Below are 115343 nucleotides of genomic sequence, written 5' to 3'. Positions count from 1 at the left end.
GGCGGTTAATCGGTGGAATCGGCGGTTCATCGGTCATCTCCGCGCGGCCGCTCGGCGGCGGTCGCTTCGGCTTCGGGTGGGGTGGGGCGGGCGCTGGAAGACGCGCGGGTCGCGATAGGCGCCGGCTCGCGCCTGGGCTCGGCCTCGACGGTGGGCGATGAGGCTGCTGCGCCCGTGGCTTCCGCCTCGGCCTGCGCGCGTTCGAGCAGGCCGAGTTCGGGCACTTCGCCCCCGGCATCGGCGAATTCGGCCAGGAACAGCAGCAGCTCGGCATCGACCTCGGCGGCGGGACGGTCTTCCGCCAGCGCCGACAGCGGTGCGGCGAGCGCGAGCAGCAGCGGCAGCGCCGAGCCGCGCATCAGCCTTCCCAGGCCTCGTCGTCCTGCTGGCTGTCGAGCCAGGCGTAGAACTCGAGCTCCTCCAGCAGGGCCGGTTCGACGTCTTCGCTGAGCAGGGCGAAATCGCTGCTGGCCGCCGGCAGCGGCGGCGCGGGCGGGCTCAGCAGTCCGGGCACCAGCACCAGGGCCAGCGCCGCGCTGGCGGCCAGCGCCAGGCCGCCGACACGCAGCGACCAGCGCCAGCCGCGGCGGCGCGCGGCGGCGGCGTCAAGCGCGGCCTGGCGGGCGCGGTTGAGCCGCGACAGGGTGGCGGCATCGAGCCCTTCGACCGAGCTGTCCAGCGCGCGACGCAGGCGCTCGCGGCCTTCGGGGAGATCGTCCTGCGGGGTGGGCGTGTGCATGGCGGCGCCTCAGCGGTGTTCGGCCAGATGTTCGCGCAGACGCGCCAGCGCCCGCGAGAGATGGGTTTTGACGCTGCCCTCGCCGCACTGCATGGCGGCGGCGGTCTGGGCCACGTCGAGGCCCTCCCAGATGCGCAGCAGGAAGCACTGACGCTGGCGCAGGGGCAGGGCGCGCAGGGCGGTCTCCAGATCGCCCATCAGGCGCTCATCGGACAGCCGCAGCCAGGGTTCGGGCTGCTGCGGGTCGGCGACCTGCTGCAGCGGATCCGCGTCGTCGTCGTCGTCGCGCGGTTTGAGCCACAGCCGCCAGCGCGAGCGCACCTGGCTGCGCCGGTGGTGGTCGAGGATGCGGCTGTCGAGCACGCGGTAGAACAGCGGCGGCCAGTCCGCGGGCTCATGGCCGGCGTAGCGGCGCGCGAAGCCGAGCATCGCGTCCTGGACGATGTCGAGCGCATCCTCGCGCTGGCCGCAGCTCAGCTCGGCCATGCGCAGTGCGCGCCGCTCGACGCCGCGCAGGAAGGCATCGAGCGCGGCCCGGCGTTGATGGTCGGCGTCGGCAGCGGCGCGGTCCAGGTCCTGGGCTCCATCGAGACGGAACAGCAGCGTGCCAGAAGCGGCCGTCGCAGCGGCAGGGGTGGCCATGATCGGGTCGGTGGGCGGGGAACTGGGCTTCCACAACGCAGGCGGGCCGGCGCGGTTGACGACGCGGGCGCTCGGCGGGCCGCGCGCATGGCGCCAGCGCGGCACGGCATGGATGATGCACGCGCCGGCGGAGCACGGGTCGCAGGCGCGGTGAGTTCGCCGCCCTGGGCGCGACCCGACCGCCGCACGCGGAGCAGCGATGGCAGACACGTCCGTATTTCCCGGCAGGCTTCGATGGCCGCAGCCCTGGCTGCTGCTGATCCTGGCTGCCGGCGTGGGCGGGCTCAGCCTGCTGTCCCTGGCCTTCGTCACCATCGAGGGCATTCCCCTGCTGTGGCTGTCGAGCGGTTTCGCGGTCGGCCTGCTGGTGGCTTCAGCGGCGCCGCTGCGCGCTGCGACGCTCGGCGTGCTGCTGCTGGCCCTGGCCCTGCCCGCGTGGCAACTCGGAGAACCACCGCTGTCGGCGCTCGGCTATGCGCTGATCCACAGCCTGGAGACGGTGCTGGTGGTCTGGGGCGTGCGTCGCTACGGCGGGCGCCTGATGGTGGTCGAAGAAGTGCTGCGCTCCTCGCTCGTGGCCGGCATGGCGACCTTGGCTGCCTGCACCCTGGCCACCCTGCTGGCTATGCTGCTGCGTGCCGCAACGCGCGGCGCGGACGCAGTCGATCTGGCGGCCATCCTCAGCTGGTTCGCCTCGCACCTGATCGGCCTCGTCGTGGTCGCCGGCCTGATCACCGTTGGGCTCGCGCAGACCGCGCGCTGGCGGCGTCGGCGTCTGCGCGATCCCGGCTTCCTGCTGGCGTGGTGTCTGCTGCTGCTGGCGCTGCTGAGCGTGCTCGGCTCCGGTCTCTACGCGCTGCTGTTCCTGCCGTTCCTGCCGATGCTGTGGCTGGCGTTCCGCTACGGCCTGCCCGGCGCCCTGCTGGCCGCCGTCACCGTCGTGCTGGTAAGCGCCGCGGCGGCGGTGCTGGGCCGCTTCGCGCCCACGTTGCCGGGGCTGGAGGGTGCGCTCAGTGCGGCCCTGTTCCCGCAGCTCTACGCCCTGACCGCCTGCCTGATGATGCTGCCGATGGCGGTGATGATGACCGAGCGCGCCCACCTCGCCAGCCGGCTGAAACACAGCGAGGCGCGCTACCGCCTGATGGCCGACCATGCCCGCGATCTGGTCGTGCGCCTGCGCGCCGATGGCGGCCGCAGTTATGTCTCCCAGGCCGCGCGCAGCCTGCTCGGCTACAGCCCGGAGGAGCTGGCCGAGCCGCGGCGCGAGCTGTTCCACGCCGAGGACGATCCAGTGATCCGCGCCACGCTCGCACCGCTGTTCGCCAGCGCCGGCAGCGCTTCCATCCAGTTCCGCATGCGCCATCGCGAAGGCCACTGGGTGTGGCTGGAGGCGCTGGCCGTCAGCGTGCCGGCCGAGCGTGGCGAGGGCTTCGACATCGTCTACTCGGCCCGCGACATCAGCGCGCGGGTGGCGGCCGAGCAGGCCCTGCAGGCGCAGGCGCGCACCGATGCGCTGACCGGCCTGCCCAACCGCCGCGAGTTCAACGAGCGCCTGCAGCGCGCCCTGCAGCGTGCGCGTCGATCGGGGCTGGCGGTTGCCGTGTTCGCGCTCGATCTCGATCACTTCAAGGCGATCAACGACGAGCTGGGCCACGCCGCCGGCGACGAGGCCCTGCGCGACTTCGCCGCGCGCATGCGCCCGACCCTGCGCGAGGCCGATGTGCTGGCCCGGCTCGGCGGTGACGAGTTCGCCCTGCTGATGGAGAACCTGGCCGGCAGCGCGGAGTGCGAGGCCGCGGCGCGCCGCTTTCTGGCCGGCATGCGGCCGCCGTACCGGGTGGCCGGCGAGGCGCGAATGCTCGGCGTCAGCATCGGCATCGCGCTGGGGCGCGGCGCCCTCGATGCGGATGCGATGTTGGCCGCTGCGGATGCGGCCCTGTACCGGGTCAAGCAGAGTGGCCGTGGTCGCTACCAGCTCGTCGAGTTGGTCGCGTCGTCGGCGTCGTAAGCGCGGCCCCGCGGCGCAGGCTCAATGCGCGATGCCGGTTTCGGCCTTGCGATGTTGGGACGCGCCTTCGGCGTGTCCCAACCTACAGCCGCGCGATGCCCCGTAGGTTGGGCCAAGCGCGGCGCGGCGTGAGCGTGGAGTGGGTTGGGCCAAGCGCAGCGCGGCCCAACGGGCCCTCGCCTCAGGCAAGCGCTCGCCTCAGGCAAGCCGCGATCGCTCCGGTGCGACCAGGGTGATGCAGCCCAGCAGCCGCTGCGCGAAGTCGAGCAGGCGGGCGATGTCTTCGCTGCCGGGCTCGGTGTCGAGCGCGCCGACCAAGAGGCGCGCGTAGCCGGGGCCGTAGTCCGCTTCGCCTGCATGCTGATCGCCGCCGCTCCATGCGCTGCTGACGCTGCTGGCAAGGCGCTCGGGATACGGCGCGGAATCGGCGCGCTTGCCCTCGACCGGCTCGCACAGCGCCGCCCAGCTGGAGCGCGGCAGGTAGGGCAGGCGCCCGCCCTGGCCCTCGCGCCAGAACTCAAGCAGCTGCGTCAGCCGCTGAACGAGATGGTGCAGCATGCGATCCCGCGTCGACGCATCGCCCGCACACAGTGCGGCATCCCAGGCGTTCAGCCCATCGATCCACGGGCTGGGCGCGTCGCGGTCGAGCAGCGCCAGCACCTGCAGGGGTTCGATCTCCGACGCGCCCTGCGCCGTCGCCAGGCGCAGCAGGGCCCAGTCGAGGAACAGCGGCAGCCGGCGGCGGAAGTCGAGCTCGTCCTCGCCCAGCAGATGGCTCTCGTCGCTTTTCAAGCGCGTACGCGAAAAGCCGCGCAGCAGCCAGTGGCCGCCGCCTGCGCGCGCATGCAGGCCAGCGACCTCGCCGACCAGCCGACAGCCGGCGACGCTGACGTCGACCGGCGCACTGATCGCCTCGCCGTCCTCGAAGCGTTCAACGTCGCGCAGCGCCGACAGCAGGGCCTCGAGCTTGGCGCGCTCCTGCGCCCAGGCCGCCTGCCCGAGTCGACCGGGTGGCAGCAGGCCCGACAGGCGCAGCCAGGCCGGCGCCTCGATCGGCACCTCGCACTGCGGCCAGCGTTTGAGCAGGCTGCTGAACAAACGATCCGACAGGCGCTCGCGCGCATCGATTTCCGCTTCCAGCGGCTCGCTGTCGGGCAGGCGCTGCGCGTCGAGCGCATCGAGATGCAGCTGCAGGCCCTGCGTCAGCACCTGTCGCGCCGGGTCGCGCCAGAAGGCCTGCAGCTCGCGCAGGCCGAGCTGGGCGGGCAGCGCGGCAGGCGCGCAGGCGCTGCTGTCGACGAAGGGCGGCAGCTCGGCCAGGGCCGCGCGCGTGGGCAGCGTGGCGTAGGCCTGCGCATGCGAGAACAGGCGCGCATCGCTGCCGTCGAAGTAGCGCGCATCGAAGGGCTGCAGCGGATGCTCGACGCACCACGGGCGGTCGCGCTGCGCATCGTCGATGTCGACACCGCAGTGCAGGTCGAGCAGGGCCAGCAGCTCAGCCAGCGGCGCCGACGGGTTGCGCGGCGCGCCGTCCTTCACCGCCCGGCCGAGGTAGCTGAAGTGCAGGCGCTGCCGCGCCGACATCACCGTCTCCAGAAACAGATAGCGGTCGTCGCTGCGCTGCTCGCGGTCGTACAGGCGCGGCGCTGCGCGCATCAGGTCGAGCCCGCCGTCGGCGCCCCGGCGCGGGAACTCGCCTTCGTTCAGGCCCAGCACGGCGACCAGGCCAAAAGGAATCGCACGCTGCGGCACCATGCCGCAGAAAGTGATGCCGCCGAGCAGAAAGGCCTGGCGCTCGGGCACCGCGTCCAGCGCTTCCTCCAGCAGGCTGCGCGCCAGCGCAAAGGGCAGGGGCGTGGCCTGCTGCGCGGCCGGCGGTTGCGCAGCCAGACCCTGCAGCATCTGCCGCAGCAGCTGCTCGGCTTCGCGTCCCGGGGCGTCCTCGGGGTCGGTGCGGAACAGCGCGTCGAGCAGGGCCTCGAAGCGCTCGCACCAGCGCGCCAGCGGCAGGGTCTCAGAGGCCAGATCGAACAGGCCCTGCAGGGCCTGCAGCAGTGCATCGAGCGCGCCGATCGGCTCGGCCTCGGGACCGTGCAGGCCGGACACCGGGGCGAGTTCGCTGCCGTCGCCCAGGGTGAGTGCGCGCGGTGTGTCCTCGCCGGCGGCGTCTTCGATCAGATAGCCCGCAATCAGCCGGTCCATGCCGAAGGCCAGGCTGTGCGCGTACAGCGCCGGCAGATCGAAGCGTTCGCGAAAGCCGGCATCGAGGCCCCAGCGCGCGCCCGCCGCCTGCAGCCAGTCGGCCAGCGATTCCACCGCTGCGGCATCAAGCCCGAAGCGGCGCGCCAGCTCCGGCTGCTGCAGCAGGTCGATCAGTTCGGGCGCGGACAAGCGCGTGGCGGGCAGCGCAAGCAGGCGGCGGAAGGCCGCGAACAGGCGGTGGCTGCGGGCGGTGCTGATGTCGGCGAGGTGGTAAGGCAGGCGCGCGCGCGCGTCGCCGGGTGGTCCGAACACGGCGGCAATCAGCGGCAGGTAGGCGCCGATGTCGGGCGCCATCACCACGATCTCGCCGGGTGCCAGCGCCGCATCGCCAGCGCTGCCGACGCCGGTGGCATCGAGCAGCACCTCGCGCAGCACTTCGAGCTCGCGCAGCCGCGTGTGGCAGGCGTGCACGCGCAGGCTGTCGTCGGCGCGTGCGCGGGTTTCATCGATGGCGTCGTCCAGCGGCTCGCGCAGCAGGCCGGGATCGAGTCGACGCAGGCTTTCCTGCAGGCGCTGCAGGCGATTCACGGGCTCGGGATCGCGGCGGTCCTGCCAGTGGCGCAGGTCTTCGGCGACCTCGTCGATCTCCGACAGCGCCATGAAGAACTGCTGGCCCAGCCGGCCCCAGCGCGCCAGCAGCGGGTGGCCCTGCTCGATGAACCAGTCGCCCTCGCCGGCGGCGTCGATGGCCGCGGCCTCCTGCGCGCGGCGCGCGGCCAGCGCATCAAGGTCGCGGCTCAGGCCACCCCAGAACTCGCGGCAGGGGTCGGGCGCGTACAGCGCGACCAGTCGTGAGTCGGCCAGCGCGCGCAGTACCGCCAGCTGCTGCGGCGGCGCGTGGTTCAGGCCGAACACGTGCAGCGGCGTGCTCGCCGGCAGCGCGCGCAGGCGCGGCAGCAGACGCTGCAGAATGTCCGCGCGGTGCTCGCCCAAGCGGAACTTCAGCGCCCGCCACAGCGGCGCGACCAGCTCGCCCTCAAGTCGCGCCCGCGGCGAATCGAGATGCGCCAGCGCGCGCTCGCCGCGCTCCCAGCGGCGCAGCCAGTCAGGGCGGTAGACCAGGTACTGCGCGTACAGCCGCGCCAGCCGGTCGGCCAGCTCGAAGCGCCGGCGCAGGCGATCCTCCGGCGCACCGTGGTCGAGGTAGGAGGCCAAGCGCGCGGCGTCGAGATCGGCACGCGCGCTGTCCAGCAGATCGAAGACCTGCCAGCGCAGCTGCGCGCTGCGCCACTGCGGCAGCGACACCGCCTGCCGGCCCAGCGTGTCCTGCGCCAGCCGGTCGATGAAGCTGCTCGGCAGCAGCACCTCCAGATTGGCGACGATGCCGCGCGGCCCGCGCGCTTTCGCCAGCGCCCGCGTCAGCCAATGGCGCATGCCCGGGTGCGCGGCCAGCACGGTCTGCGGGGTCAGCACGTCCTCGGGCGGTGCGGCATCGAGCAGCTCCAGCAGCGGTTCGAGCAGGGCTTCCAGCCGGCTGGCGCGATACACCACCAGCCCCGCGCCGACGCTGCGCCCATCGATGTGCTGCACGTTCGCCACGCCGTCTCCCGTTTGCCCGCGTCGCGGGGTGCGGTGGCATTGTGCCGCGAGTGGTGATGCCTGACGGGTGTGCAGGTTGGGACAAGCCGCAGGCGCGTCCGAACGTCGCAGGATCGCGGCCTGCATCGAGGATTGGGCGTGCATCCCTGCGCTGCATCGCGCGTCGAGGTATGCGCGTGTGATGTTGGGCCGCGCTGCGCTTGGCCCAACCTACGAGGGGCTGGCGGAGCGCTTGGCCCCACCTGCGAGGCTTTGGCCGGTGTGCAGGTTGGGCAGAGCCGAGGCCGTGGCCCAAGGACAGGCCTCCATCGTGAAGGTCGCTTTCGCGTCCGTCTGCGTATGCTCCGCTCCCTCTTCTTCACTTCTGTGAGAACCCCATGCCGCGACTGCGTCTGCCGCGATGGCCCTGGCTGCTGGCGATCGGTGTCGTCGTGCTGGTGGCGATGCGACTGCCCGGCTGGGTGCAGGGGCCGGAGGTGACGGTGTACGCGGTCGAGCGCGGTCCGCTGCTGGCGAACGTGGTGGCGACCGGGCGCGTGCAGACGCCCTCGCGCGTCACCCTGGGCAGCGAGATCGCCGGCGTGCTGGTCGAGCGCAGCGTCACCGAGGGCGATCGCGTGGCGCCGGGGCAGGTGATTGCGCGGCTGCGCGATGACGAACTGCGTGCGCGCTTGCACGAAGCGGAGGCCGCGCTGGCCCAGCTGGAGCTGAGGCAGCGCCCCGAAAGCCAGGCCGCGCTGCGCGAGGCCCGCGCCCGCGCGCAGCAGGCGCGGCGCGAGGCCGAGCGTCTGGCGACCCTGGTCGCGCGCGGTCTGGTCGCCAAGGAGCAGGCCGAGCAGGCGCAGGAAACCCGTGAGATCGCCGAGGCCCAGGCCGCGCGCGCAGCGACCGTGGCCGACGCGCTGGCCCCCGGCGGCGTCGAGGAACAACTGCTGCGCGAGCGCATCGCCACGGCGACTGCGCTGCTCGCGCGTGCCGATGTCCGCAGCCTGGTCGCAGGCACGGTGCTGCGTCGTCTGGCCGAGCCGGGCGATGTGCTGAGTGCCGGCCGCGGCATCGTCGAAGTGGCTGTCGATGGGCCGACCGAGATCGTCGCCCAGGTCGACGAGCGCAACCTCGATCGCCTGGCCTTGGGTCAGCCGGCGCTGGTGTCGGCCGATGCCTTCCCCGAGCGCCGCGAGCCCGGCGAGGTCAGCTTCATTTCGCCGGCGGTCGATCCGCAGACCGGTACGGTCGAGGTGCGCGTGCGGGTGCCGGAGCCGCCGGCCTACCTGCGCCAGGACATGACGGTATCGATCGACGTCGAGGTCGGCCGGCGCGAGGACGCGCTCAGCCTGCCGCTGGACGCGCTGCGCAATCCGCGCGCCGGTGCGGCGGAAGTGCTGGCGGTGCGCGAGGGCCGCGTCGAGCGCCTCAGCCTGCGCATCGGCCTACGCGGGCTGGGGCGCGTCGAGGTGCTCGAAGGGCTTGCCGCCGGCGAGTTCGTGCTGCCGGCGCGGGCGGCAATCGAACCCGGCGCGCGCGTGCGCCCGCGACCGGCCGGCTGACGCCCCGTGTTCAAGCGCGCGCTCGATTCGCTGTGGTTCGAATGGCTGCTGGCCTACCGCCTGCTGCTGGAGGGTCGGGCGCAGAGCCTGTTGATCATCAGCGGCATCGGCGTCGGCGTGTGCGTGATCGTGTTCCTGACCGCGCTGATCGGCGGCCTGCAGAAGCAGATCATCGACCGCACGCTCGGCACCCAGGCGCACATCCGCGTACGTCCGCCGGAAGAGCTCGCGCGGCCGCTTCGCACGGAAGCCGAAGCCGAGGCCGGGCTGATCTCGCAGGTCGACCAGCGCGCCCAGCGCCTGCGCGCGCTGGACCAGTGGCAGCGCATCGAGCAGAGCCTGCTCGCTGCCGACGACATCACCGCAGTCTCGCCGCTGGCCTCGGGCCCGGCGCTGGCGCGGCGCGGTGCGGCCAGCCGCTCGGTAGTGATCCTCGGCATCGAGCCCGAGCGCTACACCCGCATCGTGCCGGTGCAGGACTCGCTGCAGGAAGGCCGCTTCGCCATCGTCGGCAACGACATCGCCATCGGCCGTCAGCTGGCGACCGAGCTCGGCGCGCGGCTCGGCGATCGGCTGCGGCTCGATGCCGGTGACGGCCGCGCCGACGTGTTCACCATCGTCGGCATCTTCGAGCTTGGCGTGCGCGACATCGACCAGCGCTTCGTCTACACCGCGCTGAAACCCGCGCAGTCGCTGCTGGACCTGCCTGGGGGCGTGAGCAGCCTCGATCTGCGCGTCACCGAGATCTTCCAGGCCGAGCCGATCGCACAAAGGATCAGCGCGCGGCTCGGCGTGAATGCCGAGAGCTGGATGACCCTCAACCGCAACGTGCTCGACGCGCTGTCGGCGCAGAGCATGTCAACCAACCTGATCAAGTTCTTCGTCGGCCTGTCGGCGGCCTTCGGCATCGCCAGCGTGCTGGCGGTGAGCGTGGTCCAGCGCGGCCGCGAGATCGGCATCCTGCGTGCGATGGGTACGGGGCGGAGCCAAGTGCTGCGGGTGTTCCTGATCCAGGGCGGCGTGGTCGGCCTGCTCGGCTCGGCGCTGGGTGCGCTCGGCGGCGCGGGCTTGATCGGTGCGTGGAGCGCGGCCGGGCTGTCGCGCTCGGGGCGCGGCTCCTTCGAACTGGCGGTCAGCCCCGAGCTGTTCATCGGCGCGACCCTGCTGGCCACGGTGGTCGGCATGCTGGCCGCAGTGGCGCCCGCGCGGCGCGCGGCGAAACTCGACCCGGTGGAGGCGATGCGCGGTGGCTGAGTCCTCACCCGTTCTGGAACTGCACGGCCTGACCAAGCGCTATGCGATCGGCACACCGGCCGAAATCGAAGTGCTGCACGGGCTGGATCTGAAGCTCGAACGCGGCGAGTTCGCGGCGCTGATCGGGCCCTCGGGTTCGGGCAAAAGCACGCTGCTGAATCTGCTCGGCCTGCTCGATTCGCCGACCGCGGGCGAACTCAGTCTGGTGGGACAGCCAACCCGTGCGCTGGACGACGACGCGCGCACGCGCCTGCGCGCCGAGTCGATCGGCTTTGTCTTCCAGTTCCACCACCTGCTGCCGGCGTTCACGGCGTTGGAGAACGTGCTGATGCCGCTGATGGCGCGGCATGGCAAGCCCTCGGCCGCGCAGCGGCAGCGCGCGCAGCGCCTGCTCGATGCGGTGGGGCTCGGCGAGCTCGCGCATCGCAAGCCCAATGAACTGTCGGGCGGCCAGCAGCAGCGCGTGGCGATCGTCCGCGCCCTGGTCAGTGAGCCCGCCCTGCTGCTGGCCGATGAGCCCACCGGCAACCTCGACACCCAGACCGCGGATGAGGTCTTCGCCCTGCTGCGCCAGCTGCACGCCGAGCGCAGCTTCGCGGTGCTGGTGGTGACCCATGACCCGCGGTTGGCCGAGCGCTGCGACCGGATCATCCGCCTCGTCGACGGGCGGATCGTCGAGGATCAGCGCAAGCCGCCCCGCTGATTAAGGCGTCAGCTTTCGGGTCGCTTCCGTAGGTTGGGCCACGCCGGAGGCGCGGCCCAACATCGCGCTAGCGAATCGTGCGTCGAGGTGTACGACTGCGGTGCGGTGGCTTGCGTCCAGGCTTGCGCCAGCGTCGTTGGGCCGCGCTGCGCTTGGCCCAACCTACAGGGCTGATCAGTGCGCCAGCGTTCGGTTCGCTCTTGTAGGTTGGGCCAAGCCGAAGGCGCGGCCCAACGACGCTGGCTTCAGGCTTGCGCCGAGGATCGCGCGGGCGAGCCCAAATCTGTCATCGCTGCGTCAATGAACAGTCATGCCAGGTCGGCAGGATGCGCGCTCCCTCCGTTGTGGAGCTGCATCCATGCGTCTCGTACTGCTGTTGAGCCTGCTGCTGCCCGTCGCCTGCGCTGCGCAGCCGGCTGCTGAGCCCGCCGACGCCAAGCTGCTGGGCGGCCTGCCTGTGCAGCTGGGCCCACGTCCGTTCTTCCTGGTGGATGACATGCAGGACGGTGCGCTGAAGCGCGACCTGCAGCGCTGCGCGGCGACCCGGCCGCTGTATCGGCCCAGCCAGTTCTCGATCGGCCACCGCGGTGCGCCGATGCAGTTCCCCGAGCACACGCGCGAGTCGTATGTCGCTGCCGCGCGCATGGGGGCGGGCGTGCTGGAGTGCGATGTGGCCTTCACCCGCGACAAGGCGCTGGTCTGCCGCCACGCCCAGGACGATCTGCACACCACCACCAACATCCTCGCTACGCCGCTGGCGGCCAAGTGCACGCGCCCCTTTGCGCCGGCCGAGTTCGACGCCGCCGGCACCCTGGTGCGCGCGGCCAGCGCCGAGTGCCGCACCAGCGACATCACGCTCGCCGAGTTCAAGACCCTGCGCGGCAAGATGGATGCCTTCAATCCGCGTGCCCGCACGGTGGCCGAGTACCTGGCCAGCACCGCCAACTGGCGCACCGATCTGTATTCGGGCCCGAGCAGCGGCACCTTGCTGAGCCACGCCGAAAGCATCGAGCTGTTCAAGCAGCTCGGCGTGGACATGACGCCCGAGCTGAAGACGCCGGTGGTGGCCATGCCCTTCGAGGGCTTCAGCCAGCAGGACTACGCGCAGAAGCTGCTCGACGAGTACCGCGCCGCACGCGTGCCTGCCCGTCGGGTGTGGCCGCAGAGTTTCAACCAGGCCGACGTGCTGTACTGGGTGCAGCGCGGCGGCGACTACGGTCGCCAGGCGGTGTTTCTGGATGACGCCGCCACGGTGGCCGATCTGCCCAGCGCCACCGAGCTGCGCAACTACCGCAGCCAGGGCATCCGCATCGTCGCGCCGCCGACCTTCGCGCTGCTGGCGGTCGATGCGCAGAACCGCATCATGCCCTCGCAGTACGCCCGCGACGCGCGCGCCGCTGGCCTGCAGATCATCACCTGGACGCTGGAGCGCAGCGGCATCCTGGCCGACGGCAACAACGGCTTCTACTTCCAGACGTTTGACAGCGCGATCCGCCGCGACGGCGATGTGTTCGAAGTGATCGACGTGCTGGCGCAGGACGTCGGCGTGCTCGGCATCTTCACCGACTGGCCGGCGACCGTGAGCTTCTACGCCAACTGCAAGGGCTTGCGCTGAAGTGACTGATCGTCGCCGCGGCAAGGGTCGCGGCGACGATCGCGTGGGGCGTTTGCCGGCGGGTTTGGAGTTCGCATCGGGTTTCGGGTGAACGGCCTCGGGCCGCGCCGCGCGTGGAACACGCTGCGAAGGCTGTGCGTTGCATTCGCTGGAAGGGGACGAAGCCCGCGTGCGGCTTTCTTGGAGTTCAGGGAGGGCTCCGCGGCCCTGGCGCGACACAGCGTTGCAGCACCCCCGGTTGTTGCAGTGGATGGGCGCGACCATCCTTCAGCGCATGTCGGAAGCAGGATCGCTGCCCATGCCGCTCGCCCCCAGCCTGTTCGTGTCCCATGGCGCGCCGACCTTCGCGCTGGCGCAGTCGGCGCCGGCGCGCGCGCTGCGGGCTTTCGGCGCCGCGCAGCCGCGGCCGCGCGCGGTGGTGGTGGTCTCGGCGCATTGGCAGACCGCCGGTCTGCGCGTGCAAGCGGCTGAGTGGCCGTCGACGGTGCACGACTTCGGCGGCTTCCCCGAGGCGCTCTATCGCCTGCGCTATCCCGCGCCGGGTGCGCCGGCGCTGGCGGCCGAGGTGCGTGCGCTGTGCATCGCCGCGGGTCTGCCGGCGCAGCTCGACGCCACGCGCGGCTTCGACCACGGCGCCTGGGTGCCGCTGCTGCATCTGCTGCCCGCCGCTGAGGTGCCGGTGCTGCAGGTGTCGCTGCCGCAGATGGCGTCGCCGGCCTTGGCGCTGAAGCTGGGCGAAGTGCTGCAGCCGCTGCGCGCGCAGGGCATCTGGGTGCTGGGCTCGGGCAGCCTGACCCACAACCTGTACGAGCTGCAGGCGCCGCAGAGCGCAGCGGTCGGCTACGCCCAGGCCTTCGTCGATGGCGTCGAGCGCGCGCTGGCAGACGGCGATGTCGATGCCCTGATCCACTACCGCCAGCGCATTGAAGGTGGCGCGCGCGCGCATCCCAGCGAAGAGCACTACCTGCCCCTGCTGGTCGCGGTGGGTGCCGCAACGCCCGGCGAGCGGCCGCAGCGTATCGCCGCGGGCATGGAGTACGGCGTGCTGTCGATGGCGTCGTACGCCTACGGCGCGGCTGCGACGGTCGCCTGACGCGCTGCGGCCTGCGCGCATCACGGTCGCGGGCTGCACGCCGGGACGCGTCCTGACTTGGCTGTGGCACGCAATCTGCTACACAGCCGGCATGACGTTCCGCTTCCCCTTACCCCGAGCGCGCTCGCGCAGGCCCGCCGTGCTGCGCTCCGCGCTGCCGGCTGTCGCGCTTTTGCTGGCGCTGCTGCCGCTGCAGCCCAGCCTGGCGCAGCTTTCGCAGCGCCCCGAGGCGCTGCTGGTGTTCGATGCGCAGGATCCTCTGTCGAGCCTGGATGCCCGCGGCATCCGCGAAGCGCTGGCCGAGCAGAGAACGCCCCTGATCGAGCTGCCGCTGGCCGCGGGCGTCGAACTTCCGCCGCAAGCGCTGGAGCAGCACCCCGTGCTGCTGCTCGCGCAGCGCCGTCTGGCGGCTGCGGACGTCGCCCGCGTGCAGGCCTTCGTGCAGGCGGGCGGCGGGCTCGTGGTCAGCGGCGCGGCGGGCCTCGATCTGCAGCCGCTGCTGGGGCTGAAGAACCTGCGCGATCTCGGCCGCTTCCCGCCGGATCGACCGCCGCTGGACGAGCTCCGCTTCGGGCTCTCGCATCCGGTGTCGACCGGCAGCTTCTGGACCGGGCCGATCAGCCAGGTGCCGCCGATGCCGGCCTCCGAGCTGCCGGTGGTGCCGCAGCTGCTGTACCGGCTGCAGTGGCCGGCCTACACCGCCACGGTGGACGGTGCGCTGGTGCTGGCGCGCTGGCGCAGCTCCGGCAGCGCGTGGACGGTGGCCGATGTCGAGCCCGCCGTGTTCGCGGCGGCCCACGGCGCGGGCCGGGCCGTGTACTTCGGCGCGCTGCCGGGCGCCTACGCCGACTGGAACTACCCGCTGGGCTGGCGCATGCCGGTGCAGGAGGCCGTGTCCTGGGTCAACACGCGCGCGCCGCAGGTGCAGCTCGGCCACTGGCCGCAGGCCAAGCGTGCCGCCTATGCCTTCACCGCCGATACCGAGCGCGCGCCGATGCGCAGCGTGGTGCCGGCCCTGCTCGCGCTGTTCGAGCAGCTCGGTCTGCAGGAGTTCGGCACCTTCTTCATCGTCGGCCAGGCCGGCGGCGATGCCGGCAGCCAAGGGGCGGTCGAGAACCCCGCGGTCGTGCAGGCGATTCTCGATGCGGGCGCGGAGCTGGCCGGCCATGGCGATGTGCACAGCGTGTTCCGCGGGCAGGACCTGACAGCGCAGTCGACGCGTCTTTCCAGCATGCGCACGCTGATCGAAAGCAGCCGTCCGCAGGTGCCGCCGGTGCGCGGATTCCGCGCGCCGGCCCTGCTGGTGGACAACACCACCTGGCGCGCCGCCGCGGCCGCCGGCCTCGCCTACGACAGCAGCGATCAGGACGTCTGGTGCGAGTGCGGCCTGCCCTGGTTCACCGGCGAGGTTTGGAGCCTGCCGCCGTCGGCGCCGATGGACTATGTGCTGGTCGACACCTTCGGCTTGAGTGGCAACGAGATCGCGGTGCTGATGCGCGACAAGGCGGCCTACGTGGCGAGTCGGCGCGGCCTGTTCAACTGGGTCACCCACCCGTGGATTCTTGGCGGCTACGCGATCAACGATCCGGCGGGCGCGCCCAGCCGCGAGAACCTGCTGCCCACCGTCGCCAGTGTGCTTGCGGCCGCCCGCGATGACGGCGGTTTCTGGATGCAGCGGCTCGATCGCATCCTCGACTGGTGGCGGCAGCGCGAGTTGCTGTCGATCGACGTCATCGCCAGCGATCCCTTCCGCGTGCAGCTGCGCGTACGCAACCCGGGCAGCCAGGCGGTGCAAGACGCTTCGCTGTGGCTGCGGCTGCCGCTCTCGGAGTTCCCGTGGACGGTCGAACTGGACGGCGTGGAGCGCTCCACCCTGACGCGCCCGCACGGCCTTGGCGCCGCCACGCCCTTCGAAGTGCTGGTGGTGCCGCGAATCGAAGCGCAGTCGGAGGTGCAGGTCGAGCTGCGGCTGCTGCGCCCGGACGCCGTGTTCGCCAGCGGCTTCGAGCGCTAGCAGGCGGTTGAAAAGCAGCCTGCTGGCCCGTCCAGGGATGGCCGGGACGACGGAGCAAGCGCGTAAGCAATTGACTGGTCGTGAGACGGTACGGACCTGCGCCGGACCGCCGACTTGAAAAACTCCCCGGAAGGGAGTTCTCCAACACGCTGCTAGTCGGCGCGCCTGTAGCCCAAACGCAGACCGGGCCACGCGGGCCCGGTCTGCCTTACGTTCTTGCGTGAACTACGCGCTTACTGGGCGGCGCCGGCCGGTGCCGCTTCGGCATCGGCCTTGCGGCCTGCTTCCAGCGAGGCCTCGCGGGTGGCCTTGAAGGCACTGCTCGGGTACCAGTTCGGCCAGACCTCGGTGGTGACGATCTGCTGGCCGACCGCGAAGAGGGCGTCGAGGTCTTCCTTCACGCCGGCCAGGTCCCACTTCGGGTCGAACTCATCGCCTTGCTTGTGGTAACGGTTGGCGGTGTAGTCGGCGGCGAGCTGCTTGCCGAACTCTTCGCCCCTCTCAAAGTGGTCCACGCCGCCCTTCGCGTACAGCGAGGGCACGCCGGCCTTGGCGAAGTTGAAGTGATCCGAGCGGAAGTAGAAGCCGTTCTGCGGCGCCGACTCCGGCTGCAGCACGCGGCCCTGGCCTTCGGCGATCGGCCGCAGGATGTCCTCCAGCTCCGAGCTGCCGATGCCGATGACGGTGAAATCGCGCACGCGTCCGATCACGCTCATGGCATCGAGGTTGATGGTGGCGACGGTCTTGTGCAGCGGGATCACCGGGTTGGCGACGTAGTACTTCGAGCCGAGCAGGCCGGACTCCTCCAGGGTGACGGCGGCGAACAGGATCGAGCGCGAGGGCCGCGGGCCGCCGGCGAACTGGCCGGCGATTTCGAGAATGCCGGCCACGCCGGTGGCGTTGTCGATGGCGCCGTTGTAGATCTGGTCGCCGCCGGGCTGGAAGCTGCGGCCCAGGTGGTCCCAGTGGGCCATATAGACGACCACTTCATCGGCGCGGTCGGTGCCGGGCAGCAGGGCCAGCACGTTGTCCGACTGGCCTTCGCGCACGCTGCTCTTGACCGCGGCGCTGGCGGTGGCGTTCAGCGGCACCGGTTTGAAGCCGCGCTGGTTGGCAGCCGTGCGCAGGGCGTCGAGGTCCTGGCCGGCGGCCTGCATCAGCGCGGTCGCGGTGGGCGTGTCGATCCAGCCCTGCAGGGGCAGGCGCGGCTCGGGGTCGACGCTGGTCGGCAGGTCGAACTGCGGGCCGGTCCAGCCGTTCTCGACCACCGCCCACGGATAGGCCGCGCCGGCATCGTCGTGGATGATCAGGGCCAGCGCCGCACCCTGGCGCGCGGCTTCCTCGAACTTGTAGGTCCAGCGCCCGTAGTAGGTCATGCGCTTGCCTTCGAACAGGGTCTCGTCGCCGCTGTGGAAGCCCGGGTCATTGATCAGCATGACCACGGTCTTGCCGCGCACGTCGAGGCCTTCGTAGTCGTTCCAGCCGAGCTCGGGCGCGTTGACGCCGTAGCCGACGAACACCACTTCGCTGGCGTCGAGGGTGGACTCCGGCGCGCCGGTGCGGGTGCCGACCACCATCTGCGGGCCATAGGTCGGCGCCAGTTCGGTGTCGCCCGCCTTGAATGTGAGCGTCGCGCCCTTGTCGGTGGTGGTCGCCACCATTGGCACGGTCTGCACCCAGCTGCCGCGGTTGCCGGGCTCAAGGCCCATCTGCTGGAAGGCCTGGGTGAGGTACTCGACCGTCTTCTTCTCGCCGGCGCTGCCGGGCGCACGGCCTTCGAATTCGTCCGAAGCCAGCACCTTCACGTGCTCAGCCCAGTCGGCGGTGCTGATCGCCGGCGCGAAGCTGTGGCCCGCGGCGGGTGCGGCGGTTTTGGGCTGCGCGGTGGCCGCGGCGGGCGCTTCGGGTGCGGGCGCTTCGGAGGAGCAGGCTGCAAGGCCAAGGCCCAAGGAGAGTGCGACGGCCAGCGGGATCACGCGCATGCGCTCGATTCCTGATTAGGTGAGAGAGGCGCGGATGGTAGCAAGCCGCCGCGAGCTGCCTCCTGCGCCATCGGTCCTGCGCTCGGCATAGGATGGGCGAAGCCTTGCAGGGGACGGGAATGGTCGGCGACTACGGCGACTGGGGCATCAACGCGCTGGTGGTGGCGGCGACCGTGGTCATCGTTTCGCTGTGCGTGCTGCTGCACTACGAGGCCTTGCAGTGGCTGTCGGAGCGACTGCGCAGGCTCTCCACCCAGCGTCGCCGCAAGGTGCTGTACGGCGTCTACGCCCTGCTGGTGATCCATGTGGCCGAGATCTGGCTGTTCGGCGTTGGCCTGTGGCTGCTGATGGGGGTGCCGGGGGCGGGCCACATCGCTGGACTGCCGCAGGCGGGGCTGCTGGATTCGATCTACCTGTCGGCGGCCACCTTCACCACGGTCGGTTTCGGTGATCTCGCGCCGGTCGGGCCCATCCGCTTTCTGGTGGGCACCGAGGCCTTGACCGGCTTTGTGCTGATCACCTGGTCGGCGAGCTTCACCTTCATCGAGATGGAAACCTTCTGGCGATCGCGCTGAGACACCGGGCTGCGCTGGCGTCGGCACTCGCGGATCCAGACCGCGCCAGTCGCCGGGCGCCGGGCTATGCGGCCCTAAAGGCCGCATCAGGATCCGTGGCTCGCAACAGCATTTATCGAAGCCGTGCGCCATGGAGGGAGCGCCCGCGGCTGGGCCGCAGGCCGAGCCGGCCGAATGAGGAAATTCAAACGCCCGCGATCTCCCGCAAACAGCCGGGCATCTGCTGGACAGTATCGGGCTTCACGCGCACACTACGCGCCCCGCGCAGGATGCGCGGCGTTTCGAACCGGGGGGCGTGTGTCGGCACTGCTGCTGCTCAATGGGCCAAACCTCAACCTGCTTGGTGTCCGCGAGCCGGAGGTCTATGGCCGCACCACCCTGGCCGATATCGAGGCCGATCTGGCGCAGCACGCCGAGGCCGCAGGCTACGCCCTGCGCTGCTTCCAGTCGAATGCCGAACACGCGCTGATCGATCGCATCCACGCCGCGCGCACCGACGGCACCGCCTTCATCCTGATCAACCCGGGCGCCTTCACCCACACCAGCATCGCCCTGCGCGATGCCCTGGCCGGGGTGGCGATTCCCTTCATCGAGCTGCACCTGTCGAACGTGCACGCCCGCGAGCCCTTCCGCCAGCATTCCTACCTGTCGGACATCGCGGTGGGCGTGATCTGCGGCTTCGGCGCCGACAGCTACCGCCTCGCGCTTAGCGCCGCCCTGTCGCGGTTGGGCGCGGGCTGACCTTTCTCGCCCGCAGCAGCGGGCAATACGCCACGAGGACTGCATGGATCTGCGCAAGATCAAGAAGCTGATCGATCTGCTGGAAGAGTCGAACCTGACCGAGATCGAGATCCGCGAAGGCGAGGAGTCGGTGCGCCTGTCGCGCGCCAGCACCGGCGTTGCGGTGGCTGCGCCCGCGCCTATCGCCTATGCACCCGCGCCGCAGGCGGCAGCGGCGCCGGCTGCGGCCCCGCTGGCCGCCCCGAGCGAAGCCGCGATCGGCAGCGTCAAGAGCAGTGGCGCCGCCGCCCTGCCCGAGGGCCACGTGGTGCGCTCGCCGATGGTCGGCACCTTCTACGCCTCGCCGAACCCCGATTCCCCGCCCTTCGTAAAGCTCGGCCAGACCATCAAGGTGGGCGACACGCTGGGCATCATCGAGGCCATGAAGATGTTCAACCCGATCGAAGCCGACGTCGCCGGCACCGTGCTGTCGGTGCTGGTATCGAACGGCAAGCCGCTGGAGTTCGATGAGCCGATGTTTGTGATCGGCTGAAGAGCGGGGATTGGGGATTGGGGATTCGGGATTGAGCGATTCCTTGCACGGCGAGACTTCATCGACTCGACCGCACCAGCGCTTGGATGTGTGGCGCGACGCGATGGATCTGGTCGTGCTGGTGTACGCGCTCTGCGCGTCCCTGCCGGATTCGGAGCGCTTCGCTCTATCGCAGCAGCTGCGAAAGGCCGCAGTGAGCGTGCCCTCCAATATTGCGGAGGGTGCGGCGCGTCGCTCGACCTTGGAGTACCTCCGATTCCTGGCCGTGGCGCGGGGCTCGTTGGCTGAACTGGACACCCAGCTTGAGCTGGCTCGACGTCTATTCCAGCTGAATCCATCGCCCGAACTGAAGCAGACGCTCAACCGCACCTACATCCGCCTCAACGCCCAGATCCGCGCTCTCGAAGCCCGCATTGCCGAAGACCCCGAGGACTACAGCCTCGCCGGCTGCGAATCCCGAATCCCCAATCCCTAATCCCGGCTCCCCATGCTCGATAAAGTCGTCATCGCCAACCGAGGTGAAATCGCGCTGCGCATCCTGCGCGCCTGCCATGCGCTCGGCATCAAGACCGTGGCCGTGCACTCCACGGTCGACCGCAATCTGAAGCACGTGGCCATGGCCGACGAGTCGGTCTGCATCGGCCCGGCGCCGGCGTCGGAGAGCTATCTCAACGTGCCGGCTCTGATTGCCGCGGCGGAAGTCACCGACGCCCAGGCCATCCACCCGGGCTATGGCTTCCTGTCCGAGAACGCGGACTTCGCCGAACGGGTCGAGCAGTCGGGCTTCATCTTCATCGGCCCCAAGGCCGACACCATCCGCCTGATGGGCGACAAGGTCGAAGCCATCAAGGCGATGAAGGCCGCCGGCGTGCCCTGCGTGCCGGGCTCGGGTGGGCCGCTGGGCGATGAGGGCGTCGAGAACATCCGTATCGCGCGCGAGATTGGTTTTCCGGTGATCATCAAGGCGGCCGGCGGCGGCGGTGGTCGCGGCATGCGGGTGGTGCATTCCGAGGCTGCGCTCAACAACGCCATCCAGACCACCCGCGCCGAAGCCAAAGCGGCCTTCGGCAACGACATGGTCTACATGGAGAAATTCCTGGAGAACCCGCGCCACGTCGAGATCCAGGTGCTGGCCGACGGCCAGGGCAGCGCGATCCATCTCGGCGAGCGCGACTGCTCGATGCAGCGCCGCCACCAGAAGGTGGTCGAAGAAGCCCCTGCGCCCGGCCTCACGCCGGAGCAGCGCGCCGAGATCGGTGCGGTGTGCGTCGAGGCCTGTATCCGTATCGGCTACCGCGGCGCCGGCACCTTCGAGTTCCTGTACGAGAACGGGCGCTTCTACTTCATCGAAATGAACACCCGCATCCAGGTCGAGCATCCGGTCACCGAGCTCGTCACCGGCATCGATCTGGTGCGCGAGCAGCTGCTGATCGCCGCCGGGCATCGGCTCTCGATCAAGCAGGAAGACGTGGTGCTGCGTGGCCACGCCATCGAGTGCCGCATCAATGCCGAAGACCCCGAGACCTTCATGCCCTCGCCGGGCCTGATCAAGCACTTCCACGCCCCGGGCGGCCCCGGCGTGCGCGTCGACACCCACATCTACGAGGGCTATCGCGTGCCGCCGAACTACGACTCGATGATCGGCAAGCTGATCGTGCACGGCGCCGACCGCGCCCAGGCCATCGCCCGCATGCGCGTGGCGCTCAGCGAGATGGTCGTCGACGGCATCAAGACCAACGTGCCCCTGCAGCAGCGGATCATGGCCGACTCAGGCTTCCAGGCCGGCGGCGCCAACATCCACTACCTCGAGAAGAAGCTGGCTGAAGCGCGCGAGAAGGGGATTGGGCTGGGCTGAGATCGCCAGTACGTCGAGCAGGCTTTGCATAGGGTGGGTCTTGACCCACCGGGGCTGTACGCTCGCCTCGGTCCACACACGGGTGGTTCGCAGCTTCGCGGCGGCGGCAGGGTTGGCGGGTTCGCGAGCTTTCGTCAGGTCGAAACCCACGCTGGGATCGCGCCCTTTGGCCGCCACCAAGCCTTTGACACGATCGAGGCGCTCGGACGAAGCGTGAGCCGAAGCGAGTTAGAGGCGCTTCGCCAAGGCGGGGGCGAGGCTTTCCGTCGGGGCGATCGTTGAGGCGGGGGCGAGGCTATGGTGGGTCAAGACCCACCCTATGGCCTGCTTCGCGCGTTTCATGCAACGGCGGCTCAAGTGTCTCCCCATGTCACCGGAATCGATATGCCCCACCTCAAACTCCGCCTCACCTGCACCCTGCCGCAGCAGCCCGCCGTCGAAGAAGCGCTGGAGGAACTCGGCGCGCTGGCGGTGACACTGGCCGATGCGCATGCCGATGCGCCGGACGAGCAGGCGATCTTCGAGCCCGGCGTCGGCGAGATGCCGCTGTGGGGCGAGATCGTGCTGGAGGCCCTGTTCGAGCACGACGTCGACACCGAGGCGCTGCAGTCCGAGCTGGCTGCGCGCCTGCCGGCTGAAGTCGCCGCCAGTGCCAGCACGGAAGAGGTGCCCGACCAGGACTGGGAGCGCGCCTGGATGGACCAGTTCAAGCCGATGGCCTTTGGTCGGCGTACCTGGGTCCATCCCTGGAACATCGAGCCGCCGGCGGATCCGGAGCTTGCGGTCATCCGTCTTGATCCGGGGCTGGCCTTTGGCTCGGGCACGCACCCGACCACGGCGCTGTGTCTGGAATGGCTGGACGGCCTCGACCTGAAGGGCAAGACCGTGCTCGATTTCGGCTGCGGCTCGGGCGTGTTGGCGCTGGCGGCGCTGGTGCTGGGCGCCGAGTCCGCGGTGGGCGTCGACAACGATCCGCAGGCGCTCATCGCCACCGCCGACAACGCCGAGCGCAACGGCGTGGGGGATCGTCTGCAGGTCTATGCCCCGGAGAATGAGCCGGCGGTGCAGTACCCGATCGTTGTGGCCAACATCCTCGCCACTGCCCTCGATGAGCTTGAGCCCCTGCTGGCGGCACGCACCGCGCCCGGCGGTCTGATCGCGATGTCCGGCATCCTCGACGGTCAGGAAGACGAGCTGCTGCTGCGCTATGCGCCGCACTTCACCGAGCTGCGCGTCGATCGCCGCGAAGACTGGGTGCGCATCTCCGGACGCCGCCGGGCCTAGCAAATCATAGGGTGGGTCTCGCCCACCGCGCCTAGGCGCTCGCAGCGAGCCGGCCTGCAGGCGCCCATAGGGTGGGTCTTGACCCACCAAGCCTCGACGCTCGCAACGAGCCGGCCTGCAAGCGCCCATAGGGTGGGCCTTGACCCACCGAACCCCAGCGCTCGCCGACTCTCGGCTGCGTGCGGCGTTGATGCTCAGGCTCTGCGGGCCGGGATGTCCGGGTGCGCTGGCGTGGGGCCCGTCCATCGGGCCTCGCGGGGGCTTTGGGAGGCTTCGCTTCTTCGCTTCGTGGCATGCGTTGCGGCGCGGTGGGTCAAGACCCACCCTATGCGGCCGCTTCGCGAACCCCGAACACCCGAACCCCGAACCCCGAACACCCGAACCCCGAACCCCGAACCCCGAACCCCCGAACCCCCGAATCCCGAATCCGAATCCCGAATCCCGAATCCCGAATCCCGAAGCCCGAAGCCCGAAGCCCGAAGCCCCGAAGCCCGAAGCCCGAAGCCGAAACCCGAAGCCCGAAGCCCGAAGCCCGAAGCCCGAAGCCCGAAGCCCGAACCCCGAACCCCGAATCACCCATCCTCGCGCAGCCGCTAGACTCCGGCTCCAGGCGGACCGGGCTGAGGGCGTGCGCAATCGTCATGGCACCAGGCATCACACCGTAGCGATGCAGAGCCCCGACCTCGCCACCTGGAAGCGCCTCGAAGCCCTGCTCGATGCCGCGCTCGACCTGTCGCCCGCGGAGCGTGAAGCCTGGCTGCCTTCCGTCTGTCCCGAGCCTGAGCTGCAGGCGCGTCTGCGAGAACTCATCGCCCATGCCGAGGATGCGTCCGGCCCGCTGGAGGCGCTGGCCGCGCGCCTCGTTGCCGATGTCGACGAGACCCGCGTGGTGGACCGCGAGGTTGGCGGCTACCGCCTGGAGTCCTTGCTCGGCGAGGGCGGCATGGCCGTGGTCTGGCGCGCAAGCCGCGAGATCGCCGGCCAGCGCCGCGAGGTCGCGCTGAAGTGCCTGCGCCGCGGCCTGCTCTCGCCCGAGCTGCGCCAGCGCTTCCTGCAAGAGCAGTCGATCCTGGCGCGGCTGGAGCATCCGCACATCGCCACCCTGCTGGATGTCGGCGTAGAGCCCGACGGCACGCCCTGGCTGGCGATGCGCCTGGTCGAAGGCGAGCGCATTGATGACTGGTGCAATGCGCGTCATCTCGACGCGCGGGGGCGCGTGCGGGTGCTGCTCGATGTCGCCGCGGCGGTGGCTTTTGCCCATCGCAACCTCGTGGTCCACCGCGACATCAAGCCTTCCAACGTGCTGGTCGACCGAGAGGGCCACGTGCGCCTGCTCGACTTCGGCATCGCCCGCCTCACCGATGGCAGCCGCGGCGACGCGACTCGCACCCTGCAGCGCGCGCTCTCGCCGCAGTACGCCTCGCCGCAGCAGTTCGAGGGCCTGCCGGCCTCGACCGCGGACGACGTGTTCGGGCTGGGCGCCCTGCTGTATGTGCTGCTGTGCGGCCAGCCGCCGCGCGGTGAGCGCGATGCCCGCGTCACCGACACGCCGCCCTCGCGCGCTTCGCGGCCCGCCGCGCTGGCCGACGTACTGCCCGAAGCGCGCACGCTGCGCGGCGATCTCGATGCGATCGTGCTGCGCGCGCTGGCGCCGCGGCCGGAGGATCGCTATCCCTCGGTCGAGGCCCTGATCGACGAGCTGGAGCGCTGGATGGCTGGGCGACCCGTGCGTGCGCGCGGCGTCGGCTGGCTGTACCGCAGCCGGCGTTTCCTGCTGCGTCACTGGCTGGCTGCCAGCCTCGGGGCGGCGGCGCTGCTGTCGATGGGCGTGGGCACCTGGATCGCGCTGGATCGCGCGCGGGTTGCCGAGGCCGAGCGCGCGCGGGCCGAGGCGGTGCAGGAGTTCCTGCTCGGCATTTTCGCCGCCAACCAGTCCGACGCCAGCGGCAACTTCGTTCTGAGCCGTCGCGAGATCGCCGCCGAAGCCGCGCATCGTCTGACCGCTTCCGCCGCCCTGGGCAGTGAGCTCGACCCCGCACTCTCGCTGGGCCTCGCCCGCGTGCTGCATCTGCTCGATCTGCGCGAGGAGGCGAGGGAGCGCGCGCAGGCGGTGCGCGATCGGCTGGGCCCGGCCAGCGCTCGCGAGCCGCTGTCGATCCAGGCCGCCGTGCGCTTGGCGGCGCTGGCTGCCGACGCCCGCGACTACGCCGGGGCCGAGGCCCTGCTGCGCGAGTCGCTTGCGGCGAGCAGCGCCGCCAGCGCAAGCGAGCGCTTCGACATCGCCCAGCAGCTGGTGATGCCGATCTACTACCAGCAGCGCATCGACGAAGCGCTGGCGCACTCGGACGAACTCGTGCGTCTGCTCGACAGCGAGGCCGCGCTGAGCGCTGACCAGCGCGTCGGCGCCCTGCTGGACCGCAGCGTGCTGCTGCGCGGCGCCGGCCGGCTCGACGAGGCCCGCGAATTGATGGCGCGCACGCTCGCCGAGTCGCGCACGGCCTTCGGACCGCGCAGCCCGAAGCTGGTGCGGGTGCTCGACCTCAAGGGCACCATCGACAGCCGCGCCGGTTTCCTGCTCGACGCCATTCGCGCGCAGGAGGAGGCCATCGAGTTGGCCCGCACCACCAGCGGCTCGATCAATGCCGGCCGCCTTGGCAACCTCGCGCGCTCCTGGCTGCGGCTGGGGCACTTCGAGAAGGCCCGCGATGTGGCCCGCTACGGCGTTGAGCTGCGCGGCGAGGAATATCCGCCCGGCCATCCGCTGGATTTCCTCGCGCGCGAGCCGCTGCATCGGGCCGAGGCCGAGCTGGGCGACATCGAAGGCGCGATCGATTTCTATCGCCGCTGGAACCACGCCGAGCCGGTCGATGCGAGTTCGGTGCGACAGGCGCGCGTCCGCATCGAGCTCGCGGGCCTGCTGCGCCAGACCGACGCGGTCGAAGAGGCCGAGGCCCTGCTGCAGGGGGCGTTGGCCGTGCCGGGCGACATCTTCCCTGCGCGCAGCGTGCGCGCTGCCGCAGCAACCCAGCTCGGCTGCCTCCGACTCGGCGCGGGCCAGCAGGCCGCTGCGCGAGAGGCCTTCGCGAGGGCGCGCAGCGAGCTGGATCCGATGCATCTGGAGGTGGATGAGCGTTTGCTGCTGGCCGAGTGCGAGGCCCAGCTGTTGGCGCAATCGGGGGCAGCGCAGGATGCCGTGGCGCAACTGCAGGCGCTGGATGCCGAACTGGCGCCGCGCCTGGGCGAGGACAGCCCGCGCCGGGCGCGCCTGCAGCTCATGTGGGCGGCGTTGCTGCAGCGGCTCGCAGGCGTGGACGCCGCGGTGCGCGACGACGCCCTCGGGGTGCTCGCGCGTCACGGTCTTGCCAGCCCCGACTTCGCCGATCCCGCGCGCCTGCCGGGCGCGGCCTTCAGGCCCGCTGCGCCCGATCCCTGAGCCGGGTGGGCGCTTCCGCCCGCGCGGTGCGCTGGAACCCAGCCGAGGCCACCACGCTAGACTCGGCCGGGGCCAGCCGGGCCTGAAGACTTCAGATTTCTCGTGTCACAGCACATCACCCGACTGCTGCAGCAGGCCAGCGAAGGCGATCGCAGTGCGTTCGACGCCCTGATGCCGCTGGTCTACGAGCCGCTGCGGCGCATCGCCCGCGGCCAGATCGCCAGCGATGCGCGCGGACATACGCTTTCGACCACGGCGCTGGTCCACGAAGTCTGGATGCGGCTGTCGAGCGCGGGCGACGTCGGCTGGCAGGACCAGCAGCATTTCTACCGCTACGCCGCGCGCGCGATGCGCAACATCCTGATCGACGCCGCCCGCGCGCGGCAGGCGCAGAAGCGCGGCAGCGGTGCCGAGCACCTCGACATCGACGAAGTGGCCCTGCCGATCAGCGAGGCCACCAGCGGCGATCTGCTGGCGTTGGACGAAGCCTTGCTGAAGCTGGCCGAAGTCAATCCGCGACTCGCACAGGTGGTCGAGCTGCGCTTCTTTGCCGGGCTGGAGGTCGAACAGGTCGGCGAGGTGCTGGGCATCCATGCGCGCAGCGTGGTCCGCGACTGGCGGCGGGCCCGCGCACTGCTGGCGCAGATGCTGGAGGCCGAGGCCCTGCCGGGCTGACAGCAGCGCAGTGGGCCTGTCCTGCTGAGAGTGCAGAGGCTGTCACGTCGCATCGAGGCCCCCATGTTCGCGCGCTGGCACCTGTAGGAGCGCGCTTGCTGCCGAGCCGTGGATGCGCAAGACCCGTCGAGTCGGCGCGCCTGCAAACAGGTTTCCGCAGAAGCCTGCTTCGCTTTCGCGAGCCCCATGCAGCGTGCTGCCGGGCTGGGAGGCTGAAGCCGAGTCTGCCGCGCCGTACGCTTCCGCACTCGCGGCAGCGCCCCTAGACTAGGCGGCGGCCCTGCTGAGCCGGTCCGGCGCGGCGGCCGCTCGCCCCTGCAAGGTTGCCCGCGTGAACACCCCCATCCTGACCCCGGAACTCCCGGCCGCCAGCGCACCGCTGCGCGCCGCTCTCACTGCTGCCTGGCTGCGTGACGAAGACGAGGCCGTGCGCGCCCTCCTGGGCGAGCTGCAGCTCGATGCCGATGCGCGCGCGCGCATCCAGGCCACCGCCGTTGATCTGGTCGAACGCGTGCGCAAACGCGCGCAGGACCAGGGCGCCATCGAAGCCTTCATGCGCGAGTACGACCTCTCCAGCGAAGAGGGCGTGCTGCTGATGTGCGTGGCCGAGGCCCTGCTGCGCATTCCCGACAGCGAGACCGCCGATCGCCTGATCCGCGACAAGCTCGGTGATGCCGACTGGGGCAAGCATGTCGGCCAAAGCGACTCGCTGTTCGTCAACGCCAGCACCTGGGGCCTGATGCTGACCGGCCGCATGGTCAACCTGGCCGAAGAAACCCGCGGCAACTTCGTCGGTGCGCTGAAGCGTCTGGTCGGTCGCGCCGGCGAGCCGGTGGTGCGCCTGGCCGTGCGCCAGGCCATGAAGATCATGGGCCACCAGTTCGTCATGGGCCGCACCATCGAAGAGGCGCTGAAGCGCAGCAAGAAGGGCGAGAACGCCCGCTACCGCTACAGCTACGACATGCTCGGCGAGGGCGCGCTGACCCAGCCCGACGGCGACCGCTACTTCGAGGCCTATCGAAAGGCCATCCTCGCGATCGGCAGCACCGGACCCTTCGCCGACGTGTTCGATGCGCCCAGCATCTCGGTCAAACTCTCCGCCCTGCATCCGCGCTACGAACATGGCAAGCGCGCGCGTGTGCTGGCCGAGCTGGCGCCGCGCGTGCTGGAGCTGGCCAAGCTCGCGCGTGCCCAGGGCATTGGCTTCACGATCGACGCCGAGGAAACCGACCGGCTCGAACTCAGCCTCGACCTGATCCTCAAGGTCTTCGCCGACCCCTCTTTGGACGGCTGGCAGGGCTATGGCCTGGCCGTGCAGGCCTACCAGAAGCGCGCGCCGCAGGTGATCGACCTGGTCGCCGATGCCGCACGCAAAGCGGGGCGCCGCATCCCGATGCGTCTGGTCAAGGGCGCCTACTGGGATGCGGAAGTGAAGCGCGCCCAGATCGAAGGCCAGGCCGGCTATCCCGTGTTCACCCGCAAGCCGAATACGGATCTCAGCTACCTCGCCTGCGCGCGGCGCATGCTAGGCCACATCGACGCGCTGTACCCGATGTTCGCCTCGCACAACGCGCACACCATCGCCGCCATCCACCACATGGCGCAGGGCATGCTCGGCCCGGTCGAACCCACCGCGCCGCCGCGCTTCGAGTTCCAGAAGCTGCACGGCATGGGCGATGACCTCTACGCCGAGGTGATCGGCCCCGATCGCCTCAACACGCCCTGCCGCGTGTATGCGCCGGTCGGCAGCCACGAGGACCTGCTGCCCTACCTCGTGCGTCGCCTGCTGGAGAACGGCGCCAACTCCAGCTTCGTCAACCGCATCACCGATCCCGCGATCAGCCCGGTCGAACTGGTGGCCGACCCCACCGAAACCGTGCGCGGCTATGCCAACGCCGCGCATCCGCGCATTCCCCTGCCTGTCCACCTCTACGGAACCGAACGAGCCAACTCCATGGGCATCAACCTCGCCGACGACAACGCGCTGCGCGCCCTGGCCGAACGCATGAATGCGCTCAAGTTCCCGATCGAGGTCAAGCCGCTGGTGCCGGGTGCGAGTTCCGCCGGCGCCTGGGTGGACGTGCGCTCGCCCAGCGATCGCGGCCAGGTGCTGGGCCGCTGGCAGGCCGCGGATGCTGCGACCGTCGAGCGCGCCATTGCCAATGCCGAGAAAGCCCAGCACGGCTGGGACGCGCTGCCGGCGGCCTCTAGAGCCAAGATCATCGAGCACGCGGCCAGCCTGATGGAGCAGCGCATGCCCGAGTTCATGGCCCTGGCCACGCGCGAAGCCGGCAAGACGCTGGCCGACGGCATCGCCGAGGTGCGTGAAGCGGTCGACTTCTGCCGCTACTACGCAGTCCAAGGCCGTCGCCTGTTCAACCAGCCGGAAGTGCTGCCCGGGCCCACCGGCGAGAGCAACACCCTGCACCTGCACGGCCGCGGCGTGTTCGTCTGCATCAGCCCGTGGAACTTCCCGCTGGCCATCTTCATCGGTCAGGTGGTCGCCGGTCTGGTCGCCGGCAACGCCGTGATCGCGAAGCCCGCGGAGCAGACCACCCTGATCGCGCATGCCGCCGTGAAGCTGCTGCACGAGGCCGGCGTGCCCGAGGACGTGCTGCAGCTGGTGCCGGGCGACGGCCCCACGGTCGGCGCGCCGCTGACCCGCGATCCGCGCATCGCCGGCGTGGCCTTTACCGGCTCCACCGAAGTCGCGCGCCTGATCAACCGCACCCTGGCCGAACGCGACGGCCCGATCGGCGTGCTGATCGCCGAAACCGGCGGCCAGAACGCGCTGATCGCCGACTCCTCCTCGCTGCCCGAGCAGCTGGTCAAGGACGCCATCAGCGGAGCCTTTGGTTCAGCCGGGCAACGGTGTTCGGCGGCGCGCGTGCTGTTCGTGCAGGCCGACATCGCCGACAAGGTCGTGCACATGCTGGCCGGCGCCATGGCTGAGCTGAAGATCGGCGACCCCGGCCTGCTCAGCACCGACATCGGCCCGGTGATCGATGAGGAGGCCAAGGGCATCCTCGACGCGCACGCCGCGCGCATGGACGCCGAGGCCAAACTGATCGCCGTGGCCCCGCTGCCCGCCGAGTGCAGCAAGGGCACCTACTTCGCGCCGCGCGCCTACGAGATCCCGAACCTCGCGACGCTCAAGCGCGAAGTCTTCGGCCCGGTGCTGCACGTGATCCGCTGGCAGGCCAGCGAGCTGGACCAGGTCATCGACGCCATCAACGCCACCGGCTACGGCCTCACGCTCGGCATCCACTCGCGCATCGACGAAACGGTGGAGAAGATCAGCAAGCGTGTGCGCGTCGGCAACTGCTACGTCAACCGCAACCAGATCGGCGCCGTGGTCGGCGTGCAGCCCTTCGGTGGCGAAGGCCTGTCCGGCACCGGCCCCAAGGCCGGCGGCCCCCACTACCTGCTGCGCTTCACCACCGAGCGCACCTTGACCATCAACACCACGGCAGCGGGCGGCAATGCTTCGTTGTTGACCTTGGATGAGTGAGGTCAGGGGCTGCAGCGCCTGATGCGAACAGGGCCGCTTTTGGGCGGCCTTGTGCTGTTCGAGGGTGCGTCAAGCTGTCAGAACTTGCAGCTTGTTGGTCGGATCGGAGGGGGGTTAACTTCGCGTCGTCCTCCTGGATGCGTGCGACCGCCTCGGCCTGGACGGTTTGCTCCCTGTCCGGCATCTCGATCAGGCAGGGCTGTCTGGTGCGGAGGGTCTCCGCTCGGGGGGCATCAATGGATCTCTTTTTGGAAGGATTAATGACGTGAAACTTCTCGAAGTTTGTGGGTTGCTCGCTTTGGCAACGACTCTGACGATCGCCCCCGTTTCTTGCGTATTCGCCACGGGTTCTTCACAGGACTCGGGGATACAGACCAACGCAGAGCTTGATCCAAGTTCAAGGAGCATTGTTCAAGTTCAGATTGAGCCGGGTTCTCCGGCGTTCGAGTGGGTCAGGAGCCAGCTGGCTGGGCAGGCTGCTAGGGCCGAGCGGCTGACCTTGAGGATCGAGTACGCCGAAGGATACTCGCCCGACCACCTGGAGCTGGCCCAGTTTGGCCTGTCTCAGCCGACCTCGACGGTAGCCAAGACCAACTTCGACGTTTCCAATCCTCCGCGACCCACGGGCTCCGGCCGAACGATCGATCAACGAACGACCGTGACGGAGTTCTGTCAGTCCTACGTCGCGGTGAATGGCGTGACTCACACGGCGGACATCGAGTACCACTACGCGTGGCGGAAACCGCGCGACAGTCAGGGGCGGGTCATCGAGGACGCTGAGCCCGAGTGGACCCTGGTTGGCATCACAGTCAAAGAGGCCATGCCGCTGATGGCCAGTACCTGTTGAGCTTCACTCGACGCAAGACTCGCAGATGGGAACAGGGGCGCCCTTCGGCGCCCCTGTTCGTTTGCTTGAAGCGAAAGTGAGCCGCGTTATGGACGCTCGCGATCTTGCCTGGTCCACGTCGGGACACCTGCCTTGGTCGCGAACTGGGGCTTGGGGCGGCCACCCAATCACACTGGTTGCGGCCCACGAGCGGAGGGGCTTCTCTGTCTTGCGACAGCCAGCGCCACCCATGCCCTCACACCGACCTCCGCTCCGACACTGTCACCCGTCCCACAGCCGCGATGCGCGCGGCGATGCTAGCCGCCGAGGTGGGCGATGACGTGTAGGGCGACGACCCGACCGTCAACGCGCTGCAGGAGAAGCTCGCGGCGGTGCTCGGCTTCGAGGCGGGGCTGTTCGTCCCGTCGGGCACGCGGTCAGGCCTTGCGGAATGCTCCGTCCAGCTGTGTTTCTCCCATAGGCTAAATCATGACGATGCGGATCTTGATGATGCTGTTGACGTGCTCAGTCCTTGTAGCAGCTGGGCTGCTGGTCAGACTTGGGTCAGGATCCAGTTCAGAAGCGAATGCGATAGCTGAACACGCCGCGCCGCAACTGTCTGGCGATGTCGCCAAATCCTCGATGGCTTCGAGCCTTACGTCCGGCGATGTGGAATCCGACGAAGCTCCGGTGCTTTCGAGCGAAGCCGGCTCTGCCGCTTCGCTCGAGTCCGAGTTCACCGAGATCGAGGCGTTGGCAGCCGGCGGGGACGAAGAGGCCATCACCCAGCTTGGCGCACTCATGAGGTCCTGCGGAGGTGTGCTGGGCAATCAGTACACCGGGGAGCGTTCAGAGCGCTTCGAGCATCCGGCTTGGCGTCCATGGCGTGAGGCGTGCAGCTTCGAGCGCTCGTTGCGCTGGACGAAGTTGCTCAGGGCGGCGCCCCCTCCAAGCTCGCCCGACATCGATGCGTTTTCGGCACTGCCCGTCAACACCGACGATCCGGACGAACTGGCGGCGCGTGATCGCGTGTTGGAGGAGTTGTTGGCCCGGACTGACGACGTCGAGCTCGCTGCCTCGGCCGCTTGGCTCTACGCAGACCGTAGCCGTCAACTGGCGTTCGCTAACGGTGAGCTTCCAAACAGTCTCTTTCTGGCGGAGGGCTCCGAAGCCTTGAGAACTGACGTCGCAATCGCATTCGCCTGCCGCGTTGGCAGAGACTGTAGCCCCTTCTCGCAGTTGACGATCGCCGAGTGCGCGATGACCGCAGGTTGCACTCCAGGTGCATCGATGCAGCAGATCATGACGATGCGTCGCTCACCGCAGGAGCTGCAGCTGATCGACACCATGCTTGGACGTCTGCTTGAGCTCCGCAGAGGCCGTGGCTGAGGATGAAGCGGGCGCTCCCGCTGGGCGCGGGATAGTGAACGGGGCCGCCTTTGGGCGGCACCGTTTTGCATGTGATTGGCTACCGCGATCGACGCAGGCTCTCGGGTACAAAGCCTTCCTCGGTCAGCGAGCCAATGACGCCTCGGATCAGCGCGTTGTTGGCGAAGCCCACGGTGTACTGCCGAGCGCCTTCGCGGAGCGGGACCAGCATCCTTGCAGCGACCAGCTTGCCGACTTGATAGGTGCGCTGTTTCGTGTTCAATCCCGGCATGGCGTCCGTTAGATCGCCCGCCTTGGCGATGCCGAGTTTCGCTACGGTGAGCAGCACGCGCTCTTCGGTGTCAGTCAGCAGCTCCCGCTGACGCGCATGGCGCACTGCTGGGCTCAGGATGCGACCAAAGAGGTAGTCCGAGTCGATCAGGCGGTCCACCTTGCGCAGCTCTTCCAGGATGCCCGAGAGGACGTAGGCGCATCACGTCTCGCGGCCTTGCGCAGTGCCCGTGTCGGCCTCGGCGAGCATCGAGTAGTAACGGTCGCGATCATTCCAGAACACCGCCGTGGGATTCAGCAGGCGCCCCTGCGCCTTGACCTTGAAGCCGTACTTGATCAGCAGGGTGTAGGTCAGCAGCCTCACGACGCGACCGTTGCCGTTGCTGAAGGGGTGCACCCAAGCAAAGCGGTGATGCGCGAGCGTGGTCCTGATGAGGTCGTACTTCGATGCGTCTGATCGATTGATGAACTCCACAAGCTCCGTCATGTACTGGGGCACTAGCACGGGCTCAGGCGGCGAGTGCTCAGACAGTCCAATGCTTACCGTCGTCCGCCGATACGCACCCGGCGTTGCGTCTCCCTCGCGCTTTAGCCCACGCACTGCGAGAGCGTGCAGCTCGCGGATGAAGTGCTCGCTGAGCGACCGCCCCGGTTCGAAGTGCGCCTCGATGTAGCGCATTGCCTCGTCGATGTTGGCCATTTCCCGCAGGTGGTCGCTCGGCGAGGCAGGCGATTCGTCGAGTCGTGCCTCGACATAGTCCGCAAGCGTCGTATGGTTGCCTTCGATGCGCGCCGAACCCAGGCTCTCCAGCATGTGGAAGATGGTCTTGAGTTGCTGAAGCACGGGCTCGGGCGTCGACCCCTCCAGTCTCAGCCTGCGCAGATGCTCGAGTTGGGTGATCACATCGACCAGCGGAGAGTCGAACGCCGGGTTCAGCAGGCAAAGCGTAAGCTCCCCGGTACTGCGGACACAGGTTTCTAGAACTTTCTGGCAAGGTTTCCCCAGCCAGGAGGTTCAGATGAGCAAGTCAAAGTTCACCGAGACGCAGATCGTCTCAATCCTCAAGCAGGCCGATGCGGGTATGCCGGTCAAGGACGTCTGTCGGCAGGCCGGGATCAGCGTGGCGACGTACTACCAGTGGAAGTCGAAGTTCGGTGGCATGGAAGCCTCGGAGCTCAAGCGCGTGCGCGAGCTCGAGGAGGAAAACAGCCGCCTCAAGCGCCTGTACGCCGACCTCGCGCTGGAGAACTCGGCGATGAAGGACCTGATCGCAAAAAAGTTGTAGCGCCGGCGCAGAAGCGCGAGGCGGTGCGTTTCCTCTCGGAAGCCCATCGCCTGCCGCCGTCGGTCATGCAACCAGAACCCGCGCGCCCTCTTGATCGGCACTGCGGTACATGGCCTCGATCAGGCGGATGTCGCGCAAGCCCGTTTCTCCCGGGGTCCGGTGAGGCCTGCCGCTGCGCGCGGCTTCAGAGAAGGCATCGACCTGCGCTGCGAACTGCTGGATCGGGTTGCCAGGCCTCAACAGGGCCGGGGGCTGTCCGTCGCGACGCAGCGCGAGTGCGTTGTCGTAGTAGGTCGACGCCGGCTGCAGCTCCAGGCTGCCGCGGCTGCCGAGCATGCGTTGACCGGTGGTGTAGCTGAAGGTGTAGGACGAAGCGCCCTGCACCGAGACGCCGTTTGCGAATCGCAGGCGCCAGTCGATGCCGCCTTCGACCTCGGCGAATCGCGGGTCGCCTTGCGGGGTCGAGTAGACGGCCGAGACTTCCCTGGGGGCCTCGTCGAAGTACATCAACGCTCCATTCAAGCCGTAGATTCCGATGTCGAACATTGAGCCGCCGCCGCCGAGCGCCCGGGTCAGTCGCCAAGCGTGTGGGGGGTATTCGGGATTGATGACAAAGCCCGCTTCGGTGGACAGATGGCGCAGCTCGCCGATCTCACCGGCACGGAACCGACGCAGCGCCTCCAGGTTGGTGGCTTCGAAGTGGACCCGGTAAGCGACGCCCAGCTGCCGTCCGGCTTCGCGAGCGGCTGCGATCATCGCCTCGCATTCCTGCGACGTCGAAGCCATCGGCTTTTCGCAAAGCACGTGCTTGCCGGCCTTCAAGGCGCGGATGGTGTACTCGGCGTGCAGACCCACCGGCAGCGCGATGTACACGCACTCGACGCCGTCGTCGTCGATCAATCGGTCGAAGTCTTCGTAGCTGTAGCTGCGCGGAACGCCATAGCGTTCTGCCACCTGCTTCCGCTTTTCGGGATTGCCAGAGACCAGTGCGCCGATGCGCGAGAGACGTGCATCGAGGAATCCGGGAATCACCTGACCCAGCGCAAAGCTGCCCAGCCCGACAATCGCCCAGCCAACGCGCGTGGCGGGGGGCTCGGGCAGGGGTGTACCCCCCGGCAGGGCTTGGCCCGTGGCCTGCGGAGTTGCGCTACCGCCGGCGCCGATCAGCAGGGGCGCGCCGACGCCGGCAGCAATCAATCGACGACGACCAACACTGAAATGCGGCATGGCGTAGCTCCTCATTGCGCGGTCGATTGTGGGGCTCTTCGAATACCTTTGGCTGCGCTGTCACTGTAGTCCAACCGTGCCATCGACTGAATCCGCCGCTTCGTCCGGCCGTCATGGCGTTTCCGGGTACCTGTGGTCGCGAAGGTGTCGCGCGGGTCATGAGTCACGCGCTGTGCCGCTGCATGAGCGTGGCAGGATGCGCGAGGCTTTTCCGACCGAGACCAGAGCACATGCACGCTGAAGCCGATCTGCTGGACCTCCGCTCCGACACCGTCACCCGACCGACCGCTGCGATGCGCGCGGCCATGCTGTCCGCCGAGGTGGGCGATGACGTCTACGGCGATGATCCGACCGTCAATGCGCTGCAGGAGAAGCTCGCGGCGATGCTCGGCTTCGAGGCGGGGCTGTTCGTGCCGTCGGGCACGCAGTCGAACCTGCTGGCGCTGATGGCGCACTGCGAGCGCGGCGATGAGTACATCGTCGGCATGGATGCGCACACCTACAAGTACGAGGGCGGGGGCGCGGCCGTGCTGGGTTCGATCCAGCCGCAGCCGCTGCCGCAAGCGGCGGATGGCTCGATTCCGCTGGAGGCTGTGCGGGCGGCGATCAAGCCGATCGATCCGCATTTCGCGCGCAGCAAGATCCTGTGTCTGGAGAACACCTGGCACGGCCGGCCGCTGCCGCTGGACTACCTGGCCGAGGCGCGCGCGCTGTGCGATGCGCGCGGGCTCGGGCTGCACCTCGACGGCGCGCGTCTGTTCAATGCGGCAGTGGCGCAGGGCGTGCCGGCGGCGGCGATCACCCGGCACTTCGACAGCGTGTCGGTGTGTCTGTCGAAGGGCCTGGGCGCGCCGGTGGGTTCAGTGCTGCTGGGTAACGCTGCCCTCGTCGAGAAGGCGCGGCGCTGGCGCAAGGTGCTGGGCGGCGGCTGGCGGCAGGCAGGGATTCTCGCGGCGGGCTGCAGCTATGCGCTGGATCATCACGTCGAGCGTCTGGCCGACGACCATCGGCGTGCGGCCGAACTGGCAAGCGCGCTGCAGGCGCTCGGGCTGGTGGTGGAGCCCACGCCAACCAATCTGCTGTTCGTGCAGGTGCCCGAGGCGCGTCTCGACGCACTGCGCGCGGCGTTTCGCGACGCCGGCCTCCTCGCCTCGATCGGAGGCCCGCGCATCCGCCTCGCCACGCATCTGGACATCGATGACGCGGCCATCGAGCGCACCCGGCTGGCGTTTGCCGCGGCGCTGGGCTGAGCTGCGCGAGCCTGCTGGCGAACCGCAGGGTCGACGCGGCCGCAGCCGAGCGCATGCGCTTGGTTTCTACGCTTGCCGGACTGCCAGCACACAGAACGGCTGGGTCGCGTTGCTAAGCTCACGCCTCGATGGAAGGCAGCAGGGACTGAGGAGGATGGAGACGGAATTGGATCGCCCCGATGTGGACGTGGAGCTGCAGACCCTGCTTGCGCAGTGGTCGGCCGCGACCGGTTCCAGCGGCATCCCTGCACACGCGGCGCTCAATGCGCGCGAGCAGGACGCTCTGCTGCGCGAGGTCTATGCCGGGCTGCGCCAGCTGGCCGCGCGCAGCCTGCGCGGCGAGCGCCCCGAGCACACCCTGCGACCCACCGATCTCGCGCATGAGGCCTGGCTGCGTCTGCGCGAAGTCGAGGGGCCGTTCCGCGATCGCGCGCATCTGCTGGCGATCGCCGCGCTGATGATGCGCCGCATCCTGGTCGATCACGCCCGCGCGCGGCTGGCGGCCAAGCGCGATGGCCTGCGGGTGACGCTGGATGTCGAGCTGGCGGCCGAGCGGCCGGAGGCCGCTGACCTGCTCAGCTTGGATGCCGCGCTCAGCGCGCTGCAGGCGCAGGACGCGCGCAAGGCGCAGGCCCTGCAGCTGCACGTGTTCGGCGGCTTGAGCCAGCCCGAGATCGCGGAGCTGCTGGGCGTGTCGCTGGGCACGGTCGAGCGCGATCTGCGCTTGGCCCGCGCCTTCCTCAAGCGTGAGCTTGCCTGAGATCCGCGCATGCTTGATCCCCAGCGCTGGCGCCAGGTCGAAGCTTTGTTCCATGCGGCCGCGGACGCCGCCGATGCAAGCGCTCGCGAGGCCTTGATTGCGGCCTGCGAAGATGACGAGGTCCGCGCTGAAGTTTGCTCGCTGCTGGCGGCGGAGGCGGTCACCAGCGAGGCCCTGCGGGCGCCGGTGCGACTCGCACGCAGTCTGGACTTCGCTGCCGACCCGGTAGGCCGCAGTGTCGGCCCTTGGCGACTGCTGGAAGAGGTCGGCCGCGGCGGCATGGGCGTGGTGTATCGCGCCGAGCGCAGCGATGGGCTGTATGCGCAGCAGGTCGCAGTCAAGCTGCTGCGCGGCTTTCCCGACGGCGAGCGGCGGCTGCGCTTCGAGCGCGAACGCCGCTTGCTGGCGCGACTGGAGCATCCCGGCATCGCCCGCTTGCTGGACGGCGGCGTAAGTGCGGACGGCCAACCCTGGCTGGCGATGGAGTTCGTCGCCGGCGAGACGCTCGATGCCTGGTGCGCTGAGCCGACGACCACCCCGGCGCAGCGCCTGCAGCTGTGGCTGCAGGTGGTCGATGCGGTGGCCTATGCGCACGGCCAGCTGGTGCTGCATCGCGACCTCAAGCCCGCCAACGTGCGCGTCGACGGGCAGGGGCGCGCGCGCCTGCTCGACTTCGGCATCGCCGCGTGGATGGGCGAGGGCGAGGACGCCGAGACCCAGGGCCTGCGCCTGTTGACGCCGGGCTATGCCAGCCCCGAGCAGGCGCGCGGCGAGACGGTGGGCGTGGCCAGCGATGTGTACAGCCTTGTCGTGATCCTGCGCGAGCTGATGCCCGAGCCACCGCGCGCCTGGCGACGTGATCTGGCTGCCATCGTTGCGCGTGCGCTGCGCGACGAGCCCGCCGCGCGCTATGCCAGCGCGGCGGCGCTGGGCGAGGATGTGCGGCGTCTGCTGGCGGGCGAGCCGGTGCAGGCGCGCGCGGGCGGCTGGCGCTATCGCAGCGGACGCTTCCTGCGGCGCCATCGCTGGGCCTTGTCGGCCGCGGCGCTGGCGGTGTGCGCTGCGCTTGCCTTCACCCTGGGCCTGGTTCGCGAGCGCGACCGCGCGCTCGCCGCCGAGGCCCGCGCGGAGCGCGAGGCGCGTACCGCCGAGCGCACCACCGATCTGCTGGTGGGGCTGTTCCGCGGCGCCGATCCCTTTTCGCCGCGCGCGGCCGAACGCGATCTGCGCAGCGTGCTGGCGGAGGGCCTGCAGGCCGTTGACGCGCAAGCCTCGCTCGATCCGCAGGTGCGCGCCCGCCTGTACGACACGCTCGGCGCCATTCACCGCAATCTCGGTCTGCCCCAGCCTGCACTGCAGGCCTGGGACGCGGCGGAGCGTCTGCACAAGGAGTCCGCCGCGGGCACGGCGGCGGCCTACAGTGCCGCCGAGCAGGCGCTGCTGCAGGCACAGGCGCGTGAGATCGACGCGGCGCTGGCCTCGGCAGCGCGCGCGCGGGCGCATGCCGGGCCGCGGCTGGAGGCGACGACGCCGGGCGGCGACACGCTGCGGCTGGCCGTGCTGGTGGCCGAGGCGGCGGCCTTCGAAGCCGCGGGACAACTCGACGAGGCGCTGGCGCGCCTGAGCGCGGCCGAGCCCGTCGCGCAGCGTCTGCCGGTGGCTGAGGTCGATCCGCTGCAGCGCGTGCTGGAGCAGCAGGGCGAGGTCTACTGGCTGCTCGCCCGCTACGCCGATAGCGAACGCGTGCTGCGGGCGGCGCGCGCGCGCGCCGTGGGGCGATTGGGCGAGGGCTCGCCGGCGCTGCGCGGCCTCGATGCCGGCATCGCCCGTGCGCTGCGCGACCAGGGGCGCGGCGAGGAGGCCGTAGCCGTCTACCGCAGCCTGCTTCAAGGCCTCTCCGCTGACGAGCAGCGCAGCGCCGGTGCGGTCACGGCACAGGCCGATCTGGGGGCCGCCCTGCACGATCTCGGCCGCTATGCCGAAGCGGAGACGGCCTACCGCGCACAGGCCGAAGCCGCCATCACGGTCTACGGCGCGGACAGCCCGCAGCATGCGATGGCGCTGAACAACCTGGGCGCGCTGGCGGTGGACCGCGGTGATCCGCCCGCGGCGCTGCCGTACTCCCGTGAATCCCTGCGCCTGCGCCTGCGCACCCAGCCGGAGCGCAGCGTGCCGATGGCGCGGATGCAGGGCAATCTCGGCGATCTGCTGTCGCGGCTTGGCGCCCACGATGAGGCGCAGGCGCTGCTGGTGGCCTCGCTGCGCACGCGTCTCGACCTGCTCGGCCCGACGCACTTCGAGACCGTGCTCAGCCGGGTGTACCTGGGCGTGCTCGCCGTGGAGCGTGGCCGGGCCGATGAAGCCCGGGCCCAGCTCAAGGCGATCGCCGACAGCGGCTTCGTGGCCGAGCGCTTCGACCGAATGGTGGTGCTGCGCCTGCAGGGCCGCCTCGCCCTGCTGGAGGCGCAACCTGAGGTCGCGGTCCAGCACTTCGCCGATGCGCGGGCGTTTCTGGCCGGCGAGATGGGCGAGCAGCATCCCGATGTGGCCAAGCTCGATCTCTGGTGGTCGCGCGCGCTGCTGGCTGCCGGCCAGCGCGAGGCGGCGCGGCAGCGCTTCATCGAGGCGGCGCGCGTGCTCCGGCCGGTCTGGGCGCCTGGGGTGCTGATGCGCAGGGAGATGGAAGACCTGGGCCGAGCTCTCGGCGAGTAAGCCGGCGACGTGCGGGGCTGCGGCGCTGAGGGCGGCCAGCGCGGATTTCGTCCGGATGCAGGTGATCAGGGGGCTCAAGGCAAGGCTGAAGAATTCAGCGTTGTCGCGCGCCATGGAGGGCGCGGCCGCGGATCGAGCACGCACGTGCTTGATCCAGCGTGACCGAGCGAAGCGAAGGCGTCGCCGCATAGCGGCCGCACGCGTCCGGACAGGTGCCGGACTCGCGACCACGGGTCAAGGCCAGGAGGGACGTGATCCGTGTTGCCTTAAGGGGCAGGGCGCGGTTTTCCGCTTTCTCAGTGCATCCGTTGCTGCCCCGTGGTGATCCCATGCATCGCTTCCTTCATTCACGTCCTGGTGTGTCCGCGCACAGGCGGTCGCTGCCCTGCGCCCTGTTGTTCTGGCTGCTGCTGTGCGTCGCGCCGCCCAGCCAGGCTTTGCCCGAGTTCTACGCGCCCGATCCCGACGGTGAGGTGCTGGCGCTGGCGCGGGACGCCAGCGGTCGCGCTCTGGTGGGGGGCGATTTCGGGCGCATCGGCGGCGCCCAGCGGCGCGGCATCGCGCGTCTGCACGCCAACAGCGAGGCGGACCTCAGCTTCGATCCAGGCACGGGCGCGAACGGTCGCGTGCTCGCGGTCGCGGTGGCGGCCGATGGCAGCGTCTGGATCGGCGGCGAGTTCACCGAAGTCGATGGCCAGCCGCGCGCGCAGATCGCGCGCTTGAGCCCGCAGGGCGCGCTGCAGCCCGGCGTCGGCGTGACGGCGGCGCCCAACGGCAGCGTCAATGCGCTGCTGGTGCAGGCCGACGGCAGCGTGATTCTGGGCGGTGCCTTTACGCAGGTCGGTGGCGTCGACCGCGGGCGACTGGCACGGCTGGGCACCGACGGCCGGCTGGACCTCGCCTACGCCGTGGGTGCGGGTGCAGACGGGCGGGTGCGGGCCCTGGCGCAGCGCGCGGACGGTCGCGTCTGGGTCGGCGGTGAGTTCAGCAGCTTCGACGCGCAGGCCGCGGCGCGGCTCACCCTGTTGGACAGCGCGGGCCGTGCCGTGCCGCTGCCGCTGCCGCCCGCGCTGAGTGGGGTGGTCCGCGCCCTCCGGCTGGATCGCGCCGAGCGGCTCTGGGTCGGCGGCCAGTTCAGCACCGAGCCGCAGGGCGCCGTACGCGGCCTGGTGCGGCTCAGCGAAGACGGCCGCCTCGATGCCGGGATCGATCCGCAAGTGCAAGGCGGCAGCGGCGTGCATGCGCTGGCGATCGACGACGTCGACCGGCTGCTGCTGGCAGGCGACTTCGACCGCGTGGCCGGCTCGACCATGGGCGGTTTCGCGCGCTTGCTGGCCGATGGCAGCTTCGACGGCAGCTTCGAGCCCGATGCGCTCGACACGCGCGGCGCCCGCGCTCTCGTTCGACAAAGCGACGGCGGTCTGCTCGTCGGCGGCGATTTCAGCACCGTGGGCGGCGTCCTGCAGCGGGGCCTGGTGCGCTTCGACGAGGAGGGCCTGCGCGAACGCCCACTGCTCAACGGCTCCTTTGTCCATGGCATCGCCAATGCGCTGGCGCTGGACGCGCACAAGCGTGTGGTGCTGGCGGGTGGCTTCAATCGGGTGAATGGCGAGATGCGCGACAGCCTGGCGCGCTGGTCGCGAGACGGCGTGCTGGATCGGACGTTCGGCGTGAGCAGCGGCCTGACGCGGACGGGTGCCTTCGCCCAGGCCTTCGCGCAGTGGCTGGACTACGACGGCAGCGCGCTGCTGGCCGGTGAGTTCAACCGCGTCGGCGCACAGGTGCGCGAGGGTTTCGCACGCATCGATTCGAACGCGACCGTGCTGCCACCCTTCGCCGCCGTCGCAGCCGTCTCGGCGCCCGAGGTGCTGGGCCTGAGTCGCGACGCGCAGGGGCGCTGGCTGGTCCACGGACTGTTCACTTCCATCAACGGTGTGCCCCGTCCCTCGCTGGCGCGGCTGTTCGCCAACGGCAGCGTGGACCCGAGCTTCGCGCCTGCGGGCGGCAACGCCCTGCGCATGACGGCCGCTCGCGTCCTGAGCGATGGGCGCGTGCTGGTGGCGGGCCTGTTCGATCAGTACAACGGCCAGCCCCGTCGCGGCCTCGCCATGCTGACCTCCGACGGTCAGCTGGCCCAGGGCTTCGATGTGCCGGGCGGTGTGGTCGGTACGATCGATCTGATTCTGGAGATGGACGACGGCCGTCTGCTGCTCGGCGGCGACTTCAGCGCCATCGGCGGGGAGCCGCGGCGACACCTGGTCCGGCTGCTGCCCGACGGGCAGTTTGATCCGGCATTCCGTGTCGATGCCGGTCTCGACGGCGCAGTGCGCACGGCCGTGCAGCAGGCCGATGGCCGGGTCATCATCGGCGGCGACTTTCGCAATGTGCAGGGGCATGTGCAGGCCGGAATCGCGCGTCTGTTGGGCGACGGCAGCCGCGACCCGGAGTTCGCCACGCCCGGCGTCGACCCGGACGGGGTATCGCTGGTGTACGCGCTGGCGCTGGAGGACCGCGCGCATCTGCTGATCAGCGGCCTGGCGGTCGAAATCGGCGGCAGCTCGCGCGGCGGAATGGTGCGACTGGCCCTGCGCGAGCCCGCACGCTACCGCTGGTTTCTGGAGCAGGCGGATACCCGGCTCTGCTGGGCGGCGGAAGGTGCCGCACCACGGCCGTTTGCCGCGCGCTTCGAGCGCTCCAACGACGGCAGCCAGTGGACTCTGCTGGGCGATGCCCAGCGCGAAGGCGCCCGCTGGTGCATTGCGGCCAGTGCAGCGCTGAGCGGCCAGTGGCTGCGGGTGACCGCTCAGTACCGCAGCGGCCTGGCCGCATCCTCGACCTCGCTGCTGCGGCGGGTCTGGCGTGCGCCAACGCGAGCCCAGCTGTTTCGCGATGGCTTCGAGGCCGCGCCGACGCACTGAATGCCTCTCACAGACACGTCCACCTGCGGCGGCCGCCCGTGGACGCTCGTGGCGGCAGCCGCCCGGCGGACTCTGCTGTTTCCGGCGCGCCCGGCCGGCTTGAATTCGCGCGCTGCGCTGTGCCTCGATCCGCGTCGACCGCTTCCCAGCCGGGCCGCGGCGGTCTCGCGCGCTCGGCCTGCTGGGGGGCGGATGTGGCTCCATGCGACGTAATCGCCGCAGGGCGCGCCTCATTCGGTGGGCCGGAGCGCCCCGGAGTCGCCGCTAAGCGCCTGATTGCCAAAGGCCCAACAGGATATGACGACGCAGTATTTGGATTGATAATCCAAAGCATTGAAACATTTGCTTATGCAAACGCTGCGCTGCGCCATAAGGTCAAACGCCCCGATACGCCGGAGCATGGCCATGGCCCCCAGCAGCGCAGCCCAGACTTTCTCGACGGACCCCGCCGCCGATCCGCGGGTGCAGCGGGTGCTCACCGCCGAGGCCGTGGCCCTGCTCACCGAGCTGCACCGGCGCTTCGAGCCGACCCGCCAGCGCCTGCTGGCGGCGCGCCGCACCTGGCAGGCGCGGATCGATGCGGGCGCCCTGCCGGACTTCCGCCCCGAGACCCGCGAGATCCGCGAGAGCGACTGGACCGTCGCACCGATTCCCGAGGCCCTGCAGGACCGCCGCGTCGAGATCACCGGCCCGGTCGACCGCAAGATGATCATCAACGCGCTGAACTCGGGCGCGAAGGTGTTCATGGCGGATTTCGAGGACTCCAGCAGCCCGACCCGCCGCAACATGCTCGACGGCCAGATCAACCTGATGGATGCGGTCGCCGGCAGCATCGAGTTCACCTCGCCCGAGGGCAAGCGCTACGCGCTGAAGCCGGAAGGCCTGGCCACCCTGATCGTGCGTCCGCGCGGCTGGCATCTCGACGAGGCCAACTTCCGCGTCGACGGCCAGCCGATGTCGGGCAGCCTGTTCGACATGGCCCTGTTCGCCTTCCACAACGGCCGCACGCTGCATGCGCGCGATCGCGGGCCCTACTTCTACCTGCCGAAGATGCAGGCGTTTGAAGAGGCCGCGCTGTGGGACGAGGCCATGGCCTTGGTCGAGAACCGCCTCGGCCTGCCGGTGGGCTGTATGAAGGCCACCGTGCTGATCGAAACCCTGCCGGCGGTGTTCGAGATGCACGAGATCCTGCACGCCCTGCGCTGCCGCATCGTTGGCCTGAACTGCGGGCGCTGGGATTACATCTTCAGCTACATCAAGACCTTCCGCCGCCATGCCGACCGCGTGCTGCCCGACCGCAGCCAGGTGACGATGACGGTGCCGTTCCTGAAGGCCTATTCCGAGCTGCTGATCCAGACCTGCCACCGCCGCGGTGCGCATGCGATGGGCGGCATGGCCGCGCAGATTCCGATCCCGAGCGATCCGGTCGCCAACGAGGAAGCGCTGGCGCGGGTGCGCGCCGACAAGCTGCGCGAAGTCACCGCCGGCCATGACGGCACCTGGGTGGCGCACCCCGGCCTGATTCCGGTGGCGCGCGAGATCTTCGACAAGCACATGCCGACGCCGAACCAGCTGCACGTGCGCCGCGACGACGTTCAGGTCAGCCGCGACCTGTTGATCCACGCCTCGGTCGGCACGATCACCCGCGAAGGCTTCTACGCCAACATCGACGTCTGCGTGCGCTACCTCGCGGCCTGGCTGGACGGACAAGGCTGCGTGCCCATCCACAACCTGATGGAAGACGCCGCCACCGCCGAGATCAGCCGCGCCCAGCTCTGGCAGTGGCTGCACACGCCGGACCAGCGTTTCGACGATGGCGATCGTATCGACCTCGCCCTGTTCGAGCGCGCTATCAGCACCGTCGACCAGCGCCTTCCGCGCAGCGGCCTGCCGGGCCAGACCCGGCTCAAGGAAGCCGCCCAGCTGCTGGCCGAGCTGACCCGCGCCGACACCCTCGAAGACTTCATCACCCTGCCGGCCTACGGGCGGCTGGATCACGCCTGAGCTGCACCGCTTCGACACCCCCGACCCCGCGAACACCACAAGGACACCGCCATGAGCCACCACCTGCCGACCGCCGAAGAGCTCCAGCGCGACTGGGACACCAACCCGCGCTGGAAGGGCATCACCCGCAACTACAGCGCCGCTGACGTCGTGCGCCTGCGCGGCACCGTGCACATCGAGCACTCGCTGGCCCGTCGCGGCGCGGAGCGCCTGTGGCGCCAGCTGCACGAGATGCCCTTCGTCAATGCGCTGGGCGCGCTCACCGGCAACCAGGCCATGCAGCAGGTCAAGGCCGGTCTGCAGGCGATCTATCTGTCGGGCTGGCAGGTCGCGGCGGACGCCAACATCGCCGGCGAGATGTACCCCGACCAGAGCCTGTATCCGGCGAACTCGGTGCCGCAGGTGGTCAAGCGCATTAACAACTGCCTGGCGCGCGCCGACCAGCTGCACCACGCCGAAGGCAAGGACGACATCGACTGGTTCGCGCCGATCGTGGCCGATGCCGAGGCCGGCTTTGGCGGCGTGCTGAACGCCTTCGAGCTGATGAAGGCGATGATCGAAGCCGGCGCCGCCGGCGTGCACTTCGAGGACCAGCTGGCCTCGGTCAAGAAGTGCGGCCACATGGGCGGCAAGGTGCTGGTGCCGACCCGCGAGGCGGTCGAGAAGTTGAACGCCGCGCGTCTGGCCGCCGACATCATGGGCGTGCCCACCCTCATCGTCGCCCGCACCGATGCTGAAGCCGCTGATCTGCTGACCTCGGACATCGATTCGAACGACCGCCCCTTCACCACCGGCGAACGCACCGTCGAAGGCTTCTACAAGACGAACAACGGTCTGGACCAGGCGATCAGCCGCGGTCTCGCGTATGCGCCCTATGCGGACCTGGTCTGGTGCGAGACCGGCAAGCCCGATCTCGAGTTCGCGCGTAAGTTCGCCGCGGCCATCCACGCCAAGTTCCCCGGCAAGATGCTGGCCTACAACTGCTCGCCCAGCTTCAACTGGAAGAAGAACCTCGACGACGCCACGATCGCGAAGTTCCAGAAGGAAATCGCCTCCTACGGCTACAAGTTCCAGTTCATTACGCTCGCCGGCTTCCACAGCCTGAACTACTCGATGTTCAACCTGGCCTACGGCTACGCCCGCCATCAAATGAGCGCCTTCGTCGAGTTGCAGGAGGCCGAGTTCGCCGCCGCCGATCGCGGCTTCACCGCGGTCAAGCACCAGCGCGAAGTGGGTACGGGTTACTTCGATGCGGTGACCCAGACCATCCAAGGCGGCCAGAGCTCGACCACGGCGCTCAAGGGTTCCACGGAAGAAGAGCAGTTCCACGAGGGCGCGAAGCGCGATGCGGCCTGAGGCCATCCGCAGACCGCAGGCCACGCGGATCACGTCCATCGCGAGCGTGATCCGCGAGCACTGCCCGCATCGCGCGCCGCAAGCTTGAATTCTTCAGCCGTGTCGAAACTCGCATCGCAGCTCTCGAATCGCCTGCAGCACGCTTCGCCATCCATCTGAAACGCAAGGCAAAGGGCGCCCTGGCGGCGCCCTTTGCATTCGTATGCCGACGCGCGCTGGAGTGGACATTGGCGGGACATCGCAGGAAGGGCTCTTCCAAGACGATTTCCTCTTGCTAGAATCCTCGGCCCCCACGACCACCCTGCATTGCCCACGCGCGCTCCGCGGCCGGGTGCTCAGGCGATTGTGTCGAGTGACGCTGCTGGAGCCCGCCCGTGAACCTTCTCGCCCTGCGCAACGAATCCACCCCGGTCAGCGGACAGGACGCAGCGGTCGAGATCGATGGCACCAGCGGTTCGCCGCTGCGCAGCGCGGTCTCGCGCGCGGTGGCCCGCTACCTCACCGACATGGACGACCACGCCAACGGCGACCTGTTCGCCCTGCTGATGGCCGAGGTCGAAGCGCCGATGCTGGCCGAGGTGATGCGCCACTGCGAAGGCAAGCAGGTCCGCGCCGCCGAAGTGCTGGGCATCAACCGGGCCACCTTGCGCAAGAAGCTGCGCCAATACGGGCTGGCCTGACAGCAGACAGATTCCACCTCACGCGCTGCGCGATCGAGGTGCGGCGCGAAGGTCCCCCGCCTTTCCCTTCCGCCGAGTCCACCGATGACTGCTTCGCTGCAACCGATCCGCCGTGCGCTCATTTCCGTGTCCGACAAGACCGGGCTGATTCCGCTGGCCCAGGCGCTGGCCAAGACCGGCGTTGAACTGCTGTCTACCGGCGGCACCGCGCGCGCCCTGCGCGAGGCCGGGCTCAGCGTTCGCGATGTGTCCGAGCTCACCGGCTTCCCCGAGATCATGGACGGCCGCGTCAAAACCCTGCACCCGCGCGTGCACGGCGGTCTGCTGGGGCGCGAGGCCATCGATGCGGAGGTCATGGCCCAACACGGCATCGCGCCGATCGACCTGCTGGTGGTGAACCTGTATCCGTTCGAAGCCACCGTGGCCAGGCCCGACTGCAGCTACGAGGATGCGGTCGAGAACATCGACATCGGTGGCCCGGCGATGCTGCGCGCGGCCGCCAAGAACCACGCGCGGGTGAGCGTGGTGGTGGATCCGGCCGACTACGCGCGCATCGAAGCCGCGCTGCTCGCCGGCGGCACCGAGGCCGCGCTGCGCCGCGAACTCGCCGCCAAGACCTATGCCCACACCGCGCACTACGACGGCCGCATCGCCGAGTGGCTGTCGCCTCGCGCGGCCGATGTGGCCGCACCCGCCGAGTGGCCGAGCACCCTGCACCTCTCGCTCAAGCACGCGGCCAGCCTGCGCTACGGCGAGAACCCGCACCAGCGCGGCGCGCTGTATCTGGAGCCGAACGCTGGCGCAGGCCGCGTCGCGACGGCGCGCTTCCTGCAGGGCAAGGAGCTGTCCTACAACAACCTCGCCGACGCCGACGCCGCGCTTGAATGCGTGCGCCAGTTCGAGGCGCCGGCCTGCGTGATCGTCAAGCACGCCAATCCCTGCGGCGTGGCCGTGGCGGCCTCGCTCGGCGCCGCCTATGACCTGGCTTATGCGACCGATCCGACCTCGGCCTTCGGCGGCATCATCGCCTTCAACCGCGACCTTGACGCCGCCACCGCGGCCGAGATCCTGCGTCGCCAGTTCGTCGAAGTGGTGATCGCGCCGAACGTCGACGAAGCCGCGCTGGCCGAGTTCAAGAAGAAGCCCAACGTGCGCGTGCTGGCCTGCGGTGATCTCGGCGGCGCGGCGATGGGCCTCGAATACAAGCGCATCAACGGCGGCCTGCTGGTGCAGGACGCCGATACCGACGCGCTCACCGTCACCGACCTGCGCTGCGTCACGAAGAAGCAGCCAGAGGCGAAGCAGCTGGCCGACCTGCTGTTTGCCTGGAAGGTGGCGATGTACGTCAAGTCGAACGCCATCGTCTATGCGCGCGACCTGCGCAGCATCGGCATCGGCGCCGGCCAGATGAGCCGGGTGGTAAGCGCGAAAATTGCTGGACTCAAAGCGGAAGAAGCCGGCCTTGTCGTGCCGGGTTCGGTGATGGCCTCGGACGCGTTCTTTCCGTTCCGCGATGGCATCGATGCGGCAGCCGCGGCCGGCATCGCTGCGGTGATCCAGCCGGGCGGCTCGATGCGCGATGCCGAAGTCATCGCGGCTGCGGATGAGCACGGCATGGCGATGGTGTTCACCGATCGGCGGCATTTCCGGCACTGAGCTTTGGGCCCATCTTCCTGGCGGGAAGATGGGTTCGGGAGAAGGGGCGGACTTGGCGCAAGCGTTCCACCCCTCTCCCCCGACCCACCTTCGCCTCGCTCGGGCTTCGGAGAGCGTTGGCTGCCACCGGCAGCCAACAAGCACTCTCCTGCGCTTCGCTCAAGGGGAGAGGGGAGCAACGCGTCGAGCACGGGTCTCGCGCCCACACTGATTCGCACTTGAGGAGAGCGGCATGAAAGTTCTGGTAATCGGCGGCGGTGGCCGCGAACACGCGCTGGCCTGGAAGCTGGCGCAGTCGCCCAAGGTCAGCGAAGTGCTGGTCGCACCCGGCAATGCCGGCACCGCGCGCGCGCCGCGCTGCCGCAACGTGGCGGTGTCGGCGACCGATATCGACGGCCTGCTGAAGCTCGCGCAGGACGAGGGCGTGGGCTTGACGGTGGTCGGCCCTGAAGCCCCGCTGGTGGCGGGCGTGGTCGACCGCTTCAGCGCCGCCGGCCTGCGCTGCTTCGGCCCGAAGCGCATCGCCGCCCAGCTCGAGGGCAGCAAGGCGTTTGCCAAGGATTTCCTGGCGCGCCACAACATCCCCACCGCGCACTACGGCGTGTTCACCGAGCTGAAACCCGCGCTGGCCTATCTGCACAAGGTGGGCGCACCGATCGTGGTCAAGGCCGATGGGCTGGCCGCCGGCAAGGGCGTGGTGGTTGCGCTGACGCTGGCGGATGCCGAGCAGGCCCTGCACGACATGCTCGGCGCACACTCGCTGGGCGAGGCATCTGCACGCGTGGTGATCGAAGAGTTCCTCGAAGGTGAGGAAGCCAGCTACATCGCGCTCTGCGACGGCCGGCACTACCAGCCGATGGCGACCTCGCAGGATCACAAGCGCCGCGACGAGGGCGATCTCGGCCCCAACACCGGCGGCATGGGCGCCTACTCGCCGGCGCCGGTGGTCACGCCCGAGGTCGATGCGCGCATCCGTCGCGAGGTGATCGAGCCAACGCTGGCAGCGATGGCCGCCGAAGGCGCGCCCTTCACCGGCTTCCTCTATGCCGGCGTGATGATCGACGCGACCGGCGCGCCCAAGGTGCTGGAGTTCAACGTACGCTTCGGCGACCCCGAAACCCAGCCCATCATGCTGCGCCTGCGCTCGGATCTGGTTGAGCTGGTCGAAGCCGCGCTCGATGCGCGACTCGATCAGATCCAGGTCGACTGGGACCCGCGACCCTCGCTGGGCGTGGTGATGGCAGCCGGCGGCTATCCGGCGCGCCCGCGCAGCGGCGACGAGCTCCACGGCCTCGACAACACGCTGCCGTTGGATGCCCAGGTGTTCCATTCCGGAACGGTGGAATCCGAAGGCCGCGTGCTGAGCTCAGGCGGCCGCGTGCTGACCGTCTGCGCGCTCGGCGCCACCGTGGCCGAGGCGGCGGAGCGCGCCTATGGCGTGGCGCGCGGCATCCGTTTCGAGGGCGGCTTCTACCGGCGCGACATCGGCTACCGGGCAATCGCACGCGAGCGCGAATTGGGTGGGTCTTGACCCACCCGCGCGCGACCCTCGCCGCGGCTCACATTGAAACCCGCGACACGCGTCATCGCCCAGGGAGCCCATAGGGTGGGTCTTGACCCACCGAAGCCCGACCCTCGCCCCGGTCCACATCGAAACCGGCGACACGCGTCATCGCCCATGGAGCCCATAGGGTGGGTCTTGACCCACCGAAGCGCGACCCTCGCCCCGGTCCACATCGAAGCGAAGCCCAACCCTCGCCCCGGTCCACAGCGAAACCTGCGAGACGCGTCATCCGCCGCTCTGGCGGGTGAATCCGCCCCGGGCCTCCTTGCCCGGGTTCGGGGTGCTGCTGCGCGCCGCCCATCCAGGGCGGCGCCTTCCGGTGCATTGCCATCAAGGCAATCGACGTCCTCTGTCGCGCCGCAGTTCCGGCGGCGGCCCATCCGTGGGCGGCAAGGCGTTTGGGGCCTCGCCGCAGGTCGCGTCCTGCGACCGCGGTGGAAACCGGCTTCGGCGCCGGCCCGGTGTGGGCCGCGCCGAAACACCATCTCAAGTGTGGTCTTCGAACGCGATCCGGCTCCGCGCGGCCCGGAGCAGGCCGCAGCGGGCGCCAGCAGCGTGCCGCGGGTCACTGAGCAGCAGCGCACCGCGCTGTGCGGGCGGCTCGGGCGCGGGCCTGTGGGCGGGCTCGTTCGCCGGCAGGCCGCCGCTCAGCAGGGTCAGGATCAGGCCCAGCGCGTTCAGCGCCAGCTGGTGCAGGACTTGGATCAGCGATTCGAACATGGCGGCGCTCCGCGCTGGGGTTTCGAATAGCGCTCAGCAGCAACCGTGCCAAGCCCTTCGCGCCAAGCAAATCAAGCGTTTGCGACTCGGGCCGAGTGTCCGTCCGCCCCGTGCTGTCCGCCTTTGCGGACAGTGCGCCGAGGCGCGCGTCCGGATTCGGGCAACCCCTGCGCGGTCTGTCTGAGCACGCGACGCTGCCGAACCACTTGCAGTCCGCACCGTACAGGCGCGAACAGGCTGGATCACCGGGGGATGCGCCGACACAATACGGGCCCGTCTGAACAGCCGAAGGAGTGTCCATGGCCACCGTTGAAGCGCGCGTTCCCGATATCGGCAGCCACACCGATGTGCCCGTGATCGAGCTGTTGGTCGCGGTGGGGGATCGCGTCAGCAAGGACCAAGGCCTGGTCACGCTGGAATCGGACAAAGCGACCATGGAAGTGCCGTCCTCGGTGGCCGGCGTGGTGAAGGAACTCAAGGTCAAGCTGGGCGACACCCTCTCGGAGGGTTCGGTTGTCGCGCTGATCGAAGCCGATGAGGCCGGTGCCGCTGCACCCGCGCCGGCCAAAGCCGCAGCGCCGGCGCCTGCCAAGGTTGAAGCGCCCAAGGTCGAAGCGCCGAAGCCGGAGCCCGTCAAGGCCGCAGCTCCAGCGCCTGCCGCGCCCGCCGCTGCCGAAGCGCCGCGCAGTCCGCCGGTCAGCTTCAGCGCCGAAAGCGTGCTGCCGCAGAACGTGCCGCACGCCAGCCCCGCCGTGCGCCTGCACGCACGCGAGCTGGGCGTCGATCTGGCCAAGGTGTCGGGCAGCGGCCGCAAGGGCCGGATCACCCGCGAGGACGTCAACGCTTTCGTCAAGCAGGCGCTGGCGCGTCCCGCGGCTGCAGCCCCTGCGGGCGGCGGCGGCAACGGCCTCAACCTGCTGCCCTGGCCGAAGGTCGACTTCGCCAAGTTCGGCGCGGTGGAAACCCAGCCGCTGTCGCGCATTAAGAAGATCTCCGGCGCCAACCTCGCGCGCAACTGGGCGATGATCCCGCACGTCACCCAGTTCGAGCAGGCCGACATCAGCGAGATGGAGGCTTTCCGCAAGAAGATGGGCGAGGAGAACCCGAACCAGAAGATCACCCCGCTGGTGTTCCTGATCAAGGCGGCGGTGGCCTCGCTGAAGGCCTTCCCCAGCTTCAACGCCTCGCTGGATGAGAGCGGCGAGAACCTGGTGTTCAAGAAGTACTTCCACATCGGCATCGCGGTCGACACGCCGGATGGCCTGGTGGTGCCGGTGATCCGCGACGCCGATACCAAGGGCCTGTTCCAGCTCGCGGCCGAACTCGGCGAGATTTCGAAGAAGGCGCGCGACAAGAAGCTCGGCCCGGCCGACATGTCGGGCGGCTGCTTCTCGATCTCCAGCCTGGGCGGCATCGGCGGCACCAGCTTCACGCCGATCATCAACGCCCCCGAGGTCGCCATTCTCGGCGTCTCGAAGAGCGAGATGCGGCCGGTGTGGAACGGTCGCGAGTTCGAGCCCAGGCTGATGCTGCCGCTGTCGCTCTCCTACGACCACCGCGTCATCGACGGCGCAGAAGCCGCGCGCTTTGCCAGCTTCTTCGCCAAGCAGCTGGGCGATATCCGCCGCCTGCTGCTGTAAACGCCGCTGCTGGCAGCGGCGCCCGCACGCCCGCACGGTCGCCCCGACCGTGCGGGCGTGTGCGTTTGTGGGGCCGGTCGTGCCCGTGCGTGTCCCGGCAGCGTGCTTCGCGAGGCGGTTCCCTATCACGCATGTCTATAGGCATACTCGGCGCGCCCTCGCGCGGTGATGACGCCGCCCGAGGGCGACCGCAGCGGCATGAAGCCATCGCTGCGGTGGCATCCGAGCGAGTGCATCACGCGAAGGCTGCAAGGCCCGGAACAGGGCTGGCGAGGGCGATGCCGGGGGGTATCGCAGGCCGCAGCGGCCGCAGTGGATGTGCTTCGCCTGGGGAGGCTTCACTCACTCAAGCTGCGGGGAACTCCGATGGAAAACATGTATCGACGTGGGCCGCGTGCCCATCGTTTGGCGGGCGCGCTGCGTCTCGCCCTGATGAGCGGCTGCATCGCGGGCGCAGCGACCCTGCTGCCGGCAGCGACCGCTCACGCCCAGGACAGTGCGCCGGCAGCCGAAGACGCCAAGGCGCTGGATGTGATCTCGGTGCTGGGCTCGCGCAAGCAGCCGCGCAGCGAGGCCAACTCGCCGGTGCCGGTCGACATCATCAGCGGCGAAGAATTCCACAACCAGGGCCTGACCGACGTGCTGGATCAGATCCGCACCGTGGTGCCCTCGCTCAACGTCAACCAGCAGCCGATCAGCGACGCCGCCACCCTGGTGCGCCCGGCCAACCTGCGCGGTCTGCCGCCGGACAGCACGCTGGTGCTGGTCAACGGCAAGCGCCGGCACCGTTCGGCGGTGATCACCTTTCTCGGCAGCGGTCTCTCGGACGGCTCGCAGGGCCCGGATCTCTCGGTGTTTCCGTCGATCGCGCTCTCGCAGGTCGAAGTGCTGCGTGACGGCGCGGCCGCGCAGTACGGCTCGGACGCCATCGCCGGCGTCATCAACTTCAACCTGAAGTCCGACCGCGAAGGCGGCTCGCTGGAAGTCATGACCGGCCAGCACTACGAGGGCGATGGCACCACCGCCCAGGTGGCCGGCAACATCGGCCTGCCGTTCTCGCCGCAGGGCTTTGCCAATCTGAGCTTCGAGTACCGCGAGGCCGATTCCACCAGCCGCAGCGTGCAGCGCGGCGACGCCGCCGCGGTCGCCGCCAGCGGCAACACCTTTGTGCCTAATCCGGCGCAGATCTGGGGCAGCCCCAAGGTGAATCGCGACTTCAAGATGGTCGCCAACCTCGGTCTTGAGCTGAACGATGACCTCGACTGGTATCTGTTCGGCAACGTCGCCTCGCGCGATATCGACGGCGGCTTCTACTACCGCAACCCGACCTCGCGCGCTGGCGTGTTCTCCGGCGACGGCGGATCGACCCTGCTGATCGGCAATCTCGGCGGTGCGGCCTGCCCGACGATTGCCCTGCGTGACGCGGCGGGCAATCTGCGGCCCTTCAGTGCGGTTAATGCCCAGGTCACTGCGCTGCCGCGCAACTGCTACACCTTCTTCCGCGATTTCCCGGGTGGCTTTACGCCGCGCTTCGGCGGCGTGGTGCGCGACGGCGCGCTGGTCAGCGGCGTGCGCGGCACTACCGCCAACGGCCTGCGCTGGGATCTGAGCGCGTCGCAGGGTCGCAGCGAAGCCGACTTCTACATCTACAACACCGTCAACGCCTCGCTGGGGCCGAACCAGCCCGCAGGCAACCGCTTCAATCCGGGCGGCTACCAGCAGACCGAAACCAACTTCAACCTGGACCTCGTCAAGGTGGTCGATGCCTCGTGGACCCAGTACGGTCTGAGCGTGGCGGGCGGTCTGGAGTGGCGCGAGGAGCAGTTCGAGGCCTTCAATGGCGATCAGGCCAGCTTCGAGATCGGGCCGCTGGCCTCGCAGGGCTTCCTGATCGGCTCCAACGGCTTCCCGGGCTTCAGCCCGCGTGACGCCGGCACCTGGAGCCGCAGCAACTACGCGGCCTACGTCGATCTCGAAGGCGATCTGACCGAGCGCCTGCTGCTGGCCACTGCCCTGCGCTTCGAGGACTTCGAGGACTTCGGCACCACCACCAACTGGAAGCTCACCGGCCGCTTCCAGGCCACCGATGCACTCGCCCTGCGCGGTGCGGTCAGCACGGGCTTCCGTGCGCCGACGCCGGGCCAGAGCAATGTGCGTGCGGTGACGACCCAGTTCATCGCGGGTGAGCTGCGCGACACCGCGACCCTGCCGCCGACCAACCCGATCGCGCGCCGTTTCGGCGGCCAGCCGCTGCAGCCGGAGGAATCGTTCAACGTCTCCTTTGGTGCGGTGCTGAGCCTCGACGCGTGGCTGTTCACGGCCGACTACTACCGCATCGACGTCGAAGACCGCATCGCCCAGAGCCAGAACTTCAGCCTCAGCGATGCCGATCGCGCAGCGCTGGTGGCGCAGGGCGTGCAGGAGGCGATCAGCCTGTCGAGCGTGCGCTTCTTCATCAACGATTTCGACACCGAGACCGACGGTATCGACCTGGTGGGCAGCTACGAGAGCGACCACTTCGGCGGCGACACCACCTACTCGCTGGCGATGAACTGGAATCGCACCAAGGTCACCGACTTCTCGCCGAACATCATTGGCGAGGCGCGCGTGCAGATCCTTGAAGACGCGCTGCCGCGCAGCAAGGGCACCTTCAGCATCAACCACCAGCGCGAGCGCTGGCATCTGATGACCCGCCTCAACTACTACGGCAGCTTCTACGAGGACCACGTCGACAGCGGCTGCGTGGTCGGGCCGGACTGCCTGCCGATCTATGGCGACGCTGCCCTGCTGGTGGATGCGGAAGTCGGCTACAAGTTCGACAGTGGCCTGTTCGTCAACCTGGGCGCGCAGAACCTGTTCGACAAGGAGCCCGAGCTGAACCCCTACGGCGAAGACGTGGTCGGCGCGAAGTTCCCGCCGCTGACGCCGTACGGCTTCAACGGCGGCTTCTACTACGTGCGCATGGGCTGGAAGTTCTGAGGCAAGCCCAAGGACCGCAGCGCTGCCGCGCCCCGGGCGAGGCAGCGCTCGCGGATCCAGCGTGCACGTGCTTGACCCATGGGAAGCGAGTCCGGACCCGCGCCGGACTCGCCCTCCCGCAGGACATCCGGATCGATTCGATCCGTCCGGCCGCTCTGCATCCGCCACCGCGGCGACGGCTTTGCGCGGTCGCCGCGGGCTGGCAGGATGCGGCCCCATGAACACCGCCGCCAACGCCGCCGAGCCGCTGCTGACCCTGGCCCGCGAGGCCGCCCACTTCGAGGGCATCCTTGCCCTGCAGCGACGCAATCTGCGGCATCGCCTGAGTGAGGCCGAACAGGCCCAGGACGGCTTCGTCTACGTCGAGCACGACCTGCCCCTGCTCAGCCGCATGGCCCTGCAGTCGCCGCAGGCGATCGCGCTCGCGGAAGGCCGCGTGGTCGGCTACAGCCTGTCGATGCGGCCATCGATGGCCGAGTGGCTGCCGGCGCTGCAACCCATGTTCGAGCAATTCGAACGCATGCACTGGCGCGGTCGGCGACTGGGCGATTTCAGCTACGTGGTTGGCGGTCAGGTCTGCGTCGACCACGCCTGGCGCGGCCGCGGTCTGATTGGCGCACTGTACGCCTGTAGCCGCGATGCCGCGGGGCCTGAGGTGGAGCTCTGCCTCACCGAAATCGCCCTGCGCAATGTCGTCTCACGACGCGCGCATGAGCGCATCGGCTTTATCGAGGTCGGCCGCTATGCCGATGCCCACGAGGACTGGTCGGTCGTCGCCTGGCCCTGGTGGGACGCGCGCTGAGTGGATGCGCCTGCCGCTCAGACTGCGCCCTGGGCCACGACTGTTCTGATCCTGCTGCTGCTCGCCGCCTGCGCGCCTGCGCAGGCGCCGGAATCCCGCACGCCGATCGCGCAGGAGGCCTACGTCTGGCAGCGCACGTGGACGCCCGCCGTCGCCGCGGCGGTGCGCGAGCGCAGCGCGGACTTCAGCGGCCTGCGCGTGCTGGTGCTGCAGCAGATTGGCGATGAGCGCATCACGCTGGCGCCGGACCGCGCCGCGCTGCGCGAGCGCGGGCTGCCGCTGCGGCTGGTGCTGCGCATCGAGGGCAGTCGGCCGCGTGCCTCGGCGGAGTCGCTTGCGCAGCGCATGGGCGAGACCGCGCAGCACTGGCGCACACACGGGTTGCAGGTCGTAGGCGTCGAGGTCGACCACGACTGCGCGGGTGCCGCGCTGGCCGCTTACGCCGAGTGGCTGCAGACGTTTCGCGCGGCGCTGCCGGGCGGGCTCGCGCTGTCGGTGACCGCGCTGCCCAGCTGGCTGGAGGCGCCTGAGGGGCTGGCCCGCGTGCGCGAAGTCGCCGACGAGACCGTGCTGCAGGTGCATGCGGTGGAAGCCTGGCGCAGCGCGCTCGTCGATCTGGAGTCCAGCCTGCGCTGGGCGCGCGCCTGGCAGGCGCACGCGTCGCGGCCCTTCCGCATCGCTCTGCCGACCTACGCGCTGCGCGTGCAGCTTGGCCGTGAGGGCAGGCCCGCCGCGGTCGATGCCGAGGGTGCGTTCGATCGCAGCGGCGCGCGCGCGCAGGCGCGGCACGCCGATCCGGCCGAGGTCGCCGCGATCGTGCGCGCCCTGCAGGCCGCGGAACTGCCGCAGCTGCAGGGCCTGCTGTGGTTCCGCTTGCCGGTGGAGGGCGATCGGCGCAGCTGGGCGCCGGCCACGCTGGCGGCGGTGATGCGTGGCGCCGTGCCGCCGGCGCGCATCGAGCTGCAGGCGGTCGCTCGCGGCGCGGGCCTGCAGGATCTGCTGCTGCGCAATGCCGGCGAGATCGACGCCCAGGCACCGGCGCAGATCGCGCTGCCTGCGCACTGTGGCGTCGTGGAAGGCGTCGGCGACTATGCGTTCGCGCCGGGCAGCGCGGCGCTGCAGGCCAGGCAGCCGCCCTGGCTGGCGCCGGGCGCCACGCTTGCCCTTGGATTCGCGCGCTGCGCGCCAGCGCTGCCCGCGCGGCAGCGCCTGCCGGTCGAGGTGGGCGCTGGCAATGAGCGTGGCTTGTAGACGCAAGGAGGGATGGCCGCTGTGGCGCCATGCCCCCACGTCAAGCTGGCCGCCGCCGCGCGCGGCACGACTGCGCTGCCCCTGAATTGCCGGAAGACTGGCGTAGTGTTCTGCTGCCGCCGCTCCCCCACCATTGACCGCCGAGACCCGTGCCCCATGTCGAAACGCTCGCCCGCGCCCCGCTGGCTCAGCCTCAGCCTGATGGTTCTCTGCAGCCCGGCGCTCGCCTGCGGGCCGGACTTCCCGCTCACCCTGCTGGACCAGCGCCAACAGGTCCTGGGAGAGCTGCCCGAAGGCAGCTTCGAGTACGAGGTCAGCCGTCTGGTCGACATGTCCGCCTTCCGGTTCAAGCCCGTCGAAGCGCGCTGGCATGCCGAACCCGAGGGCCTGCGTCCGGCCGATGCGGACGGTCTGGATGAGGGGCAGCAGCGGCGCGTGCTGCGTCTGCGCGAACTGGCCAGCGCCGAGGAGGTGCTGGCGCGCGGCGGCACGCTTCCGCCGGCTCTCGTCCACTACACCGCCGGCGCCGTGGCCTGGCGCGCCGGTGATCCCGAGGCTGCGCGCCTGCAGTTCGAAGCCGTGCGCGCGCTGCCGATCGAGCAGCGCGGCAACCACGGGCCGATGGCCGCCTACATGCTGGGCAAGCTGTACCGGGGCGCAGAGTCGCAGGCGATCTATGCCGAGCTGCGCGCCGAAGTGCAGGCCGGCGCCCCCGACCCGCTGGGCCTTGCGGTGGCGAGCTTTGGCGAGGAAGCCCGCGATCTGCTGGAGGTGGGCGAGTACGCAGGCGCGGTTGAGCGGTATGCGCAGCAGGCCGCGCTGGGTTCCAGCTCGGGGCGTATGTCGCTGCTGTTCGTCGCCCGCAGGTTGGCGCCGAACGCCGATGCCCGCGCCCAGCTGATGGCGACCCCAAGCGGACGCGGCCTGCTGCTGGCCTATCTGTTCGCGCGCAGCTTCGAGCTGCCGCCAGCGCTGCCGGCGCCGGGCGAACCGGTGGAGGCCTACGACCCGTGGAACGGGCCCCATGGCAGCCAGGACAGCCCCAGCGTGCTGGCCCTGTTCGCCGAGCTGGACGTCGCGCTAGCGCCTGCAGACCCTGCTCGCGATCGCTTGGCGGCCGTCGCCTATCGTGCGGGCCGCTTCGATGACGCGGAGCGCGCGCTGGCCCAGACCGACAGCGGTATGGCCGGCTGGCTGCGCGCCAAGCTGGCCCTGCGCCGCGGCGACAGCGAAGCGGCCGCGGCCGCCTATGCGCAGGCGATCCGCAGCGCGGACGGAGGCGAGGTCTGGACCGCGCGCCCGGACGAGGTGGAGTTCCATTCGCCCTCGGAAGCACCGCTGGACATGCGCTGCCGCCTGCAGGCCGAAGCGGGCATCGTCGCGCTTTCGCGCAGTGACTATCTGCAGGCGATGGACCTGTTCTACGCGGCGTCGGCGCGCTACTGGACCGACGCCGCCTATCTCGCCGAGCGCGTGCTGACCGTCGACGAGCTGCAGGCTTTCGTCCAGCGCGTGGCGCCCGAAGTGCAGCGGGTGCATAACGACGAGTGGGTGATGGGCACCCGCCACCACGCCGCCGCGCTGCGCGCCCTGCTGGCGCGCCGCCTGCTGCGCGAGGGCCGCGGCCGCGAGGCGCTGCCCTACTTCGACGACGAGACCCTGCGCACGCAGGCGACGCGCTACGTCGATGCCCGCGAGGCCATGCAGCGCGGCGATCGGGTGGCGCGCGCCCGCGCCGCCTTTGAGGCCGCCGAGCTGGCGCGCTGGCAGGGCATGGACCTGCTGGGCACGCAGCTGGGGCCGGACCACGCCGAGTACGGCGGCATGTTCTCGCCGGGCGAGCGCTGGGTCGAGGTGCAGCTGCCCGGCAGCGCCGGGACCGAGTGGCAACAGCTGCCGGCGCAACCGGACGCGCTCGCCCAGGCGGATGAGCGAGCGCGGGTCGAGGCCAGCAGCCCTGTGCCGGCCCACCGCTTCCACTACCGCGGGCTGGCCGCGAACCTCGCCGAAGCCGCAGCCGATCAGCTGCCGCCGCGCTCGCAGGCCTACGCCGCGGTGATGTGCCAGGCGACCCGCTATGTGCTCAACACCGAGTACGAGCGCGGCCAGCAGCTGTATCGCCGCTACCTGCGCGAAGGGCCCTATGTGCCCTGGGGTGAGCGCTTCGGCCAGGAGTGCCCCGCGCCGGATTTCGACAAGGTCGAACGCGAGCTGCGCGCGGTCAGGATCGCGCAGATCCAGCGCGTGGCGACGTGGACCCTGCCGCCGCTGCTGGCACTCGGGCTGGCCGCGCTGTGGTGGCGCAGGCGCCGGTCGCGCTGACCGTGACTGCGCGTCAGTGGCCCCTGTCGATGGGGCAACACAGATCCAGCCCATTCCGAACCTGATCCGCGGCCGCGAGTCGGGCGTCGCCGGACTCGCTTACGCTGGATCAAGCACGTGCGTGCTCGATCCATGGGCGCGCCCTCCCTGGCGCGCGACAACGCTGAATTCCTCAGCGTTGTCTCAGATCCGGATGTGCGGCAACAGACCCAGCACGCCGACCACGATCAGGTAGATCGCGACGATGAAGGCCAGCAGCTTCGGCCGGATCAGGATGAGGATGCCGGCGAGCAGGGCCAGCAGCGGCTGCAGGGGAATCGAGCCCACGGAGTGTTCCTTCGGTTGGTCGGTGGAAAGAGGGTCAGCTGCGCAGGCCCACGCCGCGCTTCAGCAGCGTCAGGCCCAGCCAGGTCAGGGCGACGGTGAAGCCCAGCATCACCGCGAAGCTCAGGCCCAGGTCGACGCCGCTGGAGCCGAGCAGGCCGTAGCGGAAGGCGTTGACCATGTAGACGATCGGGTTGGCGAGCGTCAGCGTCTGCGCCCAGCCGGGCAGGGCGTCGACCGCGTAGAAGACGCCGCCCAGGTAGGTCAGCGGGGTCAGCACGAAGGTCGGGATGATCGCGATGTCGTCGAACTTCTTGGCGTAGACCGCGTTGACGAAGCCGGCCAGCGAGAACACCACCGCCGCCAGCAGCACGCTGCCCAGCGTCACCAGCGGATGCGGGATGGAGACCCTGGTGAAGAACATCGCGATGATCAGCACGATCGCGCCGACCATCAGCCCGCGCAGCACGCCGCCCAGCACATAGCCGAGCAGGATCACCCAGTTCGGCATCGGGCTGACCAGCAGCTCTTCGACGTGGCGGCCGAACTTGGCGCCGAAGAAGCTTGACGAGATGTTGCCGTACGCGTTCTGGATCACGCTCATCATCACCAGACCGGGGACGATGAAGTCCATGTAGCTGTGCCCGCCCATCTCGCCGATGCGGCTGCCGATCAGGCTGCCGAAGATCAGGAAGTAGAGCGTCATGGTGATCGCCGGCGGCACCAGGGTCTGGCCCCAGATGCGCAGGATGCGGTTGACCTCGCGGCGGACGATGGTGTGCAGCGCGGTCAGATTGGCCTGGGCGGTCGTGGGCGTGGTCATCACGCGGCCTCCTGGCCGGTCAGGCGCACGAAGAGTTCTTCCAGGCGGTTGGCGCGGTTGCGCATGCTGCGCACCTGGATGCCGGCCTCGCTGAGCGCGGCGAAGATCGCATTGAGATTGGCCGCCCGCGGGGTTTCGAGCTCCAACGTGTTGTCGTCGCTGCGTTCGATCTTGATGCCCGCGATGTGCGGCAGCGTGCCGCGGAAGGGTTCGGCCAGGTCGAGCACGAAGCCCTCGACGTCGAGCTTGGCCAGCAGCGACTTCATGCTGCTGTGCTCGACGATGCGGCCGCGGTCGATGATGGCGATGTTGCGGCAGAGGTTCTCGGCTTCTTCAAGATAGTGCGTGGTGAGAATGACCGTGGTGCCGCGGGCGTTGACCTCCTTCAGCGTCTTCCACATGCCGCGCCGGATCTCGATGTCGACGCCAGCCGTGGGCTCGTCGAGGATCAGCAGCCGCGGCCGGGTGATCATGGCGCGGGCGATCATCAGCCGGCGCTTCATGCCGCCCGACAGGGTGCGCGACATGACGTTCGCCTTCTCCCAGAGCTGCGCGGCGCGCAGCTCGGCCTCGGCGCGTTCGGCGGCCTCCTTGCGCGGCACGCCGTAGAAGCCCGCGTAGTTCACGCAGATGTCGAAGGGCTTCTCGAACATGTTGAAGTTGATTTCCTGCGGCACCAGGCCAATCTGGCGCATGGCCTCGCTGCGCTGCTTCATGAGATCGATGCCGCAGACCTGCACCGAGCCGCTGCTGGCGTTCACCAGCGAGCTGACGATGCCGATCAGGGTCGACTTGCCGGCGCCGTTGGGGCCCAGCAGAGCGAAGAAATCGCCTTCGGTGACGTCCAGCGAGATGCCCTTCAGGGCTTCCACGCCATTGGAGTAGGTCTTGCGCAGATCGCGCACGGACAGCGCAGCGGGCGCGCTCATTCGACAACGGCCTTTGGGAGCCGGCGGGCTCTCGGGTCGGGAGGGGAGATCCGTTCACGGCCCTCGCCAAGATGCGAACTGGCCGCTCACGGGCGGCGGCTACTATACACCCCCACTTCGAGCCTCCCGAGAGTCCGAGACCGCCATGATTGCGCCACCGCCCACCCTGCCGCTGCGGCTCGTCGACAGCCGCTGGCTGACCCCGAGCGTTCGGCACTTCGTGTTCGAGCGCAGCGACGGCGAGGCACTCGCCTTTCTGCCCGGACAGTTCGTGCGAGTGCGCGTGCGCGACGGCGAAGCGCCCGAGTTCCGGAGCTATTCGATCGCCAATCCCAACGACGCGGGCCGCAGCGATGCGCGGCGCATCGAGCTGGTGGTGAGCCTGGTCGAGGGCGGCGTCGGCAGCGCCTACATGCGCGCACTGGCGCACGGCGACGAGATCCAGGCCACCGCGCCCAACGGCCGCTTTTGCCTGCTGCCGGAAGACGAGGCCAAGCGCTACGTGCTGCTGGGCACCGGCACCGGCGTGGCGCCCTACCGCGGCATGCTGCCGCAGCTCGAAGCGCTGGCCGCGCGCGGTGTGCAGACCCTGCTGCTGCTCGGCAATCGCACACCGGCCGAACAACTCTACGCCGACGAGTTCCGCGCAGCGGCTGCACGCATCCCGGGCTTTACCCTGCGCTTCTGCCACTCGCGCGGTCTGCCCGAGGTGCCGACAGAACACGATGTGCACGCGTACGTGCAGGATGCGCTTGCGGCGTTCGCCCTCGACCCCGAGGGCGATATCGCTTACCTCTGCGGCAATCCGAATATGGTCGATGCCGGCTTCGAGCGCCTGAAAGCCGCGGGCCTGCACCTGCGCCGGATCCGCCGTGAGAAATACCAGACCCCGCGCCTGCCCGGCGCCGTCACACCGACGCCCCAGCCCGGTCAGTAGCCGCACGCTGCGGCCGCACGCCGCGCCACAGGGAGACCCCATGCATCGCATCCTGATCACCCTCGCCGCCGCCGGCGGCCTCGCGCTCAGCGCACCGGCAGACGCCCAGCGTCGCCTGGGCAGCCTCGCATTCGAGCCCTGCACGCTGACCGCGCCGCTGTCGGTGCTGAACGTCGAAGCCCAGTGCACGCAGTTCAAGGTGCCGGAGAATCCGGCCGAGCCGGACGGCCGCACCATCGAACTGGCAGTGGCCTGGGTGCCGACCGAGAACACCGCCGGTGCCGAGGATCCCGTGTTCATGATCGCCGGCGGGCCGGGCCAGTCGGCGCTGGAGAGCTATCCGGGTCTGCATGGCGCTTTCCGCGAGATCCGCAAGAATCGCCATGTGATCCTGGTCGACCAGCGCGGCACCGGCGGCTCCAACGCGCTCACCTGCACCACCGAGGAGGGCGAGCCCGGCGTGGTCGACGACATGGCCGAGGACGACCCCGCCGCCTGGCGCGCGTTCGCCGAGCGCTGCCGCGACGAACTCGCGGCGAAGGCCGACTTGAGCCAATACACCACCAGCGTCGCCATCACTGATCTGGACGCCGTGCGCCAGGCCATCGGCGTGGAGCAGATCAATCTGCTCGGCGTGAGCTACGGCACCCGCGTCGCCCAGCAGTACATGCGCCGCTATCCGCAGCACACCCGCAGCGTGGTGCTGGACTCAGTGGTGCCGAACACGCTCGTGCTCGGCGCCGAGCATGCGCGCAACCTCGAAGATGCGCTCGACCTGCACTTCGCCCAGTGCCAGCAGCAGCCGGCCTGCGCCGAGCGCTTCGGCAGCCCGCGCGAAGCGCTCAACGCGCTGCTCTCCGAACTGCGCGAGGCGCCGCGCGCGGTGAGCTGGCGCGATCCGCTGAGTGGTGAGGAGAAAGAAGGCGAGCTAACCGCTGGCCACGTCAGCGCGGTCGCCCGCATGTACTCGTATGCGCCGGCGCTGGCGGCGATGCTGCCGCTGTCCCTGCACGAGGCGGCGCAGGGCCGCGCCAGCGCGCTGATGGCCCAGGCCGAGATGATCACCGGCTCATTGTCCGAACAGATCACCCACGGCATGCAGCTGTCGGTGATCTGCAGCGAGGACGCGCCGAAGCTGCGTCCCGATCCGCTGGATGCGACCCGCACGCTCGGCGACATGATCACCCGCGTCACCGTCGAACAGTGCGCGGTCTGGCCGCGCGGCGAGTCACCCGCGGATTTCCATGAGCCCGTGAAGTCCGACATCCCGACCCTGCTGCTTTCGGGCGAATTCGATCCGGTGACGCCGCCGCGCTACGGCGATGCGGTCGTCGAGCACCTCGGCAACGCCCGGCATCTGATCCTTCGCGGCCAAGGCCACAGCGTTTCCGGGGCCGGCTGTACGCCGCGGCTGCTCGGTGAGTTCATCAACACCCTCACGCCCAAGGACATCGATGCCGACTGCCTCGACAGCCTGAAGCCCAATCCGCCGTTTGCCGGCTACTACGGCTGGGAGCCCTGAGATGCTGATCTGCGACAACCTGAGCAAGCAGTTCAAGACCAAGACCGGTCTGGTCAAGGCGGTGGATGGCGTCAGCTTCCGCGCCGAGGACGGCCAGATCACGGGTCTGCTCGGCCCCAATGGCGCCGGCAAGACCACCACCCTGCGCATGCTCTACACCCTGATGCGCCCGGACACCGGCACGGTCAGCGTCGACGGCGTCGACATCTTCAAGGATGCCGAAGCCGCGCGCCGTCGCTTGGGCGTGCTGCCGGATGCGCGCGGCGTCTACAAGCGCCTGACCGCGCGCGAGAACATCGAGTACTTCGGCCGCCTGCACGGCATGGAAGACGCGCTCATCCGCGAGCGCACCGCGCGCCTCGTCGCCGCGCTGGGCATGGAGGAAATCCTCGATCGCCAGGCCGAGGGCTTCTCGCAGGGCCAACGCACCAAGACCGCGATCGCGCGCGCGCTGGTGCACGACCCGAAGAACGTGATCCTCGACGAGCCGACCAACGGGCTCGATGTGATGACCACCCGCGGCCTGCGCCATTTCCTGCAGCAGCTGAAGTCGGAAGGCCGCTGCGTGGTGTTCTCCAGCCACATCATGCAGGAGGTCGCCGCCCTCTGTGACCGCATCGTCATCATCGCCAAGGGCCGCGTGGTGGCCCAGGGCACGCCGGACGAGCTGCGTGCGCTCACCGGCGAAACCAATCTCGAAGAGGCCTTCGTCAAGGCCATCGGCTCGGAAGAGGGACTGTTCGCATGAAAGCCGCCTGGACTGTGCTGAAGAAGGAACTTCTGGACCTGTTCCGCGACCGCCGCACCGTGATGATCAGCCTGCTGATGGGCCCGCTGCTGGGCCCGGCGCTGATGGTCGGCCTGATCACCCTGATCGCCAGCCAGGAAGTCGAGCGCGCCGAGAAGGCGCTCAAGCTGCCGGTGATCGGCGCCGAGCACGCGCCGAACCTGGTCGACTGGCTCGGCACGATGAACGTCGAGATCGAGCCGGCACCGGTCGACCCCGATGCCGCCATCCGCAGCCAGGACGAGGACGTGATCCTGCGCATCCCGGCCGAGTACGCGGAGGCATGGCGCCAGAGCCGACCGGCGCCCATCGAGATCCTTTACGACTCGACCCGCCAGGATGCCCGCACCCCGGTGCGCCGCGTTGAAGCCCTGCTGGAGACCTACGACCGCCAGATGGGCGCACTGCGTCTGGTCGCCCGCGGCATCAACCCGGCGGTCGGTACGCCGGTGCTGGTGCAGCACCGCGACCTGTCCACGCCCGAGAGCCGTGCCGGCATGCTGCTGGCCTTCCTGCCCTACATCCTGATCCTCGGCGGCTTTCTCGGTGGCGCCCAGCTGGCGATGGATGCCACGGCCGGTGAACGCGAGCGGCAGTCGCTGGAGCCGCTGCTGGCCACGCCCGCTGCACGCGGCGCGATCATGAGCGGCAAGTTGGGGGCGGCCGCGGTGTTCGCCCTGCTCTCGGCCCTGCTGACCCTGCTCGCCTTCAAGGCCTGTTTCAGCTTCATCCCGGCCTCGGTGCTCGGCTTCAAGATCGACATCAGCTGGCTGGCGATCGCCAAGCTGTTCGTGCTGATCCTGCCGATCGCGGTGTTCGGCTCCTGCCTTGTCACCCTGCTGGCCGCCACCACCAAGAGCATGAAGGAAGCGCAGAGCTACATGGCCCTGCTGATGCTGCTGCCGATGCTGCCGACGCTGGTGCTGATGGTCTCGCCGGTGAAGAACCAGCTGTGGATGTCGGCGGTGCCGCTGCTCGCACAGAACCAGCTGATCCTGAAGGTCGTGCGCGGCGAAGTCGTCAGTGGCGCTGAATGGGCGATCACGCTGGGCGCGGGCGTGCTGCTGGCCGGCCTGGTCTGGCTGATCGCGGCCAGGCTGTATCACCGCGAGCAGCTGGCGATATCGGCTTGAGAGCTGGGATTGGGGATTGGGGATTGGGGAGGCGCGCTTGCGGGCCACGGGTCCGCGCGCCGAGGAGCGCCCGAGCGCTGTGCGCGAGGGCCGTGGGTTCGTTAATGCAACGCGCGGCGAGGGTTCTCGCCGCGCCCATAGGGTGGCTCTCGACCCACCGTGGCCTTCACTCTCGCCCCGGTCCTCCAAGCCCATAGGGTGGGTCTCGACCCACCGAAGCTCGACGCTCGCTTCGGTCCTGACCCGACACCGGCTCAATCCGATCACGCGCCAGCGATCATCTGAACGCCCCACTTCGACAGATTCGGGCCACACCCTCGCGCTGAGCTTGCGCGAAGGCGCGGACCAGCGGTCTGCAAGCGGAGACCTTGGCCTTGAGCCTTCTGCTGTCACAGGTGACCGTCCTGGTGCTGCTGCCCCCGTTGATCATGGGCTGGGGCAATCGGCACGCGTCCGCGCGATCCACTGCGCTGCGGTTCCTGCTGGTGGTGATTCTCGTGTGGGTCTACCTGATCCTCGTACGCATCCATCTTGCTGACGCAGAGATCGCCGCTGCGCGTTCCATCGAAGAACTGCAGGCTATCTACGACGGCGATGGCGCGAAGAATGCGTTCGCGGCGGTGTTGGGCTGGGTGCCCGGCGCCTTTGCGGCAACTCTCGCCTGGGGCTTCAGCCGTATGCGGCTGTGGTATCGGGAGCGGCGACGCCCGCGGTGTTGAACGCTCGCGCGTAACGCCTTGAAGCTCCATAGGGTGGGTCTTGACCCACCGTGGCCTCCGCTCTCGCCCCGATCCTCCATCTTTTGACGTGCTCCCGCGGAGCTCACTTCGCCATGGCGGCGATCGCATCACGGCGCTGGCGAATCTGTTCGACGATGTTGCTGTCGGCGCCATAGCGCTGGCTGTAAATCTCGACCAGGCCGTCGTAGAGGGTCACGGCCTCGCCGATCCGGCCGTTGATGGCATAGGCCTCGGCGCGCGCTTCCATGGCCATGGTGTCGGTATCCAGGCCCGGCGTAGTGGAGGCGGCCACGATGCGATCGAGCGCTTCGCTCGCCGCCAGCGCATCCGCGGCTCGGCCCAGCTTGACCAGGGTGGACACGCGCTCGGCGGCGATGCTCAAGCATTCGGCCTGGGTCGCGCCGATGCTCTGGCAGCGCGCGAAGCCCTCGTCGAATGCCGCGATCGCGAGTTCGTAGCGCTCCCAGAAGTGCTGGTTGGAACCCAGCAGTCTCCAGGCGCGTGCTTCCCCTGGATGATCCAGTCGCGCGTACATGGCGGCGGCTTCGCGCAGCATGCGCGCGCCCTCGGCCTCGCCGTGGTCACGCGCGCGCACGTTGCCGACAGCGACCAGGGCCTGCGCGTGCAGCGGATGGTCGCCGGGGAAGTTCGAGCGCGCGACTTCCAGCATGCGATCGACAGCGGCGCGCTCGCGCTTGGGGTCCATCAGCACATTGGCATTACCGCGGACCCCGTCGAGCAGAGAGATCAAGGTCGCCGCATCGCCGCCCTGCAGGGCTTCCGCACGAAGCACGGCGTCGTCGAGGAAGGGCTTGGCCTCGCCGTCCTTGCGCTGGTGGCGCAGCACCATGGCAAAACGGAAGATCGACACCGGCAGTCGCGCGTCGTCGACCGGGAGGTGGGCCGTATGCAGGGCCAGCGCGTCGCGCGCGATCGGCTCGGCCGCGTCGGCCTTACCCTCGGTGAGCAGCAGGCCGGCCTGCAGGAACTTCGCGTCCCCGAGCAGCACCGGCTGGCGGTCGCGCAGGGGTTCGAGGATCGCGAGCGCGCGCTCGATCCGGGGTTTCGCTTCGACCAGGCTGCCCGCCTGCTCGGCGAGCGCGATCAGGTTGACCAGGGTCTCGGCGATCACCGGGCTGTCCGGCGGCAGGTGCTGCTCGGCCAGCGTCAGCGCCTTCTCCAGACGCGCGCGGCCTTCGTCGAAGCGGCCCTGGTTGACCAGGGTTTCGCCGAAGTCGTCATTGAGATCGATCGCCAGCAGCGGGCGGTCGCCGAACTCGCGATCCACGCGCGCCAGCGCGTCATCGAAGGCCTGCTGCAGGCTGATGGTGCCGCGCGCATCGCGCCGGAAGGGATCGGTCTGCCGGAAGATCGACAGCACGAAGCTGGTCGCTCCTTCCGCCCGCTGTGCCTGCGCCCGTGCGGCTGCCGCCTCGGTCTCGGCGCGCTGCGCCGCCAGCGCCGCCACGCGCGCCTGCCACAGCGCGATGCCGAGGCTGACCACGATCGCCAGCGCCGCCAGTGCGGTGATTGTCAGCGCGCCGCGGTGCCGCCGCAGGAAACGACCGGCGAGGTAGCGCCGGGTCGGTCGACGCGCGGAGACCGGTCGCGACTCCAGATGCCGGCGCACGTCCGCGGCCAGCTCGCCGACCGAACCGTAGCGCGCCTCAGCTTGTCCCCGGATCGCTTTCGACACGATCGCATCCAGATCGCCGGCCAGTGCCAAGGCCGGATAGGGCAGCGTGGCCTCGCGCTCGCGCGCGGTGGCGCTGGGCTGCAGGGTTTCCTCGTCGTCGAGTGAGGCCAGCACCTGGGCCACGCCGGCGCCGCGACGGGTCGGCGGGACATCGCCCGCCAGCAGACGGAACAGCAGCAGGCCGAGGGCATAGACATCGGTGGCCGTTGTGACCTCACCGCCGCGCAGCTGCTCCGGCGCCGCATACGCAGGCGTCAGCGCCGCGGCGGTGACTTCCTGGGTGCTGCCGTCGAGCAGCTTGGCCACGCCGAAGTCGAGCAGGTGAGGCACGCCCGAGGCGTCGACCAGCACGTTTCCGGGCTTGAGATCGCGATGCACGACGAGGTGTCGATGCGCGTGCTGCACGGCCGCGCAGATCGCGAGAAAGAGCTGCAGCCGCTGGCCCAGCGGCGGTCGCATGCGCTCGCACCAGTCATTCAGCGTGTCGCCCTCGATGTAGTCCAGCGCCAGCCAGGGTGCCCCGGTCGCATCGACGCCGGCGTCGATGAAGCGGGCGATGTTCGGATGCGAGAGCCTGGCGAGGATGCGCCGCTCCGCTTCCAGTCGCTGGGTGAACGATGCCGAGGCGCCGCGCACGCGCTTGATCGCAACGCGATGTTCGACAGTGCCGTCGGCGCGCTCGCCCAGCCACACATCACCCATGCCGCCGGAGCCCAGCAGACGCAGCAGCTTCCATGGGCCGATGCGGTCGGGGGCTACGGGTTCGGCGAGGTTGGCTGAGGCCTTGCCCGAGAAAAGCGTGTGCGCCACGCGCGCGAAGCGCAGCAGCTTCTGTACCGCCGGCTGCGCGGCCACATCGGCCGGAATGCTTGCCGGGTCGATGGTCTCGCCAGCGGCGATCCGCGCCGCGAGTGCGGCCAACTCCGCGCCATTTCCGGTGGACTGCTTGCGATCAGACATGTAGTCGCCCCTTGCCTCGTCCCACACAGCGTGGTCGTCCTGGCGGCGCGCTCGGCAGGACTTGCATCGTCGTCGGCGTATTCGCTCGACGCCCGACGCGAGCACGTCGGCGGGACGGGTGGCGACTGGCGCCTGGCGTCGGCTCGGGCCCATGTCGGCGTGAGCTCCAGGCTTCGGTCGCTGCCACAACGACACAAACCACGAAGCGTCGACCGAGCACCAGGGCCAGCCCTTCGCGCGGGGCTGCACAGGGGGCGCGCTGATTGCTCATGGCTTCGTCTCTGTCGACGGCCGATCGCGCTCCGGCGCAGTCGCACCCAGCCCTGCGCCAGCACGGATGCCCGGCGTGCCCGGGAGGGCTGGCCCAGAGCGCGCGCTCGCTCGCCGGCGTCCCTCTCGGCCGCGGTGCGACGGCGACGGAAGGGCGGACCCTCACACTTCTTCGCTCGCGGCGCGACGCGCGATCAGCTCATCCAGCCGCAGCACGTCGCGGTGCGCATCGCCGTAGCGACCGTGCACGGTTTCACGGGCAAGCCGCCACTCGGCGCTGGCCGCTTCCGCGTCGCCGAGCCGGTCCAGCGCCAGGGCCCGCGCGATCCGGGTCTGCGCGACGGCATCGCCGCCGATCTCCTTGGCGGCGATCCTCGCCAGCAGTGCGTCGGAGGACGCCAGCGCTGACCCGGCGTCTCCGATCACGCTCTCCGCTTGGGCGGCCAGCGCCTCGATCTCGATGCACAGCCACGTGTCCGGCACGCCATGGTGTACGCAGCGCGCCTTCGCACGCGTGGCGAGTGTCGCGACGTCCGTCCAGCGCGCCTGCGCGGCCATTCCCAGCACGAGATAGCGCCAGGCGAGGAGTTCCTGCGGCGTCTCGAGACCGGCGAGCATGGCGATCGCCGCCTCCAGTTGGGCCACGGCAGGCGCGATGTCCCCGGCACGCAGGCGGTGATAGCCCACCTCCGCCAGGCCGTTGCCGACCAGCCGATGCGGGCCCTCGAAGCTGGCCTGCGCGATCGAGAGCATGCGGCTTGCTGCGGCCTCGGCTTCCGCATGCCGACCGAGGTGGTCGAGGTTGGTCATCGAGAAATCGAGCAGCGGCAGCAGGCCCGCGCTGGCCTGGCCGTTGGCCGCCGCAGTGATCGCGATCGCACGATCGATGTGCGGCTGGGCTTCGGCCCAGCGGTCCATCACGTAGAGCTGAGCGCCAAAGTTGAACTCGGCGACCGCGAGGTCCGGGTCGTCCGGGCGCCCGAGGTCCTGGTAGATCGACACGACGCGCCCGAGCAGGGTCAGCGCCTCGTCGTGGCGCGCCTCGTGCGATCGCAGGTTGGCCAGCGACATCAACGCGTTGCCGAATTGCTCCGGATCCTCCTCGGCGCGGGGCTCGAGGATCGCCACGGCGCGCTCGATCCACGCTTTGCCGTCGAGTGCACGGCCCTGGGCCGAGGCCACCTCAGCGAGGTTGATCAGCGTTTCCGCCACCACCGGGCTGTCCGGGCCGTGCGCCTGCTCCGCCAGCGCCAGCGCCTGGCGCAGGCGCGCGTCGGCCTCATCGAAGCGCCCCTTCGAGGCCAGCAGCTCGGCGAAGTTGTCGTTGAGGTCGGCGGCGACCATCGGGTCGTCGGAGAACTCGCGATCGATGCGCCCGAGTGCATCCTCGAAGGCCTCATCGATGGTGATCGTGCCGCGCGCATCGCGGCGCAAGACGTCGGCCTGCTGGAACACCGACAGCACGAATTCGGCCGAGCGCTGCGCGCGCTGGGCCTGCAGTGCGGCGCGTTCGGCCTCGCGTTCGGCGCGCTGCGCCTGCCACAGGGCCAGCCCTGCGCCAACGACAAGTGCAAGCATCGCGGCGGTGCCCAGGCCCACGCCCAGCGCATTGCGCCGCACCCAGCGCGCGAACAGATAGGCCCGGGTCGGAGCGCGCGCCGACACCGGTCGCGATTCGAGATGCCGGCGCACGTCAGCCGCCAGCTCCGCCACCGAGCCATAGCGCGCCTCCGGCAGCGCGCGGATCGCCTTCGACACGATCGCATCCAGATCGCCTTCGAGCAGCGTCGCCGCATACGGCAGCTGCCCGGCCTGCCGGCGCGCCGTTGCGCTGGGCTGCTGTGTTTCCTCCTCGTCCAGCCGCGCCAGCACCTGCGCTACGCCGGCGTCGCGCCGCGTCGGCGGCAGCTCGCCGGCAAGCAGCCGGAACAGCAGCAGGCCCAGCGCATAGACGTCTGTGGCCGTCGACACCTCACCCCCGCGCAGCTGTTCCGGCGCCGCATACGCCGGAGTCAGTGCCGACGCCGTCAGCTCGCCGCCGCTGCCGTCCAGCAGCTTGGCCACCCCGAAGTCCAGCAGGTGCGGCACGCCGGAGCTGTCGACCAGGACGTTTGCCGGCTTGAGATCGCGATGCACGACCAGATGGCGATGCGCGTGCTCCACCGCCGCACAGATCGCCAGAAACAGCTGCAGTCGCTGGCCCAGTGTGGGTCGCGTGCGCGCGCACCACGCGTTCAGCGTGTCGCCCTCGATGTAGTCGAGCGCCAGCCAGGGCGCGCCGCTCGAGTCGACGCCGGCATCGATGAAGCGGGCGATGTTCGGATGCGACAGCCGGGCGAGGATGCGCCGCTCGGAGTCCAGCCGCGCAGTGAACGAGGCCGACGCGCCGCGCACGCGCTTGATCGCGACACGGTGCTCGACCGCGCCGTCGTCGCGTTCGCCGAGCCAGACGTCGCCCATGCCGCCCGAGCCCAGCAGGCGCAGCAGCTTCCACGGCCCGATGCGGTCGGGGGCAGGTGGGTCCGCCGCGGTGACGCTGGCATTGCTGGCCAGTGCCAGGGCGACGCGCGCGAAGCCCAGCAGGCGCTTCACCGCCGGCTGCTCTGCGAAGTCCTGGGGCAGCGCCGATCGGTCGATGGTCTCGCCGGCGGCAATGCGCGCCACCAGTGCGCTCAGGGGATCTTCATCCGGGCTGGCCATGGCTGTCCTGGGCGATGCGGGCGATGGCGCGATTGACGCGCATACGGATCACGTCCGCGGTTTCACCGAACTCGGCGGCGATCTCGCCGAAGCTCATGCCGAACTCGAAGCGCATCAGCACCAGTGCGCGCGACTCCGCGGGCAGCGCGGCGAGCACCTGTTCATAGGCCAACCAGTCGTCGAGCTCGACGTTCTCGGCGACCAGTTCCGCCAGGCTGGATTCGGCATCCGCGTGGACATCCACGCGTGAGCGACCGTGCTTGCGCAGGGCTTCGCGCAGGGCGTTCAGAAGCACGGTGCGCAGGTAGCTGAAGAAATCCCCCGGCGCCGAGAGCTCGATGCCGTCGAGCTTGTCGAGGACCTTGAGCCAGGTGAGCTGCACCAGATCGGCCGTGTCCTGCTCATGCCGCAGCACCTGCGGAAGACGCCCCTGCGCGAAGCGTCGCAGCAGCGGCTCGATGCGCGCCACCAGGGCGGCCCGCGCCCTCGTATCGCCCGTGCGCACGCGCTGCAGCAGCACCTGCGTGGTGTGTTCGCCGGCTTCGCCCATGGAACTCCGCCCCGACCGCCTCCCCCGGAGCGTCGAGCTTACCCGGCGCCGCCGATCCAAGGCGACCCACCGGCGCATCGGGACGTCAGCGCGCGATCGCCACATGCTCGGCCGCCGTACCGACGCAGGTCAGCGCGTCCTTGCCGCGCATTGGACGGGCAACGCGAAGCGGGCCCAAAGCCGGGGCCGGCAACAGGCGCATCGGAAGGACTCCGTGCCGAGAGATGGGTCGGCTTTTCCCGATGAATGCCGTTCGCAGGCAGGAGCGAACAGCCGGGCGCGCGTGTTGAACCGCGAGATCTGCGCCGCAGGGGGCGTGCCTGCGGGCTGTTCGCTTCGATGCCGCAGCGGCGTTCAGATCGACATCCGTCTCTGCGTGAGCGCGCCCATGTCCCGTCTTGCCCCCGTGTCCGTGCTGCTCGTGCTGCTTGTCAGCGCCTTCGCCCCGCCGCTGGGCGCCCAGCCCTGGGCCTTCGTCAGCGTGAGCGAACCCGGCAACCGTGCAGTGCGGGTGGTGAACCTCGACACGATGACGGTCGAAGCCTCGATCTCCGGCCTCGGCGACGAGCCGGGGCGGATGGTGGCCAACGTCGATCGCACGCGCATCTATCTGTCCAGCGCAACGCTCTCCGGCAGCGTCGCGGGTCAGGTGCATGTGATCGACACCCGCACGCGCCAGCGCATCGCCACCGCGGCCGTCGGCAACGCGCAGAACCGCACCATCGCGCTCAGCCCCGACGGCCAGCGCGTCTACACCTTCAAGCGTGAGGGCAGCGGATCCAGCCTGAGCAAGGGCGTGGTGGTGCTGGATGCCGTCACCCTGGCCGAGATCGCGACGGTGCCGTTGATCGGCAGCGGCTGTGCGACCAATTCCGGGGAGGTGCTGGTCATGCCCGACGGTCGCATCGTCGCCTCGGGCTGTTCAGATGGGCTGCGCGTGATCGATCCCGTGAGCTTCGCGGTGAGTTCCGGTGGGGCGACCCCGACCGCAGCGGCGCCACTGCTTGGCGTGTCGCCCGACGGCAGCGAGGTGTATGTGCCCCAGCCCGTGCAAGGGGGTCCCGGCGTGTTCGGCGCGACTGGCGTGCGGGCGATCAATCCGAGCACGGGCGCGAGCACGGTCCTGACCTGGAACGTACCGCCGGCCAGCAGCTACCCCGGCTTTGGCTCGGGCCTGCTGTCGCGCATCGCGGTGGTCGGCAGCGGGCCGGCAGCGGTGTACTACTTCTGCTATTTCGACCCCGGCTTCAGCAACACGGCCATCGCCTGGGCGACAGCGTCCAGCCTCAACGCGCGTCAGCTCATCGGGCTTGCAGCCGTCGGCTCCACTGCAGTGATCGGCGCGGATCCCGCCGGCCAGATCGGACTGTCAGGACGCCTCGGCAGCGTCAGACGGCTCGCCTTCGGCACGCCCAATGGCCTGTCACCGCCACCGGTGTCCGCGACCAGCAGTTTCCTGAGCCTGCCGGGTGTCGGCAGCTTGAGCGACATCATCGTGGTGCCCTATCCGCAGGAAGTGGTGTTCGTCGACGGATTCGAGGGCGACGAATGAGGCTCTCCGCGATGGCCACCCGCAGCGTGCCCAGCGCTGCGAACGACAACGCGCCGCCGAGTGCGGACGGCTTCGAGCATCGCGGATCGCAGCGGTCTGTTCGCTCCGGGCCTTGACCGGCATTCCGAGTTGAAAGGTCGCGTGCCGCGACCGAGGGGAGTCTTCCGATGCGTGCATGTCCTGGCCTGCTGCTGACCCGTATCTTCGAGGGGGCGCCTGTGCGAATGCCCCTGTCCCTGGGCATCGCGTGCACTGGCGCCCGGTCGTCGCTGCACGCGGCTCAGGCCGCGCTGCCTGATCACGAGCTTTGGGGCGGGTGCGCGCGACTCCTGCGGCTCGGCGCGCTGCTGCTGGCGGGCGCACTGCTGTTCAAGGATGCCCAGGCCGCGGTCATCAACGTCAGCACGGTGTTCGACGAGTTCAACACCAGCCCCTCGACCTGTTCACTGCGCGAGGCGGTGCAGGCCGCGAACACCGACGCGGCCTTCGGCGGCTGCAGCGCGGGCAGCGGCGCCGATGTGATCTTCCTGCCGGTGAGTCAGGGCGTCTATCGCCTGCAGATCAATGGCGGCGACGAGGACAACAACCTCACCGGTGATCTGGACATCCGCAGCGTCATTACCGTGGCGGGCCAGGCCCTGACGAACGGCGACATCGATCCGGAAATGGTGGAGCTCGAGTGTCGAACCGATCGCTGCTTCCACGTGTTCAGCGGCGGCGACTTGCGCGTCGTCAACATGACCCTGAGCGGCGGTGACGTGACCGGTTTCACCAGCAACTTCGGTGGACTCATCCGCCGCCAGTTCGACGGGATCCTGCAATTGGAGCGGCTCATCCTGCGCGACGGTCGTGCGGCCCAGGGCGGCGCCATATACGAGTTCGGCAACGGCACCACGACCATGACCAATGTGACCCTGGTCGGCAACAGCGCGACCGGGTTCGGCGGCGGCTGGACCCATCGTGGGCCGAGCCGCGCCACTCTCAACAACGTCACGATCAGCGGCAACATCGCCAACTCCGGCGGCGGCGTGGCGATGGACGGCCCGGCCTTGTTCCGGCATGTCACCGTCACCGACAACGTCGCCCGAACCGTTACTCAGGGCGCCGGCGGCGTGATGATCATCAACGCCGCGCAGGGCTCCACCGACCTCGACCTGGAGAACAGCGTCCTGGCGGGCAACCGCTATGCCAACAACAGTCTGCGCGACGACAACGACCTCTCCTGTACGGGCACCCAGCTCGGCGGGCGCAATCGCAGCCTGATTCAGCGGGGCGACTGCACGTTCGCGAGCGTGGCCGGGCCGGCCCTGAATGCCGATCCAAGGCTCGCTCCCCTGTTCGACTACGGCTCGGCGGTTCCGACCCACGCGCTGCTGGAGGGCAGTCCGCTGATCGATGCCGGCTTCAGCGGCACCTGTCTCGCGACCGACGCGCGCAGCGTGGCGCGGGTCGCCAGCACCTGCGACATCGGCGCCTACGAACGTGTCATCAACTACACGGTGAACTCGACCGCCGATTTCCCCGACGCCAATCTCGGCAACGGCACCTGCGCGGCCAGCAACGGCCAGTGCACGCTGCGTGCGGCGATCGGCGAGGCCGCCGCGAACGTGGGCCCGCGGATGATCCGGGTGCCCGACGGCCTCTACACCCTGGCCGGCGTCGACAACCAGGGCTCGATGTTCACCGTCGGCTCGGGACAGCGCCGCTCCATCACGATCGTCGGCAATGTCAATGCGCCGGCGGCCGTCGAGTTCCGCATCAGCGGGGTTGGCTCCGCCTTCTCACTGCTGGGGCCGATTGGCAGTACGAACGTGACCAACTCCATCCCGGCTCTGGCCCTGATGGGCGTCAGCATCACCGGGGCCAACAATTTCTTTCCTGGCGATGATGTGGGCGGTGCGATCCGCGTGCGCGCGGGCAATCTGCTGGTCTATCGCAGCGTCCTGCGCAACAACGAGGTCACGCGGGGCGACGGCGGGGCGATCGGCATCTTCAAGGATTCCGGCGTCGCCGGGCGCCGCTCGACGGTGATCGTGGACGCATCGGCCCTGCTCGACAACCGCGCGATCCGGCAGAGCGGCACGGGTGGCTCCGGTGGCGCCATCGGCCAAGTCATCAGCAGCAGCCAGAGCAGGCGCACCGAGCTGATCGTCCGCAACTCCACGCTGGCGGGCAACCGCGCGGATTTCCTCGGCGGCGCGATCTACGGATCCGGGCGCGTGCTGTTTTCGACGATCGTCGACAATCAGGCGGGCCAGGGCGGTGGGATCTACTTCGACCAGGGCATCGAGGGCAGGCTGCTCCTAGGCAACAGTATCGTGACCCGGAACCTCGCAACGCCCGGCTTTGGGCCCGACTGCTACACCCCGAACAATGCGTTCCCGATCAGCAGCCTTGGCTACAACCTGATTGGCAGCCTGACCGGTTGTTCGCTGTCCGGAGACAGCGCGACCAACCTCGTGGGTGCCGATCCGGGCCTCGGCCCCCTGCGTGCGGATCAGGGGCCGACGCCGGCCTTCTTCCCGCAGCCGACCAGCTCGGTCTACCGGGCGATTCCGGCGTCCCGCTGCGGCGACTTCGGCGATGGCTCGGTGCTGCCGCAGGACCAGAACGGCGACCCGCGCACGAGCTTGGTGGGCTCCAGCACCGCCTGCAACATCGGCGCAGTCGAAAGAGCGTTCTCGACCGAAGTCCAGATTTTCCTCGACGGCTTCGAGTGAGCGGATCCGCGGCCTTTCCACAGGAATCCCTGGCTGTGCAGTGCGCTGCCGGGCGGCGCTGAGGGCGAACGAGGCGTCGCTGATCGTTTCCGTTCTCGACATCGACAAATGCCTGCCACCCTCGCCACCTCCACGTTCCGCATGGCACAGTGCGGCGGTTTCGGTCGAGTCGCCCTGCCATGTGCCTATCGCTGTCCCCTGCTGAACGCCACCACGGGCTGTGCCCATGCGTCTGATCCGCAGCCCCTTGCGCGTGCTCACCATCCTGCGCGTGGCCTTGCGCTACCGCCTGGACGGCCTGCTGGAAGGCAGTCGCCTGGCGGGGCTGCTGCGGGTGCTGAAGCCCTTCGTGCCGGCGGCGCGCGGCAATGCGGCGACGCTGTCGCGCGGGGCGCGGCTGCGGCTGGCGCTGCAGGATCTCGGGCCGATCTTCGTCAAGTTCGGCCAGGTGCTGGCGACGCGGCGCGATCTGCTGCCGCCGGACATCGCCGACGAGCTGTGCCTGCTGCAGGACCAGGTGGCGCCCTTTGCCGGCACCCAGGCGCGTGCGGCCATCGAGCGCGAGCTGGGCGGGCGTATCGAGGACCACTACGCGCGCTTTGACGAAACGCCGCTGGCCTCGGCCTCGATCGCCCAGGTGCACGCCGCCGAACTGCCCGATGGCCGCGCGGTGGTCATCAAGGTGCTGCGGCCGGGCATCGCCCAGACCATCGAAGCCGACATCGGCCTGCTGCGCACGATCGCCGCGCTGTCCGAGCGCTTCGGCCCCGATCCAGAGCGCACGCGCCCGGCCGAGGTCGTGGACGAGATTGCGCGGTCCCTGCGCGACGAGCTCGACCTGCAGCGCGAGGGCGCCAACGCCTCGGTGCTGCGCCGGCACTTCGAAGGCTCGAAGGATCTCTACGTGCCGCAGGTGTTCTGGGACCTCACCACCGAAGGCGTGCTGACGATCGAACGCGTGCACGGCGTGCGCAGCGATGACCTCGCCGCCATCGAAGCCGCCGGCATCGATCGACGCGTGCTGGCGGCCAAGGGCGTGCAGCTGTTCTACACCCAGGTGTTCCGCGACAACTTCTTCCACGCCGACGCGCATGCGGGAAACATCTGGGTCGACACCACGCGCGTCGATGTGCCGCGCTTCATCGCGCTCGACTTCGGGATCATGGGTTCGCTGCCCGAGATCGACCAGTACTACCTGGCCGAGAACTTCACCGCGATCTTTGAGCGCGACTACCGGCGCATCGCCCAGCTGCATCTGGATGCCGGCTGGATGCCAGGCACCGTGCGCATCGATGAACTCGAAGGCGCGGTGCGCACGGTCTGCGAACCTTACTTCACGCGTCCGCTGTCGGAGATCGCGCTGGGCGAAGTGCTGCTCAAGCTGTTCAAGGTGGCGCACCAGTACAAGCTGACCATCCAGCCGCAGCTGATCCTGCTGCAGAAGACCCTGCTCAACATCGAAGGCCTGGGCCGGTTGCTCGACCCCAAGCTCGACATCTGGGCCGTGGCCAAGCCGGTGCTGGCCGAGATCCTGCGCGAGAAGCGCAACCCGCAGGCGCTGCTGAAGCGCGCGCGCCTGCGTATCCCGCAGATCCTCGCGGCGGCGCCCGAAGTCGCCGAGCTGGCGCATGCTTATCTCAAGCAGGCCGCCAGCGGCCGCGCCGCGCTGCGCCTGCATTCGGATGACCTGAAGCGGCTGGCCGATGCGGCCCAGGCCGGCCACCGGCAGACCGTGTTCGCGGTGATCGGCGTCGGTCTGATGCTGGTCGGCGCGGTGCTCTACGGTCTGGATGCCGGCGGGCCGGAGTGGCTGGGCGCACCCGCCGCCGTGTGGATCGCGGGCGCGGGGGCTGTGGGCGCCTTCTTCGCCGCTTGGCCGCGGCGCGGTTGAGGCCCGCAAGCGCCTGACCCGTGCATTGACGAGCTGCAGTCAGGCAGCGCCGATTTCACTGCTCGTCGCGCGCCGCAGGCAGGCGGTCGCGGGCGCTGGCACACTCGCAGCCCCGTTCGGGTCTTGCGGAGTCTGCAATGGTCTTGCTGCGTTCACTCGCTGCCCTGCTGGCCCTTGGCCTGCAGCCTGCCCACGCGCAGAGCCCGGCGCCTGCGGCGCCGCCGCCCTCGGATGCAGCGACCGCGACGGAATCGCCGAGCCCGCAGGCGCGCGCCGCGCTTCGCGAGGCGCAGCGGGCTGAGCACATGCGTCAGCTCACAGCGCGCGCCGACCAGCAGCGCCGCAACGCGGCGGGCGAGATTCGCACCCTGCGCGATCCCCTGTGGGACGGCTACGTGCTGGAGTTCGAGCACAGTCTGCTGTTCGAGGATGTGCGCGAGCAGGCCGGCTTCAGGGTGCGCGAGTACGAGCTGGCCCTGCGTCTGGTGCAGCCGCGCGTGGCGCTGGCGGCGCTGATGGAGCGGCTGCTGGATTCCGGCTTCACCGTCGAGGAGCCGATCGGCCCGCCGCAAGCGCGAGTGCTGCGCTTCTGGCGCCAGGGGCGCTCTGTGCAGGACGCGCGCTTCAGCGTGCACGTGGGCGAGCGCGCGCTGAGCGCGAAGCCCAGCCCGGTCGAGCTGGGTGCGACCGGCGTGCTGATTCTGCGACTGTACGAACGCCGCGCAGAATGAGCCGCGCGCCCGCTGTTCGGCGTATCTCCCGTCACACGCAGGTCGCGTCCGCGTCCTGCGCCCGCAGCCCGGAAGGGGCCACTTTCCGGGCAATGACAAGAAGCCGCAGCCAGCGGCATCGGTATCACCACGAGGATCGAAGCCATGAATGACGCACGCAAGACCGTCGAGAATCTGTTCGGCGGTGGACGCCCGCCGCGACCCGGCGGTGGGGGCGGTGGCAGCCAGCTGCCGAAGGTTCCGGGTGGCCTGATCGCACTGGGGATCGGCGCGGTCATCGCGCTGTGGGGCGTGGGCAGCGTGTTCTATACCGTGCAGCCGGAAGAGCGCGGCGTGGTCAAGCGCTTTGGTGAGGTCGTGAAGATCGCCGACCCCGGTCTGCACTTCAAGATTCCGTTCGGCGTCGACAGCGTGCAGCTGGTGGCCACCGAGCGCGTGCTGAAGCAGGAGTTCGGCTTCCGCACCACCGGCGTCGGCGAGGACGGCGCCAGCCAGTACGACGCCAATGATTTCGAGGAAGAATCGCTGATGCTTTCGGGCGACCTCAACATCATCGACGTCGAGTGGGTGGTGCAGTACCGCATCGCCGATCCGATGCAGTACATCTACTCGATGCGTGAGCCCACCCGCACCCTGCGCGACATCAGCGAATCGGTGATGCGTCGCGCGGTCGGCAACCGGCTCGGCAGCGAGGTGCTGACGACGGGGCGTGTGGAAATCAGCAACCTGGTGCGCGACGAAGTGCAGCAGGCGATGGAGCGCTATGAGACCGGCATCCATATCGTCACCGTCGAGCTGCAGGACGTGGTGCCGCCGCGCGCGGTGCAGCCGGCCTTCAACGAGGTCAACGAAGCGCGCCAGGAGCGCGAGCGGATGATCAACGAGGCGCAGAAGCAGGCCAATCAGCAGATTCCACTGGCCCGCGGTCAGGCCAACCGCGCGATCGCCGAAGCCGAAGGCTATGCCACCGAGCGCGTCAACCAGGCCCGCGGCGAAACCGCGCGCTTCTCCGCCATCCTCACCGAGTACCGCACGGCGCCCGAGGTCACCCGCACCCGCATGTATCTGGAAACGCTCAATGAGGTGCTGCCGAAGATCGGCAGCGTGGTGGTGCAGCAGGACGGCCAGATCTCGCCCGTGCCGCTGCTCAATCTGCGTGACGCCCAGCGCCAGCCCGCCGCTTCCGGAGACCGTCAATGAAGAGCCCCATCATTCTCGGTGCCATCGCCCTGCTCGGCTTCTTTGTCCTGCGCGATTCCACCTTCGTGATCGACCAGTCCGAGCAGGCCATCCTGGTGCAGTTCGGTGAGCCGATCGGAGAGCCGATCAACGAGCCCGGCCTGCACTTCAAGACGCCCTTCATCCAGGAGGTGCGCCGCTTCGACAAGCGCCTGCTGGCCTGGGACGGCGATGTCAGCCAGATTCCCACGCTGGGCCGCGAGTTCGTGATCGTCGACACCACCGCGCGCTGGCGCATTGCCGATCCGCTGCAGTTCATGCGCTCGGTGCGCGATGAGTCCGGCGCGCGTACGCGGCTGGACGACATCATCGACTCGGTCGCGCGCGACATCGTCTCGGGCACCAATCTCGAGGAGATCGTGCGCTCGCGCGACTGGCAGGTCGACAGCGAGACCGTCGAGGCGGAAGAGGGTGTGGTCCGCGGTGACGTCGATCTCGACAAGCCCAAGAAAGGCCGCGAGCGGCTGGAGCAGGAGATGCTGGCGGCGGCTTCGCGCCTGATGCCGGAGCTCGGCATCGAGCTGGTCGACGTGCGCATCAAGCGCATCAACTACATCGACAGCGTGCGTCGCCAGGTGGAGACCCGGATGATCGCTGAGCGCCAGTCGATCGCCGAACGCTTCCGCTCCGAGGGCCAGGGCCGCAGCCAGGAGATCCTGGGCGACATGGAGCGCCAGCTGCGCACCATCCGCTCCGAGGCCGAGCGCCAGGCGGCCGAGATCCGCGGCCGCGCCGACGCCGAAGCCACCCGCATCTACGGCGAAGCCTACGGTGCCGACCCCGAGTTCTACGCCTTCTTCCGCACGCTGGAGAGCTACCGCAACCTGGGCGACAACGCGACCCTGATGATCGATGCGGACTCCGAGTTCTTCCGCTATCTGGAGTCGACCCGCCGCCGCTGAGGCGGCGGGTCGAGGGAATTCGGGATTCGGGATCGGGGATTCGTAAGGGCAGGGCGCGGCGAGATGCATTCCGCGCCCTGCCCATAGGGTGGGTCTCGATCCAGCATGAGCTTGACGCTCGCCCCGGTCGTCCCGGGTCACCGCCCCCGGCGGCGGGTCAAGACCCACCCTGTGTGGTGAGGTCGGTAGGTCAAGACCCACCCTATGGGGTCTGCCGCGTGCTCCCATAGGGTGGGTCTCGACCCACCATGAGCTTGACGCTCGCCCCGGTCGCCCCAGGTCACCGCCCCCGGTGGTGGGTCAAGGTCCACCCTGTGTGCTGAGGCCGGTGGGTCAAGACCCACCCTATGTCCGATAGGGCGAAGCGCGCCAACGACACTCGCCCCACCCCGCTCTAGCGAATCCCCAATCCCCAATCCCGAATCCCGGCCCTCCATGTACACCCCCAGCGCCTTCCAACTCGACCAGGCTTCGGCGCTGGCGCTGATCGACGCGCACCCGCTGGCGACGCTGGTGTGCAGCAATGGCGAGGGCAGCGAAGTCAACCTGCTGCCGCTGCTGCGCGAAGGCGACAGCGTGCTGATCGGCCACATCGCCCGGGCGAATCCGCTGTGGCAGCGCTTCACCGACGGTGCGCGTGCGGTCGCGGTGTTCCGCGGCGCCCAGGGCTATGTGCATCCGGGCTGGTATCCGGCCAAGCGCGAGCACGGCAAGGTGGTTCCGACCTGGAACTACGAGGCCGTTGTCGTCCACGGGCGCGTGTACTGGCAGCACGATGCTGCGACCCTGCTGTCTCGGGTGGAGGCGCTGACCCGGCACATGGAGACGCCGCGTGAGGCGCCATGGCAGGTGGCCGACGCGCCGGCCGACTACACCGAGGCCCTGCTGCGCGCCATCGTCGGATTGCGCATCGACATCGAGTGCATCGAGGCCAAGGCCAAGCTCAGCCAGAACCACCCCGTCGCGAATCGCGAGGGCGTGATCGCCGGGCTGCAGGCCGCACCGGATGCAGGCGCCGCGGCTTTGGCCGCGGCGATGCGGCTTCGATCGCGATCCGAGTAGAAGACCGGCGATCCACGCTGGTCCGTGCCGCGCTGCGCGCTTACTCGTAGCCCGCGACCCACTCGCGCAGGCTGGCTTCGCTGAAGGCGCCGAACTTGCGCTTGGCGATGCGGCCTTCGGCGTCGATCAGCACCGAGTAGGGCAGCACCGAGTTGGCGTTGCCCAGCGTGGTCGAGAGATCCACGCGTCCCGGTTGGGCCAGGAACATCGGGAACTCCACCGGCAGCTCGCCAAGGAATTTCTCGACGGCGGCCGGGTCGTCGAGCGCGATGCCGATGACCTGCAGGCCGTCGGCTCCGCTGCGCTTGTGCAGGGCATCGAGCAGGGGCAGCTCTTCGATGCAGGGCGGGCACCAGGTTGCCCAGAAGTTGATCAGCAGCGGGCGGCCGTCGAAATCGCTGAGCTTGGCCGTGCTGCCGTCGAGCCGGCGCAGCTCGGCGTCCGGGCGCTTGGCGCCTTCTTCCAGCACCAGCGTGCCCTGCGGCAGCGGCGGTGCGCTGGGTGTGGCGAAGTGGCGACCCAGCAGCACGCCGCCGATGCCGCCGACCAGGGCGAAACCAAGGATCAGCGCGAGCTGCGCGGGCTTCATGGGGCGTCTCCGACGAGTGCTTCCTGTACGGAGGCGTCGGTCAGGATTGTCGGCAGCACGTGGCCCTCGGGCTCGCCGGGGTGGAACACCACGTAGAGCGGCACGCCGACGGCGCCGTGTTGCTCCAGGAACTCGGTGATCGCGGGGTCGACATTGGTCCAGTCGCCGACCATGTAGACCGCATTCGCCGCAGCCAGCGCGTCCTTGAACACCGGCTGCGAGAGCACGCGGGCCTCGTTGGCCTTGCAGGTCACGCACCAGTCGGCGGTCATGTTGACGAAGACGGTGCGGCCTTCGCTGCGCAGCGCGGCCAGACGCTGCGCCGAATAGGGTTCGACGCCTTCGGCTTGGACCGCAGCACTCGGCGTCGGCAGCCGTTCAACCATCAGCAGCGGCACGGCAGACGCAGCGATAAGCAGCCAGGCCAGTGCGCGCGCCGCGCCCTTCTCGGCGTAGCGGCTGCGCTCGAAGGCCCACAGGCCGGCGGCCAGCACGACGAGACCGATCAGGGCCAGGGCCACCGCATCCATGCCGCGCTGGTTGCCCAGCACCCACAGCAGCCACACGGCCGTGAGGTACATCGGGAAGGCAAGGATGTTCTTGAAGGTCTCCATCCACGCGCCCGGCTTGGGCAGGCTTTGCGCCAGCGCCGGCACGAAGCCGATCAGCAGGAAGGGCAGGGCAAGGCCGAGGCCGAGCGCGAGAAACAGGGCGATACCCAGCCAGGCTGGCGCGGTGAAGGCAAAGGCCAGCGCCGGGCCCATGAAGGGCGCGGTGCAGGGGCTGGCCACCACCACCGCCAGCACGCCGGTGAAGAAGTCGCCGGCCGGGCCGCTGCGCTGGGTCAGGCCCTGGCCGACGCCGGCAATGCCGCCACCCAGCGTGAACACGCCGGACAGCGAGAGGCCGACCGCGAACATCACATAGACCACGAAGCCGACGAACAGCGGCTGCTGCAGCTGGAAGCCCCAGCCGAGGGCCTCGCCGGCCGCACGCAGGCCCAGCGCGAGCGCGCCGAGCGCGGCGAAGCTGACCAGCACGCCGGCGGTGTACCAGAGCGCATGCGCGCGCGCCTTGTGCGCGCTCTCGCCGCTTTGCGCCAGACCAATCGCCTTCAGCGACAGCACCGGCAGCACGCAGGGCATCAGATTGAGGATCAGGCCGCCGGCGACCGCGCCGAGCAGGGCCAGCAGCACCGCCGCGATTCCGAGATCGCCGGCCGGCGGCAGGCTTCGCGCGACGTCTTCCGGCGGCAGCTCGCGAGCCGCGCCCGCGGGCAGGTCGAGGGCGATGCGACGCGTCATCGGCGGGTAGCAGATGCCGTCGGTCTGGCAGCCCTGGAACTCGGCGACTACGGTGACCGTGGCGGCAGCGCCGGTCGCGCGGGCGAGCGGCAACTCGACCTCGACCGGATCGAAGTAGACCAGCACTTCGCCGAAGTGCTCATCGCGATGGCTGACCCCCGGCGGCCAGCGCGGCTCGCCGGCGGTGGCTTCCTCACCTTCGATGCGGAAGCCCGAGCGGTCGCGGTACACGTAGTAGCCGCGTGCCGGCGTGATCCGCAGCAGCAGGGCGTCGGCGCCGTCGGCAATCGCCTCGAACTGGAAGGCTTCGGCCTCGGGCAGCGGCGCGGTCTCGGTCGGCGCTGCATCCACGTTCAACGGATTCGAGGTCGCGGGCAGCAGGCCGGCCTCGCCGATGAGCGGGGGTGCGCTCGGCGCCGGCAGTCCCGGCAAGCCACCTGCTGCAGGCGCTGGGGGCAAGCCCGTCGCGGTCGCGGTCGCCAAGGGCAGCTGCACCTCGATGGCCTGGGTGTGCGGCGGGTAGCAGATACCGACGTCGGCGCAGCCCTGATAGCGCACCTTGAGCGGCAGGCGACCGTCCGGCCCGGCGCGCACGCCGTCGAGACGCGCGATCAGCTCGCCGCGGTAGGTTTCGACATCGCCGAAGAAGTCGTCGGTGTAGGGCGTGCCGGGCGGCATCGCCAGCTCGCCGGCCGAGAGCCCTTCGCCGTCGGCTTCCGCGCCGGTGCGATGGCGATACAGGTAGTAGCCCTCGGCGATCTGCCAGCGCAGCTCGACGGATTCGGCATCGAGCGCGCGCGCCTCCAGCCGGAAGGCCTCGTCGATGGGCAGCAGCTCGGAATCGTCGATGGCGGGGGTGCTGCGGCTGGCAAAAAGCAGCAGCAGGCCGGCAAGGCGGAGGATCAGGGGCATGGTGGTTCGCGTCGAGGCAAGGCGCGCGGCGGTCGGGGCCAGACCGCGGCCGCTGCGTTTGGTTCGCCCGTGAGGGCGCAAGGGACTCGAAGCTTAGCGAATCGGGCTGCGGCGGGCCCGTGAGCGTCACCGGCCCCGCCCGTTCAAGCGGGCGGGGCCGGCCGCGCGCCGCGATCAGTTCAGCGCTTCGAAACCGTTGGCGAAGATCGCCGGCGGCACCGGCGTCACCAGCTGGCAGCTGCTGGGCTGGGCGCTGGTGAACAGCGCCTGCGTGCCCCATTCCGGGCGGTCGATGAAGGGGTTGCGATTGCCCTGGAACGAGAACACCACGTCGTTGCGACGCCGCTCGGCGGCGTCCGGCGGGTCGGCCTGGTGCCAGGCCAGCACCGTGCTCATCAGGCCCATGTAGGCCGGCGAGCTGGTGGTGCCGACGATCAGCGCACGGTTGTCGGTGAGCTCCAGATCCGGCTCGGCCTGGCCGGTCACCGGATGGCTGCCGCCCTCGTAGCGGATCGCCATGTACAGGATGGTGCGGGCGAAATCGCCTTTGCGCGCGCTCCACACCTCATAGCTGCTGCCGTTGAACCAGTTGGAATTGCCCGGGTACAGACCGGTGCCGCCGCCGACGCCGAGGTTCACATCGGTCGGGCGCTCGGTGCAGCCGCTGCTCTGCGCGCAGTCGGCATAAGGCTTGTTGCCGCGGTCGGCGTTGTAGCCGGTGTCGGTCAGATACAGCATGTGGGTGTCGGTGTAGGGCGCGTTCGGCCGGCCCTGTGCGTCCGTCTGGCTGGGGAAGCCGAGCGAGTTCGGCCAGCTGTGCTCGCGGTTGTAGGTGATGCCGGTGCCGGTGCCGGCGCGGTCGCTGCCCTTCAGGTACTGACGGTTGCGGTAGGCGTCGATGATCCGGGTCGGGTCGTTCGGGTCCTCTTCGGCCAGCTCCAGGATCGTCCAGGTGCTGGTGACGCCGGTGCCCGAGTAGGGGAACGCGGTATGGCCGCGGATGGTTGCGTGCAGCGAGCAGCGCAGCTGCTCGGGGCTGCTGGTGTTGACCTGGGCGTAGTAGTCGCCGACGCCCGCGCTGACCTGGAAGCTGACCTCGCGATCGGCCGGCAGCGCCTGGCCGGTGGCGTCGCGGATCTGGCTGGCGAGGATGCGCAGCGTGCAGCGGTCTCCTTCCTGCAGCAGGGCCTGCGGCGACAGCGCGACCGTCTGGCCGCTCGCCGGATGGTTGATCGATACCGCACCGCCCGCATCGCATTCCATGCTGAAGGCCGGCGCCGTGAGGGTCACGGTTTCGCTGAACTGCACGCTCGGCGTCACCGCCGGCGCGACGCCGGTGGCGCCATTGGCGGGCGTGGTCGAAACGACCTGCGGCGGCAGATCGGCTTCGGTAGCAAAGGCGAGCGTGACATCAGCAGCCAGCGGCTCCGGCGTGCCGTCGCGGTCGGTGATGGCCGCCGCCGGAATGCTCAGGCTGCAGTTCGCCGAGTAGGGCAGGGCGCTGTTCGGCGTCAGCACGATCTCGCTGGCCGGGCTGTTGCTGCTGAAGGCGACCGCGTTGCCGCCGCAGCTGAAACTCACGGCGGCGGCGTTGAGATCAACGCTCTCGGAGAAGCGCAGGCGCGGGGCCTGGGTGACAGCCACGTTGGTCGCGTTGTTCGCCGGGGTGGTCGAAACCAGGCTCGGCGGCGTATCGGCCAGCGTGCCGACGACGAGGTCGTCGATGGCGAGGCCGTCGTCATTGCTGCTGGCGTTGAAGTCGATCCAGCGGATCCACAGCACCTGATCCGCGCCCCAGCTGAGGCCCGTCAGGTTGCCGCTCACAGCGACCCGGTTGGCTGCGGCATTGCCAACGAGCGCGCCCGCGGTGCCCGCGGTCACCGGCGCGACGGCATCGAGCGCGTCGAACGCCGTCCAGGTGGCCGCCGTATCCGCCAGGCCCGTGGCATTCAGGCTGTACTCGAAGTCGAGGCGATCGACGCGGGCGGCGGTGCCGAGGCGCCATTGCTCGGCGATGTAGCTGATCGACACCGAAGACAGGCTGCCGCCGCTGCGGTTGACCAGCTGCACGCCGAAGCGGCTGTTGAGGCTGCCCGAGAGGATGCTGCCCAGCGCGCGCTCAGTGGAGCCAGTGCTGCCGTAGCTCCAGGTGTCGCCGCTGTTGCTGCTGCCATCGCCGGCCTGGTACTGGCCGTTGTTGTTGCCGCTGGTGCCGGCCTCGGCGATCGCCCAGCCGGCGGGCAGGGCAGCACTGCTGCCGCTATTGGCCAGCGTGTCGAAGTCCTGGCTGTAGCCACCGTTGAAATCCACCGCCTGCGCGGCGGCGAGCTGCGGCAGGGCCGCACACGAAAACAGGAACGCGACCGACGCGAACGCGCGGCCGGAGACGATGCGCATCTGGAACCCCCGAAGCATGCAGTGGATAGGCCCGGACACGGGGTCATCGCCGCCGTCCTTCCTGACGGTGCGCGGCCGTGTGGTGGTGCCGCCCGCGCGTGCGGGCCGGCCCGATCGGGCGAAAGCTCCGCCAGGCGCCACGCCCGAACGGAAGGACCGCCAAGGATAGCCGCCGAATGCTGCGCTGTCTTTTCAGCGCCAGGCCATAGCGCGAGGCCTTGGTGGATCACCGGCGGCGGGAAGCCCCGCGTGTTGCCCGATTCGTGGCCCGCGTTGGGCTGCGCCGGCGCTTGGCCCAAGCGACAACATCGACGCGCTTCGGTAGGTTGGGCCAAGCGCAGCGCGGCCCAACGTCGCGCACCAGTGCGCCCGCTGAGACCGCCGTGCGCGCACCCACTTCGCCCGGAACGCCGCCGCCCTCCGGCGGCGAGCGCTACGCCCTCAGCCCGCCCTTACCGGCGGCGTCGAGCCGAGGCGCATCCAGTCCAGATAGGCCGGCAGCCCGTCTTCAATCGGGAGCGCGATCAGCTCGGGCAGCGCATAGGGATGCAGGCGGCGGATCTCCTCGATCAATGCGGGCAAGGTGCTCGCGCGGGTCTTGATCAGCAGCTGCACTTCGCGCGCCGTTTCGACCTGACCCTGCCAGCGGTACACCGAGGTGACGCCCGGCAGCAGGCTGACGCAGGCGGCGAGCTGGGCGTCGACCAGGGCGCGCGCGATGGCCTCGGCGACCAGCGGGTCGGGGGCGGTGGTGAGGACAAGCTGGAGGTCGGACATCGTTAGGGCCGGGATTGGGGATTGGGGATTCGTACGAGCAGGATTGGCTGGGGCAGCGCCTGAGGGCAGCCAGCGGCTCGGATGCCGTCGCCAGCGCGTACATCATCAGCGGGCATAGGGTGGGTCTTGACCCACCGGAGCTTAACGCTCGCCCCAGTCCCCCGAGGTCACCGCTCCTCGCTCAGGTGGCGCCCGGCCGACAGTACTCGGAGCCGAAGGAGCAGGCACGGCTGCGCCGGGGCTGAGGGCGATTACGTCCGCCTGTGCCCCCGGCAAGCCGCGGCACCGGACGCGCCGGGTCGGCGTTCGCACCTTCCCGCGCTCCTCCCTCTTGAAAGCGCAGATCGGCCGCCCCATTTGTCTCCCGCCTCGACGCTGACGTCGGTCGAGCAGCCTACCCGGCTGGCATCGACGGCGTCACATTCCGTGGCTAAACTTGGCACTCACCAACGGCGAGTGCTAACAAAGCGCGTTGGACCATCGACAAATCAGCAACTTACCGAGGATCCACATGAACCTGAAACCCCTGCACGATCGCGTCGTCATCAAGCGCATGGAAGAAGAGAAGGTCTCTGCCGGCGGCATCGTGATCCCCGACAGCGCCACCGAGAAGCCCATCCGCGGCGAAGTCGTCGCCGTGGGCGAAGGCAAGCCGCTCGACAACGGCAGCGTGCGCGCGCTGAAGGTCAAGGCCGGTGACAAGGTGCTGTTCGGCAAGTACGCCGGCACCGAGGTCAAGGTCGACGGCACCGAGTACCTGGTGGTGCGCGAGGACGACATCTTGGCCGTCATCGGCTGAAGCCGCTGACGGCGGGATTGGGGATTAGGGATTGGGGATTCGTAGAAGCCTCGCGCTTCCGCCCATCGAGGCGTATCGATCCCATCGCCCTGCCCGAATCCTGTCACTGCTGATGTCGCAATCCCGAATCCCCAACCCCCAATCCCCGCTTCTGAGGTAATCCCCATGGCAGCCAAAGAAATCAAGTTCGGCGAAGACGCCCGCGTCAAGATCCTGCGCGGCGTGAACATTCTGGCCAACGCCGTCAAGGCCACGCTGGGCCCGAAGGGCCGCAACGTCGTGCTCGACAAGAGCTTCGGCGCCCCGACCATCACCAAGGACGGCGTCTCCGTCGCCAAGGAAATCGAGCTTGCCGACAAGTTCGAGAACATGGGCGCGCAGATGGTCAAGGAAGTCGCTTCCAAGACCTCCGACAACGCCGGTGACGGCACCACCACCGCGACCGTCCTGGCCCAGGCCATGATCCGCGAGGGCATGAAGGCGGTCGCCGCCGGCATGAACCCGATGGATCTGAAGCGCGGCATCGACAAGGCCGTGATCGCCGCCGTCGCCGAGCTGAAGAAGCTGTCCAAGCCCACCGCTGACGACAAGGCCATCGCCCAGGTCGGCACCATCTCCGCCAACTCCGACGAGTCGATCGGCAACATCATTGCCGACGCCATGAAGAAGGTCGGCAAGGAAGGCGTGATCACCGTTGAAGAAGGTTCGGGCCTGGAGAACGAGCTCGACGTCGTCGAGGGCATGCAGTTCGACCGCGGCTACCTCTCGCCCTACTTCATCAACAACCAGCAGAGCCAGCAGGTTGAGCTGGATGACCCGTTCATCCTGCTGCACGACAAGAAGATCTCGAACGTGCGCGAGCTGCTGCCGGTGCTGGAAGGCGTGGCCAAGGCCGGCAAGCCGCTGCTGATCGTCGCCGAGGAAGTCGAAGGCGAAGCGCTGGCGACCCTGGTCGTCAACACCATCCGCGGCATCGTCAAGGTCTGCGCAGTGAAGGCCCCGGGCTTCGGCGACCGTCGCAAGGCGATGCTGGAAGACATGGCGATCCTCACGGGCGGCACCGTGATCTCCGAAGAAGTCGGCCTGCAGCTTGAGAAGGCCACCATCAAGGATCTGGGCCGCGCCAAGAAGATCGTCGTCTCCAAGGAGAACAGCACGATCATCGACGGCGCCGGCGATGCCGACGGCATCCAGGCCCGCATCAAGCAGATCAAGGCGCAGATCGAGGAGACCTCCTCCGACTACGACCGCGAGAAGCTGCAGGAGCGCGTGGCCAAGCTGGCCGGCGGCGTGGCCGTCATCAAGGTCGGTGCTGCCACCGAAGTCGAGATGAAGGAAAAGAAGGCCCGCGTCGAAGACGCCCTGCACGCCACCCGTGCGGCCGTCGAAGAAGGCGTGGTCCCGGGCGGCGGCGTCGCCCTGATCCGCGCGCTGACCGCGATCGCTGACCTGAAGGGCATCAACGAAGAGCAGAACCACGGCATCGTGATCGCCAAGCGCGCCATGGAAGCCCCGCTGCGCGAGATCGTCACCAACGCCGGCGAAGAGCCCTCCGTGATCCTCAACAAGGTCGCGGAAGGCCAGGGCAACTTCGGCTACAACGCCGCTACCGGCGAGTTCGGCGACATGGTCGCGATGGGCATCCTGGACCCGACCAAGGTCACCCGCACGGCGCTGCAGAACGCGGCCTCGATCGCTGGCCTGCTGATCACCACCGAAGCCATGGTCGCCGAGCTGCCGAAGAAAGACGCCCCGGCCGGCGGTGACCACGGTCACGGCGGTGGTATGGGTGGCATGGACTTCTAAGTCCTGCTTCTCCAAGCGTCAGGTGTTGAACAGAAGCCCCGCCTTGTGCGGGGCTTCTGCTTTGGCTCGCTGCAAGCTGAAGAAGCGCGCGCAGCAGAGAAAGCAGGACCTTGCGCCTGCTGGGGCAGACGCATCGATCCCAAGGGCCATCTGCACCGAGAAACTCCGCGGCTTCGTTGCCGACCTTGCGCAAGCTCTCCTGGCAAGCGGATGGGAGCTTCCTGGGCCCGTTCGGCTGCTCGCGCTCTGGGCCAAGCACAGGCGCCTGCACAGCGCCGGGGCGAGTGCTTGTGCGACCTGTTCCTTCCGGCCAGACTGTTCGCAACGGACGATTGAATTCTTTTTGCGACCATGCTGACCGAGCTTCTGCAACGCTGGAGAGCCGGCGAACGAGCCGTCGAAGCCCAGCTGATGGAGCTCGCGTATCCCGTGCTTCGCGAGATCGCCCATGCGCATGCACGCCGTAACCCAGATGTCCTGACTCTGCAGCCCACCGAGCTGGCGCACGAAGCCTACGAGCGTCTGGCCGAGCAGAGTGAAGTCGACTGGAAGAGCCGGCAGCACTTCTTCGCAATCGCAGCCACGATCACGCGACGAGTGATGATCGACTACCTCAGGATGCGAAGCAGCGAAAAGCGTGGTGGAGGTCTGCCATTCGTGTCGCTGACTTCACTGGCCGAGACCGAACTGCCGGTCATCGACGAGTCGCTGGACTGGATCGGCCTTGACACGGCGCTTGACGAGCTTTCGCAGCAAGATGCAGACCTCGGCCGCCTGGTTGAACTCAAGTTCTTCTCCGGCCTCAACACGGAAGAGATCGCCGAGGTCATGGGAAGCTCAGTCGCCACGGTGGGGCGGCAGTGGCGTTTCGCGCGCGCCTGGCTGGGTCATCGGCTCAGCGTCGACGTGCAGGCCTGTTCGGGTGCATAGGCTGCAGGAGCTGTTCGCGGCTGCCTGCGAGCTGCCCGATACCGAACGCGATCTCTTCATTGATCGCAGCTGCGGTGACGCCTCTGAACTGGCCGTCGAGTTGCGCCAGCTGCTGCGCGCCGATCGCATGCTCGCCGGGGCAGAGCCTGCGCGGCCCGGAAAGGTGGGCTACGAATGGATCGATGCGGTCACGAGCTCCCGGCTGCGGCCTGGAGCACGGGTCGGCGAGTACACGCTGTGCGAGCCGATTGGCGCGGGCGGGATGGGCGTGGTGTTCCGGGCTGAGCGCGACATCCAGGGTGCCCGCCAACAGGTCGCGATCAAGGTTCTCCGCGGCGGGCTGCTGGACCCGGAGGTGCTGCGTCGCTTCAGGATCGAATGTCAGTCCCTGGCTCGGCTCGACCATCCCTACATCGCTGCGCTTCTGGAGCAGGGCGTCCTCGATGAGGGTGTGCCCTATCTGGTGCTGAGCTATGTCCGCGGGCTGCCGATCACCCAGTACGCCGAGAAGCACACCCTCAGCGTGCGCGCCAGGATCGAGCTGATGCGTCGCGTCTGCCAAGCGGTGTCGCATGCCCACCGGTACCTTGTGGTCCACCGCGATCTGAAGCCGGCCAATGTCCTGGTGGAAGTGAACGGGCTGCCGAAGCTGCTGGATTTCGGCATCGCCAGACTGCTGCCGGAGGAAAGTGCTTCCCAAGGCGACTGGACACGCACCGCCCATCGCTGCTTCTCGCCCGCGTATGCGGCGCCCGAGCAGCTCAGGGGAGAGGACAGTCGCGTCAGCTCAGACGTGTATTCGCTCGGCGCTCTGCTGTACGAACTGCTCGCTGGCGTGCCGGCGCTGCCGCTGCAGGGCCTCAGTGCGGGTGAAGCCGAGCGCCTGATCCTTGAGCACACGCCGACGGCGCCGAGTGTCCGCATAAGCGGTCAGGGCACTGAGGCCAAGAGCCTGAAGCGCAGCCTGAAGGGTGATCTCGACGACATCGTGCTGCGCTGTCTGCGCAAGCGCCCCGAGGAGCGCTACGCCTCGGTGGAGCAGCTGGACGCTGATCTTGAGTGCTTCCTGCAAGGTCGTCCGGTGAGCGCGCGTGGCAGCCATCGCTGGTATCGCGCGAGGAAATTCATCGCAAGGCACCGCATCGCCGTGACTTCAGTGGCAGCGGGTCTGCTCGGGCTGTCGATGGCTACGGTGGTCCTTTGGCAGCAGAACCGCGAACTGCGGATGCAGCGGGACCTTTCGTCCAGCGCCCTTGGCGTGCTCAGGTCGGCTTTCGTCGCCGCTGATCCCATCCGCGCCAGTGGCGCGGATGTGAGCGCGGGTCGCATCCTGGATGCAGCGCGTGAGCAGTTCGATGAGATCGAGCGCGACCAGCCCGAGCTGTTCGCCCGGCTCGCCGGCAGCGTGGCGGAAGTGGATCTCTCGCTGGGGCGTTTCGCCCAAGGCGTGGACCTTCTGGAGCGCGCTCTGGCGGCATCGGCCGGCGGCGAGCTTTCCGCCGATGAACTTGACGGGCTGCGCCTGCAGCTTGCACGGGCGCTGTTGGGAAGCGCCGAGTGGGAGAGGGCGGGCCAATTGCTGGCGACTGAAGTGCCGGCGGATCGAATCCACCATCTTGATTGGCTGACGACCCGGGGAAGGCAGTTGGCGCACAGCGGAAATCCGGACCAGGCCCTACCGCTGCTCGAGCGTGCGCTGGCCTTGTCGTCGACACGAGGTCCCGAAGATGAACTCGCAACCCGGGTGCGCTACACCTTGGCCGAGGCCCACAGCGTTGCCAAGCAGACCCAACAGGAACTGGCTGTGCTCGATGAAACTCTGGCCTGGCAGCGGCAAACGCTGCCGGACACCCATGCGCAGGTCCTGCGTACGCGCATGCGTCGGGTCGCCGCGCTGCGCGCATCGGACAAAACCGTAGAAGCCGTGGGTGAGGCCCGCGCCAGCCTGGGATTGATCGTCCGGGCCTTCGGGCCGGACAGTGCAGAAGCCATCTACGGCTACAACACCTTGGGCCGTGCGCTCGAACACAACGCGCAGCCGGATCTGGCGCTGGTCGAGTATCGACAGGCTCTGGAAGCCGCGAAACGCGGCCTGGGCGCGGACCATGTCAGCACGCAGCGCATCCAGTTCAATGTTGCTCACCTGTTGGACAAGGCCGGGGGGCACGAGGCCGAGGCCGAGCGCCTGTACCGCGGCGCGCTTGAAGCCAGCCAGGACCGGGGCGGTGCAGGGAGCGCGCTCAGCACCTACTTCAGGCTGCACTTCGCCCGCTTCCTGAATGGCAATGGGCGCGCCGAAGAAGCGCTGCAGCTGTTGGTGCACCCGGAGGCCGCCGTCGGGCTGGCGAATTCCAGCGCGTTCAATCGCGCGGAATACCTGGGCACGGTCGGGGCGCTGACGGCCGCGCTCGATTGCCGGCCCGCGAACACGGCCTCTGGCGCCTTGAGCGAGGTCTGCGAGCGCGCCCGCCGCCTTCTTGCAGCGAGCCCTGCCCCCTCACCCTGATCGGCGATTTCGCCAGAATCCGAGTTTGTAGTTGACCCCGTCCAGTGGAGACTCCGTATGTATCGCTCGTGCGCACTCATGGCCCGCCTGTGCCTGCTGTTCGGTTCGACAACCGCAATCGCCGTAGGAGCGACATGCGACGTCACGCCTCCCAACACGCCGCCTGATCTTCCGTGCGGCCGCCCGGACCTCATTCAGACCTTTCGAAAGAGCTGCCCGATGGGCAGTGGAATGCAGAGCTGTCCCCCCGAATCCTCCATGCCGCCGGCCGAGATCCAGTGTGTGGCCTGGGCGGAATCGGCTTTCTGCGAAGCCTGGCCGCAGTCAACCGTGCGCGTGTATCGATACGAATGGACAGTTCTGCAGGGGCTCGAGGACTACTTCACCGACGGCACCTCACGGACCCTGGTCGGCAACTGCAGAGCGGGCCGACCGGTTCGCGTGCGGGTCACCGTGACGGCGCCGGACGGCGCTTCGAGCAGCGCTGAGGGGGCGGCCATGTGCTGGACCAACCAGTGAAGCTGGGCTGGTGATCGAGAATTTTCGGTTTCTTCGAGTCTTTGGAATGGACGGGTGATGCAAGCCTTTCGTTGGCAGCGTCGCTCCGTCCACCCCTGCCTTCGCAAGCTTGCGGAGCGCTGTGTGTTTCCAAGACCCCAAGAGGATCGATTCATGAATCTGCGAAAGAAGCTCTCGGTTGCACTGTTCCTGCTGACTGCCGGAGTCGCCGGCGTGGTTTCCGCCACCAGCGGCGCCTGCTTTGCATGCGATGACGTGCTCTGGCAGTGCGGCGGCTGGCAGAACGACCACTGCGTTCTCAAGTACCAGCGTTGTCTGTTGCGGAACGGCTGCGAGCTGCCGTTCTAGTTCCGGGACGATTGAGCGCCCGACGGATCGATTCGATGGCCACCGCTTCGGTGGCCATCGATTTCCAGCCTCGAATGGAACGTAGACGATGAATACTCGACCGAAGACATGGATTCGCGAAGCGCTGTTCTGGCTCCTGCCGCTGGCGGCCGCCGCCGTAATCGGGATTGCCGCTGGCAGAAGCTGGAGGGCGCTCGCCGTTCCACCCTTGATCGAGCCCCTGAACTGGCAGGCCACCGGGCTGGCGAGACCCGAAGTGACGATCATGGTCTCGGCGAAGAGCTGCCCTGTGTGCGATCGCGCCAGACAGTTCTTGAACGAAAGGGAAGTTGACTTCATCGAACTCGACGTCGAACAGTCCGAGCGTGCGCGCGAGCTCGCGGAACGACTGCAGGTTCGCTCAGTGCCGACGTTCCTGATGGCCGACGTCCGCCTGAATGGATTCGAGCCCGAGTTGCTTCTGCAGCAGCTGGAGCCAGCACGCGACACCCTTCAGTAAGCGAGTTCCCGGTGGACCGGTGCCGTCCATCCGTTCCACCCGACCTCGGGGCGTTCGGGTCAGCGATCCACGATGGCGTTCCCTCTCCGCAGGTTTGGCCACTGGTTACTGGAAAGCTCTGCCTTCCTGGGGCAGTCGAGGTCGACCTTCGCTCCAAGCCGGTGCATAGATCTCCGAGGAACGCGACCAGAAGATCGAGACGTCGAGATCCTGTGTCCGGGCCGCGCACTGCAGAGCGTGATCTCGAAAGAGAACAGCACGATCATCGACGGCGCTGGTGAGGCCGACGGCATCCAGGCTCGCATCAAGCAGATCAACGCGCAGATCGAAGAGACCACCTCCGACTACGACCGCGAGAAGCTGCAGGAGCGCGTGGCCAAGCTGACCGGCGGCGTGGCCGTCATCAAGGTCGTTGCCGCCACCGAAGTCGAGGTGAAGGTGAGAAGGCCCGCGTTGAAGACACCCTGCACGCCACCCGTGCAGCTGTGGAAGAAGGTGTGGTCCCCGGCGGCGGCGTGGCGCTGATCCGCGCACTGACCGCGATCCGCGACCTGAAGGGCATCAACGAAGAGCAGAACCACAGCATCGCGATCGCCATGCGCGCCATGGAAGCCCCGCTGCGCGAGATCGTCACCAACGCCGGCGACCCGCGCTAGTTCACAACATCGCCAGACGCCTGCAACATGGTGCCAGAACACGATTTCCCGTCATCGAAGTCGAAGCTGACTCTCGCGTATCGAGTCCCGCCCCGACATCGTGCGAATCGGCGCCGGGCTTCGAATGCGCATGCCCCTTGGCCCCTGTCGACGCGGGTTGGCGCGCTGCCGTATCTGTCTGCCCGTGTCGCACCTCGGACTGTCGGCGCGCCCCTGGATCCCGTTTTGCGCTGTGCGCCGGGGCGTTGCGAGCGCTTGCCCAGCTGGATATGTTAGTGCTTACACAACGACTGGAATGCCGTCATGGAATACATCTCCAGCCTGGGCTTGGTCGCCCTGGGTAGCCGACTTCGGGCGGTCAGCGAGCGTGTCTATGCCGTTGCGGACGACGTGTATCGGGCGCTGGGTTTGAAGCTTCAAGCGCGCTGGCTGCCGGTGTTGCGGATCCTCAACGACCGTGGGGCGCTGACCGTGGGAGAGATCGCCCAGGCCGTCGGCCAAACGCATTCCGCCGTGAGTCAACTCGCGCAGCGGCTGCTTGCCTTGGATTGGATTTCGGTTGAACTCGACGCCACGGACGGACGCGTGCGCCGGCTGTCCATCACTCCGAAGGCGCAGGCTGAACTGCGCAGGGCGAAGCCGTACTGGCGCGCCATCGAGGACGTCTACGCCGCGCACTGCCACGCGCATGGCGTCGACCTGCTGCATGCGCTGACGGTGTTCGAGCGGGTGATCACGCCGACGCTCGCCGAGGAAGTGCTCGCGCGCGGCGCCGGAGCCGCCCGCGACGCACTGCGGATCGTGCCCTACGCGCCCGCGCTCGCGCCGCATTTCCTTCGGCTCAACGAAGCTTGGCTGCGTCGATACTTCTATGTCGAGGAAATCGACCACCGCGTGCTGTCCAACCCGGAGCCCGAGATCCTCGCCCGAGGCGGCAGCATCCTGTTCGCGATGCTCGGCGACGATGTGGTGGGCACCTGCGCGCTGCTGCCGGATGCGGCTAAATCCTACGAACTCACCAAGATGGCCGTGGACGAGTCGCGCCAGGGGCTGGGTATCGGCCGCGCGCTGCTGGAGGCGGCGATCGCCGAGTTCCGCCGCCGCGGCGGCCGGAGACTGTTTCTCGAGACCAACAGCAAGCTCATTCCGGCCCTGCGGCTTTACGAGAGTCTTGGGTTCGAGCGGCAGCCCTCGATCAAGCCCGATTCGCACTACGCCCGAGCCGATGTCTACATGGTCTGGCGTGATCCGCAGCATGGCCCGGCCACGCGTCGCAGCCCGCGCAAGGCCAAGCCTGCACGCAAGGCCAAGCCCGATGGTCGGAGTGCTTGACGAAAGCGGGAGCCAGCGTACGTCTCCCATCGCCTGTGGGTGATTGCGGCTACTGCCCCCGAGAAATGTCCGCTCACCCTGTTTCAGCCTTGCGGCGGTCGTCAGCCCGGTCTGTCCAAGGAGAGCAGCACGATCATCGACGGCGCCGGCGATGCCGGCGGTATCCAGGCTCGCATCAAGCAGATCATGGCGCAGATCGAGAAGATCTCCTCCGACTACGACCGCGAGAAGCGGCAGCGTAAGCGCCTGCCGACAGCGGACACTGGTCTGCAGAACCTTCTGGCAAGGCGCCTTCAGCCGGCAACTTCAGATCCGCATTCGGAGCCCATCCGCTGCTGCCGCCCCGGCGTCATGGGGATCGGAGGCATGCCGCAGAACGGGCGTGAGCCGCACGCGTTCGGGCCTGACGCGGACGCTCAGGCGGCTTGCCCAGCCCGGCGCGCCGCGATGAAGGCGCGCACCATCAGCACCAGCAGAACTGCGCACAGCGTCAGCATGCCAAGGTTGACTCCCAAGGCCAGCGGGCTCATTTGCGCGGCGCGAATCAGCAGGGCGGCCGCAGGCGCGAGCGACCCGAGCAGGGCCACCACGGCGGCCACATGCATCAGGTGCTTGCGTGCACCATTGAAGCCCAGGGCGAAGCCGGCGAGTGTGCCAAGGGCGATGCCGACATAGGCGGGAAGCAGTGCGGTGCTGCTCGACGACACAGCGAACGCGCCGACGCCCAGCAGGACGAGCAGGGCGGCGAAGATCAGGGTCGTCTTGGGCATCGGTCGGCTCGCGCGGTCTTGAGATTGGCCCACGAGGCTGCCGGAGCGGCCGTCGCCGGCCCGTCATCGCGCACCGGCCTGCACACCGGCCCGCACCACGAAGCGACACGATGCAGCCGAGCCCGGCAAGGGCGGGCTGGCAGGCCGAACGCAACGCGCCTTCGAGTTTCCCGGGCGCGTTGCGGGTCTTCGTCCTCACGGTGCTTCGATGGGGCGCGTCGCTACGCTGAGGCGCCTCGCTCGTGACCCCGCATGCTGACGTTCGCGTTTCCTCCGGCCCTTCGTCGTCGTCGGCTCGCCCTCGGCGGCGCCCTGTTCCTCGCCTTCGACGCTCTGATGATGGGCGTCGGCGTTGCCGTGATTACCCGCGGCGAGCATCTCGGGGCCGCAGCGGCCCTCGCGGCGCTGGGCGCGGGCGTGTCGATGCTGCTGGCGTGGGCGCTGGTCCGACCCCCCAAGGCGACACTGGTGGAAGGCGCGCTGCGCATCGAGGCGGCGCATCGGCACTTCGTGCTGGACCGCAAGGCCCTGTGCGACGCCTCTATCGTTGAACTCGACCTTTCCAGCGTGCCGGACGAGACCCTGCCGAAGCCGCTGCTGAAGCGGGCGTGGTGGTCGCCAGGCGACGCGATGGGATGGCAGATCGACGGCCGCGGCGAACCGGTGTTCTGCGCGGTCACGCGGATCGGTCCGGCGCTGCGGATCGAAAGCGGGAGCGGTGCGCTGCTGTGGACGCCAAGCGACCCGGCTGCGGTCGCGCGGGCCCTGCGCCAGGCGGCAGGACTGCGCTGATCGGCCCGGGTGGGTGAGCGCAACAGGCGGAGTGCGTCGGGCTTGCTGCGCGCTGCTCGCCCCGTGGGCCGCCGCGCGACAACGCCCGCTGCGCGTGCTACGCCTTCGCGGTGATGGAGCTCGACAGGCTCGAAGACGCGAAGGTTGCGGGCAAGGCGAACGTCTTTGTGCCTTCCCGTGCGGGGCTGAAGCTGGATCTCGGCGGCGGGCTCAAGGCTCTGGTCGTCGCAGCTTGGGTCAGTAGGTGCGCCGTGCCGAGCGACCGGCTGACTCGAATCGCCCCGAATCAACCCATGGTCGCCCGCTGCGACACGCATGTGGCAGCGCGAGATGTGTAGCCTCCGTTCGCTGTGCTGCGAACTGTAGTGCGAGGTAGCGTCGTCCAACCAAAACGTGGCAGTCACCCGCTGCCGAAGGGGGCTTTGTGGCCGAAAGCAGAAGGAAGTCGACGAAGGCGGCGGAAGCCGCTGACACCCATGCCAACGCGGATATGGCGATTGTTGGTGGCGGCGTCTCGGGTGTGTACAGCGCTTGGCGGCTCAAGCAGCGCTACCCCAACCGCCGGATCGTGCTGATCGAAGCCAGCGACCACATCGGCGGGCGACTGCTGTCGGTGCGGCCACCGGGCATACCTAATATGGTTGCCGAACTGGGCGGCATGCGCATCCTGCCGAAGACCCAGCCGCTGATCGTTGCCCTGCTGAAGGAACTGAACAAGGCCCTGCCCAAGATCGAACGCATCGAGACCTACCCGTTCCCGGTGGACCAGGACCAGAACATCGCGTATCTGCGTGGCGTGCATTTGCGTCTGTCGGACTTCACCAAGCAGCCGGACAAAGTGCCGTATCGCCTGTCGTTCCTGGAGCAGGGCAACACGCCGGGCGTAGTCATGGTCAATGCCATCGAGCAGATCGTTCCGGGCATCACCGCGGCGGGCCTGACCAATGCGGAGCGTCATGAGATGGCGCGCAGGGCCAGCTTCGATGGTCGTCCACTGTACGAGCAGGGCTTCTGGAATCTGCTACTGCGTGTCATCAGCGATGAAGCCTATCAACTGGGCCTGGACGCAGGCGGCTACGAAACGGTGGTCTCCAACTGGAACGCCGCGGACGCTATCCCGTGGTTCTTGTCGGACTTCGGCATCGCGCCCGAGTACGAGGGCTTCAAGCAGGGCTTTCAGCAGGTGCCGCTGGCCATGGAAGCCCTGTTCCGCAGGTTGCGGGGTGAAGTGATGCTGGAAACCCGCTTGGAGCGTTTCGAGTGGAGCAACGGCACGTTCCTGCTGGGCCTATCCGGAGGCAAGCGTCTGCAGGCCAGCACGCTGATACTGGCCATGCCCCGCCGCTCGCTTGAACTGGTGGCCGACAAGACGCCCCTGCTGCAGGCTCCGAGCGTCGCCAATCTCATCGCCAGCGTCACGCCACAGCCATTGTTCAAGATGTTCACGACCTACACGAATCCGTGGTGGCGGGCTGCGGGCTTCTACGACTACAGCAGGGGGCAGGGCGAGTTCGTGCCTGTGGAAAGTGGCCGCACGGTGACCAGTCTGCCGGTGCGCCAGACTTACTACTGGCCCACATCGGAAGGCAAACCCGCCAAGGCCGGCCCCGCCATGCTGATGGCCAGCTACGACGATGGCTTCAATATCGGCTTCTGGGACGGCCTGCGCCCGCGCCGGCGCCAAGCGTGGCGCGAAGGGCTGGAAGTACCGGTGCCGCGCAATCCGTTCCAGGCCCTGGTGACGCATGCATCCAGCGACAACACCTGGAATCGCTACGTGGCGAGCCAGGAAATGGTCGATGAGGTCGAGCGTCAGTTGCGCGCCATCCACGGCCAGAGCTTCTCACCCGAAGTGCAGGCGGCAGCGTTCCGTGACTGGGGTGACGACCCGTTCGGCGGCGGCTGGAACAGCTGGAACATCGGCGTGAAGAGCTGGGAGGTCAAGCAGCAGATCGTTCAGCCGTTGACCGGAACGCCACTCTTCATTTGCGGTGAGGCCTACTCCGATGCGCAGGGCTGGGTTGAGGGCGCGCTGGAGACGGCGGATATCATGCTGAAGAAGATCCACTGAGGTCAGCGCGGTCCAGCGGGCCACGCGGTGGCAGTCGCGAATCAGCCGACTGCGCCTCCGTGGCTCGCTGTGCGTCCACGCCACGGTCTCGGGGCGTGAGCTGTCCGTGGCGTTCCCGATGACTGTGACTTCTGGTCTGTTCCGGTGCCCGCCTTTCCGCGTCGCCCGTCCCGGCTGCCATGGGGTCTCGGCATGTTCATGGAGCTGTGGGAAGACGAGCGCGTGTCGGCATAATCGCGAAACGCTCGCGGGTGATCTTGAGATCACGCTGAGCTCCATCGACGAGTTCGATGCCCTGAAACCTTTGCTGCAGCAGGCCTACGAGGGCAGGGCGGCACGATCCTTAGCGCGCTGTCATCGTTCGCCTGCGCCGCAGAGGCCGCAGACGTGGACGTCGATATCGCCGAGTTGGCCGATAGCGGTGCTCGCAGGCGCTCGCCCATGAAGACGGCGGCTCGGCCAAAAGCGAAGCCCGGCGCGAGGCCGGGCTTCGAAGTTTTGCTGTGGACGTCTGCGGCGCTTCAGTCCAGCGCGTAGGTGAACTGCACGGAGATCTCGCGGCCGATCGGGCTGAAGGCGCGCCAGAAGTACGGATAGGCGTTGAAGCCGTCATCCCGCGGCGCGAACTTGTTGAACAGGTTGTTCACGTAGAGGCCGATCGAGGCCTGCTTGGTCAGCTGCCTGCTCGCGTTGACGTTCCACAGGATGTAGGGCGCGATGCGTCCAGTCTCCTGCCAGTTCGGCACGCTGCCGTAGCGGGTGCCGAACACGTTCGTCGTCCAGTCCCCCCGGGCCCAGGCCACCGAGCCGCGCATGCGGCTGCGGAAATCAAAGTTCTCGGGGTCGTCGCGCCAGTCTTCCTGCACCGGATCGGTCGCGAAGCTCTGCAGTTCGAAGCTCAGCACGTGCGACCAGTCGAGGCTGAAGGCGAACGTGCCGAAGCTGTCGGTGTCCAGGCGGTTGCGGATCGACGCGTCGATGCCCTTGATGCGCTGATAGGCCTGGTTGACCGGACCGCTGCGGACGCCGGTGATGCGCTCCGTCGGCTCGCCCGGCGCCGGTGCGCGCTGCACGCGGCTGACGATCTCCCGGCAGAACGCCGAGTCGATGGCGAAGGCATAGGGCTGGCGCGTGCGCGTGAGCCCCGTGCGGCAGCCGGCCTCGGCGTCGAGGATGTAGGTCGAGGTGAGGTTCGTGACCGCGCCCTCAAGCTTGATCTCGTAGTAGTCCACCGACGTGGAAACGGTGTCGGTGACGTCCCAGACGAATCCACCGGTGAAGGAACGTCCTCTTTCCTCCTCGAGCGTCGGCTCGCCGCGGCTGGTCGCGAACACCGAGTACGTATAGGTGGCGCCTGCGCAGGTCGAGGCGCCGGGCGTGCCGCCAGTCGACAGGCAGCGGAAGGTGTCGAGCGCATTGCTGAAGCTGCCGCTGCCCTCGTTGTAGACATAGTGCATGTCCGGCGCTTTGAAGCTCGTCGACAGGTTGCCGCGCACCAGCAGCGACTCGGTGGGGCGCCACTCGAGGCCCGCTGCCCAGGTGCGGGCATCGTCCACATTGGTGATGTCGTCGTACTTGTCGTAGCGGGCTGCGAGGGTTGCGCGCAGCGAGTCGAGCAGGGGCAGCCCGGCCTCCAGGCCGATCGCATAGCGATCGCGATCGCCGCCGCCGTTGGTGCCGGTCAGGTTGTAGGCCTGGCGATTCGTGGGCAGGATTTCCGGCGGCGAATCCAGATCGTAGCCCTGCTGAGTGAATTCGAGCACCGTCGCGAAACCGACGGGGCCGGCGGGCAGATCGAACAGATCGCCGCTCAGCACGAAGTTGCCCTGGTTGACGTAGGACTCCGACTCGTACTTCAGGTTCGTCGAGAGCGACGCAAACTCGGCAGGCGTCAAGGGCCGGTAGAAGCGCTCAAGGTTGAGCAGGTGGCGCGGCGTGCCGGTGGTGTTCAAGCGGGGGCCAAAGAAGAAGTCGGTGACCGCCGAGCCATCGAGGCGAGGCCGTGTGCGCGTCGCGATGTAGTCGGCGCGACCGAGGGTGGCCTCCCAGTCGAACCGATCGCCCAGCAGGCCGCGCAGGCCGAAGGCGAGGTCGAGCGAGGACTCCTCGAAGCGCTGCAGCGTGCCTTCGATGCCGCCGTACTCCTGCGGCGTGAAGATGCGCTGAACCTGGACGTTGCCGTTGATCTCCGAGTTCGTCGCGAAGAAGGTGTTGGTGACGCCCACGCCGTCAGTGTGGGGGCCGTTGATGAACTCGACGCCGCCGGTCAACTTGGAGCGTGAGTTGAAGCCCATCAGGCTGGCCCAGGCCTGCACGCCGTTGTCGAAGTCGAGGTCGCCGAAGAGATAGCCGGAGAGGTCGTTGTTGCCGTTGGCGATCGACTGGTAGCCCACGTCCTCGAAGTAGCCGCAGGCATTGCCCTGGGTGAAGGGCTGGCTGGTTGCCGCATTGACCGCGCGGTACGTCCAGTCGACGTACTCACCGCCAAAACGCGCGCAGGTGCCGGACGGCGGCGCAATGAATGAGGTGGAGCCGGTGGGCAGGCCGATGCGGTTGATGCGCAGCCCTGCGGCGGGCTGGATGCCGACAATCTCCGGCGGCAGCGGGTTGTCGAGACGGGAATCCATGAAGTCGCGCTGGTACCCGTAGACCGGCTCGTCGGCGTAGTACTGGAGGGCGTAGGTGAGGCTCCAGCGATCGGAAGTGCGTCCACCGACCCACTGCAGATCGGCGAAGTCACCGCCGCCTTCCTTCGACGTACCCGTGCGCAGCTTGGCCACGTCGCCGCGGAAGTCCTTGCGCAGCACGACGTTGATGACGCCGGCGACCGCATCCGAGCCGTAGATCGCTGAAGCGCCGCCGCTGAGGATCTCGATGCGCTCGACGGCCGCTGTCGGGATGTTGTTGAAGTTCTGGAAGTTGCTTTGGCCGTTGTAGGGGAACGGATAGTCAGCCGCGCGGCGGCCGTTGATGAGCAGCAGGGTCCGGCCAGCGCCGAGGCCGCGCAGGTTCACCGGCGACCCGTTGGGCGTGAAGCCGCCGGCCGCGTTCAGTTCGTTCTGCACCGAGCCGGCGTTCTGGGTGATGGTCTCCAGCGTTTCCGCGACCGTGACAAACCCCTCGCGCTGCAGCTGGCTGTTGCTGATGATCGTGACCGGAGACGGTCCCTCGATCGTTGCGCGCTTGATGCGCGACCCCACCACCTGCACCGACTCCAGCCGCTGAGCCTCGCGCTCTACCGCCTCCTCCTCGGGAGTGTTGTTGCTGGCGTTCTGGGCCAGGGCCGGGATGCTGATCCCCAGAGCCAGCGCGGTGAGCGTGGCCGTGAAAAGCGCGGAACGAGCCGGGTGCCTCTTGATTTGCATGATTCGAATCTCCCCATTCGACGTGGCGGTCAAGGCGTCCATCTCCGCAGGGAACGCTGGATGTGACGGAGCCCGGGGAGAGGCTAGCAAGATTGTGAAGTTTTTGTGTGGGGTGGTGCCCCGACGATCACGGACAGGGCGGGCTTCGCCTTGGACGCGGCTCCTGATGCCGCTTGCCCGGCGGGTCGCACGCCTGCCCTGATACGTTCGTCAGCCCTTCGTCGTAAACCGCTCCAGCGGGGGCGTACTGCTCCCGAGTTCAGCGGGAGTGGTGAGCGATGCGTGGCGAAGCAAAAGGGACTGGACGGCGTGGGTGGGTGGGGCGTTGGCTGCGCTTCGGGCTTGGGCTGCTGATGGCACCGGCGGCCGTCTGGGCCCAGTCTCAACCTGCGCCGGGCTATGTGGTCCGCCTGCTGGATGGGCAGGACGACTTCGGCGAGCACCTCGCGGTGACGCGCTCTGGAAACAGCGAGCAGTGGACCGCGTTCCACTACGTCGAGAACAGGCGTGCGCTCTTCGCCGGGTCCTGTGGCGATGGCTGCGCGCCCGAGATTCAGCTCAGCAGCGGCGACGACCGCGGGCGCTACGTCAGCGCTGCACGCCGAACTGCCCTGGCGCAGCGGCCGTTCGCGGCCTACTACAACGCGACCCGTGGTGATCTGGAAGCGGCCGACTGTTTCGACTCGTCCTGCAATTTCGCCACGCTGCGCGTGCTCGATACGGTGAACGATGTCGGCGTCGGCACGGCCACGGCCATCGATCCTGCGACGGGCTTTCCCGCCATCGCCTACTACGATGCGACGAGCGGCGACCTGCGCCTGTACCGCTGCGGCAGTGCGACCTGCGACAGCGGCAGCAGCGTCGTCGTCGACGGCGTCGGCGACCGTGGTCGCAACCCGAGCATGGCCTTCGCGAACAATCTGCTGTGGATCGCCTACGACGACAGCAGCAGCGGTGAGCTGCGTCTGGCGCGCGGCGTAGCGCCTTTCGGCGCAGCCAGCTTCCAGTCGTTCTCGATCGGGCCGGGTGGCGATGCCTCGATCACCCTTGATGCCAGCGGCTTCGTCGATCTGGTGTTCCGCGGCGGTGCCAGCGGTACCCTGGAGCGTCTGCGCTGCAATGACGGCAACTGCGCTGCCAGCGAGCAGTCGACGTTGGATGGCGCGGGCCGCGGCCATGCGCCCTCGGCCACGCGCCTGCCGAACGGCCATCTGCTGGTCAGCCACCATCAGCCTGCCGCCGGCGCCATGCGCGCGACGGTCTGCAGCGACGCGGCCTGCAGTACGCCGCAGCGCCTGACGCTGGAGGCGGGCCCTGGCTTCGGTCCGACCAGTGTTGCCCTGGCCTATTCGACGGGACGTCCGCTGATCCAGTACCAGGATGCCGCGCTGAGCGAGCTGCGCTCGACCCAATGCACGACCACGGCCTGTACCGCCTTCATCCGTCGCATTGCCAACGGTGTGCCTGCTGTGTCGCCGGATGTGGCGCTGCTTCCGGATGGTCGCCCGGTGGCGATCTGGACCCAACTGAGGCGGCCGCGCATCGGCGTCTGCGCGGACGCGCTGTGCTCGTCGGTCGGCTACCGCACAACCGGCGGCGTCAATGCCGATGCATCGCGGCCCTCCATCGCCATCCGCCCCGACGGCCGCCCCTTCGCCTACTACTCCAGCGCGGGTGGCAGTGCCGCCTGGGACTGTGCGGATACCGAGTGCACGACAGGCACACACCGCGAAGTGAGCGGGTCGGGCAATGCCAGCGGGGAATTCACCGAGCTGGTGATCCGCCCGGATGGTCGACCGCTGATGCTCTACATGATCCGCAGCACCAATACCGTCCATCTCTTCTCGTGCGCCGACGTGAACTGCGCGAGCGGCCAGGCGCGGCTGGTGGCCGATGAGCCGGACGCCGCGCAGCAGTCGACTTCGCTCGCGGACCTCGGCCTGGCGGTCGGCGGCGATGGTCGGCCGGTGGTGACCTGGTCGGTGAGCCGCCAGCCCACGCCGGGCAACTTTGCGGGGGCGCTGCGGCTCGCGCGCTGCGACGACATCGAGTGCACTGGCCTGACCGTGCGAACCCTGGGCGAGGAGCAGGTCTTCAACGGCGGCGGCATCGCCATTCGCGCGGACAACCGCCCGGTGCTGCTGGAGAACACCTTCTCCGGGGCGCGAAACCTGCTGACCTGCGCCGATGCCAGCTGTTCGAGCGCGCCGCGCGCGGCCTTGCCCAATCCCTTCGACATCGCGCCCCAGCTGCGGCTGCGTCCGGGCGACCGGCCGGCCTACGTCAGCGGCAGCCTCGGCAGCGGCGGCTGGTGGCAGTGCAGCGACGCTGCCTGCACCAGCAGCGAGCGCACCGAAATGATCCGCGATACCGAAACCACGCAGCGCGGCTTCACCGGGCGCATCGCCTTCGGTGCGGATCCGCGGCCCGTGGGGGTGTTCGCCGAGCAGCAGCTGCGCGATGTCTGGCTCGCGCTGCCGCTGCCTGCGGCAGTCTTCAGCAACGGCTTCGAGCCCTGAGGTGCTCGCGGTGAGCAGGTGTCTCAGCGCCGGTACGCAGAAATCCGCGTTCCCACGCGGCAGGCGCGCGCGCGGAGCGGGGGATTTCGCCTCTGCGAGCGCTGTGGTCGTGAGGGTGCCCGCGGAGTGCGCGGAGGTAGGGATCATCCCGGGCAGGAATTGACTGCAGCACATGGACGCCTCTGCGGGCGGGGTTCACCATCCCCCCACGGGAGGACGCCCATGAACACCGAGACCTCGCTCGACCTCAAGTGGGCCCTGCACTGCCTCGAACATCTCGAAGAGCTGGTGCTGGTCACGGACGCCGAGCGAGGCGGCAGCGGCGCAGGCGGCCCCTATGTGCGCTACGTCAACGCCGCCTTCGAGCGCTGCACGGGCTGGCGGCGCGCCGAGGTGATCGGCCAGCCGCTGCGGTCGCTCGGCGGTGCGGGCAATGCGCAGGCAACGCTGGCACAGATCCGCGCCGCCTATCTGCAGGGTCAGGCGACCGAGGTGGAGCTGGAGACCCAGCGTCGCGATGGCAGTGCGATGAGCCTGCGCAGCCGTCTGTTGCCTCTGCGGGGCGATGGCGAGGGGCTGCGCGGCTTTCTGTTTCTGCAAAGCGATCTCACCGAGGCCCGCGCCGTGCGCAGCGAGCGTGCCCGTCTCGCCGAGTGGTTCGCCGGCGCGGCCTCCAGCGCTCTGGCCGCGCTGTACATCACCTCTGTGGTGCGCGCAGACACTGGCGAGGTGCTGGACTTCCGGGTCGAGTATGCCAACCGGATGGGCGGCGAACTTCTGCGCGCTGACCCGCGGGCGCTGGTCGGCCAGACGATTCGCGAGTGCGTGCCGGGCAGCCGGACCGGGGTCCTGATTCAGAACTGCCGGCGCGTGTTGGCCAGCGGCCTGCCCTTCGTCGAAGAGTTCGAGGTCGTCGAGCATCCGCCGGAGCTGCGCTGGATGCGCCATCAGATCGTCCCGCTGAAGGATGGAGTGGCGATCACCGCCGAGAACATCACCTCGCGCAAGACGGTCGAGCTCGACCTCAAGCAGCGCGAGACCATGCTGCAGGCGTTTCTGGACAACTGCCCCGGTTTCGCCTGGATCGCCGACGAGCGCGGCTGCACCCTGGCCGCGAATGCGGCCTATCTGCGCCTGATGGAGCACCTCGGGGTGCCCGGTCTGCCGATGCCGATGTCGCGGGTATTCGCACCGGAGCTGGCTGAGCTTTACGCGCGCAACAATCTGCGCGTGATCGAGTCCGGCCAGGCCGAGCGCATGCTTGAGCCGGGCCTGCGCGCCGACGGCAGCAGCGGCCTGTTTGAAACCTTCAAGTTCCCCTTGGGCGCGCGCAATGGCGTGCGCCTGGTCGGTGGAATCTCGATCGACATCACCGAGCGCGAGGGGCAGCATCAGGCCTCCGAGCGACTGGCGGCGATCGTGCGCAGCTCGGGCGATGCGATCCTCTCGCTCGATCTGGACGGCCGGATCGTCAGCTGGAATCACGGCGCAGAGCTGCTGTACGGCTTTCGCGAGTCTGAGGTGCTGGGGCGCCCAGTTGAGCTGCTGGTGCCCGAGGCCCTGCAGCCCGAGGCGCGGCAGCGTCTGCAGCGGGTGCTGGCCGGCGCGACGCTGCAGCGCATGGAGAGTCTTCGCTGCTGCCGCGATGGCAGTGAGGCCTGGGTGCTGCTGTCGATGTCGCCGATCCAGGACCGTGACGGCCGCTGCGTTGGGGTGTCGGAAATCGCCTCCGACATCGGCGAGCGTCATCGGCGCGAGCAGCAGAGCCGCTACTTCGCCGAGCACGATCCGGTCACCGGCGCGCTGAACGAGCGCGGCCTGCTGCTGGTGGCCAAACGCTGGATCGAGCGCGTGCCTGCCCACCCCCTGCTGCTGCTGCGCTTGCGCGTTGAGCGCTTCGGCGAGTTCCGCGAGGCCTTCGGTCTGGCACACGGGCATGCCCTGCTCGGCCAGGTCGTGGAGCGCCTCACCCGATGCCTGGACGGCATCGAGCATCGCGTGGCCCATTTCGGTCAGAACGAGTTCGCTGTGCTGATCGATCTGTCGACAGACGAGGGCGTACAGCAAGCCGGGCTGCAGACCGCGGCGCAGGACCTGCTCGCGCGCGCGCAGTTCACTCCGCTGCAGGTCATTGGCATCGAGTTCGACCTCGAGCTGCGCTGCGGTCTCGCCGGTTTTCCGCACGACGCGGCCGATGGCGAGGCGCTGCTGCGCTGCGCCGACCTGGCGATGGCTGGCAGCGGACGGGGCCTGTCGACCTACCGTGCGGACATGGGCGAACGCGTCGCTCAGCAGGTGCGCTTGCAGCGCGAGCTGGCGCGCGCGCTGGTGCGTGGCCAGCTGCGCCTGCTTCTGCAGCCGATCGTCGATGCGCGGCCACCGTTCCGTGTGCTCGGCGTGGAGGCCCTGCTGCGCTGGCGTCACCCGGAGCTGGGCGAGGTTCCCCCCGCTCGCTTTGTGCCGGTGGCCGAAGAGTCGGGGCTGATCGTGCCCATTGGTGGCTATGTGATCGAAGAGGCTTGCCGGCTCAAGGCCTGGCTGCAGACCAAGGGGCACGGCCAACTGTTCATGAGCCTCAACGTTTCACCCGACCAGTTCCGGCATGGCGATCTGCCGGTGCGTTTCGCGCAGGCGCTGCAGACGCACGGCCTCGATGGACGTGGACTCGAGCTTGAGATCACCGAGTCGACCCTGATGGAGCATACCGAGGCCACGGCCAGCCAGCTGCAGGCTCTGGCAGCCTTGGGTCTGGGGCTCAGCATCGATGACTTCGGCACCGGCTGGTCGAGCCTTGCCTACCTGCATCGCTTTCCTCTGACCAAACTGAAGGTGGACCGGAGCTTCGTGTCGGCACTGCCCAAGGATCACACCGCAGCGGCGATCGTCCGCAGCATCCTCACGCTGGCGCGGTCGCTTGAGCTGTCCACCCTGGCCGAGGGCGTGGAGACCGAGCCCCAGCAGGCCCTGCTGAGCGGCCTGGGCTGCACTCAGCTGCAGGGCTTTCTGCACAGTCGTCCTCTGGAGCCCGAGGCGCTGCTCGCTTGGCTTGACTCGCGCAGCTGATCGCCGCAGCGCAGCGCGCGCCGCAAATCTGCGCAGACTCCGGCCGTGTCGCGCCCGGGAGCCGACTGCCAAGTTCCAAGTGCCAATTGCCAATTGCGCCCGCAGGCTGGCGTCCGGGACGGCATGTGACGCTGTGCGTCAGAGCCTCCGGGCGATGCCCGCAAGGGGCGCATGCCGTTCGTCGGCTTTTTTGCACTCGACGGCCGGGCCCAAGGCACGGGCATGCGCAGGACAACGGGCCCGGCGCCACGCCAGCCGTGCCGAACGCCGGCGATTCTGCGTTGGAAGGTGCGTTTCACAATCGTTTGCCCAATCCGCGAGCTCAGGCACAATCTTTGGCGCGAAAAGTGCAATCGTCGGCGCAGTTCGCGTCCAGGGCTGAGGCGCCCACCAGAGGCGCCCATCTCATCCATCCATCCCATCGGAGCCAGCATGCACCTGCCAGCCTTCGTTCGCGCGGCACAACGGTTGCGCGCGTCTGCAATCGTTTCGCTGTTTTTCCTGTGTCTCGCGCTGTGCGTGCCCCTGGCCGCCTCGGCCGAGGGCAGCCGTAATCTTTACCCTAGTGGCGCCGAAGCCATCGCTGGCTCGGGGCGCGGAAATCTTGACGTTTCCGACCCCGCCTCCTCGTATCTGAACGTCGTGCGTCGGCGCGGCTTCATCTACGTCTACGCGCAGGCAGGCGAGCGGATCCTGGTGGGATCCCGCAACCGCACGGCCGATGGCATCGGCATCATCCAGGTCTACAACCCGCAGGATTTCGGGCCGCGCGGCGGCGAGAACCTGCCCGCGACCGCCAACTTCACCTGCACCAGTGGCACCACCGGCCTGATCGCCGACCGCGCACAGGAGCTTGCGGGCCCGCGCGCGGTGAGCGGCGGCGGCAACCCGGCCGGCTACATTCCCTGTGTGTATGTCGCTCCGGTGACCGGCATCTACGGCGTCAATTTCACGGGGGCGAACACCGGCGGCAACCCCGACGCGAATATCGCCACGCCTGCGGTTTCAAGCAATACCGTCGCGGCCTGGGACGTGACCGTCCGCGCCAGCGACACCAGCACCACCGATCTCAACGCCCGCGTATTCACCTACGCCTGGACCGTGTTCACCGCGAACAACGGCCCGGGCCGACGCCTGTTCCAGGACCTCTACTACGTCACTCTCGACGGCTACCGCTACCGCCAGCGCTTGTCCGGCATCGATCCCAACGGCGGCGCCTTTTTCGCCAACACGCTGGGTTTTCTTGACCAGGGTGAGCCGCTGTACAAGAACATCCGCGCCACCAATCCGCTGGTCAGCTTGGGCATTCCGGCCGGCCTGACGGTGCAGCCGGCGCAGTTCCCCATCTTCTTCAGCGACATCACGCCCTCAGCCGGCAATGCGGCGAACAACGCCGAGGCGCAGCGTGTGCTGGGTGCGCTCGGCATTCCGGTGGCGCCGCTGCCGCCGCAGGTCAACGAGTTCCGCTTCACCTATCCGCCCACCGGCGGTGCCACCGCCTACGTGGGCCAGGGCGGTACCTTCAGCTTCACCGTCACCGACACCATTTCGTTTGAAATCGTGGTCAGCCGCGATGGGGTGAACTTCGATCCGGCGCTGCCCACCAACCGCGTGTTGACCGGGCAATCGGGCACCGGCAGCTACAGCATCGTCTGGGACGGCCGCGACAACGCCGGCAACAACTTCCCGCCCGGCAACGGCTACCGCTTCCGTCTGGTGGGCCGCAACGGCGAGGCGCACTTCCCCTTCGCCGACGTCGAGGGCAACTTCAACGGCGGCCCGACGCTGACCAAGTTGAACGGCAACATCCAGGACGCGCTGGTCTATTACGACGACCGTGGCTATGTCACTCGTGGCGGCACCGCGGTTGGCGAGCTCAACGGGCATCTGTGCGGAGCGGGCAGCCCGCTGGAGCAGTCCACGCCCAACGTCAACCTCGTCGGCGCCAACTCCGCCGATGCCGACTTCGGTGGCAGCGGCCGGTTCTATCGCTACTGGTTGAACGCAGCCAATCGAAACGCCGACTGCGACACCGGCGGAACGACCCCCAATCTGCAGGGCTTCGGCGACACCAAGGGCCTGAACCTGTGGACCTATCAGGCCACCAGCCCGCAGTCGAGCGTGCTCGACATCATCGACTTCGCTGATGTCATCGCCACTGTGCAGGCGCCGGCCAGCGCCGACCCGGGCGCGAACGTGCTGGTCAATGTCGGCTTCGGCAACGTCGGCTCGCAGAATGCGGCCAACGTGACCTATGCGATCCAGCTGCCGCCGGGCCTCACGGGCGTCAGCTGTGCGGGCGCGTCCTGCGCCTACAACCCGACCACCGGCGTGGTCACGGTGACTGGCCTGCCGGCCTCGCTGTCGCCGGGCCAGATCCAGAACATCGCCCTGAGCTACACGGCGCCCGCGTCCGGCAGCGTGCCGGTGACCGCGACCATCGGCACCACGACCAACCAGGGGCCGAACCTCGCCCCGGATTCGGCCAACGGCATCACCGTGATCGGCGGCAGCAACGAGGCCGACGTGCTGACCCGCGTGCTGGCACCGGCAACCGCCGTCGCCGGCGCAGTGGTGGCCGTCGATGTCGAGTACGCCAACGTCGGCGGCAGCACCGCTGCGGGCCTCAGCTACTCGCTGCAGCTGCCCCCGGGCCTGAGCGGCGTGAGCTGCAGCGTCGGCGTGGTCTGCAGCTACAACGCGGCGACCGGCGCTGTCACCGTGACCGGGCTGCCGGGTTCGCTGGCGGCGGGCGCTTCGGCGCCGCCCTTCCAGCTGTTCTACACCGCGCCGGCCAGCGGATCGGTGCAGGTGCAGTCGACGATCAGCACCACCAGCCCCGAGACCAACCTCGCCAACAACACCGATTCGGGCGTGACCACCGTGCTCGGCACTCAACCGGTCGACGTCGCTGCCTTCGTCAGCGCCCCGGCCACCGCAGCGCCGGGCAGCCTGATTACCGCGGGCGTGAGCTTCCAGAACGTCGGCAGCAATCCCTTCACCGGCGCAACCTATAGCCTGCAGCTGCCGCCCGGTCTGACGGGCGTGAGTTGCGTGGCGCCGGTCAGCTGCACCTACAACGCGGCTACGGGCGCGGTCAGCGTGTCCGGCCTCAGCGGCAACCTCGGCCCGGGTGACCTGGTCAACTTCGCCCTGCGCTACAACGCGCCTGCCTCCGGCGTGGTGACCGTTACGGCCACGGCCAATGTCGCGGGTGACGTGAACCCCGCCAACGACAGCGCCTCGGCGTCGACCACGGTCATCACCGCCGGCAGTGGCGTCGATGTGGCCACCAACCTCAGCGCGCCGGCCACCGCGGCCCCGGGCTCGACCGTCAATGTGCCGGTGAACTTCAGCAACCTCGGCCCGGATGCCGCGGCCGGCGTGGTCTATTCACTGACTCTGCCGACAGGCCTCAGCGGTGTCAGCTGCGCCGGTGCGGGTGTGACCTGCAGCTACAACCCTGCCACGGGCGCCGTCAGCGTGAGCGGCGGCCCGGCAACGCTTGCCAGCGGCGCCAGCTTCGGCCTGACGCTCAGCTACACCGCGCCGGGCAGTGGCACCGTCGAAGTGCAGTCGAACATCACGACCACTACGCCGGAAGCCAACCTCGCCAACAACGTCGCTCAAGGCAGCACGCTGATCGTGGCTGCCAGTACCGCCGACGTCACGACGGCAGTCAGTGCGCCTGCCACGGTGCCGCCCAGCAGCCTGGTGGATGTGCAGGTCAGCTACGCCAATGTCGGCGCCAGCAGCGCCGCCAACGTGGCCTACAACATCCAGTTGTCCGCAGGGGCCAGCGCGATCGAAGTCCGCTTCAATGGCGCGCTGTGCACCTACAACGCGGGCACCGGCGCGGTGACGGGCTGCAGCCTGCCCAGCACCTTGGCCCCCGGCCAGAGCCTGAACCTCGATGTGCGCTACACCGCGCCTGCAACGCCCGCAACGATCACGGTGACCTCGACCATCACCACGACTACAGCCCAGACCAACACCGGCAACGACACGGCCTCGGCCTCGACGACGGTTCTGGGCAGTGCAGAGCTGACGCTCGCCAAGACCGCCAGCGCGGCGAGCTTTACCGTAGGCGTACCCGCCAGCTACACCCTGCAGCTGCGCAATACGGGCGCGGTGGCGACCACAGCGGCCAGCACGATTACGGACGCTATCCCGAGCGGCTTGACGATTGGCACCCTGCCTGCGGGCTGCACGGCCGCGGGTCAGACGGTGACCTGCACGGTTGCGGCGGGTCTTGCCGCGGGCGCCAGCACGAGCTTCGTGATTCCGGTGACGCCGACCGTGGCC

General features: G+C 69.0%; 77 protein-coding genes and 4 pseudogenes (1 of these 81 running past the window's edge). 60 read left to right on the top strand and 21 right to left on the bottom strand.

The window, feature by feature from the left end:
* The 4 genes in view from H4O13_12820 to H4O13_12805 are tightly spaced (at most 9 nt apart) and all read right to left on the bottom strand, a layout consistent with a single transcriptional unit that may run on beyond the window.
* Positions 1 to 30, bottom strand: partial view of a DUF3106 domain-containing protein gene (locus H4O13_12820; protein MBE5316268.1) — the 5' portion only. Its footprint begins 660 nt before the window's first position; only the first 30 of its 690 coding nucleotides appear in the window; its start codon is at positions 28 to 30; its stop codon lies beyond the left edge, outside the window.
* The gene (locus H4O13_12815; GenBank protein MBE5316267.1) at positions 27 to 359 is read right to left on the bottom strand and encodes a hypothetical protein; all 333 of its coding nucleotides are present in this window, start codon (positions 357 to 359) and stop codon (positions 27 to 29) included. The genes H4O13_12820 and H4O13_12815 overlap by 4 nt, the downstream gene beginning before the upstream one ends.
* Positions 359 to 739 carry a hypothetical protein gene (locus H4O13_12810; protein MBE5316266.1) on the bottom strand — a complete coding sequence of 127 codons (381 nt, stop codon included), beginning with the start codon at positions 737 to 739 and terminating at the stop codon, positions 359 to 361. Before H4O13_12810 ends, H4O13_12815 begins: the two co-directional genes overlap by 1 nt.
* 9 nt (positions 740 to 748) lie before the next feature.
* Complete coding sequence (locus tag H4O13_12805; protein MBE5316265.1) at positions 749 to 1381, bottom strand: RNA polymerase sigma factor; 633 nt, start codon at positions 1379 to 1381, stop codon at positions 749 to 751.
* A 199-nt stretch (positions 1382 to 1580) separates the two neighbouring features.
* Between H4O13_12805 and H4O13_12800 the strand changes: the two genes are divergently transcribed.
* Positions 1581 to 3389 carry a diguanylate cyclase gene (locus H4O13_12800; protein MBE5316264.1) on the top strand — a complete coding sequence of 603 codons (1809 nt, stop codon included), beginning with the start codon at positions 1581 to 1583 and terminating at the stop codon, positions 3387 to 3389.
* A gap of 198 nt (positions 3390 to 3587) precedes the next feature.
* Here the strand turns inward: H4O13_12800 and recC are convergent, their stop codons facing one another.
* Complete coding sequence (gene recC / locus H4O13_12795; protein MBE5316263.1) at positions 3588 to 7190, bottom strand: exodeoxyribonuclease V subunit gamma; 3603 nt, start codon at positions 7188 to 7190, stop codon at positions 3588 to 3590.
* Positions 7191 to 7567: 377 nt separating this feature from the next.
* On the opposite strand from recC, the gene H4O13_12790 reads away from it, so the two are divergent.
* The 6 genes from H4O13_12790 to H4O13_12765 all read left to right on the top strand — a co-directional run bounded on the left by H4O13_12790 (position 7568) and on the right by H4O13_12765 (position 15416).
* Positions 7568 to 8737 (top strand): efflux RND transporter periplasmic adaptor subunit, encoded by a 1170-nt coding sequence (locus H4O13_12790; GenBank protein MBE5316262.1) that lies wholly within the window; start codon positions 7568 to 7570, stop codon positions 8735 to 8737.
* Positions 8738 to 8767: 30 nt separating this feature from the next.
* Positions 8768 to 9991, top strand: coding sequence for an ABC transporter permease (locus tag H4O13_12785; GenBank protein MBE5316261.1), 1224 nt, complete (start codon positions 8768 to 8770; stop codon positions 9989 to 9991).
* Positions 9984 to 10694 carry an ABC transporter ATP-binding protein gene (locus tag H4O13_12780; protein MBE5316260.1) on the top strand — a complete coding sequence of 237 codons (711 nt, stop codon included), beginning with the start codon at positions 9984 to 9986 and terminating at the stop codon, positions 10692 to 10694. Before H4O13_12785 ends, H4O13_12780 begins: the two co-directional genes overlap by 8 nt.
* Positions 10695 to 11052: 358 nt before the next feature.
* Positions 11053 to 12309: a glycerophosphodiester phosphodiesterase gene (locus H4O13_12775; protein MBE5316259.1), complete on the top strand. Its 1257-nt coding sequence runs from the start codon at positions 11053 to 11055 to the stop codon at positions 12307 to 12309.
* 298 nt (positions 12310 to 12607) lie between these two features.
* Positions 12608 to 13402 (top strand): dioxygenase, encoded by a 795-nt coding sequence (locus tag H4O13_12770; protein MBE5316258.1) that lies wholly within the window; start codon positions 12608 to 12610, stop codon positions 13400 to 13402.
* 139 nt (positions 13403 to 13541) lie between these two features.
* Positions 13542 to 15416, top strand: a complete 1875-nt coding sequence (locus tag H4O13_12765; protein MBE5316257.1) for a polysaccharide deacetylase family protein — start codon at positions 13542 to 13544, stop codon at positions 15414 to 15416.
* Between the two features lie 233 nt (positions 15417 to 15649).
* Here the strand turns inward: H4O13_12765 and H4O13_12760 are convergent, their stop codons facing one another.
* The gene (locus H4O13_12760; protein ID MBE5316256.1) at positions 15650 to 17398 is read right to left on the bottom strand and encodes a M28 family peptidase; all 1749 of its coding nucleotides are present in this window, start codon (positions 17396 to 17398) and stop codon (positions 15650 to 15652) included.
* A 119-nt stretch (positions 17399 to 17517) separates the two neighbouring features.
* Between H4O13_12760 and H4O13_12755 the strand changes: the two genes are divergently transcribed.
* From H4O13_12755 to H4O13_12700, 12 genes and pseudogenes are all read left to right on the top strand, one after another.
* The gene (locus H4O13_12755) at positions 17518 to 17973 is read left to right on the top strand and encodes a two pore domain potassium channel family protein (GenBank protein ID MBE5316255.1); all 456 of its coding nucleotides are present in this window, start codon (positions 17518 to 17520) and stop codon (positions 17971 to 17973) included.
* A 297-nt stretch (positions 17974 to 18270) separates the two neighbouring features.
* Positions 18271 to 18714 carry a type II 3-dehydroquinate dehydratase gene (gene aroQ / locus H4O13_12750; GenBank protein ID MBE5316254.1) on the top strand — a complete coding sequence of 148 codons (444 nt, stop codon included), beginning with the start codon at positions 18271 to 18273 and terminating at the stop codon, positions 18712 to 18714.
* Between the two features lie 43 nt (positions 18715 to 18757).
* The gene (locus H4O13_12745; protein ID MBE5316253.1) at positions 18758 to 19246 is read left to right on the top strand and encodes an acetyl-CoA carboxylase biotin carboxyl carrier protein; all 489 of its coding nucleotides are present in this window, start codon (positions 18758 to 18760) and stop codon (positions 19244 to 19246) included.
* A gap of 43 nt (positions 19247 to 19289) precedes the next feature.
* Positions 19290 to 19721: a four helix bundle protein gene (locus H4O13_12740; GenBank protein ID MBE5316252.1), complete on the top strand. Its 432-nt coding sequence runs from the start codon at positions 19290 to 19292 to the stop codon at positions 19719 to 19721.
* Between the two features lie 12 nt (positions 19722 to 19733).
* Complete coding sequence (gene accC, locus H4O13_12735) at positions 19734 to 21101, top strand: acetyl-CoA carboxylase biotin carboxylase subunit (protein MBE5316251.1); 1368 nt, start codon at positions 19734 to 19736, stop codon at positions 21099 to 21101.
* Between the two features lie 384 nt (positions 21102 to 21485).
* Positions 21486 to 22385: a 50S ribosomal protein L11 methyltransferase gene (gene prmA / locus H4O13_12730; protein MBE5316250.1), complete on the top strand. Its 900-nt coding sequence runs from the start codon at positions 21486 to 21488 to the stop codon at positions 22383 to 22385.
* A 667-nt stretch (positions 22386 to 23052) separates the two neighbouring features.
* Positions 23053 to 25818, top strand: a complete 2766-nt coding sequence (locus H4O13_12725; GenBank protein MBE5316249.1) for a protein kinase — start codon at positions 23053 to 23055, stop codon at positions 25816 to 25818.
* A gap of 102 nt (positions 25819 to 25920) precedes the next feature.
* Positions 25921 to 26493, top strand: a complete 573-nt coding sequence (locus H4O13_12720; protein MBE5316248.1) for a sigma-70 family RNA polymerase sigma factor — start codon at positions 25921 to 25923, stop codon at positions 26491 to 26493.
* A gap of 343 nt (positions 26494 to 26836) precedes the next feature.
* Entirely contained in the window at positions 26837 to 30004 is a 3168-nt protein-coding gene (gene putA / locus H4O13_12715) for a bifunctional proline dehydrogenase/L-glutamate gamma-semialdehyde dehydrogenase PutA (protein ID MBE5316247.1), read from the top strand.
* A 265-nt stretch (positions 30005 to 30269) separates the two neighbouring features.
* The gene (locus H4O13_12710) at positions 30270 to 30851 is read left to right on the top strand and encodes a hypothetical protein (GenBank protein MBE5316246.1); all 582 of its coding nucleotides are present in this window, start codon (positions 30270 to 30272) and stop codon (positions 30849 to 30851) included.
* A gap of 281 nt (positions 30852 to 31132) precedes the next feature.
* Positions 31133 to 31276: pseudogene (locus tag H4O13_12705) on the top strand (low-specificity L-threonine aldolase).
* A gap of 43 nt (positions 31277 to 31319) precedes the next feature.
* Positions 31320 to 32219: a hypothetical protein gene (locus H4O13_12700; GenBank protein ID MBE5316245.1), complete on the top strand. Its 900-nt coding sequence runs from the start codon at positions 31320 to 31322 to the stop codon at positions 32217 to 32219.
* A gap of 79 nt (positions 32220 to 32298) precedes the next feature.
* On the opposite strand, the pseudogene H4O13_12695 reads toward H4O13_12700, so the two are convergent.
* Positions 32299 to 33495, bottom strand: a pseudogene (locus H4O13_12695) (Fic family protein).
* A 13-nt stretch (positions 33496 to 33508) separates the two neighbouring features.
* Between H4O13_12695 and H4O13_12690 the strand changes: the two are divergent.
* A pseudogene (locus H4O13_12690) lies at positions 33509 to 33810 on the top strand (transposase).
* A 28-nt stretch (positions 33811 to 33838) separates the two neighbouring features.
* Here H4O13_12690 and H4O13_12685 read toward each other — a convergent pair.
* The gene (locus H4O13_12685) at positions 33839 to 35002 is read right to left on the bottom strand and encodes a Gfo/Idh/MocA family oxidoreductase (GenBank protein MBE5316244.1); all 1164 of its coding nucleotides are present in this window, start codon (positions 35000 to 35002) and stop codon (positions 33839 to 33841) included.
* Positions 35003 to 35232: 230 nt separating this feature from the next.
* Here H4O13_12685 and ltaE point away from each other — a divergent pair, with 230 nt between their 5' ends.
* The 9 genes from ltaE to purD all read left to right on the top strand — a co-directional run bounded on the left by ltaE (position 35233) and on the right by purD (position 49869).
* Complete coding sequence (gene ltaE / locus H4O13_12680; protein ID MBE5316243.1) at positions 35233 to 36252, top strand: low-specificity L-threonine aldolase; 1020 nt, start codon at positions 35233 to 35235, stop codon at positions 36250 to 36252.
* Between the two features lie 154 nt (positions 36253 to 36406).
* On the top strand, positions 36407 to 37012 hold the full coding sequence (locus H4O13_12675; protein ID MBE5316242.1) for a sigma-70 family RNA polymerase sigma factor: 606 nt from the start codon (positions 36407 to 36409) through the stop codon (positions 37010 to 37012).
* Between the two features lie 9 nt (positions 37013 to 37021).
* Complete coding sequence (locus H4O13_12670; GenBank protein MBE5316241.1) at positions 37022 to 39724, top strand: serine/threonine protein kinase; 2703 nt, start codon at positions 37022 to 37024, stop codon at positions 39722 to 39724.
* Positions 39725 to 40119: 395 nt separating this feature from the next.
* Positions 40120 to 42642, top strand: a complete 2523-nt coding sequence (locus H4O13_12665; protein MBE5316240.1) for a delta-60 repeat domain-containing protein — start codon at positions 40120 to 40122, stop codon at positions 42640 to 42642.
* Positions 42643 to 43047: 405 nt separating this feature from the next.
* A complete protein-coding gene (locus tag H4O13_12660) occupies positions 43048 to 44646 on the top strand; it encodes a malate synthase A (GenBank protein ID MBE5316239.1) in 1599 nt (532 codons plus the stop codon).
* 51 nt (positions 44647 to 44697) lie between these two features.
* Positions 44698 to 46002, top strand: a complete 1305-nt coding sequence (gene aceA / locus H4O13_12655) for an isocitrate lyase (protein MBE5316238.1) — start codon at positions 44698 to 44700, stop codon at positions 46000 to 46002.
* Between the two features lie 506 nt (positions 46003 to 46508).
* Positions 46509 to 46682, top strand: coding sequence for a hypothetical protein (locus tag H4O13_12650; GenBank protein ID MBE5316237.1), 174 nt, complete (start codon positions 46509 to 46511; stop codon positions 46680 to 46682).
* An 84-nt stretch (positions 46683 to 46766) separates the two neighbouring features.
* The gene (gene purH / locus H4O13_12645; GenBank protein MBE5316236.1) at positions 46767 to 48338 is read left to right on the top strand and encodes a bifunctional phosphoribosylaminoimidazolecarboxamide formyltransferase/IMP cyclohydrolase; all 1572 of its coding nucleotides are present in this window, start codon (positions 46767 to 46769) and stop codon (positions 48336 to 48338) included.
* A 232-nt stretch (positions 48339 to 48570) separates the two neighbouring features.
* Positions 48571 to 49869, top strand: a complete 1299-nt coding sequence (purD, locus tag H4O13_12640; protein ID MBE5316235.1) for a phosphoribosylamine--glycine ligase — start codon at positions 48571 to 48573, stop codon at positions 49867 to 49869.
* Between the two features lie 519 nt (positions 49870 to 50388).
* Here the strand turns inward: purD and H4O13_12635 are convergent.
* Positions 50389 to 50622 carry a hypothetical protein gene (locus H4O13_12635; GenBank protein MBE5316234.1) on the bottom strand — a complete coding sequence of 78 codons (234 nt, stop codon included), beginning with the start codon at positions 50620 to 50622 and terminating at the stop codon, positions 50389 to 50391.
* Between the two features lie 299 nt (positions 50623 to 50921).
* Between H4O13_12635 and aceF the strand changes: the two genes are divergently transcribed.
* The 5 genes from aceF (at position 50922) to H4O13_12610 (ending at position 59616) form a co-directional block, all read left to right on the top strand.
* On the top strand, positions 50922 to 52262 hold the full coding sequence (gene aceF, locus H4O13_12630; GenBank protein ID MBE5316233.1) for a dihydrolipoyllysine-residue acetyltransferase: 1341 nt from the start codon (positions 50922 to 50924) through the stop codon (positions 52260 to 52262).
* A 432-nt stretch (positions 52263 to 52694) separates the two neighbouring features.
* The gene (locus H4O13_12625; protein ID MBE5316232.1) at positions 52695 to 55241 is read left to right on the top strand and encodes a TonB-dependent receptor; all 2547 of its coding nucleotides are present in this window, start codon (positions 52695 to 52697) and stop codon (positions 55239 to 55241) included.
* Positions 55242 to 55458: 217 nt separating this feature from the next.
* Complete coding sequence (locus tag H4O13_12620; GenBank protein MBE5316231.1) at positions 55459 to 56043, top strand: GNAT family N-acetyltransferase; 585 nt, start codon at positions 55459 to 55461, stop codon at positions 56041 to 56043.
* Complete coding sequence (locus tag H4O13_12615; GenBank protein MBE5316230.1) at positions 56044 to 57294, top strand: DUF3142 domain-containing protein; 1251 nt, start codon at positions 56044 to 56046, stop codon at positions 57292 to 57294.
* Between the two features lie 156 nt (positions 57295 to 57450).
* Positions 57451 to 59616 carry a hypothetical protein gene (locus tag H4O13_12610; protein MBE5316229.1) on the top strand — a complete coding sequence of 722 codons (2166 nt, stop codon included), beginning with the start codon at positions 57451 to 57453 and terminating at the stop codon, positions 59614 to 59616.
* A gap of 183 nt (positions 59617 to 59799) precedes the next feature.
* Here the strand turns inward: H4O13_12610 and H4O13_12605 are convergent, their stop codons facing one another.
* From H4O13_12605 to H4O13_12595, 3 genes are read right to left on the bottom strand one after another with little or no spacing between them, the layout of a single operon-like run.
* Entirely contained in the window at positions 59800 to 59943 is a 144-nt protein-coding gene (locus H4O13_12605) for a DUF3096 domain-containing protein (protein MBE5316228.1), read from the bottom strand.
* A 34-nt stretch (positions 59944 to 59977) separates the two neighbouring features.
* A complete protein-coding gene (locus H4O13_12600; GenBank protein MBE5316227.1) occupies positions 59978 to 60763 on the bottom strand; it encodes an ABC transporter permease in 786 nt (261 codons plus the stop codon).
* A complete protein-coding gene (locus H4O13_12595) occupies positions 60763 to 61692 on the bottom strand; it encodes an ABC transporter ATP-binding protein (protein MBE5316226.1) in 930 nt (309 codons plus the stop codon). The genes H4O13_12600 and H4O13_12595 overlap by 1 nt, the downstream gene beginning before the upstream one ends.
* Positions 61693 to 61837: 145 nt before the next feature.
* Between H4O13_12595 and H4O13_12590 the strand changes: the two genes are divergently transcribed.
* The 5 genes from H4O13_12590 (at position 61838) to H4O13_12570 (ending at position 66790) form a co-directional block, all read left to right on the top strand.
* Positions 61838 to 62629 carry a ferredoxin--NADP reductase gene (locus H4O13_12590; protein MBE5316225.1) on the top strand — a complete coding sequence of 264 codons (792 nt, stop codon included), beginning with the start codon at positions 61838 to 61840 and terminating at the stop codon, positions 62627 to 62629.
* Positions 62630 to 62669: 40 nt separating this feature from the next.
* Positions 62670 to 64151 (top strand): alpha/beta fold hydrolase, encoded by a 1482-nt coding sequence (locus H4O13_12585; protein ID MBE5316224.1) that lies wholly within the window; start codon positions 62670 to 62672, stop codon positions 64149 to 64151.
* Position 64152: 1 nt separating this feature from the next.
* Positions 64153 to 64899 (top strand): ATP-binding cassette domain-containing protein, encoded by a 747-nt coding sequence (locus H4O13_12580; protein MBE5316223.1) that lies wholly within the window; start codon positions 64153 to 64155, stop codon positions 64897 to 64899.
* Positions 64896 to 66071, top strand: a complete 1176-nt coding sequence (locus H4O13_12575) for an ABC transporter permease (GenBank protein ID MBE5316222.1) — start codon at positions 64896 to 64898, stop codon at positions 66069 to 66071. The genes H4O13_12580 and H4O13_12575 overlap by 4 nt, the downstream gene beginning before the upstream one ends.
* A gap of 374 nt (positions 66072 to 66445) precedes the next feature.
* Positions 66446 to 66790, top strand: coding sequence for a hypothetical protein (locus H4O13_12570; protein MBE5316221.1), 345 nt, complete (start codon positions 66446 to 66448; stop codon positions 66788 to 66790).
* A gap of 103 nt (positions 66791 to 66893) precedes the next feature.
* On the opposite strand, the gene H4O13_12565 is transcribed toward H4O13_12570, so the two are convergent.
* From H4O13_12565 to H4O13_12555, 3 genes are all read right to left on the bottom strand, one after another.
* Positions 66894 to 69467, bottom strand: a complete 2574-nt coding sequence (locus H4O13_12565; protein MBE5316220.1) for a serine/threonine protein kinase — start codon at positions 69465 to 69467, stop codon at positions 66894 to 66896.
* A 432-nt stretch (positions 69468 to 69899) separates the two neighbouring features.
* The gene (locus H4O13_12560) at positions 69900 to 72437 is read right to left on the bottom strand and encodes a serine/threonine protein kinase (GenBank protein MBE5316219.1); all 2538 of its coding nucleotides are present in this window, start codon (positions 72435 to 72437) and stop codon (positions 69900 to 69902) included.
* The gene (locus H4O13_12555; protein MBE5316218.1) at positions 72421 to 72987 is read right to left on the bottom strand and encodes a sigma-70 family RNA polymerase sigma factor; all 567 of its coding nucleotides are present in this window, start codon (positions 72985 to 72987) and stop codon (positions 72421 to 72423) included. Before H4O13_12555 ends, H4O13_12560 begins: the two co-directional genes overlap by 17 nt.
* Before the next feature lie 388 nt (positions 72988 to 73375).
* On the opposite strand from H4O13_12555, the gene H4O13_12550 reads away from it, so the two are divergent.
* The 7 genes from H4O13_12550 (at position 73376) to H4O13_12520 (ending at position 83084) form a co-directional block, all read left to right on the top strand.
* Entirely contained in the window at positions 73376 to 74539 is a 1164-nt protein-coding gene (locus H4O13_12550) for a hypothetical protein (protein MBE5316217.1), read from the top strand.
* Between the two features lie 167 nt (positions 74540 to 74706).
* Positions 74707 to 77259 (top strand): CSLREA domain-containing protein, encoded by a 2553-nt coding sequence (locus H4O13_12545; GenBank protein ID MBE5316216.1) that lies wholly within the window; start codon positions 74707 to 74709, stop codon positions 77257 to 77259.
* A 235-nt stretch (positions 77260 to 77494) separates the two neighbouring features.
* Complete coding sequence (gene ubiB, locus H4O13_12540; protein MBE5316215.1) at positions 77495 to 79150, top strand: ubiquinone biosynthesis regulatory protein kinase UbiB; 1656 nt, start codon at positions 77495 to 77497, stop codon at positions 79148 to 79150.
* 137 nt (positions 79151 to 79287) lie between these two features.
* Positions 79288 to 79881, top strand: a complete 594-nt coding sequence (locus H4O13_12535; GenBank protein MBE5316214.1) for a hypothetical protein — start codon at positions 79288 to 79290, stop codon at positions 79879 to 79881.
* A 144-nt stretch (positions 79882 to 80025) separates the two neighbouring features.
* Entirely contained in the window at positions 80026 to 81081 is a 1056-nt protein-coding gene (hflK, locus tag H4O13_12530) for an FtsH protease activity modulator HflK (protein MBE5316213.1), read from the top strand.
* Positions 81078 to 82022, top strand: coding sequence for a protease modulator HflC (hflC, locus tag H4O13_12525; protein MBE5316212.1), 945 nt, complete (start codon positions 81078 to 81080; stop codon positions 82020 to 82022). Before hflK ends, hflC begins: the two co-directional genes overlap by 4 nt.
* Before the next feature lie 435 nt (positions 82023 to 82457).
* Positions 82458 to 83084 carry an FMN-binding negative transcriptional regulator gene (locus H4O13_12520; protein MBE5316211.1) on the top strand — a complete coding sequence of 209 codons (627 nt, stop codon included), beginning with the start codon at positions 82458 to 82460 and terminating at the stop codon, positions 83082 to 83084.
* Between the two features lie 40 nt (positions 83085 to 83124).
* On the opposite strand, the gene H4O13_12515 is transcribed toward H4O13_12520, so the two are convergent.
* From H4O13_12515 to H4O13_12500, 4 genes are all read right to left on the bottom strand, one after another.
* Positions 83125 to 83673, bottom strand: a complete 549-nt coding sequence (locus tag H4O13_12515) for a TlpA family protein disulfide reductase (protein MBE5316210.1) — start codon at positions 83671 to 83673, stop codon at positions 83125 to 83127.
* Complete coding sequence (locus tag H4O13_12510) at positions 83670 to 85889, bottom strand: protein-disulfide reductase DsbD (GenBank protein ID MBE5316209.1); 2220 nt, start codon at positions 85887 to 85889, stop codon at positions 83670 to 83672. The genes H4O13_12515 and H4O13_12510 overlap by 4 nt, the downstream gene beginning before the upstream one ends.
* A gap of 174 nt (positions 85890 to 86063) precedes the next feature.
* The gene (locus tag H4O13_12505; protein ID MBE5316208.1) at positions 86064 to 87386 is read right to left on the bottom strand and encodes an endonuclease; all 1323 of its coding nucleotides are present in this window, start codon (positions 87384 to 87386) and stop codon (positions 86064 to 86066) included.
* 1341 nt (positions 87387 to 88727) lie between these two features.
* Positions 88728 to 89063 carry a divalent-cation tolerance protein CutA gene (locus H4O13_12500; GenBank protein ID MBE5316207.1) on the bottom strand — a complete coding sequence of 112 codons (336 nt, stop codon included), beginning with the start codon at positions 89061 to 89063 and terminating at the stop codon, positions 88728 to 88730.
* A gap of 511 nt (positions 89064 to 89574) precedes the next feature.
* Here H4O13_12500 and groES point away from each other — a divergent pair.
* The 9 genes and pseudogenes from groES to H4O13_12455 all read left to right on the top strand — a co-directional run bounded on the left by groES (position 89575) and on the right by H4O13_12455 (position 98458).
* Positions 89575 to 89862 carry a co-chaperone GroES gene (groES, locus tag H4O13_12495; protein ID MBE5316206.1) on the top strand — a complete coding sequence of 96 codons (288 nt, stop codon included), beginning with the start codon at positions 89575 to 89577 and terminating at the stop codon, positions 89860 to 89862.
* Between the two features lie 165 nt (positions 89863 to 90027).
* Positions 90028 to 91668, top strand: a complete 1641-nt coding sequence (groL, locus tag H4O13_12490) for a chaperonin GroEL (GenBank protein ID MBE5316205.1) — start codon at positions 90028 to 90030, stop codon at positions 91666 to 91668.
* Positions 91669 to 92019: 351 nt separating this feature from the next.
* Entirely contained in the window at positions 92020 to 92598 is a 579-nt protein-coding gene (locus H4O13_12485; protein MBE5316204.1) for a sigma-70 family RNA polymerase sigma factor, read from the top strand.
* Positions 92591 to 95104, top strand: a complete 2514-nt coding sequence (locus H4O13_12480) for a serine/threonine protein kinase (GenBank protein MBE5316203.1) — start codon at positions 92591 to 92593, stop codon at positions 95102 to 95104. Before H4O13_12485 ends, H4O13_12480 begins: the two co-directional genes overlap by 8 nt.
* A 231-nt stretch (positions 95105 to 95335) precedes the next feature.
* The gene (locus H4O13_12475) at positions 95336 to 95623 is read left to right on the top strand and encodes a hypothetical protein (protein ID MBE5316202.1); all 288 of its coding nucleotides are present in this window, start codon (positions 95336 to 95338) and stop codon (positions 95621 to 95623) included.
* 153 nt (positions 95624 to 95776) lie between these two features.
* Positions 95777 to 95971, top strand: a complete 195-nt coding sequence (locus H4O13_12470) for a hypothetical protein (protein MBE5316201.1) — start codon at positions 95777 to 95779, stop codon at positions 95969 to 95971.
* A gap of 88 nt (positions 95972 to 96059) precedes the next feature.
* On the top strand, positions 96060 to 96470 hold the full coding sequence (locus tag H4O13_12465; GenBank protein ID MBE5316200.1) for a hypothetical protein: 411 nt from the start codon (positions 96060 to 96062) through the stop codon (positions 96468 to 96470).
* 219 nt (positions 96471 to 96689) lie between these two features.
* Positions 96690 to 97117: pseudogene (gene groEL, locus H4O13_12460) on the top strand (chaperonin GroEL).
* A 312-nt stretch (positions 97118 to 97429) separates the two neighbouring features.
* Positions 97430 to 98458, top strand: coding sequence for a MarR family transcriptional regulator/GNAT family N-acetyltransferase (locus H4O13_12455; protein MBE5316199.1), 1029 nt, complete (start codon positions 97430 to 97432; stop codon positions 98456 to 98458).
* Between the two features lie 416 nt (positions 98459 to 98874).
* Here the strand turns inward: H4O13_12455 and H4O13_12450 are convergent, their stop codons facing one another.
* Positions 98875 to 99228 carry a hypothetical protein gene (locus H4O13_12450; GenBank protein ID MBE5316198.1) on the bottom strand — a complete coding sequence of 118 codons (354 nt, stop codon included), beginning with the start codon at positions 99226 to 99228 and terminating at the stop codon, positions 98875 to 98877.
* Positions 99229 to 99480: 252 nt separating this feature from the next.
* On the opposite strand from H4O13_12450, the gene H4O13_12445 reads away from it, so the two are divergent.
* Together H4O13_12445 and H4O13_12440 are read left to right on the top strand one after the other, a co-directional pair.
* Positions 99481 to 100020: a hypothetical protein gene (locus H4O13_12445; GenBank protein MBE5316197.1), complete on the top strand. Its 540-nt coding sequence runs from the start codon at positions 99481 to 99483 to the stop codon at positions 100018 to 100020.
* A 490-nt stretch (positions 100021 to 100510) separates the two neighbouring features.
* Positions 100511 to 102091: an FAD-dependent oxidoreductase gene (locus H4O13_12440; GenBank protein ID MBE5316196.1), complete on the top strand. Its 1581-nt coding sequence runs from the start codon at positions 100511 to 100513 to the stop codon at positions 102089 to 102091.
* Positions 102092 to 102612: 521 nt separating this feature from the next.
* Here the strand turns inward: H4O13_12440 and H4O13_12435 are convergent.
* Positions 102613 to 105456: a TonB-dependent receptor gene (locus tag H4O13_12435; GenBank protein ID MBE5316195.1), complete on the bottom strand. Its 2844-nt coding sequence runs from the start codon at positions 105454 to 105456 to the stop codon at positions 102613 to 102615.
* Between the two features lie 317 nt (positions 105457 to 105773).
* On the opposite strand from H4O13_12435, the gene H4O13_12430 reads away from it, so the two are divergent.
* The 3 genes from H4O13_12430 to H4O13_12420 all read left to right on the top strand — a co-directional run.
* Positions 105774 to 107975 (top strand): hypothetical protein, encoded by a 2202-nt coding sequence (locus tag H4O13_12430; protein ID MBE5316194.1) that lies wholly within the window; start codon positions 105774 to 105776, stop codon positions 107973 to 107975.
* Between the two features lie 222 nt (positions 107976 to 108197).
* Entirely contained in the window at positions 108198 to 111038 is a 2841-nt protein-coding gene (locus tag H4O13_12425) for an EAL domain-containing protein (protein MBE5316193.1), read from the top strand.
* 432 nt (positions 111039 to 111470) lie between these two features.
* Positions 111471 to 115343, top strand: a 3873-nt coding sequence (locus H4O13_12420) for a hypothetical protein (GenBank protein MBE5316192.1), incomplete at its 3' end; no start/stop codon positions are given.

It is taken from the genome of Lysobacterales bacterium (assembly GCA_014946745.1).
Taxonomy (GTDB): domain Bacteria; phylum Pseudomonadota; class Gammaproteobacteria; order Xanthomonadales; family Xanthomonadaceae; genus Aquimonas.
The sequence above is the reverse complement of the archived record's forward strand: the minus strand, read 5'-3'. Positions and strand labels throughout refer to the sequence as shown.

What these genes read in the sequence shown, in the direction of transcription:
- H4O13_12435 (MBE5316195.1), bottom strand. Translation starts at nt 105,456, where the DNA reads ATGCAAATCAAGAGGCACCCGGCTCGTTCCGCGCTTTTCACGGCCACG.
- H4O13_12670 (MBE5316241.1), top strand. Translation starts at nt 37,022, where the DNA reads ATGCTTGATCCCCAGCGCTGGCGCCAGGTCGAAGCTTTGTTCCATGCG.
- hflC (MBE5316212.1), top strand. Translation starts at nt 81,078, where the DNA reads ATGAAGAGCCCCATCATTCTCGGTGCCATCGCCCTGCTCGGCTTCTTT.
- H4O13_12515 (MBE5316210.1), bottom strand. Translation starts at nt 83,673, where the DNA reads ATGAAGCCCGCGCAGCTCGCGCTGATCCTTGGTTTCGCCCTGGTCGGC.
- H4O13_12600 (MBE5316227.1), bottom strand. Translation starts at nt 60,763, where the DNA reads ATGACCACGCCCACGACCGCCCAGGCCAATCTGACCGCGCTGCACACC.
- H4O13_12620 (MBE5316231.1), top strand. Translation starts at nt 55,459, where the DNA reads ATGAACACCGCCGCCAACGCCGCCGAGCCGCTGCTGACCCTGGCCCGC.
- H4O13_12725 (MBE5316249.1), top strand. Translation starts at nt 23,053, where the DNA reads ATGCAGAGCCCCGACCTCGCCACCTGGAAGCGCCTCGAAGCCCTGCTC.
- H4O13_12800 (MBE5316264.1), top strand. Translation starts at nt 1,581, where the DNA reads ATGGCAGACACGTCCGTATTTCCCGGCAGGCTTCGATGGCCGCAGCCC.
- H4O13_12510 (MBE5316209.1), bottom strand. Translation starts at nt 85,889, where the DNA reads ATGCCCCTGATCCTCCGCCTTGCCGGCCTGCTGCTGCTTTTTGCCAGC.
- H4O13_12790 (MBE5316262.1), top strand. Translation starts at nt 7,568, where the DNA reads ATGCCGCGACTGCGTCTGCCGCGATGGCCCTGGCTGCTGGCGATCGGT.
- H4O13_12555 (MBE5316218.1), bottom strand. Translation starts at nt 72,987, where the DNA reads ATGGGCGAAGCCGGCGAACACACCACGCAGGTGCTGCTGCAGCGCGTG.
- H4O13_12650 (MBE5316237.1), top strand. Translation starts at nt 46,509, where the DNA reads ATGGACGACCACGCCAACGGCGACCTGTTCGCCCTGCTGATGGCCGAG.
- H4O13_12440 (MBE5316196.1), top strand. Translation starts at nt 100,511, where the DNA reads ATGGCGATTGTTGGTGGCGGCGTCTCGGGTGTGTACAGCGCTTGGCGG.
- H4O13_12700 (MBE5316245.1), top strand. Translation starts at nt 31,320, where the DNA reads ATGACGATGCGGATCTTGATGATGCTGTTGACGTGCTCAGTCCTTGTA.
- hflK (MBE5316213.1), top strand. Translation starts at nt 80,026, where the DNA reads ATGAATGACGCACGCAAGACCGTCGAGAATCTGTTCGGCGGTGGACGC.
- H4O13_12425 (MBE5316193.1), top strand. Translation starts at nt 108,198, where the DNA reads ATGAACACCGAGACCTCGCTCGACCTCAAGTGGGCCCTGCACTGCCTC.
- H4O13_12675 (MBE5316242.1), top strand. Translation starts at nt 36,407, where the DNA reads ATGGAGACGGAATTGGATCGCCCCGATGTGGACGTGGAGCTGCAGACC.
- H4O13_12610 (MBE5316229.1), top strand. Translation starts at nt 57,451, where the DNA reads ATGTCGAAACGCTCGCCCGCGCCCCGCTGGCTCAGCCTCAGCCTGATG.
- H4O13_12450 (MBE5316198.1), bottom strand. Translation starts at nt 99,228, where the DNA reads ATGCCCAAGACGACCCTGATCTTCGCCGCCCTGCTCGTCCTGCTGGGC.
- purD (MBE5316235.1), top strand. Translation starts at nt 48,571, where the DNA reads ATGAAAGTTCTGGTAATCGGCGGCGGTGGCCGCGAACACGCGCTGGCC.
- groES (MBE5316206.1), top strand. Translation starts at nt 89,575, where the DNA reads ATGAACCTGAAACCCCTGCACGATCGCGTCGTCATCAAGCGCATGGAA.
- H4O13_12550 (MBE5316217.1), top strand. Translation starts at nt 73,376, where the DNA reads ATGTCCCGTCTTGCCCCCGTGTCCGTGCTGCTCGTGCTGCTTGTCAGC.
- H4O13_12455 (MBE5316199.1), top strand. Translation starts at nt 97,430, where the DNA reads ATGGAATACATCTCCAGCCTGGGCTTGGTCGCCCTGGGTAGCCGACTT.
- H4O13_12470 (MBE5316201.1), top strand. Translation starts at nt 95,777, where the DNA reads ATGAATCTGCGAAAGAAGCTCTCGGTTGCACTGTTCCTGCTGACTGCC.
- prmA (MBE5316250.1), top strand. Translation starts at nt 21,486, where the DNA reads ATGCCCCACCTCAAACTCCGCCTCACCTGCACCCTGCCGCAGCAGCCC.
- H4O13_12545 (MBE5316216.1), top strand. Translation starts at nt 74,707, where the DNA reads ATGCGTGCATGTCCTGGCCTGCTGCTGACCCGTATCTTCGAGGGGGCG.
- H4O13_12595 (MBE5316226.1), bottom strand. Translation starts at nt 61,692, where the DNA reads ATGAGCGCGCCCGCTGCGCTGTCCGTGCGCGATCTGCGCAAGACCTAC.
- H4O13_12565 (MBE5316220.1), bottom strand. Translation starts at nt 69,467, where the DNA reads ATGTCTGATCGCAAGCAGTCCACCGGAAATGGCGCGGAGTTGGCCGCA.
- H4O13_12635 (MBE5316234.1), bottom strand. Translation starts at nt 50,622, where the DNA reads ATGTTCGAATCGCTGATCCAAGTCCTGCACCAGCTGGCGCTGAACGCG.
- purH (MBE5316236.1), top strand. Translation starts at nt 46,767, where the DNA reads ATGACTGCTTCGCTGCAACCGATCCGCCGTGCGCTCATTTCCGTGTCC.
- H4O13_12760 (MBE5316256.1), bottom strand. Translation starts at nt 17,398, where the DNA reads ATGCGCGTGATCCCGCTGGCCGTCGCACTCTCCTTGGGCCTTGGCCTT.
- H4O13_12445 (MBE5316197.1), top strand. Translation starts at nt 99,481, where the DNA reads ATGCTGACGTTCGCGTTTCCTCCGGCCCTTCGTCGTCGTCGGCTCGCC.
- H4O13_12535 (MBE5316214.1), top strand. Translation starts at nt 79,288, where the DNA reads ATGGTCTTGCTGCGTTCACTCGCTGCCCTGCTGGCCCTTGGCCTGCAG.
- H4O13_12770 (MBE5316258.1), top strand. Translation starts at nt 12,608, where the DNA reads ATGCCGCTCGCCCCCAGCCTGTTCGTGTCCCATGGCGCGCCGACCTTC.
- H4O13_12580 (MBE5316223.1), top strand. Translation starts at nt 64,153, where the DNA reads ATGCTGATCTGCGACAACCTGAGCAAGCAGTTCAAGACCAAGACCGGT.
- groL (MBE5316205.1), top strand. Translation starts at nt 90,028, where the DNA reads ATGGCAGCCAAAGAAATCAAGTTCGGCGAAGACGCCCGCGTCAAGATC.
- H4O13_12475 (MBE5316202.1), top strand. Translation starts at nt 95,336, where the DNA reads ATGCAGAGCTGTCCCCCCGAATCCTCCATGCCGCCGGCCGAGATCCAG.
- H4O13_12745 (MBE5316253.1), top strand. Translation starts at nt 18,758, where the DNA reads ATGGATCTGCGCAAGATCAAGAAGCTGATCGATCTGCTGGAAGAGTCG.
- H4O13_12625 (MBE5316232.1), top strand. Translation starts at nt 52,695, where the DNA reads ATGAGCGGCTGCATCGCGGGCGCAGCGACCCTGCTGCCGGCAGCGACC.
- H4O13_12775 (MBE5316259.1), top strand. Translation starts at nt 11,053, where the DNA reads ATGCGTCTCGTACTGCTGTTGAGCCTGCTGCTGCCCGTCGCCTGCGCT.
- H4O13_12660 (MBE5316239.1), top strand. Translation starts at nt 43,048, where the DNA reads ATGGCCCCCAGCAGCGCAGCCCAGACTTTCTCGACGGACCCCGCCGCC.
- H4O13_12575 (MBE5316222.1), top strand. Translation starts at nt 64,896, where the DNA reads ATGAAAGCCGCCTGGACTGTGCTGAAGAAGGAACTTCTGGACCTGTTC.
- H4O13_12560 (MBE5316219.1), bottom strand. Translation starts at nt 72,437, where the DNA reads ATGGCCAGCCCGGATGAAGATCCCCTGAGCGCACTGGTGGCGCGCATT.
- H4O13_12590 (MBE5316225.1), top strand. Translation starts at nt 61,838, where the DNA reads ATGATTGCGCCACCGCCCACCCTGCCGCTGCGGCTCGTCGACAGCCGC.
- H4O13_12500 (MBE5316207.1), bottom strand. Translation starts at nt 89,063, where the DNA reads ATGTCCGACCTCCAGCTTGTCCTCACCACCGCCCCCGACCCGCTGGTC.
- aceA (MBE5316238.1), top strand. Translation starts at nt 44,698, where the DNA reads ATGAGCCACCACCTGCCGACCGCCGAAGAGCTCCAGCGCGACTGGGAC.
- ltaE (MBE5316243.1), top strand. Translation starts at nt 35,233, where the DNA reads ATGCACGCTGAAGCCGATCTGCTGGACCTCCGCTCCGACACCGTCACC.
- H4O13_12805 (MBE5316265.1), bottom strand. Translation starts at nt 1,381, where the DNA reads ATGGCCACCCCTGCCGCTGCGACGGCCGCTTCTGGCACGCTGCTGTTC.
- H4O13_12520 (MBE5316211.1), top strand. Translation starts at nt 82,458, where the DNA reads ATGTACACCCCCAGCGCCTTCCAACTCGACCAGGCTTCGGCGCTGGCG.
- accC (MBE5316251.1), top strand. Translation starts at nt 19,734, where the DNA reads ATGCTCGATAAAGTCGTCATCGCCAACCGAGGTGAAATCGCGCTGCGC.
- H4O13_12485 (MBE5316204.1), top strand. Translation starts at nt 92,020, where the DNA reads ATGCTGACCGAGCTTCTGCAACGCTGGAGAGCCGGCGAACGAGCCGTC.
- H4O13_12755 (MBE5316255.1), top strand. Translation starts at nt 17,518, where the DNA reads ATGGTCGGCGACTACGGCGACTGGGGCATCAACGCGCTGGTGGTGGCG.
- aceF (MBE5316233.1), top strand. Translation starts at nt 50,922, where the DNA reads ATGGCCACCGTTGAAGCGCGCGTTCCCGATATCGGCAGCCACACCGAT.
- H4O13_12685 (MBE5316244.1), bottom strand. Translation starts at nt 35,002, where the DNA reads ATGCCGCATTTCAGTGTTGGTCGTCGTCGATTGATTGCTGCCGGCGTC.
- H4O13_12810 (MBE5316266.1), bottom strand. Translation starts at nt 739, where the DNA reads ATGCACACGCCCACCCCGCAGGACGATCTCCCCGAAGGCCGCGAGCGC.
- H4O13_12465 (MBE5316200.1), top strand. Translation starts at nt 96,060, where the DNA reads ATGAATACTCGACCGAAGACATGGATTCGCGAAGCGCTGTTCTGGCTC.
- H4O13_12815 (MBE5316267.1), bottom strand. Translation starts at nt 359, where the DNA reads ATGCGCGGCTCGGCGCTGCCGCTGCTGCTCGCGCTCGCCGCACCGCTG.
- H4O13_12585 (MBE5316224.1), top strand. Translation starts at nt 62,670, where the DNA reads ATGCATCGCATCCTGATCACCCTCGCCGCCGCCGGCGGCCTCGCGCTC.